This is a genomic window from Erwinia sp. TECH1 (assembly GCF_054057575.1).
Genome location: NZ_JBSRZK010000001.1, coordinates 459086 through 574428, shown reverse-complemented (window position 1 = coordinate 574428; position 115343 = coordinate 459086). Strand labels below are relative to the sequence as shown.

Annotated in this window: 94 protein-coding genes, 2 tRNA genes, 3 rRNA genes, 1 pseudogene and 2 riboswitches (2 of these 102 running past the window's edge); of the genes and pseudogenes, 33 read left to right on the top strand and 67 right to left on the bottom strand. The window is 55.9% G+C overall.

All coding sequences use genetic code 11. The annotated features are described in order from the left end of the window. The 3 genes from ACVWZ0_RS02515 to gltP all read right to left on the bottom strand — a co-directional run. On the bottom strand, nt 1-692 hold the beginning of the coding sequence (locus ACVWZ0_RS02515; RefSeq protein WP_253456056.1) for a methyl-accepting chemotaxis protein. It extends 853 nt beyond the left edge of the window; 692 of the gene's 1545 nt are visible here — the first part of the coding sequence; its start codon is at nt 690-692; the stop codon falls past the left edge of the window. 259 nt (nt 693-951) lie between these two features. Further along, nucleotides 952-5673: an autotransporter outer membrane beta-barrel domain-containing protein gene (locus ACVWZ0_RS02510; RefSeq protein WP_253456058.1), complete on the bottom strand. Its 4722-nt coding sequence runs from the start codon at nt 5671-5673 to the stop codon at nt 952-954. 522 nt (nt 5674-6195) lie between these two features. Beyond that, nucleotides 6196-7491 carry a glutamate/aspartate:proton symporter GltP gene (gene gltP / locus ACVWZ0_RS02505; protein ID WP_253456061.1) on the bottom strand — a complete coding sequence of 432 codons (1296 nt, stop codon included), beginning with the start codon at nt 7489-7491 and terminating at the stop codon, nt 6196-6198. A gap of 529 nt (nt 7492-8020) precedes the next feature. Between gltP and acs the strand changes: the two genes are divergently transcribed. The 3 genes from acs (at nt 8021) to actP (ending at nt 12085) form a co-directional block, all read left to right on the top strand. Beyond that, a complete protein-coding gene (gene acs / locus ACVWZ0_RS02500) occupies nt 8021-9973 on the top strand; it encodes an acetate--CoA ligase (RefSeq protein WP_253456064.1) in 1953 nt (650 codons plus the stop codon). A gap of 157 nt (nt 9974-10130) precedes the next feature. Further along, the gene (locus ACVWZ0_RS02495) at nt 10131-10439 is read left to right on the top strand and encodes a DUF485 domain-containing protein (RefSeq protein ID WP_253456067.1); all 309 of its coding nucleotides are present in this window, start codon (nt 10131-10133) and stop codon (nt 10437-10439) included. After that, entirely contained in the window at nt 10436-12085 is a 1650-nt protein-coding gene (actP, locus tag ACVWZ0_RS02490) for a cation/acetate symporter ActP (protein WP_125290227.1), read from the top strand. The genes ACVWZ0_RS02495 and actP overlap by 4 nt, the downstream gene beginning before the upstream one ends. Nucleotides 12086-12136: 51 nt before the next feature. On the opposite strand, the gene ACVWZ0_RS02485 is transcribed toward actP, so the two are convergent. The 9 genes from ACVWZ0_RS02485 to ACVWZ0_RS02445 all read right to left on the bottom strand — a co-directional run bounded on the left by ACVWZ0_RS02485 (nt 12137) and on the right by ACVWZ0_RS02445 (nt 20619). Beyond that, a complete protein-coding gene (locus ACVWZ0_RS02485) occupies nt 12137-12907 on the bottom strand; it encodes a hypothetical protein (protein WP_253461311.1) in 771 nt (256 codons plus the stop codon). Between the two features lie 59 nt (nt 12908-12966). Further along, entirely contained in the window at nt 12967-13515 is a 549-nt protein-coding gene (locus tag ACVWZ0_RS02480; protein WP_253456070.1) for a fimbrial protein, read from the bottom strand. Continuing rightward, the gene (locus ACVWZ0_RS02475) at nt 13512-14015 is read right to left on the bottom strand and encodes a fimbrial protein (RefSeq protein WP_253456073.1); all 504 of its coding nucleotides are present in this window, start codon (nt 14013-14015) and stop codon (nt 13512-13514) included. Before ACVWZ0_RS02475 ends, ACVWZ0_RS02480 begins: the two co-directional genes overlap by 4 nt. A 125-nt stretch (nt 14016-14140) precedes the next feature. Beyond that, on the bottom strand, nt 14141-14890 hold the full coding sequence (locus ACVWZ0_RS02470; protein WP_253456075.1) for a fimbria/pilus periplasmic chaperone: 750 nt from the start codon (nt 14888-14890) through the stop codon (nt 14141-14143). 47 nt (nt 14891-14937) lie between these two features. Further along, on the bottom strand, nt 14938-17433 hold the full coding sequence (locus ACVWZ0_RS02465) for an outer membrane usher protein (RefSeq protein WP_253456078.1): 2496 nt from the start codon (nt 17431-17433) through the stop codon (nt 14938-14940). Nucleotides 17434-17626: 193 nt separating this feature from the next. Further along, on the bottom strand, nt 17627-18136 hold the full coding sequence (locus tag ACVWZ0_RS02460; protein ID WP_253456081.1) for a fimbrial protein: 510 nt from the start codon (nt 18134-18136) through the stop codon (nt 17627-17629). 678 nt (nt 18137-18814) lie between these two features. Beyond that, nucleotides 18815-19360, bottom strand: coding sequence for a YfaZ family outer membrane protein (locus ACVWZ0_RS02455; protein ID WP_253456085.1), 546 nt, complete (start codon nt 19358-19360; stop codon nt 18815-18817). A gap of 142 nt (nt 19361-19502) precedes the next feature. Beyond that, nucleotides 19503-20201, bottom strand: a complete 699-nt coding sequence (locus tag ACVWZ0_RS02450) for an LrgB family protein (protein ID WP_253456088.1) — start codon at nt 20199-20201, stop codon at nt 19503-19505. Continuing rightward, complete coding sequence (locus ACVWZ0_RS02445) at nt 20194-20619, bottom strand: CidA/LrgA family protein (protein WP_253456091.1); 426 nt, start codon at nt 20617-20619, stop codon at nt 20194-20196. Before ACVWZ0_RS02445 ends, ACVWZ0_RS02450 begins: the two co-directional genes overlap by 8 nt. A gap of 103 nt (nt 20620-20722) precedes the next feature. Here ACVWZ0_RS02445 and ACVWZ0_RS02440 point away from each other — a divergent pair, with 103 nt between their 5' ends. The 3 genes from ACVWZ0_RS02440 to ACVWZ0_RS02430 all read left to right on the top strand — a co-directional run bounded on the left by ACVWZ0_RS02440 (nt 20723) and on the right by ACVWZ0_RS02430 (nt 23496). Then, the gene (locus tag ACVWZ0_RS02440; protein ID WP_253456093.1) at nt 20723-21625 is read left to right on the top strand and encodes a LysR family transcriptional regulator; all 903 of its coding nucleotides are present in this window, start codon (nt 20723-20725) and stop codon (nt 21623-21625) included. Nucleotides 21626-22183: 558 nt separating this feature from the next. Then, nucleotides 22184-23014, top strand: a complete 831-nt coding sequence (locus tag ACVWZ0_RS02435; protein ID WP_253456096.1) for a DUF3289 family protein — start codon at nt 22184-22186, stop codon at nt 23012-23014. A 5-nt stretch (nt 23015-23019) separates the two neighbouring features. Continuing rightward, the gene (locus tag ACVWZ0_RS02430) at nt 23020-23496 is read left to right on the top strand and encodes a DUF943 family protein (RefSeq protein WP_253461152.1); all 477 of its coding nucleotides are present in this window, start codon (nt 23020-23022) and stop codon (nt 23494-23496) included. Nucleotides 23497-23556: 60 nt separating this feature from the next. Here the strand turns inward: ACVWZ0_RS02430 and ACVWZ0_RS02425 are convergent, their stop codons facing one another. The 4 genes from ACVWZ0_RS02425 to soxR form a co-directional block, all read right to left on the bottom strand. Next, complete coding sequence (locus tag ACVWZ0_RS02425; RefSeq protein WP_253456099.1) at nt 23557-25206, bottom strand: Na+/H+ antiporter; 1650 nt, start codon at nt 25204-25206, stop codon at nt 23557-23559. A 175-nt stretch (nt 25207-25381) separates the two neighbouring features. Beyond that, complete coding sequence (locus ACVWZ0_RS02420; RefSeq protein ID WP_253456102.1) at nt 25382-26731, bottom strand: NCS2 family permease; 1350 nt, start codon at nt 26729-26731, stop codon at nt 25382-25384. A gap of 355 nt (nt 26732-27086) precedes the next feature. Further along, nucleotides 27087-27749: a glutathione S-transferase family protein gene (locus tag ACVWZ0_RS02415; protein ID WP_253456104.1), complete on the bottom strand. Its 663-nt coding sequence runs from the start codon at nt 27747-27749 to the stop codon at nt 27087-27089. Between the two features lie 45 nt (nt 27750-27794). Beyond that, nucleotides 27795-28259: a redox-sensitive transcriptional activator SoxR gene (gene soxR / locus ACVWZ0_RS02410; RefSeq protein ID WP_253456106.1), complete on the bottom strand. Its 465-nt coding sequence runs from the start codon at nt 28257-28259 to the stop codon at nt 27795-27797. Between the two features lie 110 nt (nt 28260-28369). On the opposite strand from soxR, the gene soxS reads away from it, so the two are divergent. After that, nucleotides 28370-28759 (top strand): superoxide response transcriptional regulator SoxS, encoded by a 390-nt coding sequence (soxS, locus tag ACVWZ0_RS02405; RefSeq protein WP_125290210.1) that lies wholly within the window; start codon nt 28370-28372, stop codon nt 28757-28759. On the opposite strand, the gene ACVWZ0_RS02400 is transcribed toward soxS, so the two are convergent. Next, entirely contained in the window at nt 28756-30060 is a 1305-nt protein-coding gene (locus tag ACVWZ0_RS02400) for a diguanylate cyclase domain-containing protein (RefSeq protein ID WP_253456109.1), read from the bottom strand. The genes soxS and ACVWZ0_RS02400 overlap by 4 nt on opposite strands. Before the next feature lie 806 nt (nt 30061-30866). Here ACVWZ0_RS02400 and ACVWZ0_RS02395 point away from each other — a divergent pair. Beyond that, complete coding sequence (locus tag ACVWZ0_RS02395) at nt 30867-31148, top strand: YjcB family protein (protein ID WP_125290208.1); 282 nt, start codon at nt 30867-30869, stop codon at nt 31146-31148. A gap of 38 nt (nt 31149-31186) precedes the next feature. Here the strand turns inward: ACVWZ0_RS02395 and ACVWZ0_RS02390 are convergent, their stop codons facing one another. From ACVWZ0_RS02390 to ACVWZ0_RS02380, 3 genes are all read right to left on the bottom strand, one after another. Then, the gene (locus tag ACVWZ0_RS02390) at nt 31187-32140 is read right to left on the bottom strand and encodes an ATP-grasp fold amidoligase family protein (RefSeq protein WP_253456112.1); all 954 of its coding nucleotides are present in this window, start codon (nt 32138-32140) and stop codon (nt 31187-31189) included. A gap of 341 nt (nt 32141-32481) precedes the next feature. Continuing rightward, on the bottom strand, nt 32482-33432 hold the full coding sequence (locus ACVWZ0_RS02385) for an ATP-grasp fold amidoligase family protein (RefSeq protein ID WP_253456116.1): 951 nt from the start codon (nt 33430-33432) through the stop codon (nt 32482-32484). Between the two features lie 8 nt (nt 33433-33440). Beyond that, nucleotides 33441-34697 (bottom strand): MATE family efflux transporter, encoded by a 1257-nt coding sequence (locus ACVWZ0_RS02380; RefSeq protein ID WP_253456119.1) that lies wholly within the window; start codon nt 34695-34697, stop codon nt 33441-33443. Nucleotides 34698-35237: 540 nt separating this feature from the next. Between ACVWZ0_RS02380 and ACVWZ0_RS02375 the strand changes: the two genes are divergently transcribed. Further along, complete coding sequence (locus ACVWZ0_RS02375; protein ID WP_125290204.1) at nt 35238-35633, top strand: transposase; 396 nt, start codon at nt 35238-35240, stop codon at nt 35631-35633. Between the two features lie 880 nt (nt 35634-36513). Here the strand turns inward: ACVWZ0_RS02375 and ACVWZ0_RS02370 are convergent. Both ACVWZ0_RS02370 and ACVWZ0_RS02365 read right to left on the bottom strand, forming a co-directional pair. Then, nucleotides 36514-37473, bottom strand: coding sequence for a DMT family transporter (locus tag ACVWZ0_RS02370; RefSeq protein WP_253456122.1), 960 nt, complete (start codon nt 37471-37473; stop codon nt 36514-36516). Nucleotides 37474-37550: 77 nt separating this feature from the next. Continuing rightward, nucleotides 37551-38375, bottom strand: a complete 825-nt coding sequence (locus ACVWZ0_RS02365) for an AraC family transcriptional regulator (protein ID WP_253456124.1) — start codon at nt 38373-38375, stop codon at nt 37551-37553. A 234-nt stretch (nt 38376-38609) separates the two neighbouring features. On the opposite strand from ACVWZ0_RS02365, the gene ACVWZ0_RS02360 reads away from it, so the two are divergent. After that, on the top strand, nt 38610-39545 hold the full coding sequence (locus ACVWZ0_RS02360) for a VirK/YbjX family protein (RefSeq protein WP_253456127.1): 936 nt from the start codon (nt 38610-38612) through the stop codon (nt 39543-39545). A gap of 44 nt (nt 39546-39589) precedes the next feature. Here the strand turns inward: ACVWZ0_RS02360 and ACVWZ0_RS02355 are convergent, their stop codons facing one another. Then, on the bottom strand, nt 39590-40021 hold the full coding sequence (locus tag ACVWZ0_RS02355) for a DUF3828 domain-containing protein (protein ID WP_253456131.1): 432 nt from the start codon (nt 40019-40021) through the stop codon (nt 39590-39592). Nucleotides 40022-40393: 372 nt separating this feature from the next. Between ACVWZ0_RS02355 and ACVWZ0_RS02350 the strand changes: the two genes are divergently transcribed. Continuing rightward, nucleotides 40394-40582: a hypothetical protein gene (locus ACVWZ0_RS02350; protein WP_253456134.1), complete on the top strand. Its 189-nt coding sequence runs from the start codon at nt 40394-40396 to the stop codon at nt 40580-40582. 112 nt (nt 40583-40694) lie between these two features. On the opposite strand, the gene ACVWZ0_RS02345 is transcribed toward ACVWZ0_RS02350, so the two are convergent. The 5 genes from ACVWZ0_RS02345 to ACVWZ0_RS02325 are packed head-to-tail and all read right to left on the bottom strand — an operon-like array spanning nt 40695 to nt 46018. Continuing rightward, nucleotides 40695-41957, bottom strand: coding sequence for a phospholipase D-like domain-containing protein (locus ACVWZ0_RS02345; RefSeq protein ID WP_253456138.1), 1263 nt, complete (start codon nt 41955-41957; stop codon nt 40695-40697). Continuing rightward, nucleotides 41950-42582 carry a MotA/TolQ/ExbB proton channel family protein gene (locus ACVWZ0_RS02340; protein ID WP_253456141.1) on the bottom strand — a complete coding sequence of 211 codons (633 nt, stop codon included), beginning with the start codon at nt 42580-42582 and terminating at the stop codon, nt 41950-41952. Before ACVWZ0_RS02340 ends, ACVWZ0_RS02345 begins: the two co-directional genes overlap by 8 nt. 17 nt (nt 42583-42599) lie before the next feature. Next, a complete protein-coding gene (locus ACVWZ0_RS02335; protein ID WP_253456144.1) occupies nt 42600-44843 on the bottom strand; it encodes a TonB-dependent receptor family protein in 2244 nt (747 codons plus the stop codon). A gap of 28 nt (nt 44844-44871) precedes the next feature. Next, complete coding sequence (locus ACVWZ0_RS02330; protein ID WP_253456147.1) at nt 44872-45609, bottom strand: energy transducer TonB family protein; 738 nt, start codon at nt 45607-45609, stop codon at nt 44872-44874. A 1-nt stretch (nt 45610) separates the two neighbouring features. After that, nucleotides 45611-46018, bottom strand: a complete 408-nt coding sequence (locus tag ACVWZ0_RS02325) for an ExbD/TolR family protein (RefSeq protein ID WP_253456150.1) — start codon at nt 46016-46018, stop codon at nt 45611-45613. Between the two features lie 359 nt (nt 46019-46377). On the opposite strand from ACVWZ0_RS02325, the gene gstA reads away from it, so the two are divergent. The 7 genes and pseudogenes from gstA (at nt 46378) to ACVWZ0_RS02290 (ending at nt 50752) form a co-directional block, all read left to right on the top strand. After that, entirely contained in the window at nt 46378-46980 is a 603-nt protein-coding gene (gene gstA, locus ACVWZ0_RS02320; protein ID WP_253456153.1) for a glutathione transferase GstA, read from the top strand. A 202-nt stretch (nt 46981-47182) separates the two neighbouring features. Next, the gene (locus ACVWZ0_RS02315) at nt 47183-48100 is read left to right on the top strand and encodes a pyridoxal-phosphate dependent enzyme (RefSeq protein WP_253456156.1); all 918 of its coding nucleotides are present in this window, start codon (nt 47183-47185) and stop codon (nt 48098-48100) included. A 79-nt stretch (nt 48101-48179) separates the two neighbouring features. Further along, nucleotides 48180-48647 (top strand): OsmC family protein, encoded by a 468-nt coding sequence (locus ACVWZ0_RS02310; protein WP_253456158.1) that lies wholly within the window; start codon nt 48180-48182, stop codon nt 48645-48647. Between the two features lie 33 nt (nt 48648-48680). Next, nucleotides 48681-49061: a DUF4440 domain-containing protein gene (locus ACVWZ0_RS02305; RefSeq protein ID WP_253456161.1), complete on the top strand. Its 381-nt coding sequence runs from the start codon at nt 48681-48683 to the stop codon at nt 49059-49061. Nucleotides 49062-49114: 53 nt separating this feature from the next. Next, a pseudogene (locus ACVWZ0_RS02300) lies at nt 49115-49522 on the top strand (SAM-dependent methyltransferase); the annotation flags it as partial. 238 nt (nt 49523-49760) lie between these two features. Continuing rightward, nucleotides 49761-50294 (top strand): hypothetical protein, encoded by a 534-nt coding sequence (locus ACVWZ0_RS02295; RefSeq protein ID WP_253456163.1) that lies wholly within the window; start codon nt 49761-49763, stop codon nt 50292-50294. Nucleotides 50295-50362: 68 nt separating this feature from the next. Continuing rightward, nucleotides 50363-50752: a hypothetical protein gene (locus ACVWZ0_RS02290; protein ID WP_253456165.1), complete on the top strand. Its 390-nt coding sequence runs from the start codon at nt 50363-50365 to the stop codon at nt 50750-50752. 120 nt (nt 50753-50872) lie between these two features. Here ACVWZ0_RS02290 and cspE read toward each other — a convergent pair whose 3' ends face one another. Further along, nucleotides 50873-51085: a transcription antiterminator/RNA stability regulator CspE gene (gene cspE, locus ACVWZ0_RS02285; protein ID WP_125290184.1), complete on the bottom strand. Its 213-nt coding sequence runs from the start codon at nt 51083-51085 to the stop codon at nt 50873-50875. A gap of 382 nt (nt 51086-51467) precedes the next feature. On the opposite strand from cspE, the gene ACVWZ0_RS02280 reads away from it, so the two are divergent. After that, on the top strand, nt 51468-52226 hold the full coding sequence (locus tag ACVWZ0_RS02280; protein WP_253456167.1) for an SDR family NAD(P)-dependent oxidoreductase: 759 nt from the start codon (nt 51468-51470) through the stop codon (nt 52224-52226). Nucleotides 52227-52411: 185 nt separating this feature from the next. Here the strand turns inward: ACVWZ0_RS02280 and ACVWZ0_RS02275 are convergent, their stop codons facing one another. Then, nucleotides 52412-53341 (bottom strand): alpha/beta fold hydrolase, encoded by a 930-nt coding sequence (locus tag ACVWZ0_RS02275; protein ID WP_253456170.1) that lies wholly within the window; start codon nt 53339-53341, stop codon nt 52412-52414. 414 nt (nt 53342-53755) lie between these two features. On the opposite strand from ACVWZ0_RS02275, the gene ACVWZ0_RS02270 reads away from it, so the two are divergent. Further along, nucleotides 53756-57559, top strand: coding sequence for an NAD(P)-binding protein (locus tag ACVWZ0_RS02270; RefSeq protein ID WP_253456173.1), 3804 nt, complete (start codon nt 53756-53758; stop codon nt 57557-57559). Between the two features lie 95 nt (nt 57560-57654). Here ACVWZ0_RS02270 and ACVWZ0_RS02265 read toward each other — a convergent pair whose 3' ends face one another. Next, the gene (locus ACVWZ0_RS02265) at nt 57655-58197 is read right to left on the bottom strand and encodes a single-stranded DNA-binding protein (RefSeq protein ID WP_253456176.1); all 543 of its coding nucleotides are present in this window, start codon (nt 58195-58197) and stop codon (nt 57655-57657) included. A gap of 310 nt (nt 58198-58507) precedes the next feature. Here ACVWZ0_RS02265 and uvrA point away from each other — a divergent pair, with 310 nt between their 5' ends. Further along, nucleotides 58508-61339, top strand: coding sequence for an excinuclease ABC subunit UvrA (gene uvrA, locus ACVWZ0_RS02260; RefSeq protein ID WP_253456179.1), 2832 nt, complete (start codon nt 58508-58510; stop codon nt 61337-61339). Between the two features lie 248 nt (nt 61340-61587). Continuing rightward, nucleotides 61588-62640, top strand: coding sequence for an NAD(P)-dependent alcohol dehydrogenase (locus ACVWZ0_RS02255; protein WP_125290177.1), 1053 nt, complete (start codon nt 61588-61590; stop codon nt 62638-62640). 62 nt (nt 62641-62702) lie between these two features. Here the strand turns inward: ACVWZ0_RS02255 and ACVWZ0_RS02250 are convergent, their stop codons facing one another. The 6 genes from ACVWZ0_RS02250 to dnaB all read right to left on the bottom strand — a co-directional run bounded on the left by ACVWZ0_RS02250 (nt 62703) and on the right by dnaB (nt 67833). Further along, nucleotides 62703-63032: an MmcQ/YjbR family DNA-binding protein gene (locus ACVWZ0_RS02250; protein ID WP_125290176.1), complete on the bottom strand. Its 330-nt coding sequence runs from the start codon at nt 63030-63032 to the stop codon at nt 62703-62705. A gap of 1 nt (nt 63033) precedes the next feature. Continuing rightward, nucleotides 63034-63450 carry a secondary thiamine-phosphate synthase enzyme YjbQ gene (locus tag ACVWZ0_RS02245; protein WP_253456182.1) on the bottom strand — a complete coding sequence of 139 codons (417 nt, stop codon included), beginning with the start codon at nt 63448-63450 and terminating at the stop codon, nt 63034-63036. 115 nt (nt 63451-63565) lie between these two features. Beyond that, nucleotides 63566-64759 carry an amino acid aminotransferase gene (locus ACVWZ0_RS02240; RefSeq protein WP_253456185.1) on the bottom strand — a complete coding sequence of 398 codons (1194 nt, stop codon included), beginning with the start codon at nt 64757-64759 and terminating at the stop codon, nt 63566-63568. A gap of 78 nt (nt 64760-64837) precedes the next feature. Beyond that, on the bottom strand, nt 64838-65452 hold the full coding sequence (locus tag ACVWZ0_RS02235; protein WP_125290174.1) for a YitT family protein: 615 nt from the start codon (nt 65450-65452) through the stop codon (nt 64838-64840). Nucleotides 65453-65684: 232 nt separating this feature from the next. Then, on the bottom strand, nt 65685-66149 hold the full coding sequence (locus ACVWZ0_RS02230) for an Lrp/AsnC family transcriptional regulator (RefSeq protein WP_253456188.1): 465 nt from the start codon (nt 66147-66149) through the stop codon (nt 65685-65687). Nucleotides 66150-66417: 268 nt separating this feature from the next. After that, the gene (gene dnaB / locus ACVWZ0_RS02225; RefSeq protein ID WP_125290172.1) at nt 66418-67833 is read right to left on the bottom strand and encodes a replicative DNA helicase; all 1416 of its coding nucleotides are present in this window, start codon (nt 67831-67833) and stop codon (nt 66418-66420) included. Nucleotides 67834-67925: 92 nt separating this feature from the next. On the opposite strand from dnaB, the gene ACVWZ0_RS02220 reads away from it, so the two are divergent. Continuing rightward, nucleotides 67926-68906, top strand: a complete 981-nt coding sequence (locus tag ACVWZ0_RS02220; protein ID WP_253456191.1) for a quinone oxidoreductase — start codon at nt 67926-67928, stop codon at nt 68904-68906. Nucleotides 68907-69146: 240 nt separating this feature from the next. Here ACVWZ0_RS02220 and pspG read toward each other — a convergent pair whose 3' ends face one another. The 3 genes from pspG to ACVWZ0_RS02205 form a co-directional block, all read right to left on the bottom strand. Next, on the bottom strand, nt 69147-69377 hold the full coding sequence (gene pspG / locus ACVWZ0_RS02215) for an envelope stress response protein PspG (RefSeq protein WP_253456194.1): 231 nt from the start codon (nt 69375-69377) through the stop codon (nt 69147-69149). A gap of 248 nt (nt 69378-69625) precedes the next feature. Next, complete coding sequence (dusA, locus tag ACVWZ0_RS02210; protein WP_253456197.1) at nt 69626-70621, bottom strand: tRNA dihydrouridine(20/20a) synthase DusA; 996 nt, start codon at nt 70619-70621, stop codon at nt 69626-69628. Nucleotides 70622-70734: 113 nt separating this feature from the next. Continuing rightward, entirely contained in the window at nt 70735-71973 is a 1239-nt protein-coding gene (locus ACVWZ0_RS02205) for a conjugal transfer protein TraF (RefSeq protein WP_253456200.1), read from the bottom strand. A 438-nt stretch (nt 71974-72411) separates the two neighbouring features. On the opposite strand from ACVWZ0_RS02205, the gene zur reads away from it, so the two are divergent. Then, nucleotides 72412-72927 (top strand): zinc uptake transcriptional repressor Zur, encoded by a 516-nt coding sequence (zur, locus tag ACVWZ0_RS02200; RefSeq protein WP_253456203.1) that lies wholly within the window; start codon nt 72412-72414, stop codon nt 72925-72927. A gap of 147 nt (nt 72928-73074) precedes the next feature. Here zur and ACVWZ0_RS02195 read toward each other — a convergent pair whose 3' ends face one another. The 3 genes from ACVWZ0_RS02195 to ACVWZ0_RS02185 all read right to left on the bottom strand — a co-directional run bounded on the left by ACVWZ0_RS02195 (nt 73075) and on the right by ACVWZ0_RS02185 (nt 75014). Continuing rightward, the gene (locus ACVWZ0_RS02195; protein ID WP_125290167.1) at nt 73075-73284 is read right to left on the bottom strand and encodes a CsbD family protein; all 210 of its coding nucleotides are present in this window, start codon (nt 73282-73284) and stop codon (nt 73075-73077) included. Between the two features lie 649 nt (nt 73285-73933). Then, entirely contained in the window at nt 73934-74542 is a 609-nt protein-coding gene (gene lexA, locus ACVWZ0_RS02190; RefSeq protein WP_253456205.1) for a transcriptional repressor LexA, read from the bottom strand. A gap of 97 nt (nt 74543-74639) precedes the next feature. Beyond that, a complete protein-coding gene (locus tag ACVWZ0_RS02185; RefSeq protein ID WP_253456208.1) occupies nt 74640-75014 on the bottom strand; it encodes a diacylglycerol kinase in 375 nt (124 codons plus the stop codon). 128 nt (nt 75015-75142) lie between these two features. Here ACVWZ0_RS02185 and plsB point away from each other — a divergent pair, with 128 nt between their 5' ends. Then, nucleotides 75143-77572: a glycerol-3-phosphate 1-O-acyltransferase PlsB gene (gene plsB / locus ACVWZ0_RS02180; protein WP_253461154.1), complete on the top strand. Its 2430-nt coding sequence runs from the start codon at nt 75143-75145 to the stop codon at nt 77570-77572. A gap of 59 nt (nt 77573-77631) precedes the next feature. Here the strand turns inward: plsB and ubiA are convergent, their stop codons facing one another. The 8 genes from ubiA to pgi form a co-directional block, all read right to left on the bottom strand. Beyond that, nucleotides 77632-78510 carry a 4-hydroxybenzoate octaprenyltransferase gene (gene ubiA / locus ACVWZ0_RS02175; protein ID WP_253456211.1) on the bottom strand — a complete coding sequence of 293 codons (879 nt, stop codon included), beginning with the start codon at nt 78508-78510 and terminating at the stop codon, nt 77632-77634. Then, entirely contained in the window at nt 78511-79038 is a 528-nt protein-coding gene (gene ubiC, locus ACVWZ0_RS02170; RefSeq protein WP_253456214.1) for a chorismate lyase, read from the bottom strand. Nucleotides 79039-79640: 602 nt separating this feature from the next. Further along, the gene (psiE, locus tag ACVWZ0_RS02165; RefSeq protein WP_253456218.1) at nt 79641-80039 is read right to left on the bottom strand and encodes a phosphate-starvation-inducible protein PsiE; all 399 of its coding nucleotides are present in this window, start codon (nt 80037-80039) and stop codon (nt 79641-79643) included. 148 nt (nt 80040-80187) lie between these two features. Further along, complete coding sequence (locus ACVWZ0_RS02160) at nt 80188-82275, bottom strand: YjbH domain-containing protein (RefSeq protein ID WP_253456221.1); 2088 nt, start codon at nt 82273-82275, stop codon at nt 80188-80190. Continuing rightward, a complete protein-coding gene (locus tag ACVWZ0_RS02155; RefSeq protein ID WP_253456224.1) occupies nt 82275-83024 on the bottom strand; it encodes a capsule biosynthesis GfcC D2 domain-containing protein in 750 nt (249 codons plus the stop codon). The genes ACVWZ0_RS02160 and ACVWZ0_RS02155 overlap by 1 nt, the downstream gene beginning before the upstream one ends. Beyond that, complete coding sequence (locus ACVWZ0_RS02150) at nt 83021-83662, bottom strand: YjbF family lipoprotein (RefSeq protein ID WP_253456227.1); 642 nt, start codon at nt 83660-83662, stop codon at nt 83021-83023. The genes ACVWZ0_RS02155 and ACVWZ0_RS02150 overlap by 4 nt, the downstream gene beginning before the upstream one ends. A gap of 79 nt (nt 83663-83741) precedes the next feature. After that, nucleotides 83742-83990: an exopolysaccharide production protein YjbE gene (gene yjbE / locus ACVWZ0_RS02145; protein WP_125290158.1), complete on the bottom strand. Its 249-nt coding sequence runs from the start codon at nt 83988-83990 to the stop codon at nt 83742-83744. Nucleotides 83991-84633: 643 nt separating this feature from the next. Continuing rightward, nucleotides 84634-86283: a glucose-6-phosphate isomerase gene (gene pgi, locus ACVWZ0_RS02140; RefSeq protein ID WP_253456230.1), complete on the bottom strand. Its 1650-nt coding sequence runs from the start codon at nt 86281-86283 to the stop codon at nt 84634-84636. Between the two features lie 213 nt (nt 86284-86496). Between pgi and ACVWZ0_RS02135 the strand changes: the two genes are divergently transcribed. The 3 genes from ACVWZ0_RS02135 (at nt 86497) to aqpZ (ending at nt 91012) form a co-directional block, all read left to right on the top strand. After that, nucleotides 86497-88299, top strand: coding sequence for a cation:proton antiporter (locus tag ACVWZ0_RS02135; RefSeq protein ID WP_253456233.1), 1803 nt, complete (start codon nt 86497-86499; stop codon nt 88297-88299). A gap of 52 nt (nt 88300-88351) precedes the next feature. Then, nucleotides 88352-88545: riboswitch (Lysine riboswitch) on the top strand. 94 nt (nt 88546-88639) lie between these two features. Next, nucleotides 88640-89992, top strand: coding sequence for a lysine-sensitive aspartokinase 3 (lysC, locus tag ACVWZ0_RS02130; protein ID WP_253456236.1), 1353 nt, complete (start codon nt 88640-88642; stop codon nt 89990-89992). A 327-nt stretch (nt 89993-90319) separates the two neighbouring features. Then, nucleotides 90320-91012 (top strand): aquaporin Z, encoded by a 693-nt coding sequence (gene aqpZ / locus ACVWZ0_RS02125; protein WP_253456239.1) that lies wholly within the window; start codon nt 90320-90322, stop codon nt 91010-91012. A 171-nt stretch (nt 91013-91183) separates the two neighbouring features. On the opposite strand, the gene ACVWZ0_RS02120 is transcribed toward aqpZ, so the two are convergent. Together ACVWZ0_RS02120 and ACVWZ0_RS02115 are read right to left on the bottom strand one after the other, a co-directional pair. Next, on the bottom strand, nt 91184-91606 hold the full coding sequence (locus tag ACVWZ0_RS02120) for a hypothetical protein (RefSeq protein WP_253456242.1): 423 nt from the start codon (nt 91604-91606) through the stop codon (nt 91184-91186). Between the two features lie 16 nt (nt 91607-91622). Continuing rightward, nucleotides 91623-91907 carry a hypothetical protein gene (locus ACVWZ0_RS02115; protein ID WP_253456244.1) on the bottom strand — a complete coding sequence of 95 codons (285 nt, stop codon included), beginning with the start codon at nt 91905-91907 and terminating at the stop codon, nt 91623-91625. Between the two features lie 461 nt (nt 91908-92368). On the opposite strand from ACVWZ0_RS02115, the gene panS reads away from it, so the two are divergent. Then, on the top strand, nt 92369-93286 hold the full coding sequence (gene panS, locus ACVWZ0_RS02110) for a ketopantoate/pantoate/pantothenate transporter PanS (RefSeq protein WP_253456247.1): 918 nt from the start codon (nt 92369-92371) through the stop codon (nt 93284-93286). Between the two features lie 33 nt (nt 93287-93319). On the opposite strand, the gene ACVWZ0_RS02105 is transcribed toward panS, so the two are convergent. The 8 genes from ACVWZ0_RS02105 to ACVWZ0_RS02070 form a co-directional block, all read right to left on the bottom strand. Continuing rightward, nucleotides 93320-94945 (bottom strand): Na/Pi cotransporter family protein, encoded by a 1626-nt coding sequence (locus tag ACVWZ0_RS02105; protein WP_253461156.1) that lies wholly within the window; start codon nt 94943-94945, stop codon nt 93320-93322. 196 nt (nt 94946-95141) lie between these two features. Then, a complete protein-coding gene (gene metH / locus ACVWZ0_RS02100) occupies nt 95142-98822 on the bottom strand; it encodes a methionine synthase (protein ID WP_253456251.1) in 3681 nt (1226 codons plus the stop codon). A gap of 106 nt (nt 98823-98928) precedes the next feature. Then, entirely contained in the window at nt 98929-99858 is a 930-nt protein-coding gene (gene metA, locus ACVWZ0_RS02095) for a homoserine O-acetyltransferase MetA (protein ID WP_253456254.1), read from the bottom strand. 288 nt (nt 99859-100146) lie between these two features. Continuing rightward, nucleotides 100147-100262: ribosomal RNA gene (rrf, locus tag ACVWZ0_RS02090) — 5S ribosomal RNA — on the bottom strand. Nucleotides 100263-100367: 105 nt separating this feature from the next. After that, nucleotides 100368-103274, bottom strand: a 23S ribosomal RNA gene (locus ACVWZ0_RS02085). A gap of 199 nt (nt 103275-103473) precedes the next feature. Then, nucleotides 103474-103549, bottom strand: a tRNA-Ala gene (locus tag ACVWZ0_RS02080). A gap of 151 nt (nt 103550-103700) precedes the next feature. Then, nucleotides 103701-103777: transfer RNA gene (locus ACVWZ0_RS02075), tRNA-Ile, on the bottom strand. 74 nt (nt 103778-103851) lie between these two features. Then, nucleotides 103852-105393 (bottom strand): 16S ribosomal RNA (locus ACVWZ0_RS02070). Together the 16S, 23S and 5S rRNA genes with 2 tRNA genes alongside form the textbook arrangement of a ribosomal RNA operon. 630 nt (nt 105394-106023) lie before the next feature. Between ACVWZ0_RS02070 and purH the strand changes: the two genes are divergently transcribed. Both purH and purD read left to right on the top strand, forming a co-directional pair. Then, nucleotides 106024-107613, top strand: coding sequence for a bifunctional phosphoribosylaminoimidazolecarboxamide formyltransferase/IMP cyclohydrolase (purH, locus tag ACVWZ0_RS02065; protein WP_253456256.1), 1590 nt, complete (start codon nt 106024-106026; stop codon nt 107611-107613). Between the two features lie 13 nt (nt 107614-107626). Next, nucleotides 107627-108907, top strand: coding sequence for a phosphoribosylamine--glycine ligase (gene purD, locus ACVWZ0_RS02060; protein WP_253456258.1), 1281 nt, complete (start codon nt 107627-107629; stop codon nt 108905-108907). A 51-nt stretch (nt 108908-108958) separates the two neighbouring features. Here purD and ACVWZ0_RS02055 read toward each other — a convergent pair whose 3' ends face one another. The 6 genes from ACVWZ0_RS02055 to nudC all read right to left on the bottom strand — a co-directional run bounded on the left by ACVWZ0_RS02055 (nt 108959) and on the right by nudC (nt 113361). Continuing rightward, nucleotides 108959-109612 (bottom strand): DUF1481 domain-containing protein, encoded by a 654-nt coding sequence (locus ACVWZ0_RS02055; RefSeq protein WP_436830621.1) that lies wholly within the window; start codon nt 109610-109612, stop codon nt 108959-108961. An 80-nt stretch (nt 109613-109692) separates the two neighbouring features. Further along, nucleotides 109693-109965, bottom strand: coding sequence for a nucleoid-associated protein HU-alpha (hupA, locus tag ACVWZ0_RS02050; RefSeq protein ID WP_017803060.1), 273 nt, complete (start codon nt 109963-109965; stop codon nt 109693-109695). A gap of 188 nt (nt 109966-110153) precedes the next feature. Next, the gene (locus ACVWZ0_RS02045) at nt 110154-110744 is read right to left on the bottom strand and encodes a YjaG family protein (RefSeq protein ID WP_253456260.1); all 591 of its coding nucleotides are present in this window, start codon (nt 110742-110744) and stop codon (nt 110154-110156) included. Between the two features lie 65 nt (nt 110745-110809). After that, on the bottom strand, nt 110810-111478 hold the full coding sequence (gene nfi / locus ACVWZ0_RS02040) for a deoxyribonuclease V (protein ID WP_125290958.1): 669 nt from the start codon (nt 111476-111478) through the stop codon (nt 110810-110812). 2 nt (nt 111479-111480) lie between these two features. Then, nucleotides 111481-112548, bottom strand: coding sequence for a uroporphyrinogen decarboxylase (hemE, locus tag ACVWZ0_RS02035; protein ID WP_125290957.1), 1068 nt, complete (start codon nt 112546-112548; stop codon nt 111481-111483). A gap of 39 nt (nt 112549-112587) precedes the next feature. Further along, a complete protein-coding gene (nudC, locus tag ACVWZ0_RS02030) occupies nt 112588-113361 on the bottom strand; it encodes an NAD(+) diphosphatase (RefSeq protein ID WP_253456262.1) in 774 nt (257 codons plus the stop codon). A gap of 73 nt (nt 113362-113434) precedes the next feature. Here nudC and rsd point away from each other — a divergent pair, with 73 nt between their 5' ends. Together rsd and thiC are read left to right on the top strand one after the other, a co-directional pair. Continuing rightward, nucleotides 113435-113938, top strand: coding sequence for a sigma D regulator (gene rsd / locus ACVWZ0_RS02025; protein WP_253456264.1), 504 nt, complete (start codon nt 113435-113437; stop codon nt 113936-113938). 89 nt (nt 113939-114027) lie between these two features. Then, nucleotides 114028-114128, top strand: a riboswitch (TPP riboswitch). Between the two features lie 75 nt (nt 114129-114203). Next, nucleotides 114204-115343 carry the 5' portion of a phosphomethylpyrimidine synthase ThiC gene (thiC, locus tag ACVWZ0_RS02020; RefSeq protein ID WP_253456266.1) on the top strand. 792 nt of this gene lie beyond the right edge of the window, so 1140 of the gene's 1932 nt are visible here — the first part of the coding sequence; the start codon lies at nt 114204-114206; its stop codon lies beyond the right edge, outside the window.

Below are 115343 nucleotides of genomic sequence, written 5' to 3'. Positions count from 1 at the left end.
GCCACGCTCAGCGCCTGTTTGCACAGCCGCTCGACGGGACGGGAAACCTGCTGCTCAAGCCAGCTCGTGGCCAGCAGCAGCAGCACGGCCATGATGGCGCTGAATATCGCCAGCGACTGGCCCGGTAGCCCCAGCGCCCAGACGCCCGCCACGGAGAGCGGCCACAGCGCCAGCAGCGCAGAGCGAATGCGCCAGCGCAGCGGCATGGTTTTCAGCAGCGAGGCCCAGCGCAGCGCCCCGGTACGCACCAGCAGCCCTTTATGGAAGCGCCAGCCCTTACGCTTGCCTTCGCGAAATTCTTTATACAATTTTTCAGCCTGCGCGATCTCCTGCGCGGCGGGACGGGTGCGTACGGACATATGGCCCTGTATCTTACCGTTGCGCACGATCGGCACGGCATTGGCGCGTACCCAGTAGTGATCGCCGTTTTTACGACGGTTTTTCACCAGCGCGGACCAGGGTTCGCCCTGTTGCAGCGTCGCCCACATATCGGCAAACGCTTCCGGCGGCATATCAGGATGGCGCACTATATTGTGAGGCTGCCCGTTGATCTCTTCCGGCGTAAAGCCGCTGACTTTGATGAATACGTCGTTCGCGTAGGTGATATGGCTGCTGGCGTCGGTGGTTGACATCAGCGTGGCGTTCTCATCAAACGCAAATTCCTGCTGTGTTACGGGTTGATTGCTGCGCATGGCGTAAATCCTTGAAGCGGTGACCAGGATTGGGCTTTGAGTGGATAAATTATCATTCGTTATATTTTCGGCCCGTTCCGCCTGAACTTTAGTTGCTAAAGCTAAATTCCATGCAAAGGTTAAAAAACCGCAAAGCCTTACGGACAGCCATCTGGCGAGAAAAGAACCGGTTCCAGCCGCCCGCAAAACCCTGTCGACGACAAGTCATTATTATGCAGAGATGTTTTAGTATGGTGAACGGATCACGCCCGCTGAAAGATCAAAAACGCCACCTTACGCCCGCGTTATAGCCCCAGCCTTTGCCGCCGTTGCCGTCGATTTCTTTCCGATAGTCCGCTTCCGCATAGAGCGACACGTTATTTTTAAAGACGGTGGTGGCGCCGACGCCGGCTTCCCACATCTGACCGAACTTACCGCTGCGGAAGCTCTGCTCAAGGCCGTCCACGCCTTTAGCGCCTATTGTGGTTTTAGCCTGACTGTCCCAGCCTTTGTAATAGTTGGTGCGCAGATAAGGCGTGTACTGGCGGCCGCTGTTATCGCTCCAGCGTCGATCCAGCTTCGCGCCGACGCGCCCAATGGTCTGGTGCGAATCGTCGTAGCTGACCGTCAGGTTATCCCTGTCGCTGAAGTTATCCAGCCCCAGATGCAGGTAAGTCAGCTGGGCTGAAGGCTCCAGCCGCAGCCCGCCGCCCAGCGCAAACGGATAGCCGCTCTCCAGCGAGGCGCTCCAGCCTTTGCCTTTGATCTTTGCCACGTTCTGCCTGCGTGCAATATCCGTTTCGCCACGATGCCAGCTGTAGGAGAGCGTGCCGTCCAGGTAGAAGCCGCTTTCCTGTAGCCAGGTGGCATAAAGCGCCAGCGTATCGCTGTCGAACGTGGTGCTGCTGTAGCCGTCGGCCGCGTCCGGACGGATGCGGCTGTTACCGCGTGTCCAGGCGACGCCGCCGCGCAGGCTGCCGTTGTCCCCATCCAGCTGCACGACGTTGCCGCCTACCTGCAGCGCGCTGTAATCCATATCCAGGTCGTAGCCGAAATTCTGGAAGCTCTGGCTGGTGCTGTAGCGCATGTTGGCGCCGGTATAGCGCAGGAACATTTCCCCGCCGGCCTCGCCCTGGCCCTGACGCAGCTCGCCCAGCCGGTTATGCAGATCGTTAAGCGTGGCTGCGGAATAGTACGCCAGCCCGGTCGGAGCGGAGAGATAAGCAGGCACCTGCGGCACTACCGCCGCACGGGAAACGCCGTTATTCCTGACGAGGCCGTTAGCCAGACGATAGTCGCGAAACTGGCTGCCGCTGCCGTCGACCTGCCGCTGGGCGGCATCGCTGCTGCCCGGCGCAAAGCTGTAGAGATCGTAGCGCCACGGCCCGGCTGCCAGATAGCCGCCCTGGAGCGCAAAGCTGTTGGCGCTGGCACTGCCTGCCACCTGTGCCAGCGAGATGCCTTCGTTCGCCTCAATAACGCCATTTTGATTAGCATCGTTCAGCGCGCCGGTGCTGCCTGCCGCTGGCGTGATGTTAATCAACGTGGTGCCGTTAACATCGCCGTTTACGCGCAGGATGTCGCTGCGCTGGTTGGCGGGCGCGCCGCCGCCGTTAAGCGCGCTGGCGAGCTTCAGCGTGCCGTTCAGCGAGTTCAGCGTGCCGTTGATGGTCAGCATGTTGCCCGGCGATCCGGAGCCGTTGGTCAGATCCAGCGTACCGGCGTTATTCACCACCAGCGAATCGCTGGTGCCGCCTCTCAGTACGGGATCTACAAGGTTTCCGGCATAGAGCGTGGACTCGCGATCGATATTCAGGGTGCTGTGCGCCAGCTGCAGATTGTCGGTCAACGTCCAGTCGGTATGGTAGAAATTGATGGTGCTCCAGCCCGCGCCCAGGTTGACGCCCCGGCCTGCGTCGTCGCTGGCGAAGGAGCCGCCACGGGCCGCTATCTCGCTCAGGCTGAGCGTGCTGCCTTCGCCGCCCGCCGTGGTGATATGACTAACGTTAGCCAGGCTGACGTTCTGCACAAAGGCCTGGTTATCGATGCCGCTGCCCATCGTCAGGCTGCCGTTGAGGGTGCCGCCGGTCAGCGTCAGCGTATCGGTGCCGTTCCCCGTGTTCACATCGCCCTGCACCGCTCCACCGATCAGGGCGATCCGATCGTCCGTCGCGCCGCCCGCCACGATAACCGTATCGGCATATTGCGCGCCAATCGTGCCTTCGTTAACAAATACCGTGCTGCCGCCGCGCAGATCGATAACGGGCGCCACCGTACCCCACGAGAAGATGTCGCCCCGGTTTACCACTTCGCTGGCGGTCTGGCTGACAATTGCCGAACCGCCGCTTTCAGTGGTGATATAGATGTTTCCCTCTGAGATGACTTTCCCCGTGGTATTGGCGCGGATCCCCGTCCCGCCGCTGCCGACAAGGATCACCGTGCCGCGTGGCACCAGCATGTCGGCCTGCGTGGTCGAGCCATCGGCATTAGCAAAGGTGTAGCCCGTTGCGCCGTCGGAAGGTTCGATACCAACGGCAAGCAGTGAATCGAAAGTGGTGGCGGAACGAATGCCGCTGCCGCTGCCCCTGGCATAGATATAGGTGTTGGCCAGGGAAATGTTGGGGGTTTCCGCCAGGTTATTGATGGCGCTGCCGCTGCCGTTTACCGTCAGCGTAGCGCCGTCAATCGACAGCCCGGCGGCGCCTTCTTCCAGCAGAACGGCGTCGGCGCTGCCGTTGCCCGTAATGCTGTTACGGAAGATGCCGTCGCCATACAGCGCAAAATTACCGTTATGGCCCACGCGTACCGCTGCCGTACCACCTGACTCCAGCTGGGCGCTTTCGGGAAAAAATTGCGCGGTGCCTTCGCTCACATCAAACGCGATACCGGTAGCAGCGACCAGACCGCCCTGCATCAAAAAAGAGCCGCCGTTTTGTATCCGTACGCCGGTGCTGTTGTCGCCGGTTAGTTTAACCAACGAAGCGTCTCCCAGCGTTATCCTCGCGCCGTTGGTTATCTGAAAAGCGGTTGCGTTAGCGCCACCGCCAGAAACGCTGCCGCTATCGTAAACCGATGTACCTGCGCCGTCAGCGCGGATGCCGACGGCGCCTTCTCCCCCCAGAGTGATTGGGCCAGTGAGGTAGGCATAAGCGTTGCCGCCCGCCTCGCTTCTTAACCACACCGCCGTATTGTGGGTGTCGCCTGACGGCCCGGTGCTGCCGTTAACGTTGACGATCCCGTCCGAGTAAACGCTGGCAAAGCTGCCGCTGCTGGCGATCGCTTTGATCCCGGTGCCGTTATCGCCATTCAGATTGATCGTCCCGGCGTTGCCGACCAGCCCGCCGCTGCCGGAGTCGATCGCCAGCAGCGCGATATTCTCCTCCGGGCGAAAATCCGCCTGACCGTTAACGTCAATCACGCCGTTATTTTGCAGGCGGGCGTTCGGGCCATTCACCACCTTCATGGCGGTGCTGTTCTGAGTTTGTGCACCCAGTACGATATGCCCGTCATTTACGGCGCTGCCATCACCAATCATATTAATGCCGACGGCGCCGGACAGCCGGGTATCGAAGGCTTCATCCGTCAGAGCATTTTGCGGCGATCGCCCCAGCCAGAGCGTGCCGTCCACAGCATTGGTGAAGCTCGCCTGCGGGCCGTTAACGAACACGCCGCTGGCGCCGTCCGCCGCGCCTGTATTAATGTTGCCGTTATTGATCGCGCTGCCGCTAAAAATCCCCAGGCCAGTGCCGCTGCCTGCGATGTTGATGACGCCGTTATTGGTGAAACGGCTGCCGTCCTGTAGCCGTACCGCATTGCGGCTTTGGCCGACCCTGCTGCTGTCCACGCCGCTGCCATCGGCATTATTGAAGAAGCCGGCATTAATAACGCCGTTATTAACGCCGGTACTGCCGCTAAGCAGCTCCAGCGCGTTGCCATCGGTGATGCCGTTACCGGTACTGGCGACCTTACCGTTGATAATCGCCGTGCCGCCGTTTGCAGCCAGCACCGCGCTGCTGGCGTTCGCCACCTCCAGCGTTTTATTAACCGTAACCCTGGCCTGCGCGCCGTCTGCGCTGAGCACCACCAGTTCGCCAATCGGCTGCGCCGCTTCGTCATCCGCATCCTGCGCCACTATGCCGTAAACGATTTGCCCGCTGGTGAGAGTTACGGCTTTATCCAGCTCGTCACGGTAGCTGTCGGGATTGAGCTGGCCCGTTTCCAGCTGCCCGATAAGCCAGTTGTTATAGTTTTTAAAATCATCAAAGTTGGTCACGTTGAATCGCGTGATGACGTTATTTCTGGTGGCGACGCTGAACTCGCCTTTGTAATCAGCCACGCTGTCTACGGGAAGGGTGAGGTAAGGCCCGCCAGAAGGTGGAAGCGCAGCGGTAAAGGTCAGACGGTTATCGCCATTCCAGTTCATGTTGCCGCTGCCGGTGGCGGCAAAAAGCCGACTCTGTTTGGCCGCCATGCGCCAGCCGTTGGTTTCTGACGTCGTTGCCGCACCGGACTGGCCGATTGCCACGTTAATGGTGCCTTTACTGACCTGCGCCACGCGGGCGTTAATATATTGCCCGCCTTTGACGTCAACATAGTTTGGCAGCGGCGTATCCAGCCCGAGCGGCGGTATTTCGACCATGCTGGCGGAATTAAAAACGTCAAAGGGACGATAGCCGCCGTTCTCCCAGTCCGGGACATAAATGGTGTAACCGCCTGTACCGGGATCCAGGCCCGGCCTTTCTGCCAGCGACAGGTCAGGGTTATTCACACGGCCCTGTAGCTCTCTCAGCGTAAAGCTTTGCTCGCCGCTCAGCCCCGGCGAAAACTGCTGGTTGCCGCTAAGCGTTTGCGTGGAGCCGTTGCAGACGCAAAAAGCGCCGACTTTATTATCATTAACATAGGGTGAAAAGGGTTTCAGCGTCGCCGCCTGGCTGTAAAAAGCAGGCGCTATCGCGCCCTGTGCCGCAATAAGGCTTAACAAAAGGGGATGTAATTTAAACAAGGATATTTCCTCCAGAGCTGAAGAAAAAAGTAAAAAACATCTCGCCGTAAAAATGCGATTGCAGACGGCAGGCGGCGTGACGAATAATTAAAAATTGTTAATAACAATCACATCACTACTGAAAAGAAAGATCCATATAAAGTTATGGCGGCAAACGACATCCCCAAAAAAATAAGAATAGTGCCGTAAATAATCATATTAATTACCGGCCCTTTATTAAACTCTACAGGCCTGATTGCTCAAAGGAATCGCCGCCTTTTCAGGCTTAACGTAAAATATAATTATAGTCTTGCCAAATAGATGCAGCTCGCGATAAGAGAAAAAATGAGAAGATAAAATTTAACGGTCAACGCCATAAATATTTACTATTAAAAATCAGTATGAAACGTTATTCAGCGGCGACTTAAATAATCTCATTTATGATTACGCAACCGCATAACCGCTGCGTTTGTGCCTTGCAAAAAACAAAAAAAATGGCCCGAAGGCCATTTTCATTTTTGCTGTTCTTCCGCGCCGGAGCGATCAGGAAGCGGATGCCAGACGCGCCTCGTAGGCCACTGCCTGTTCGGCATCGAACTGGTTTTCCCACTTGGCGATCACCAGCACCGCCAGCGCGTTGCCGACCACGTTTAGCGCGGTACGCGCCATGTCCATGATACGGTCAACGCCGGCGATAAACGCCAGGCCTTCCAGCGGAATGCCTACGCTGCCCAGCGTAGCCAGCAGCACCACAAAGGAAACGCCAGGCACGCCCGCGATCCCCTTTGAGGTCACCATCAGCGTCAGCACCAGCACGATCTCCTGACCGATAGAGAGGTCAATGCCGTACAGCTGCGCGATAAAGATCGCCGCGATGCTCTGATAGAGCGTGGAGCCGTCCAGGTTAAACGAATAGCCGGTCGGCACCACAAAGCTGGTGATGGACTTGGGCGCGCCGTAAGCCTCCATTTTCTCCATGATCTTCGGCAGCACCGTTTCGGAGCTGGAGGTGGAGTAAGAGAGGATCAGCTCATCCTTCAGGATGCGCATCAGCGTGGTAATGCGCAGCTTACAGATGCGCGCGACCGTTCCCAGCACCACAAAGGCAAAGAACAGAATGGCAACGTACACCAGGATCACCAGCTTAGCCAGCGGCCACAGCGAGGCGAAACCAAAGTTGGCGATAGTCACCGAGATCAGGGCAAACACGCCAATCGGCGCGTAACGCATAATCATATTGGTGACTTTAAACATGGTTTCCGAGGTGGAACGAAACACCTTCACCAACGGCTCGCGATGTTCCGCAGGCAGCGATGACAGCCCCAGACCAAACAGCACCGAGAAGAAGATGATCGGCAGCATCTCGCCTTTCGCGATCGCCGCGAAAATATTCTGCGGGATCAGCGACAGGATAGTGGTCACCAGGCTGTGCGGGCCGCCCTGAACCTGCGCCGTCGTGGCTTCATACTTAGAGATGTCCACCGTTGCCAGCGTCGACATATCAATGCCGTAGCCAGGTTGAAACACATTCGCCAGGGTAATCCCTACCACAATGGCAATGGTGGTTATCACTTCAAAATAGAGGATGGTTTTGACGCCGATCCGCCCCAGTTTTTTCGCATCGCCCACGCCGGCGATACCGACGATCAGCGTGGAAATCACGATGGGAACCACAATCATCTTGATCAGATGGATAAAGATATCCCCGGCAGGACTAAGAATGTTAGCGATTAACCATTCACGATCCTCCGGTTGATTATGCAGTATCGCGCCAACGACGATCCCCAGTACCAACGCCGTCAATATTTGCCAGGCAAGGCTGAATTTTGCAGCTTTCATAATAGTTTTTTCCTTAACAAAACCCGCTCTCCGCGTCTTTAATGCGGAGCGATCACTCTCAAGGGAAGCAGGCCGATGTCGGCGAATGCGCGGATAATGGATGGTTGATACCTGATTTGCAGGCGCGTAATCAGTACCATTTTCACGGGTATAAATGCAACCCTAAGTGATATACGGCTAAACTATCATCGCCGAACAGGATAAAGCTCTGGAATCGACGTGTACGACTAACTCTTTGTTATAATTAGCAATATATCTCCATACTTGCGCATAGCTATGCAGTTGCTCGCCAGACGCCTGGCGAACAGCCAGGTTTAGTTGTGCGCCTTTTGTACAGCCCGTTTGCGTTATGCGGCGAATGAGTGGGCGACGGTTGCAGAAAGTTCCACCGTATTACGGCAACTTTTTGACCATTTTCATCACCTGACGTTATGGCGTGATCCATGGCGCAAAAAGCAAACAAAGCCCGGCGGCTCGCTCCATCCAACCTTTGATTGACATATTATTAACATCTTCAAGGAGAGTAGCCATGAGCCAACAACACCGACATCCCGTTCCCGCGAATATCGCGGAAAATACGCTGATCACTGCCCAGCAGTATCAGTCGATGTACCAGCAGTCCGTACAGGATCCCGAGGCGTTCTGGGGCGAACAGGGTAAAATCCTCGACTGGATAAAACCGTACACCCGCGTGAAGAACACCTCATTTGCGCCGGGCAATATTAATATCCGCTGGTTTGAAGACGGCACGCTCAATCTGGCGGCCAACTGTCTGGATCGTCACCTGCACAGCCGGGGCGACCATCCGGCGATTATCTGGGAAGGCGACGACGCCAGCGAAAGCAAGACGCTGACCTTTCGCGAGCTGCATCGCGAAGTCTGCCGCTTCGCCAACTCGCTGAAAGAGCTGGGCATAGGTAAAGGCGACGTGGTGGCGATCTATATGCCAATGGTGCCGGAAGCCGCCGTCGCCATGCTGGCCTGCGCGCGTATCGGCGCGGTGCACTCGGTGATTTTTGGCGGTTTCTCGCCGGAAGCCGTGGCCGGACGTATCGTCGACTCCGCCGCGAAGCTGGTGGTGACCGCCGATGAGGGCATTCGCGCCGGGCGCGCCATCCCGCTGAAGAAAAACGTCGACGAGGCGCTGGCTAATCCCAGCGTCACCACGGTAAGCAACGTAGTGGTTTTCCGCCGCACCGGCGCGGATGTCGACTGGCACAGCCGCGATCTGTGGTGGCACGAGCTGGTGAACAAGGCCAGCGCGCACCACCAGCCGGAAGAGATGGGCGCGGAAGATCCGCTGTTTATTCTTTACACCTCCGGCTCCACCGGCAAGCCGAAGGGCGTGCTGCATACTACCGGCGGCTATCTGGTTTACGCGGCGACCACCTTCAAATACGTTTTTGATTATCATGCCGACGATATCTACTGGTGCACCGCCGACGTCGGCTGGATCACCGGCCACAGCTATCTGCTTTACGGCCCGCTGGCGCTGGGCGCGACCACGCTGATGTTTGAAGGCGTGCCGAACTGGCCGAAGCCGAGCCGGATGGCGGAAGTAGTGGATAAACATAGAGTCACGCTGCTCTATACCGCGCCTACGGCAATTCGCGCGCTGATGGCGGAGGGCGACAAGGCCATTAGCGGCACCGATCGCTCCACGCTGCGTATTCTGGGTTCCGTCGGCGAACCGATCAACCCGGAAGCCTGGGAGTGGTATTACCAGAAAATTGGCAATAGCCGCTGCCCGATTGTCGATACCTGGTGGCAGACGGAAACGGGCGGCTTTATGATCGCGCCGCTGCCTGGCGCGACGGAGCTGAAGGCCGGTTCGGCCACCAAACCCTTTTTCGGCGTGCAGCCCGCGCTGGTCGATAACGAAGGCAACGCGCTGGAAGGTGCCTGCGAGGGCAACCTGGTGATCGTTGACGCCTGGCCAGGCCTGGCACGCACGCTGTTCGGCGATCACGAGCGCTTTGAACAGACCTACTTCTCTACCTTTAAAAACATGTACTTCAGCGGCGACGGCGCGCGGCGCGACGAGGACGGCTATTACTGGATCACCGGCCGCGTGGATGACGTCCTGAACGTTTCCGGCCATCGGCTGGGCACGGCGGAGATAGAATCCGCGCTGGTGTCCCATCCTAAAATCGCCGAGGCGGCCGTGGTCGGCATTCCTCACGCCATTAAAGGCCAGGCCATCTACGCCTATATCACGCTGAACAGCGGCGAAGAGCCGACGCCCGAGCTTTACAGCGAGGTGCGCAGCTGGGTGCGTAAAGAGATCGGCCCTATCGCCACGCCGGACGTGCTGCACTGGACGGACTCCCTGCCGAAAACCCGCTCCGGGAAAATTATGCGCCGTATTTTGCGCAAAATTGCCGCTGGCGATACCACCAATTTAGGCGATACCTCGACGCTGGCCGATCCGGGCGTGGTGGAAAAACTGCTGGAGGAGAAACAGGGTATTGCCATGCCCTGAAAATAAGCAAAAGGCAGTATAGCTTTATCGGGCAGCGTAATGATTATCACGCTGCCCTTTATTTATCAGCTTCCCGATGATGAGGCATTACCGGCGCGGTCGCTCAGTCAAGCCGGATCTCATAACAGCTCTTGCAATTATCTCTGGAGACTCTGTGATGAACGATAGATATCAGCGGATTGAAAAAAGCGCGCGTTTTAAAGAGCTGGTCAGAAAACGCCAGACCTTCGCCACGCTGCTCTCGGTAATAATGCTTATTCTCTACGTCGGCTTTATTTTATTAATCGCCTTTGCGCCAGGCTGGCTGGGTACGCCGCTTGACGCTAATACCAATGTTACCCGTGGTATTCCGATTGGCATTGGGCTGATCGTTATTTCTTTTCTTTTAACCGGTATTTATGTCTGGCGAGCCAATGGCGAATTCGACCGCTTAACCAAAGCGCTGCTGGATGAGGTGAAAGGATGAAACTTTTCCTTTATTTCGCCCTGCTGCTGCCTGTTTCCTCCCGCGCCGCCGATGCGATTAGCGGCGCGGTTGAAAAACAGCCCACCAACGTTGAAGCGATCGTGATGTTCCTGATCTTCGTGGCCGCCACGCTGGGTATCACCTGGTGGGCCTCCAAACGCACCCGTTCGCGCAGCGATTATTATACCGCAGGCGGCAATATCACCGGTTTTCAGAACGGCCTGGCGATGGCGGGCGACTTTATGTCCGCCGCCTCATTCCTGGGGATCTCCGCGCTGGTTTATACCTCCGGCTACGACGGCCTGATCTATTCGCTGGGTTTTCTGGTCGGCTGGCCGATTATCCTGTTTCTGATCGCCGAACGGCTGCGCAACCTGGGACGCTATACCTTTGCCGACGTTGCCTCCTATCGTCTGAAACAGCTGCCTATTCGCACGCTTTCCGCCTGCGGCTCGCTGGTGGTGGTGGCGCTCTATCTGATTGCGCAGATGGTCGGCGCGGGTAAGCTTATCCAGCTGCTGTTTGGCCTGGACTATCACGTCGCCGTGGTGCTGGTGGGGATCCTGATGGTGCTGTACGTCCTGTTCGGCGGCATGCTGGCGACCACCTGGGTGCAGATTATCAAGGCGGTGCTGCTGCTGTTCGGCGCCAGCTTTATGGCAATCATGGTGATGAAAACCGTGGGCTTCAGCTTTAATAATCTCTTTACCCAAGCGATGGCGGTGCATCCTAAAGGCGTGGCGATCATGCGTCCCGGCGGGCTGGTGCACGACCCGATTTCCGCGCTGTCGCTCGGGCTGGGGCTGATGTTTGGTACGGCCGGCCTGCCGCATATCCTGATGCGCTTCTTTACCGTCAGCGATGCCCGCGAGGCGCGTAAAAGCGTGTTCTACGCCACCGGTTTTATGGGCTACTTCTACTTCCTGACCTTTATTATCGGCTTCGGCGCTATTCTGCTGGTCGGCGCTAATCCGGCGTTTAAGGATGCCACCGGCCTGCTGATTGGCGGAAACAATATGGCGGCGGTGCATCTGGCCGATGCCGTTGGCGGCAGCCTGTTCCTGGGCTTTATTTCCGCAGTGGCCTTCGCCACGATTCTGGCGGTGGTTGCCGGGCTGACGCTGGCGGGCGCGTCGGCGGTATCGCACGACCTTTACGCCAGCGTGGTGAAAAAGGGCCAGGCCACCGAGAAGCAGGAGCTGCGCGTCTCGAAAATCACCGTGCTGGTGCTGGGGGTGGTCGCTATCGCGCTGGGTATTTTGTTTGAGAAACAGAATATCGCCTTTATGGTCGGGCTGGCCTTCTCGATTGCGGCAAGCTGTAACTTCCCGATTATTCTGCTGTCGATGTACTGGTCGAAACTGACCACAAGAGGTGCGATGGCAGGCGGCTGGCTGGGGCTACTGACGGCGGTCGTGTTGATGATTTTAGGCCCAACGGTGTGGGTGCAGGTGCTGGGTCACGCGAAGCCGGTCTTCCCCTACGAGTATCCGGCGCTGTTTTCTATGCTGGTCGCCTTTATCGGCACCTGGCTGTTTTCCGTGACCGACCACTCGCAGGAAGGCCAGCAGGAGCGGCAACGTTTCCAGGCGCAGTTTGTGCGTTCGCAAACCGGCGTGGGCATTGAAAGCGGGAAAAGTCACTAAGTAGCGATCTGCAAGGCGGCTGGCCGCCTTGCAGCGCAGCAACGCGCGCCCTCAGTAGTAGTTCAGCACCACCACCACGCTATCCTCTATACGCTGTGCCACTTTCGGCGTTCCGGTTGTTTGCATATACAGCGCCTCGGTTACGCCGCTGGTAAAAACCTTCAGTCCCTCAAGTTTTTTACCGCTTTCATCCAGGATCTGCTGCTCAAGCACGTTCCCCGCCGATGCCTGCTGCGTAATCTCCACCGTAGTCGACGGCACCGTTTTGCATATTAACGTGAGGTCCCCTACCTTGTGGTTACGGTTAATGGGCTCGCCGACGATAACCGTCCCCAGATCGTTGGGGTAACTCACCAGCTCTGCATGGCAGTCATCGATCGGCGTGATCGGTATGCCGCCGCTGCAGCGTGCGTCTTTGCCCAGGCCATCCCATCCTGACCAGCAGGCGCTGTAATCGCCTTCCTGTACCGGTACGCTTACCGTTTGCGTTAAGCGGTATTGCGCGACTTTTATCCGACTTGCTGGTTCGTCGGTGGCGTTCTGGCATTGTTGTACGGTTGGCGCGCCGCCGGGCGCATCGCTCATTCCGATAAACGTGGCGGCCACTTCAGGATCGCGGACGGTAAGGCCATAGATATGGAACACAAGGTCACGATCGTTGCCTCTGCTGGAGCAGAGCCAGACATCGGTGCCGGCCTCCACCGTAATCATATTGTTTCTGACCATCAGGCCGGTCGTGACGCCCGGCACGGAATTGTAGTACCACGCCAGCGCCGACGTTGAAAAACAGATCAGGCTCAGTGCGAACATAATCCTTTTCATTTTATCTCCTTGTTATGAGCCAGCCAGCACCCCGTACGGCGGCGGCGGGCTGCGTCGGTTCAGGGGTATTCGATGATGTAATTCAGGCTGGCGGTAAATTCTCCCGCCGTCGGCGGCGTCGCGCCGTCCGCCCGTAGATAGGCCTGCATCGGGATAACAATATCAGCAGCATTCAAAGACAGCGTCAGGCCCGGCGAGGCGGCATTGACCGCCAGCGGCGCGCCCCGCGCATTTTCGATGCCGATAACGATGCCGGTAGCGGTACTGCCTGCATCCGGTTGCAGCATCCCGTTACTGTCCCCATTCCCGCGCAGGAAAACTTCAATTCGGCCTGGCGTTGTTGCATCAAACTCGCAGTTTTCCAGATGAACGGCAAACGGGTAACGCGGGCTTTCCTGCGAGTTCTGCAACATGTTCAGCGTGACGGCCGCCAGCGGGAGCGTAATGTATTCATCGCCGGGCCGTATCGTACAGGGGCTGAGATTTTCAACCAGCGTACCGCTGAATTTGGCCTTCACCGCTACCTCTACAGGCGCGGCATAGCCGAGCGCAACGCACAGCGTCATCCCCAGGCCTGACCACAGGCAGCGTAATAATCCCCTTTTCATTCGTAGACCGCCTTAATTGTCGCCGTCGCCTCAAAGTACCCGGGCGTTAACGAGGCCGCCGCATTTTTCACCAGTACGGCCATCAGAACGGGGGGATCCATGCCATCAATGGCAAACGAGGTGTTTACCGGCTGGAGTTTACCGTCGTTCATTATTTTAATGGCCAGGCCGGGCTGGACATACAGCATCCCCTGGCCAAAATCTGCGCCCGTGCCGTCGATTTGCAGCGTTACCGCATTTTTACCCTGCTGCTTGCAGCTAAAGTTATAAGCAATCTCGCTCTGGTAATTAGTGCCGTTGATTTTTGCAATATCTACCTGATCGCCAAAGGAAACCTCAACGTTTTTGCCTTCATTAAGCTGACAGGAGGCAGACTGCACCACGTTGGCCGTCATGGTGAAGGTAAATACCTCCGGCGCTGCCGTCACCCGGCCTGAAAATAGCGTTAATCCTGTTAGCGTGCAGAGCACCGCTTTTGCAAAGGTGGTTGTCCTGTCCATCTGTTTATTCCTGCCGCCGTTTATCACGACTTATCCAACATAAACCTGCCGCAGCCCGAGCAAAACGCGGTTAAGCAAAGAAGCGTTGCGCGGCTGCTCTGGCGAAGCGGCAAAACTTTATGCGCTTAGCCAGCGGGCCTGACCGCCGTGGCCTTACAATGATCCCCGCTACAGGTAAACTGCAACTGCGGACGGGCGCCGTAATCGTTGATATAGGTGAGCAGCGGGCGGCTCCCCAGCGCTTCAGCGCTGACCTCAAGCACGCCTTTACTTTTCGGCGCGATCATCAGCGGCTTGAAATCATTGATGGCGCTATTCCTGGCGGCGTTGCGGCCATCGATCAGCGTCACGAAATAGGGCGTGGGATTGTTTACCTGATAGCGATCGCCGACGCGAGTCAGCGTCAGCTGCTCCTGAAAGGGCACCGCGTTTCTTTTGGGCACCAGCGCCTGCGGGCGATAAAATAATTTTACCTTTGTCTGCAAGGCAAGCTGGAGCGTATTGGGGCGTTCGGATCGCGGCGGGATCTCACGCAGATTAAAGTAGAACAAGGTTTCACGATCCTGCGGCAGCGCGCCCACGGAAGGCAACGTCTCTATTTTTACCTGGCTTTTGCTGCCCGGCTCAATGCGCTGTACCGGCGGCAGAGCAGTCAGCGGCTGCTGGATTTTTTTACCCTGGCTATCTTCTATCCAGCCCTGCGCCAGATAGGGTAATTGTTTATTATCGTTACTGACGACCAGGCTGACAGACTTTTGGCCGCCCTCAAAAATCACGCGTGTACGATCGAGCGAAACAGCGCCATAGCTTTGTGCAGCCACCAGGACGGAGAGTAAAACGGCGATGCGTGATAAACCTGCTTTATATGATCTCATTTTTTCCCCTTACACCATGTCAACTATCAGCGGCAGCCCTGCGCGGTTTATAACAGGCGGCACGGCAATAAAAGACGCTGAGAAATATCACCGGACAAGCTCTCCGGCAGTTTAAATTCGCACTGCTCTTTGCCGCTCCAGCTTACCCGCATCGTTATGCCTGGCTGGATACCGCTCAGATAGATGCTGCCGTCGTCATTCACAATGCCCACTTCCTGACGCTGGCTGTTTTGTACCGTAGCGCCAAACGGCGGGGCTTCGCCGTTTTCCAGGCGCAGTACCGCCATGGTTTTGCTCCCGGTCACCACTTTAAAGCCACCGTAGCCAATCGCGCCTTCGGTTAAGGTGCGCTGGATAACCGAAGCGCTCGCTTCAGCATTGTCCGGCAACGCATTGATATCGATACTGATGCGGTTACGGTAATAGCTGCTGATATCCGCGATAACGGCTTTGCCAAAGTGGTTACTCAAGGTATCCGCGCCGTAGCTTTTTACCGGAATATCCTTTACCGCGGTGTCGATCAGCATTCTGGTGCCGCCCGGCCTGCTGGTACGATGCAGCGCCGCACCCTGTGCGGTAGCCGTTACGCCGCCCTGCGCCGAAAGGCTTAAAGCTGAATAGCTGTTGCCCTGATAGCTGGCATTAACGTTTATCCGCGCTCTGTCTCCCTGATAGGTGTAATAGCCGCTTGCCAGCGTCTCCTGACCGGCAACCCCGCCGCTGATTTGGTAGTTGTTACGCTCATCCATCGTATTGAAGTAGCTGGCCTGATGACTGTTATTACCCTGATTAAAAGATCCGTTGTAATTCAGCGTGCCGCTGTTGCCCCACGGTAGAGACAGCGACAGGTAAATACCGTCATCATTGCTGCCGTCATATTTATTACGCCAGGCGGTGGCTGACAGACTGACGTTACGCAAGCGCCCGGCGTCAAAATATTTCGTCGCCGTCAGGGTAAAACGGTCATTGTCCGGTTTATCCCACCAGGTCTGATGAGAGTAATTCAGATAAAAGCTTGCCCGCCAGTCGCGCAGCTGCTGGCTGAAGATGGCGGTATACATCTCTTTACCGTTGCCGTAGGCCCTGCCGTATTTATGCGCGTTAAGGTAATCCTGCATACTCATATAGCCCTGCTCTGAATAGCGGTAGCCTGCAAAGGTCATTTCACTGTCGGTTTCGTCGAACCTTTTTGAGTAGCTGACGCGCCACGAGGCCCCTTTCTGCGTATCCGGCAGCGGATCGGGCAAACGCCGGGCAAACGCCTGAGTAAAATCCAGAGAGAGCGCGCCGAAAGCCATCAGATCGCGCCCTGTGCCCAGCGCCAGCGCCTGGTATTCCTCACTGGCTATCGTCCCGCCGTACAGGGACCAGCCGTTACTGACGCCCCATGAGAACTCGCCGTTTACAAACCCCTCGCCTTCCATATGGTGCTGAGTGTTGGAAGGCCTGCCCGCCGCCAGCTTGTAGCGCACCATGCCCGGCCGCGTCAGATAGGGCACGCTGGCCGTATTGATGCTGAAAGTTTGTACTGAGCCATCCTGCTCTTCTACCCGCACATCCAGCTCGCCGCTGATCGTTTCGTTGAGATCCTGAATACGAAACGGCCCGGCGGCGACCCGGGTTTCCTTGATGACCCGCCCTTTCTGGCTGATCACCACTCTGGCGCTGGTTTTCGCTATCCCGCTGATTTCCGGGGAATAACCACGCAGATTAGGCGGCAGCATATTGTCATCAGACCGCAGGCTCAGCCCGGTATAGGTAAAACTGTCGAAGATATCTGAAAAGAGCGCATGTTCGCCCACGCCCAGCCTTGCGTGCCTGTGCGGTAAAGCGCGCCAGGCATAGAAACGCGTCCAGTCCCAGTTAAGGTTGTTACTGGCCTGATTGTCATAGCGCCCCTGCCAGTCGGCACGCAGGCGCCAGGGACCAACGTTGGCCCCGGCCGTCCCGTTGCCCGTGAACGTGTTGTCCGTCTTCTTCTCGTGCTCATGTCGGGTCTGGGCACTGGCGTAATAATCGAACAACAAGCCGGGTATCCCCTCATCCCACTGCGCTGGCGGATCCCAGTTGGGCGCGCGGTATTCCAGATAAATTTGTGGGATAGTTAAATAGAGCGTATTGGTGCCTAAATCAGCGCGCTGGCTCATACCCGGCAAACTGTCGGTATTCAGACACTGGCCCTCATGCCACCACGTTAACTGCGGGCGTAGCTCAGGCTTCAGGCCAATAAAATTGACCAGAGCGGCAGTCAGACAGGGCTTACTTTCTTTTTCATTATCTTCTGTCGTAAACCAGTCCACTGACTGCTCGGGGAGCTCATTATCATTAATCTGAAGTTTCAGAGTGTAGTTACCGGGCATGATATATCCCGCCTGAGAAAAACGGCTGAGATCGATGTTCGCTCTGTCTTTCACATCTAAAAGATCGGTATTAAATTCTATTCCACATGCCTCGACAGACCGCGCGAAACAGCAAAGAATCAGCAGGAAAATGGCATGCCACAGCCATAAAATATCTTTTTTTAATATAATATTCACTGACATCGGCATCCTTACGAGAAGTTAATCCCTGGGTAAGCCTTTCATAACCGATTTAATAATTTTTTGTCGGAGGAATTAAGCATGGAAATAATTCCGCCATTCTGCCGACAAACATGAACCTGTTTTGCCGTTGTTCCCCAGGCAGAAAACACTCCCGGCAGAAACGCCGGGAGAGGACAAGGTCCGTCAAATCGACTTATTGATATGCAAGTGTGAAATCAGCAATACTCTGGAATTCGCCAGGCGTTACGTCTTTGCCATCACCTTGCACATAGGCAGAAAAACTCAGCGTATTATAGCCAGTCTGCAAAACCTGCTTAGCGCTCGGACTGCCGAGCTTGAGCACTGCGCCAGTACCATCAGTGATGGCGATACTCGCGCCCTTAACTGTCCCGGTCATGCCCAACAGACCGGTAGTGCTTTCCGGTCCGCTGAACGTGGCCGTTACCGCTGCGGCGGTCGCAACCGTACAGTTTTCCAGTTTAATCTGGAAAGGACGGGGATCGGAGGTTCCACCATCCTTCAGGGTAACAGTCGAGATTTGCCCAAGAGGCACGTCCTGATAAACAGAGTCAGGATTAATTGAGCAAGGAGACTCAATGACGGAGCCAGAAAAAGTCACTGAACCATGTCCCTGGTCGGCATAAGCTACAGAAGTCATGCCGAAAATGGCGATAGCTGACAGTACGATTTTATTCAGTTGCATAAAGTACATTCCTTTGATTATAAACCTTTCCGTTTATCGGATGATAAATGTTTATTTATAACATCATTTTCTTTGCTGAAAAAAAGCCAACCTGTAAAAACAGATAAGTTAATAATGCATTAACGGCGCTTGAGTTTATTAATGGCCATTTACATTGTCAGGTAAATAGAATCCGTAATAAATACCTGTTCAGGGCGGCAGGATTATTCTTACAGAAGACATTTCCAGATGAAAGGTCTTTTTTCTTAAAAAATGACAGAAAAAAATGAAAGTTTAGACAGGAAGGTGTTACTGGCGATAAATGCTAAAAAATCGTCAAACAGAGATGCTCTTTAGAATAAAAAACCAAATAAAACCCATTTTGCACGCCGTCACTCTATAAATGACAAATGTAAAAAAAGAAGAAACAAACGGGGCGATTTAAATATATAGCATTTATCTTTGCCGGAGTATTAAAAATATCAGGCAAGCTCCTTAATATAAGCTGCTATATTTTAATATATATCACCTGTTTGAACATTAGCGGCAACAACTTTATAAACCTTGTTAAAAGTTCAGCATAATAAGCCTGTTCCCGGCCTGTATCAGGGCATCAGCCGTACCGGGAGCAGGCAGGTCCGGCCAGAAGCCGGACACATTCAGCGGCGGGCCACCCTTTACAGGTTGCCGCCTTTGGCATCAGAAATGCAGGGATGCACCTACGTATGCGCCGTCAGCAATGACGTTGTCTTTACGACCGTCTTTGCCGTTCATCGCCAGGTACTGATAGCCCACGCGCACGTCAACCAGGGAGATTGGCTTAAAGCTCACGCCAGCGGAAGCTTCCTGGTAGTCATCAATGTGGCTGGAGAAAGAATCCGGCGAGTAGTAATACTGGCCAAATACGTTGAACATATTGGTGACTGGAACGCTTGCGCCAATGCCGACCGCAACGGCATAGCCGTCTTTGCTATCGGTTGGGTTAGTGGAAATCGCTTTCACGCCAGGCGTGATAAAGATATCGCCCAGACCCACATTGTAACCCAGACCCAGGCTGCCCATGCTGCCGTCGTGATCGCTGCGCAACCAGTTACCGGTCAGCGCCAGACCAGGCGAGTCAGCGCCCATGCCCGCGTGTACATTAGTATAATCACGACCTACGTCGACACCGCCTTCAATCGCCTGCGCTGATCCGGCCAGCGCCAGCAGCGCCAGAGCGCCTGCGGTAGTTGCCACTGCTTTCATTTTATTCTCCTGATGAATTTACTTACGCCGTTTCCCGACGGCAGCGGAGGATAGATCATCAACAGAGGAAATAAAATGAGAATGCGACGAATCTTAGGGCTTGTTTAGTAAATGTTGCTGTTAGGGGGCGAACATACAGGCTTTAAACCAGCGTCCACATCAGGCGGCCAATCAGCGGCGCGATAACCACTGTCACCACGCCTGACAGCATCATCACCAGGCTGGCGACCACGCCCTCTTCCTGACCAATTTCATAGGCGCGAGCGGTGCCTGCGCCGTGTGAGGCCGCGCCAAACCCAGCGCCTTTCGCCAATCCCTGCTTGACGGCAAGCCGAATAAAAAGCAGATCGCCGACGGCCATGCCGAATACGCCGGTGATCACCACAAACAGCGCCACCAGATCGGGCTGCCCGCCCAGCTGCTTCGCCGCCGCCAGCGCAAAGGGCGTAGTGACAGAGCGCACCGCCAGACTACGCTGGATTGCCTCCGGCAGCGTCAGCAGCCTTGCCAGCCATACCGAGCTGCAAACGGCGACCAGCGTGGCGGTCAGTACGCCCGCGCTAAGCGACAGCCAGTGGCGGCGGATAATCGCCATATTTTCATAAACGGGCACGGCGAAGGCCAGCGTAGCCGGGCCAAGCAGCCACAGCAGCCAGCGGTTTTCGTCGATATAGTTCTGCCAGGAGATATGGGTCAGCAGCAGCAGCGCCACCAGCACCATTGGCGTCATCACCAGCGGCATCAGCAGCAGCCTGTGCCAGCGGCGGTAGAGACGTTTATTGAGAAAATAGACCAGCAGCGTCGCCAGCAGACAGAGCAGGCTGATAAAAAAGTTATTCACCCTGACGCTCCTTTTTTCGTGCCGCCAGCCGCATTTCAAAACGATAGACGCGATCCACCACCAGCGCGGTAGCGGAAAGCACCAGCAGCGTACTGATCATAATCACCAACATAATCCGCCAGCCGTCCACGCGCAGCAGCTGCGAATAGTTAACCACCGCTACCACGGCAGGAATAAAAAACAGCAGCATTTCCGCCAGCAGCCAGCGCGATCCGGCTTTCACCCAGTTCAGCGGCAGCACCCGCAGCATAATCAACGCCAGCAGCAGCAACATGCCCACGATATTGGCGGGCAACGGCAGCCGCAACCAGTCAACCAGCCGCTGCGCGGCCAGAAAAAAAGCGATATACAGCACCACCTGTAACGGAACCTGAATACGTTGCTGCCACGTGCTTTGCGGGCGTATCGCCAGCTTCATGATGGGTCTCTCTCTGAATAATGCGTAAAGAGAGTATAAAGCCGTACCAAAGGGTGAAAAAAATGACTTAATATTATCTGAACTATGCCTTACAGGAATGTTTATGGACGTCAGAGCCCTGCGTTATTTTGTGGAAGTGGTGCGCCAGCAAAGCTTTACTCGCGCGGCGGAGCAGCTGTACGTCACGCAGCCGACCATCAGTAAAATGCTGCGCCAGCTGGAGGATGAACTGGGCTGTACGCTGCTGATCCGTGAAGGACGCAAGCTGCATCTGACCGATACCGGACAGGCCGTTTATCAGCGCGGACTGACTATCCTTCAGGAATTTAAGCAGCTGGAAGCGGAAATCAGCGATATCAACGACCTGAAAACGGGCGAGCTGCGGTTAGGCATTCCGCCAATGGTGGGGATGCAGATTGCCGGTTCGATCTCCGCTTTCCGCCAGCGTTATCCCGGCGTCGAGCTGAAAATTTCCGAATTCGGCGGCCTGACCGTGCAGCAGGCAGTGCTTTCCGGCACGCTGGATATTGCGATGACCGCGCTGCCGGTAGCGGAAGATCTGCCGCTGAACGCGCTGCCGCTAATGAGCCACCCGCTCTGCGTGCTGGTGCCGAAAACCCGCGAATGGCTGCGCCGTACCCATATTCCGCTGGCCGAGCTGGCCGGGCATCCTATCCTGATTTATAACGAAGAGTTTTCGCTGAACCGCCAGCTGATGCGTGCCTTCCAGGCCAGCGGCTTTACGCCGCAGATCGCGGTACGCAGCGGCCAGTGGGATTTTCTCGCGGCGATGGTACAGGCCGGTATGGGCGTGGCAATCCTGCCGGAGCCGATCTGCCAGCGGCTGGATAAAAGCCATCTGCTATGGCTGCCGCTGGAGTCGGAGCTGGTCTGGCAGCTGGGCCTGATCTGGCGGGAAGGCAGCTACCTCTCAAAGAGCGCGCAGGCCTGGATCGCCTGCTGTCGCCAGTTCTGGCCGGGTCAGACGCCAACGCTGTCGGTATAAAAAACGGGGGCGCTGGCAGCGGCCCCGGAGACGCTAAACAGGCGCATTTTTACCTGTCTTTTAACCTTATTCGTTCTGCCTCTTACGGATATTGCTATTCAGCTTGTCTGCTGCCTCTGCGTTCTGGAAAAGAATGCCGAAGAAGATATAGATCGGCACGGATGAAAGCGTATGACTTCATCAGCAATAATTAGCAGAACTGTTACGTCAGAGACTGGCCTGATATTTACCAGACCCAACCCTGAGCCTTAAAGCGCGTTTTCCTGCCGTTTACAAAACAAAAGCAAAAGAAAATAGTATTAGCCTGGCGGAACCTCTCATTTCATCAGAACAGCAGCAAGCAGAATAAACCACCGGTTACCCCCCCTTATCATAATATTTCCTTTTCCTCCAAAATATAATTACCGTTATATGAAGAATTTATCTTTCGCTGTACGGTTGAATAACATCAGATGACAGAGGCGATTTTCTTAACGCAGCATGACGAACATAAATTAAGCTGATAAACTAACAGAAAACCGGGCAATAGCGCTCGTTGACCAGCAAAAGGAATATTGCATGTCACCTTCTCTACAGGCTTTACGCCTGCCCTTCGATGTTTTTCAGACGCAGAAACGCATGGATGATTACGGTGCCGATGATATGCAGTGCGGCGATTTAAGCGAGCTGCAGCTGAAGAACTTCTATCGGCTGGAGAAAGTATCCGGTCAGTACGATCCCTGGCGGGCAGAGAGAACGGATTTCCCCATCAGTAACTACGCCGTGATACGTCATAAGATGCGCCATCATGAAGTGGCAGCCAAACTATTCAACGAATTCCGCCGCGAGTCGCGGCCCTTCTCTTTTTTCGGCCATCGCGGGCTGTTTATGGCACTAATCGACCATTTTCAATATGGCGATGGAAAACCCTTTTCCAGCAGTGAATTAAATGGGGCTTATAAGAGGTTGATAGAAAGCGCGCATTCAGATAACGCAAACTCGTCAAAGGTTATCGATAAATTTATACGGGAAAATATAGACTGGGATAATTATTTTCTTGCCGAAAATAAAAAACAGGCTTTAAGAAAAGTTATCGGAGAGAGTTTTCTTCCGAAATTTAATAGATTACAAGACAAGATGAATGGTCTGGGTATGTCAGTGCACGGTATATACGCGACAAAAATCACGCTAAAGTCTCTGGAAGTTAACGGAGATAAATACAAAGCCACCCTGCATTACAAAGGCCAGGATCACTTTGGCCTTGATGACCGCGATATCATGGATCCTCGTTTTCATCATTTGAATATTTTCCGAATCTGGTTTGTGCTACAGCGCTGGAGAAGGTACGCGTACAAACCCTTCTTTACCAATATGGCAGCGACCATCACGCTGACGGGAAGCAAAAAGTGAAAAAGATGAATAGATTTTTCCCGGCTCTGGTCGTAGTCAGCTGGCTGTACGTCATCGTTATGATGCTACGGCCTGTAGAGGTTATAGCTGTTCACCAGAATCATTCCGTCACAGATATTTTGGTGAAAAACTTTCCTCTGACCAACAAAGGAAAGATTGAATGGTGGAAAGAAAACGCCCGGAAACTGGATAAACAACACCCTTTTCTTTTAAATAGAAAAGGCGAGACTTTTTGGGTAACTATCTGGGACTTTAAAGACGGTTATCAGCAAGAAAAACCCGATGACACTACTTTTTTCCCGAGTCATAGTACCGACCATCTGCTCTGTTTTGAGAATATAAAAGCGGAGGAAAGATGTATTAAAAAAGAAAACTGGTTGATGCAGGTTACCAGAGCGACAACGGGAACCATGAGCTACACCATGGAAGACGCCTCTTATTACCAAAAGCCAGGCGGCCCGCTGATCCTGGAAGAACGCTGATACTACTGCTGCTAACAGCAGTAAAAAAGACCGCGAGCCGGGCGGCTCGCGGTCTTCCCGCTACTCTTCTTTCTCGATCAGCAGCGTTTCCAGCAGGTCGAGATCGTGCAGCATCTTCTGCATGGTTTCGTTGCTGATTTTCTGCGTGGCGCGCAGGTGATACAGCTCGCCGCGCTCGGCGCGCAGCGCGGTCAGACGGAAGCGGCGCTCCAGATTTTCCGCATACAGCGCCCGCTCCAGATCGTCCTTACCGTCCACGCGACGACGCATATTGCCAATCACTCGCGACGCGATTTCTTTGACCAGGTCAGCGTCGATATTCTCTTCGGTATCGGCCGCCAGCCGCTCTTCCATCTTGTGCAGGCTGTCGATAGCCGTTTCCGCCATCGCCGCGCGCGCCATCTGGATCTCATGGCGGTGCGCCGTCTTATCCCTGCCTGCCACGCCGCGCAGCAGCAGCGGCAGCAACACTACGCCGACCAGCAGCGAAAACAGGATCACGCCCATTGCCAGGAAAACCAGCTCGTAGCGCGCCGGGAAAGCGTCACCATTGGTCAGAAACAGCGGAATGGACAGCACGCCGGCCAGGGTGATAGCCCCGCGTACGCCGGCAAAAGAGGCAATCAGCAGCTCGCGCAGGCTGTAGCTGCTGAACTCCATCGGCCGCTTTTTCAGCAGGCGCTGGCTGATCAGGCGCATCGTCCATAGCCAGGCGAAGCGGACGATCATCAGCGCGGCATAAATCAGCACCACCGACAGCACCAGCATCCACAGATCGACGTTAGGATCGGCCTCTGCCTGAGTCACGGACAGCTGTAAAATGTCCGGCAGCTGTAAGCCCAGCATCAGGAACACCATGCCGTTAAAGACAAACTCCAGCATCTGCCAGACGCTGTTGGCACGCAGACGCATCGCCAGCGGCGCCTGACGGATAATACCCGAACGGGTAATGGTCATGCCCGCCGCGACGGCGGCCAGGATCCCCGATACGCCGATATGTTCGGCAATCAGGTAAGAAGCAAAAGGCAGCAGCAGCAGCAGCACCGTCTGCGTAGCCGGATCGTCACCGCTCCAGCGGCTGAACAGACGCAGCGACTTGCCGTACAGCCAGCAGATAACAATACCGGCCACCAGACCGCCGACGGCAACCTTTACGAACTCCAGCGACGCGCCGGAAACCGTGAACACCATGGTGCCCATCGCGACCGCAACGGCAAACTTCAGCGACACCAGGCCCGAAGCGTCGTTCATCAGCGCCTCGCCCTGCAGTATCGACATAATTTTTTTCGGGATGCGCCCTTCTCCGACAATCCCGGAGAGCGCCACGGCATCGGTTGGCGACAGCACGGCCGCCAGTGCGAAGGCGGGCAGCAGCGGAATACCCGGCACCAGCCAGTAGATCAGATAGCCGATGCCGACCACGGTGATCAAAACCAGCACCAGCGCCAGGCCGATAATCTCGCGTCCGTGATGCAAAAACTCGCTGGTTGGCGTCTTCCAGCCGTCAGCAAACAGCAGCGGCGGAATAAACAGGACCAGGAACAGCTCGGGATCGAAGTCAACGTGCAGGCCGAAAGTCGGCCACGCCAGCAGCGCGCCCATCACAATTTGCACCAACGGCAGGGGGATTTGAAAAGGAATAATGCGTGCGGCTACGCCAGAGAGCGAGACCACCAGCGTGAGGATGAGAATAGTAAAAAAGATTTCCATGTTGTCCTTTCATAGCTTCCAGATAGCGACAAAAATATCAGGCTCGGAACAAATAATGCCCTGTGTAATAGTAAAGCAAAAATGGGATGGCTTGAAAAAGCTGATGTGTGCTATTGCGTGGAAAAAAGCAAAAATTCGGAACGGAGGCCGGAAAAACCGGCCTCGTAAAAGGGGATCAGATAGCCCAGCCGCCGGCGTAAAAAGCGACCAGCGCGATAGCGATAACCACGGTGCCGACGTTGAGCTTGCGCCACTCGCCCGCAAAGATGCGGCCAATGACCAGCGAGCCGAAGCCCAGCATAATACCGGTAACGATATTGCAGGTCAGCACGATGAACACGGCGGCCAGCAGGCCGGACATGGCGTCAACAAAATCGCTGAAGTCGATTTTAGAAACGTTGCTCAGCATCAGCAGGCCAACATACATCAGCGCGGGCGCGGTAGCATAGCCCGGCACTAAATAAGCCAGCGGCGACAGGAACAGGATCAGCAGAAACAGCACGCCTACCACGATAGCGGTCAGGCCCGTTTTACCGCCCGCCGCCGTGCCCGCTGCGGATTCGATATACACCGCCGCAGGCGAAGCGCCGATAAGGCCGGAAAAGATGCTGCTGACCGAGTCGGTGGTCAGCGCTTTGCCGCCGTTCAGGATCTGATGATCTTTATCCAGCAGGTTCGCCTGGCCTGCTACCGCGCGGATGGTGCCGGTGGCGTCAAACACGGCGGTCATCACCAGCGCCAGCACGCTTGGCAATACCGCAGGCTTCAGCGCGCCCAGAATATCCAGGCTGAACACCAGCGAGTGGCCCTGCGCATCCGACAGTGAAGGCATGGCAAACAGCCCCTGATATTTTACGGCCGGATCGAAAATCAGTCCGAGCACGGAAATGGCGATAATAGTCAGCAGGATCCCGCCCGGCACGCGCAGCTTTTCCAGACCGAAGATTGCCGCAAGGCCTGCCAGCGTCATCAACACGGGGAAGGAAGCGAAATCGCCCAGCGCGACCGGCAGTGCGCCAGGTACAGGGTTTTTTACGACCAGGCCCACGCCGTTAGCGGCAATCAGCAGCAGAAACAGGCCGATGCCGACGCCGGTGCCGTGCGCCACGCCCATTGGCAGGTTGCGTAAAATCCAGGCACGGATGCCGGTTGCAGAGATCAGCGTAAACAGCACTCCCATCAGGAATACGGCTCCCAGCGCTACGGGCACGCTGATATGCTGGCCCAGCACCAGGCTGAAAGCCGTAAAGGCGGTCAGTGAGATCGCGCAGCCGATCGCCATCGGCAGGTTCGCCCACAGCCCCATAATGACCGAGCCGAAGCCCGCCACCAGGCAGGTAGAGACAAAAACGGCGGCGGGAGGAAAGCCCGCCTTGCCGAGCATGGACGGCACAACAATCACCGAATAGACCATGGCGAGGAAGGTGGTAAGTCCGGCTAAAATCTCCTGGCGGACGGTGCTGCCGCGTGCAGAGATTTTAAACCAGGCGTCTAACGTTCCGCCGGTCTGATGATGAGTCGACATAATGGAAATCCCCTGAACTTTCTTATGAATTATCGATGCCTGATGGCGGGTTGGTACCACGTTTACATCCCTGATAGCGCTATTGCAGATCGCCAAAACTTCGTAAAGAAGCCGCGATCGGAAAAAAGCAAACGTTTAACCCGACAGGCATAATGCCCTTTTTATAAAGGCAAACGATTATCCTGCCTTTAAGGCCGCCTTTTCAACTGCTGATGCCGGGAAGGCGGCAGATTTTCGTCTCTTTTACGTCCGCGCCTGCCTGAGCAGACTTTAGCTGGCTCGCCGACAAGCGCGGTCATAGCACTTTCTTATGGGCGCGGGCGCGATGAAACGTCAGGGGCCGCCGCGCGATGATTCATTCAAGAGTGAGCGCACCGCCTTTTTCCAGCGCCCGCTGCCAGGCCGCACGGCTTTGGACTTTCTTCAGCCAGCCCTGAATGGCAGGGGAATCGCCTGCGCCGCCGCGCGCGCTGAGCGCCTGAAGCGGAAAGCTCATCTGCACGTCGGCAATGCTGAAGCGTGACCCCGCAAACCATTCGTTGCCCGCAAGGTGTTGCTCGATAAATTCGCGATGGGTGGCGAGCTGCTTATCCAGGAACGCCTTCTGCACGCCCTTGCCAAAGGCGCGGCCCACCGGCCGCAGCAGCCACGGCACCGGCGCCTCGCCCATTCGGCTGAAAATCAGCTTCATCACCAACAGCGGCATCAGTGAACCTTCCGCATAGTGCAGCCAGTAACGAGACTCGATACGCTCATCTTCCGTGGTGAGTTTCAGACGATTTTCTGCGTCATAGTGCTCCGCCAGGTATTCCAGGATCGCGCCGGACTCTGCAATCACCCGATTTCCATCGGTGATCACCGGCGATTTGCCGAGAGGATGCACTTTTTTCAGCGAATCGGGCGCCAGCATCGTTTTTTCGCGCTGGTACAGTTTGATTTGATAAGGCGTTTCCAGCTCTTCCAACAGCCAGAGAATACGCTGCGAACGGGAGTTGTTCAGGTGGTGAACGGTGATCATGACCTTTCCTTGTGCGTAAACGAAGTGCTATCAGTATAGACGGCCTTATTTACGTTCAGGCTCCAGCAGGATTGCGCCCGTGCCGCGCTCGCTCAGGCGGTCATCCGGGTTGCGCAGCGGACAGTCCTCCATCGATAAACAGCCGCAGCCGATACAGCCATCCAGATCGTCGCGCAGTCGGGTCAGCGTATCAATGCGGCTGTCCAGCTCCTCGCGCCATTTACGGGTCAGCAGCGCCCACTCTTTAGGCGACAGCCGCTTGCCCGGCGGAAACTGCACCAGGTGCTCGCCGATGGTCGCCAGCGGGATGCCGATCCGCTGGGCGATTTTAATGACTGCCACCCGGCGCAGGACATCGCGATGATAGCGGCGCTGGTTGCCGCCGTTGCGAAAGCTGACGATCAGGCCTTTGCTTTCATAAAAATGCAGCGTCGAGACGGCGACGCCGCAGCGTGCGGCCACGTCGCCGGGCGTCAGTTCGCGCTTGTTTAATACGAGATTTTTTTTCACTTTGCGCTTTACCTCAAGTTAACTTGAGGAATTATACTCCAGCCCTTAAGAAGGCGAACCCCTCTTTTTCGCCATAGCGATCGGCCGCCAGCCCCAGGGAGAAGACCAGTATGCATGATGAGATTATTCACGCGCTTACCGACTGGATTGACAGCAATCTGGACAAAACGCTTTCTATCGATGACGTTGCGGCGCGATCCGGCTATTCGAAATGGCACCTGCAGCGCATGTTCCGCGCCGTGACCAAACAGACGCTGGGCAACTATATTCGTGAGCGTCGCCTGACGCTGGCCGCGAAAGAGCTGCGCCAGACGCAGCGTCCGGTGTTTGATATCGCCATGCAGTATGGCTATGACTCGCAGCAGACTTTCTCGCGCGTTTTTCGCCGCCAGTTTTCCCAGACGCCGACGGCCTGGCGCAACACCATGCGCCGTCAGCAAAAGCGTCCGCTCTATTTTGACTGCTCTGAATTCCCGTCAGCGGTCAGCACCAACGGCTAAACGCTTTCGCACTCCAGCGCCGCCGACGCCTGTCGCCTGCTCCAGAGCGCGGGCGAAAAATACCAGCCGCCGCCCAGCGCTTTGATGTGGTACATCGCCGCATCGGCCTGGGCGATGGTCGCCTCGCCGGTATGATGATTTTTCGCCAGCGCGATGCCGATACTCAGAGACTGGGTAAGGATCGTGCCGTCGTCCAGCCTTATGGGTTCACGCATCGCCTCAATGACGCTTTGCGCAACGCAGCCTGCCTGCTCGCCGCTGTCAATCGCTAACAGCAGTACCGCAAACTCATCCCCGCCTAGCCGCGCCACCAAATCGCCTTTGCGCAAGCGTGCGCGCAGGCGCTGTGCGGTAATGGTCAGAACCCTGTCGCCAGCAGCATGGCCGTAGCGATCGTTTACCTCTTTAAAACGGTCGCCGTCGATAAACAGCACCGCCACCCGCGCGGCGGTCAAAGGATTGTCCAGCTGTTTGTGCAGCTCCTGCTCAAAAGCCGTGCGGTTTGGCAGGCCGGTTAACGCATCGTGCCGCACCTGATGGGCCAGCGTGGCATTCTCGCTTTGCAGATGGCGCTGCCAGTCGGCCAGCTCGTCCAGCAGGCTGTTAAAGTCGCCGCTCAGCTTGTTTAATTCGGCAATAGAAGAAGAAGGTACGCGCAATGAAAAGGCTCGTCGCCTGCGTACTTCATGCGCCACGCAGGCGATGTTTGACAGCGCGCTGACGATGCCTGAATGCATTCGGCGCGACAGATAAAAGGCCAGCAGCGCGGAGAGCAACATGCTGCATCCCAACCATGTCAGCGCCTGATAAAGATAATGCATTACCCGACATCCATCGCCGGTCAGCCAGATGGTGCCAATTTCTTTACCGCCGCGCAGGACGGGGATCTGCACCGGTTTGGGAAATAACCAGCGCGATACCAGCTCGCTGAAGGCGCTCTTGTCGCGATTATCGTTTGCAGCCCAGCTTGCCAGCAAACGGCGATCCGCATCGAGGATCCTAGCCTGGCCAAACTGTGTTTTCGCGCCGATAGCCTGGAGGATAGCGCGCGCCGCTGCGCCGTCGCCTGTCGCTACCGCCTGCCCGGCGCTGTAGCTGATAGTCGTCGCCAGCAGCTCGGAATTGTTTTCGGCGTAGTTACGCAAAGCCAGCACCGAAAGCAGCGAGAGTGAAATGCCGCTGAACGTTAGCGAGACAAGAATAATAGTTAAATGAATACGCCGTAGCGACTTGCGTAGCGTAGGCAGCGGCTTAGCTGCCGGTTGCGCGGTAATGTTTCCCGCGGGACGGTCATGATCCATGATTCCTCCCACGCCAACCGAACGGATCTCCGCTCATGCAGCGCTTCTGCATTGGGGGCTTGCGTTGGCGACCGCCCGTAGCAGTAACGCTGCCGGGACCAGGCTGCTGCCCCGATCTGAGGTAAAGAGCAAGCTGCACGCGAGGGGAATGTTGTTTGCGGGCAAAAAATGGCTTTTCGACCCTGAACAGCCACAGGCAAACAGGCAGGCTCCGGTTATCTGATGTAAAATTTCTGCTATTGCCATCCTGTGCGCGTTTACCGCTGATAGCTTATGCAGGAAATAAAATGGCAAAAATTAGTTTTCAAAAATCCTACAACTCCTCTTCATCCCATACAACTTTTAACAGGTCAGATTCATCCCAAAGGAGCCAACTATTGCCAGATAATTTGGCATAATTCAGCGAACAGATAAAAATAACGGCGCGGAGAAATAAGTTAAAAGCGCTAAGGCAATTTCGGAACGGTGGGCGAAATGATGTAAATTACTCTCATTCCTTGTCTCAAAAATAACCTGAGTTTGAACGTAATTTAAAAAGATATTAACTTTTTCAGGCGCTATTTAACGCCCGCCGCGCAATATCACCGCTAACTTACGGGAAATAAATGTGATTATTGTGCGCGATCAAAAAACGCCCATAAGCGGTCTTAAAAGTGTTCAAAACTCGCCTGACGCAATGCTATAATGTGACCGTCATCACACTTACTCCCTGTATCCGCCCCGATGAAAAGCAATCCTGGCCTTTTCGTCCGGACAGATGACGCTTTTTCTATTGCCAGGCCTGATTGACGCGGAGTTTCAGAGATATGGGTACCTTAACCGCTAGCCTGGTGCTGATGAGATGGGAACTGGTTAGTGCAGTCATGATGTTTCTCGCCAGCACCTTTAACGTAAAATGTCGTCAGTCCAGCCGCAACGGCATGGCCTTCATTTTTACCGGCGTTGGCATAGGCATGTCGTGTTGGTTCGTCACCGGCCTGTTAGGTATCACGCTGAGCATGGATAACCTGCTTAACTTCTGGCATATCACCAAAGACGTGTTTGTCGATGTCATGAGCCATACGCCAGCCGATTATCCTCTGCCATAAAAGCGTAAAGCCGCATGAAGATCATGCGGCTTTCGTCTTTATACTTTCTTCAGCGTCCCGGCCATCGCCGCCGCTTCGCCGCCAATCGCCTTCAGCGTTTTTGGCTTACGTTCCTGTAGCCACATGTCGCCCATCATCTTATCCAGCCCCTGATCCAGACCGGTTACCATGCCTGCGCCCGGCGTGAAGGTCAGCTCGCCGAAGTAGATTTGCCCTTCGCTGATATACCAGTCAACGCGCACGTAATCGAAGTCGCTGGCCAGCTTTTTGCTCAGCGCCAGCGCTTTTTCCAGCGTTTCCAGGTCGCCGCTGATATCCAGCCCCGTATCACGGATCTTATAGAAGCAAGATTTCAACGTGTTAACGTAGAAGTTCATCGACAGCGGCGCATTGCCGCAGCGGTTATAGATAATCTGCAAAACGTACTCGAAAGTACCGTCTTTCTTGTTAAACATGTGAAACTTGTAGTCAACGGCGGCAAATTTACCGTCGCCGACGTATTGCTCAACCAGAATGCGCGGCTTGATATAGCGATAGTGAATCTCACGCGCTTCGTGCGAGAAATCCCGGCTCAGCCACTCTTCGCAGCGCTTGATCAGCAGCTGTTTCTGCAAACAGTCCGGCTCTTCCAGCAAAATCTCCACCATGCCTGACCCGTGATTGGGCTTCACCACGGTGTTCTTCAGCGAGCTAAGCCCCAGCAGCGTGACAGGATCGGCTGTTTCATGCAGCAACGGGATTAAATATTCATCCCCAATAGTCTGAGAAATATAGTCACGAACCAACAGCTTATCGGACAGCATGCCATAACGCAGGTAGTCGCCGGTGACGAATTTGCGGTACAGAACTTTCTCATTAAACAGTTTCGGCTGGTGTATGTTGGGTAATTTTTTAAATTTATGCAGATAATAAATTCTGTCCTGGTAGGACCAGGGCATTTTTTTGAAAAGGAACAGGAAACCTTTTCTTATTTCTGCTTTGAGTTTTAGCATTTTCGACCTCATTTGCAGGCTTTATAATTGTTTGAGGAAAAATTTCTTCAAAATAGCGTTTTCTCGCCATCCGAAATCGCGACACCCGCGTCTCATTTTTCCCGGCAGACATAAAAAATCCGTCAGCTGCTTTACCCGTTTATGCAGTTTTCCTGCGCACGGTCTCTGCTTCCTGCAAGGCAACACCAGATTCATGCCTCTGGCGTCAGAAGAGAGAAAACTGACTGACGAAAAGCCCGTTAAGGACGCGCTGAGCAGATTCCTGCTTGCGGTAGTGCCCTTCGCGGGACGACAACTCCATTTTTACTGAACAGAGCGGCCTGCGGCCGTCCTGGGTTTTATTACTGTTTCTTCTGCGCCGTCGACGGCGCGCTTTCCTGCCGCTCCGCCTGGGTGGCTGATTGACCATCCTGCAGCCACATCTTGCCCATCATTTCGTCCAGCCCGTGCTTCAGCACCGGCATCAGGCCTGCGCCTGGCGTAAAGGTCAGCTCGCCAAAGTAGACGTCGCCCTGGCTGATATACCAGTCAACCCGTACGTAATCGAAATCGCTGGCCAGCTTTTTGCTCAGCGCCAGCGCCTTCTCCAGCGCGGCCCGGTTGTGGCTGATATCCAGTCCGGCAGTATCAAAGCGGCGGTAGAAGCAGCTATCAAGATTATTGACATAGAACAGCATCGACAGCGGTTGATTATCGCTACGGTTAAACACCACCTGCAGCACATACTCAAAGTGGCCGTCCTGCTTGTTAAACATATGAAACTTGTAATCAATCGCCGTAGACTTACCGTCTCCTACCCGCTGCTCAACCATGATCTGCGGTTTGATATAGCGGTAATGGATTTCACGCGCTTCGTGCGAATAATCTTTTGTCAGCCACTCACCACAGCGTTCAATAAGCTGATGTTTTTCGACAAAATCAGGTTCTTCTACAAAGACTTTAACCATCCCTGAACCGTGGTTTGGCTTAATGACCGTATCTTTTAGCGTTTCCAGCTCAAACAGCGTCTCAGGATTATCCGTGGTGTGTAACAAAGGGATCAGGTATTCCTCACCAATCTTGTGGGAAATATAATCCCGCACCAGGATCTTATCTGATAACGCGGCGTAACAATCGTAATCGCCTTTAATAAACTTGCGAAACAGTACCTTTTCATTAAAGGAATCAGGATGACGAATATGCGGCATCCGTTTAAACCGATGAAAATAATATATTCTGTCCTGGCAAGACCACGGCATAATTCGGATGCAATTCAGGGCGGCCTTTTTAAGTTGTTTTTTTGCGTCTACCATTTTCTTACTCACCTATAGGTTTTGTAGTTGAGTGAGGAAAGCTGCATCTTAAGAATGACCCCATTCTTAAAGAAATAATTCATCAGCGTCAGGGATAACAGTTCCGTGACCAGCACGCTCCACGCGGCACCCGTCAAGCCCCAAAAACGAATGAAAAACCAGTTGGTTACTACGCTGACCGCCACCAGTAAAATAATTTTCACCAGCAGATAATTAAAACCGCCCTCTTTCACCATGTAGCGATAGGCTACGGTACCCATTGCTGAAAAGCAGGTCGCCAGAGAAAGCAACGTGACCAGATCGCCCGATTGCTGATAGTCATGACCGTAAAGCAGGCTGACAATTTTTTCGCCGAACAGCGCAACAACCAGCAGCATAAACAGTGAAACAGCCATAACGTAGCCGTTAAGCCTGGCGGCCAGTCTCAAAGCAACATCCGCCCGCTCGCGGAATATTTCCGAGAAGCTGGAGGTGATAATCGCCACCGGGATAAATATCCATGAGGCAGAAATCGTATTCGCAGCGGTAAACAGCCCAAGCTCGTGTGCCGATCCCACGCCGACCAGGAAAAACTGCGCCAGCTTCACCTGAACAGAAATAAACACGCTGGAGATCGCCAGCGGCAGTCCCGCATGGAACAGATAGCGCAGATAGCTGCGGTGCTTGCGCCTGGTTGGCGGGCTGATGGTGTTTTTTTGATAAAACATCGTCCGCTTAATCAGGTACGGCACCAGCGTCACCGCAACAATCGAGAAGGACAGCAGTAGCGGATTAAGCTTGAACCACGCAATAGCAAAGCTAATGGCGAAACTGATAATCATTCCCGTTGCGTTTGCAACCGTGTTCATCCGCGATTCCAGTCGCGCATTGTTATAAACGCTAAAAATATCCTGGGTCACGAAAATAGCCGACAGAAACGACGCCACGGCAAAAATCAAAAAATTTTCACGCATCTCCAGCCAGACCCACGCCAGCACCGGCAAAGAAAGTAATAATAACAATGCCATACGCAGCTGTTTTGCCACGGCCATCAGCCGCAGGCCTTTCGCCGCGCTTTTGCTGATGCTTTTAAACAGGATGGTTTCCGTACCAAAAATCGCTACGGTTTGAACAATGGAAAAAATGGATGCAGAAAATGCGATTTGCCCAAAAACAGATGGCCCAAAAGATTTTGCAACATAGGATGTAACAAAAATTACACCAAAAACCGAAACCACCTTCTCTGACATCATCCAGGCAGCGTTCGTAACGACACTGTGTTTCATTGAAGCTTCCTTCGTAGAACTAATAACTTATAACGAAAGTCAGTACATCCTTGTCTATCACAGAGAAAATAAACCTGGCCTGGGCCTGGCAAAATAAGCGTTCGGAATATTATTTTACGGGCGATAGCGCACCGCTCTTATTTAAAAGATTTTATTTTATCAGATCGTTTTTTTAACGAACCGTCTGATTCTTCCTGGACTTGATACTGGTTAGCAACCCACCTCAGCACGAACAACGCTGGAGAATATCCTGGCACAGTTTTTTTCTTCCGCCTGCTGGATCATTCTGAATTACTAACTGGCCTTGCTGCTGGCATGAATCGAATTTATAACAAAAAGCGCTTTATCGAAAGCTAACCAGGTGCTTTGCAAATAAAATAGGAGAAATCCCATGATGATATTTATTCATAATCCCTTAACTTAAAGCCTGCAATTCAAATCGCGCACTTAACGTCGCTGTCCTGATTAATGGATAAATTAGATCCATTCTTTAGTGCAGCCATTCTCATCACTTTATAGTTAAGAAAGGTAATAGCATCCATGAGAAAGTCACGATATACAGAAGAGCAAATCACCAGTGCCATTAAAGCATCTGAATGCGGCGTAAAGGTTAAGGAGATTTGTGAAGAACTGGGGATTTCTGAGGCCACATTCTACAGCTGGAAAAAGAAATACGCCGGGCTATTCTCGGAAGAAGGAAGAAAAATCAAGGAGTTAGAAGAGCGCGTACACAGTATGGAACGCGAACTCCAGATGCTCTCTTCAGATAAAGAAATGCTGCAGAGCGTATTGAAAAACTTCTTTACTACCAATGATAAGCGTCAGGCGGTTAATTTTCTTCAGGATACTTTTGATATCGGCACGCGCCGGAGCTGCCGCTTGCTGGATATTAGCCGCAGCGTTTATCATTATCCTTACAACTGTGAGAATCAATAATTGCGACGCAGTGCGCAATTTTTTTACTGTTCAGGACCAAATTAAAATATTCCGATCTTTAATTAAAAAGTACCGTTCCTTTTTATGGCGACCTGATTCGGTGATGAGTTTATTCCTATAAACCCGCCTCACCAGGCTACCACAATTGATCGTCACCAGAAAAATTATTTTACTTTCATACAGTTAAGAGCGCATTTATCTTTTTGGTCAACGATAAATGCGCCAATTCTGACATAAAACCTTCTTACAGATCGACCCGAAAACCCGGCATCTACTTCAGTAATGATAATGCTTATCAGTTTACGAATGGTTTACAGTTCTCACTGTTCTCTGCCGTTCACCATGCGTCCTTTCGCGTGAAAACCCCGCCACTCCGGCCTCCTCCGTTTCGCTACCCTGCTTTCAAGACCAACGATAATGCAACAGACCTTAACATTCCTGACCTTTACGACCGACATTGATGTGCAGAGTTAATCTTTTCCTGTGATTTATTAATGTATCCATCTGCCGGGCATCGTCCTTTCTTCCGTTTCTGTTCATTAAAATTTGAGTTAAAAATGGTTTGTTGCTGCTAAAACAGTCTCAAAAAAGAAGCAATATTGAATGTGTAGTAAGAATTGACTGTGTTTGAAAATAAACAAATCCGATTAGCGATTATTCTTATAGCGGAACAATCGGTCACTGTGTCATAGCGGTCTTTGATGGAAGCCGCTTTTTTTCCTCACCGCATCGGAAAAAAAACGTGATAAAAATCACACATAGAGCTAAAAACTTCCGGAAATTACAGCCAGCGGCAATAAAAAAAGAGCACGAAAAGCGCTCTTTTTTTTACCTTAATCAAAATAGTTTGCCAAAGGCTGTGCCTTTTTCGGCCAGTCTCTTAAGAAAAGACGGATTTCTTAACCGGTTCAGGTTGGATACGTGTCGCCAGCACTACGCCCGCTATCAGGGCCAGAATGCCGCAGACCGTTACTGCTGAAGGCCAGCCCTGCCTTAATAAAAAGGTGTAGGCCAATGCCGCCAGCGTTTCAAAAACAATCAGCGGGCCAACCAACACGGTGGGTAAACGCTGGCTGGCTTCGTTCCAACACAAAGCGCCCAGCCAGGAGCAGAACAGGCCCAGCGCGATCATTAAGGCGATAAAAAGAGCGGGATGGGGGCCAAAAGGCAGCGAAAAGTCGGGACGGGTAACGTGCAGCTGAATGCTCACCAGCAAATAGCCCACCAGTGCCAGCGGCAGCGTGGCTATGCCTTGCGCCGTCGCCCAGGTCGTCGCGCTTTTCTGCGGATGCGCGCGTAACCAGCGAGCGTTGCGTAGCGGATACCATGTCCAGCAAATCATCGCCATTACCGCCAGCCCTATGCCGCTCAGATAACGTGGCAGATCGCCATGCTGAGTGCTATCCTGCCATTCCGCAACGTTGACGCAGCCTAATCCCAGCGCGATCAGCAGCAGTACCGGCACCAGCTTTCGCCACGGCAGCCGCCCTTCATGGTGCCCATAAAACAGGTTAGCGCTGACGGAAATAACTACTGGCAACGTGCCGATAATCATACTGGAAACGGGTGCGCCGGTACGCTGAATAGCACTGGCTAAAAAGGTGTAATAAAGAAGGTTACCGATCAGCGCCAGTTTGAGTGCTTCTTTCCAGTCGCCGCGCGACAGCTGACGCAACCGGCGTCGATCCTGCCACGCCAGCGGCAGAGCAATCAGACCGAAAGCCACATAGCGGCCTACCGACTGTAGCGCGCCCGGGTAATCCGGCACCAACAGAGGCACCACAAAAATAAGTCCCCACATCAGTCCCGCGCTCAGGGCAAAAAAGACACCAGCAAACATAAACAGCGATCCCGTTAATTAAAGCGAAAACGCTATTCTGACGCGCCGTCAGGGGAAAAGATTGTAGCAGATTGCGCTTAGCCTCTTATCTGCTTCTGATAGCGCACCGGGGTAGTGCCGTAGCGGTTAGCGAAGCTGCGGGTCAGATGAGCCTGATCGGTCAGGCCTACCGCCAGCGCGACGTCAGCGGCCGGGCGGCCCGAGGCCAGCAGCTCTTTTGCGCGCCACAGGCGAAACGCCATCAGCATCTGATGCGGCGTAACGTGATACTGCGCCTTAAACTGTCGTTGAAAATGCCAGGGACTGAGCGAGGCCAGCGCGGCCAGCTCGTTCAGGGTGATATTGTCAGCAAGGTTGTCGCGTAAATACTCTTTTATGAGGTCGAAGCGGTGCCTGGGCGCGGCTGCCATCTTATCGCCAATCCGGGCGCAGGGACGCAAAAGGTCGATCGCTGTCAGTAAAATGCCGTCTCTCGCCAGCGGATCCCGCACCTGCCAGAGCATAGCCAACAGCGCGGAAAGCTGGGCCGCTCGAGGCGGATCGAAGCACACCGCCTCGGTAAACCACCAGCCCTGCTCGCCCGTTATGGCGGCCAGCCGCGCCGGATCGAGATAGAGCATACGATACTGCCACCCTTCTTCGCTGGCCGATTCGCCTGTATGCAGCTCGTCCGGATTCATTAACACCAGCGATTGCGCGGGTGCCGTATGCACAGCGCCGCGATAGCGAAAACGCTCCGCGCCTGCGTCTATCGTGCCGATGCCGAACGCCTCATGCGTGTGCGGCTCAAAGGCGTAGCGCGAAATATGCGCCTGATAAAGCTCTACGCCCGTCAGGCCATCAAGCTGGCAAAAGCGGGCGCGATCTTTTTCATCATTAAACTGCGCGGGAACACCCTGCAAGCCAGCCTCCGGAAAATTGAGCGAGGAACCCTCTTCTGCTTAATACAAAAGTATAACGTTAGCAGCGAACGTCATCCTTAATTTGTCTGTTTCCTGCAATTGATTTGGCATAAGTGATTAATAAATTAAACATTCATTCAACCAACAAGCAATGCTCTTAATTTGTAAATCGTCATTTACTCAATGTTGAGGTTGCCGGTGTTCAACTGAGTTTTTTCCACTGGAACGCCGAAGATGTCCGATATCACACTTACGTCAGGTCAGGAGAGCAGCCTGACCCTTTTTCTGTCGCTGGTTACGGGCAGGCTGAAACCGGGCAAGCTGTGGTATGACCGGGAATATCGCCTCAAGTATTTGTTCCGCTCGCTCGCCTGTCCGCGGCAGACCCTGAAACTGACCGATGCGATTATTCATGAGCCGGTGATGCGTGAAATACTGGCCGTCCAGCATACGCTGCCGAGCAAGATCCATCGCCCCTATCTCTATGGCGGCATGCCGGTGGCGGATCGGGCCGGGGCGATTATCGCGCACTACCGATTCGCCAGAGACCTGCCTTACTCTGTCTTTCGTCAGGCGCTGCTCAGCCAACAAGGGGCGGAGCTGCTGCGTTTTGCAGGCAAAGGTGGCGAAAGCTTTTCCATTACCATGGCCTGTACCGGACGCTGTGAAAGAGAAGGCGAGGTCAATCTGTTTTTCAGCCAGGACGGGATCAAGCTGGCGATAGTGACCTTTGCTGTAACCGAGCAGCAAGGTGAAAAGGTAGCGATCGTCGGCGGTATTCAGGGCGCGCATCGCGATACGCCGCACGAGCTGATCCGTTCGGCGACCAAGGCCTGCTATGGTTTATTTCCGAAACGCCTGCTGATGGAAACCCTGGCGCTGTTCTGTAAGGCAACGGGGATTTCGCAGATCCAGGCCGTCAGCGACACCGGCCATATTTTCCGCAGCTGGCGCTATCGCCTGAAAAAGAAGAGTTTGTTTCATGCCAGCTATGACGAATTCTGGCAGACGCTTAACGCTGTGCCGCTGTCGTCAAAACTCTGTCGCTTGCCGACGACGTTTGCACGCAAGCCGCTGGAGGAGATAAGCAGCAAGAAACGGTCGGAGTATCGGAAACGCTACGAGCTGCTGGACGCCCTGGCCGGGCAGTTCACCGCGCATATCCGCTGAGCCGCGTGCCACAGGTGACCGTACCGGCCCGCGTGCGGTTCACCTTAGCGGCTTTCCTTTACCACATCATCAATTTTCCAGCCGTCGCGATCTTTGCGCATCGTGACCAGCAGCAGCTGACGATCCTCTGGATCCTTGCCCAGCGCCACGTCGCCGGAGGCGGTTTCGCCGTTGACGGTAAACCGGCTTACGCTGACGTGATCCACCCAGCTGTCGCTGTAATCCTGATCCTGCAAAAAGAAATCGTCGTCCATGCCGTCAGGGCTTTTGATCAGCACGTTGATCTTTTGCAGCAGCTGCGGCGTGACATACTGATTTAACACCGGATCGTGCTCGTCGATCGGGCTTTCATCCTTGCTCAACGCGTTAAGATACCAGCTGTAAAAATCCTGGCTTACCTTTTGCGGATCCTGTTCCGCCGCGCCGGCCTGCGACGCCAGTAGCGCTATGCCCAGCGCCAGTATCCATTTTTTCATCAACAAATCTCTGCCCGTTACGCTTTTACGTGGCGGCTCCACGCTGCCGGTTAATTTACCTTTTCATCGCCCTGAATGAACCCGTTTCCGCATTATTTTTGGTAAATGTTTATACCGTGTCGCGCCGTAGCCAACGGGTCATGACTTTAGCCAGGGCAGCAGGCGCCGCAGCGGCCTGATAACTGCAACAGCCTGCAAATCCGGACGACAAATGCGAGCCATGCCGAAGTCCTCAATGTTTTTCCGCTGCGCCGTCAGAAAACAGTGTCCGCTTTTTTTATGTGGTTATAAGATTATCGCGCTGCCGCAACTCCTGTCTTAATTATCGTAAGCGTCAGCTTTGCCGTTCAGACCGCAATGGAGAGCAAACAGATGGAAAGACGAGTCACCAGGCTGGAAACCGATGTCGGGCATATGCAGGAAGCTATTCAGGAAATCAAAAGCGACATCCGTGAGTTTAAAAAAGAGGCGCGCATGGATTTTCGCCTGCTGTTCGGCGCAATTGTGACCACAACTCTGGGGCTGGCTTTGCTGATAGCCAGGGGTTTTGCCTGGCTGTGACGCGGCCTGCCCGCTGGAGCCAGGTTATCCTTTACAAGCCGGGCCGGTTTCTGGCGGTAGCGGGTGCTGCTGATGCTTTATACCGCCCTCTCCTGGTGTTTCATGCTTAGCGCTATGGCGCGTCCCGGCGCGGCGCATTTTCCCGCAGCAGACCGCCGGGATCGGGCGCAGGATAGTCGGCATCAATGCGTAACGGCGCGGCATAGCGGCTCTGCCACAGCTGCTCATAAAGCGCATCCAGCCGCGCCGCCATGACGTCATCATTCAGCACCAGCTCCAGGTTGCGTGAATTATCAAAGTAGCCGCCGCTCCAGTTACTGGTGCCTGTCCAGGCCAGTTCGCCGTCGATGGTCATGATCTTACTGTGCACGACGCGGGCGTAGGGAATAAAACCGCTGCTCGCCTCCGGTATCGTCACGATTTTTATCGTTACGCCCGGCACCAGCGCCAGACTTTTCAGCCAGGCGATATAGGGCTGTTTGGTATTCCAGTTGGCGACCATCAGCTCGACCTGTACGCCGCGCGCCGCTGCTGCGCGCAACGCATTGTCGATAACGGCATAAAAGGGGCGAGTGCGATTTTCGCCAAACGACAGCGGCGCATATTCCATTACCTGCACCCGAATACGCTTTCTGGCGGAAGCAAGCAGCTGCGGCAGCACCAGCTGCGAATCAGGAATACCTGCCGGATTCCAGGCGCGCGGGCTGGCGACCAGATAACGGCCGGCGCGAAGATCGGCAGGCAACGCATCCGTACCGGTTTCGGGCACCTTTTCGCCCGCCTCCAGCAACGGCTGCGCGGCCCAGTCGTGATTAAAGATGGCGGCAATTTGCGCTACAACAGGTGCGTCGTTAATCAGCAGACCGGTTTCCTGGATATGCTCCAGCGCCCGCCAGTCAAAGTTCTGACTGCCGACAAAGCTCTGCTTACCATCCACCAGCAGGTATTTGGCATGAATAATACCGCCAGCCAGGCGGGCGAAAGGCATAATGCGCAAGGTCAGTCCCGGAATGGCTTTCAGCTGCGCCAGCGTTTCCGGCGTGCTGAGCTTCAGCCCCTTTTGATCCATTAAAAAACGAATTTTTACGCCGCGTTCGCCAGCCTGCCGCAGCGTCTGGATCACCTTATCCAATCGCGAACCCGGCTCGTTGGCCACATAGAATTGTGCAATATCGATCTGCGTACGGGCGCTGGCGAACATCTCTTGCCACACCACGGCACTGCTGCGCAAATCTGATGCCGTCAGGGTGGTTTCGACGGGCGCATCATAAACCAGTTCATAACCCGCGATAGCGAAATTTGCCTCACCGAGCGGGCTGAACAGCAGCAGCCCGCCGCACAGCAGCCGTTTGCACCGCTGCGCAAGATCACGCATAGCGGCGCACGCCATTGTCCTGCGGCCCGGCAACAGGCCCGGCCCGCTGTACGGGCGTAGCCGCCCGCAACAGCAGCACCTTAAGTAATTCATTAATGCGCTCCATACGGTTCTGCAAAAAGTTATTGCTAACCAGGCAAACCAGCGCGATAGCGATGCCTAATCCGGTGGCGTACAGCGCGGTGCCCATCCCGGCGGAAACCTGGCTGGCGTCCGACACGCCTGCCGCCGCCAGCGCTTTAAACGTGTCGATAATTCCCATTACCGTGCCCAGCAGCCCCAGCAGCGGCGCGGCGGTCACCACCGTTTCCAGCAGCCACAGGCCGCGCGTCATGGCCGCTTTGCTCAGCAGATACTGCGCGTCGACCTCGTCGCTGAGCGCCTCGGCGGAAGCCTGCGCTTTACGTGCCAGTACGGGCTGCACTGCGCGCAGCGGCACGCTGCTGCGTCGGGTTACGCTTTCCGGCAGCGCGTGCGTTTCCGTCGTCAGTACCGCCGCCAGCTGGCTGGCCTGCCGCCGCGTCCACGCAAACCAGATAGATCGTTCAATAATAATCACCAGCGCTGCCGCCAGCGAGAAGTACATGACATAAAAGATTGCATCGTGCATCAGGGTTGCATTCATCTTCTTCTCTCTTTCGGTTAAAAAGTGGCTTCCAGCGAAACGCTGTAGGTACGCTCTACGCCAACATTGTAATAAGGCGTGGCGGCGCTAAGACCGTTACGCGCATCGGCGTTAAATACCGTAGTGCGCGCCGACGTCAGGTATTCCTTATCAAGCAGGTTGAGGATGCCGAACCGCAGCGCGGCGCTTTTGACGATCTTTTTATCCACTGGCAAATAAACGCCTGCCGCCAGATCGAACACCGTTCTGCCGCCCACTTTTTCATCGTTGGTCATATCGCCGTAAAACGCGCCGACATATTTTCCGCTGACGCTGCTGTAGTAGCGGCCATCATCGTAGCCCAGCGTCAGGTTCAACAGATTTTTGGGCGAGTTGGGCAGCTGCTTGCCGCTGGTCGGCAGAGAGATATCTTCCCGCGTGACGTTATCTTTCTGCTCGGAGTCGGTATAGGTGTAAGACGTGTAGTAGTTGAAGTTATAGGGCAGCTTGCCGCTCCACTCGACCTCCAGCCCCCGGTTTTCCACCTTGCCGACGTTCATCATCTCGTAGTCGCCATCCGGGTTGGTGGTGGAAATCTGACGGTCGGTATAGCGCAAATAGAACAGCGTGGCGCTGAGCAGCATATCGTCTCGCTGAAAGCGCCAGCCCAGCTCATGGTTCCAGCTCAGCTCCGGTTTAGTATTAATCGAATCGCCGACGTTATAGAGCACGTAGTTTTGCGGCGTACGCATATTGCGCGTCAGGTTGTAAAACACCTGATTCTGCTGATCGAGCCGATAGCTGGCGCTGAAGTTCGGCAGGAACTTATGATAGGTGGCGTGGCGATGCTCCGGCGCGTTTTCCAGGCTGCCTTTGTTTTCGCCGCGACGATCGACGTGCTGCCAGGCCAGACCGCCGACCAGCGTCCAGTCGGGCGTGACGAACCAGCTATCCTGTAGCCAGATTTTTTGCGCGGGCGTGATGGTATACTGGTTGCGGCCCTGCACGGTGTTGCCGTTGGCATCCTTTACCTGTCCGGCACCGTTCGGATCGCCCCACAGATCAGCTGGATTACCGTCGCTCTTGATCGCCACATAAGGCTGCGTTTGTAGCTGGCGAGCGCGTTCATACCAGTAGCCCAGATCCAGACTGTGCTGCTCGTTGATATCCCACTTCAGTTTAGTCGTGATGCCGGGCCGCCAGGTTTGTGTCCACGACGGGCGGTAATAAGTATTGCTGGTCAGATTGCTGAGATCGTACTGGCCCGCCTGATCGGACGTTGGCCCCAGCGTGCTGGCGCTCTGGCCGGTAAAGCTGCCGCCGTTGCCCCAGTAATAGTAAGGCTGCAACGTCAGCGACAGGTTATCCTGCAGCTGGAGTTTCGGCGTAAAGCTGAGGGTGAAATTCTCGAACGGGTTACGGTTCAGCTTGTAGTATCTCGACAGCTGACCACGGCTATTGTACTGCGGCGTAGCGGGATAATCGTTGGCGTAGCGTCCGTCCTGTTCAAACTGCGCCTTGCTTAACGTGTTGTAATTGGCGTTTTCCTGACGGTTATACTTCATAATCAGGTTGCTGCTGTTGCCATTTTCCGCCTCGAAGAGCGAGTTCATCTCAAATTTATTGGAATATAAGCGTCCTTCGCCGCGCCATTTTTTCGCTTCGGTATGCGAATAAGAGAGCCAGTTGCTGAAGCCGTTATATTCGCCGGTTTCCAGACGGGCGAATGTTTTACTCAGATTGTTACTGCCCAGCGTCTGCTTCACAAAGCCGCCGAAATCTTTTGCGGGTCTTTTGGTCACCAGACCGATATTGCCGCCGCTCGATCCAATATGGGGGCCGTCTGCCTCGGACGAGCCCTGCGTCACAAACACCTCTTCGATATTTTCCGCGTCGCCCACCAGATTAGGGTAAACCGCGTAGTTGCCGGAGTCGTTAATTGGAATGCCGTCGATCGACAGGCCAATCTGATCGGAGTTCATGCCGCGCATGGTGTAATCAACGCCGCTCAAACCGCTGGCGTCGTTGCTGTTAACGTTCAGGCCGGGCGTATATTTCAGTCGATCCAGCGCGTTTCCCGCCATATCCGCCTGCTTCTGCATCGCCTCTTTAGTAATGGTAGAACGTGCTTTCGCCGACTCTTCCTGCACCATCATGCCGCCGCCCAGCGTCTCGCCCTGAACATTAATGGCACCGACATCGGTACTCTCTGCTGCCTGTGCCGCCATTGATAAGGCCGACATCACCGCAAGGCACACCCCGGAACGTATAAAAATGCGCATTATTATTTCCTGTTTTGATGTTGGGCGTTCACGGCGCCCGATAATTCAGCGTGGCGGTAAAGCGCCTGCTGTTTTGTCCGGCGAAGGCGTCGGCCGGGAACGGCTTGACCTGCCTGATATTTTGTAAGCTGCCCAGCGCGGCGCGATTAAGCAGCATATTGCGAGCTTTACTGCTGATGCCGGAAGCCAGTACGCGACCGCTGCGATCGACTTCCAGCCAGATTTCCACGCTGCCTTCCGGGCGTTCCAGCGAGGCCTGACGGCCGGTGGGATAGCGTTTTTGTGCCTCCAGATCGTGACGTAGCTCTGCGATCCAACCGTTTTCGATGGCGCCGCTGTTGACGCGCGGCGCGACGGATTTGGGCGTGGCGACCGGCGACGCGGCGGGTATCGGCCTTGCAACGGCGGTAGGTTTAACCGAAGTACTGGCTGGCTCGATCGCCTTTTTCGGTTTTGGCTTTGGCTTCGGTTTGGGCTTCGGCGGCGGCGCAACGGGTTCAGGCGAGGAGAGCGTAGGTTCCGGCGGCGTTTCCACTACGGGCTGAGGCTCGGGTTCCGCTGGTGGTTCGGAAGGCGTTTCAACCGGCGGTGTCTCAACCGGCGGCGTTTCAGCCGATGGGGGTTCCACCAGCGCCAGTTCCATGGTTGATTCGTCGTAGCGCGGTTCAATTTTCAGCGTGGCGTGCTGGTTCATCAGCACCCAGCCAGCCGCCATCAGCACGGGCAGCCAGCTAAAAGCATGGCGAAAACGATAGACGGCGTACATGTCATAGTTTCCGTGTTGCGATAGAAATAGCGGTAAAGCCGCCCTGCCGCAGGCTGTCCATTACGGCAATCAGCCGCTCGACGGGCACGCTTTTATCGCTGTTAAGCACGATCGCCGTTTTCTGGCCGTCTTCCTGCTGCGCTTTCAGCCGGTTAACAAGCGTTTCCGGCGTCACCGGCTGTCCGTCCAGCTCCAGACGGTTATCCGTGCCCAGCGTAACGATGGCGTGCTGCTGCGGTTTTAACTGCTGCGCGCTGGCCGCGCCCGGCAGCTGGGTTTTCATTCCCTGGGAAGGAATAACGTTCAGGCTGATCAGAACAAAAAACACCAGCAGGAACATCATCACGTCAATCATCGGGATCAGTTCAATATGGGCTTTATTTTTGACAGGTTCATTCCAGCTACGCATCAGGCTCCCCCTCTTTTTGGAAGGCCAATATAGAAGCGGAATGTTTATTTTTAGTTACACTTTTAAGATAAAACGGTGGATCATTACGATTAACTTACATATTAGTGACGGAAGGAAATTAAAAACGGGTGAACGGGGGGTTTTGCGAGGGGCATCTGAAATCGAAAATAATTATCACTCAGAATACAGGCTTAAATACGTGAACGCAGTGCAAGCGTAATAATTAAACTATTGATAATGAAGTTATTAATGAAAAAGGCGCGCGTAAAACTTAGCGCTTTGCCAAAGCCGAAAGGCTTGTTATCACTCTCTGGCGGGAGTAACGTCATCAGGCCATTCATTACCATTTAAGGAAGAATATGAAACTCTATTACTCTCCCGGCGCCTGCTCGCTGGCCCCGCATATCGTCCTGCACGAAACTGGCCTGGCGCACGAGCTGGAGGCGGTAGATTTAAAAACCAAAACCACCCGCAGCGGCAAAGATTTTCGGGCCATCAACAGTAAAGGCTATGTGCCCGCGCTGGCGCTGGACAACGGTAGGGTGATGACTGAAGGCGCGGTGATTTCACAATACCTGGCGGATTTAAACCCTGAAAGCGGCCTGCTGCCTGCGCAGGGCGAAGCGCGCTACGCCGTGCTGGAGTGGATGAGCTTTATTTCTGCCGAGCTGCATAAGACGCTGGCGGCGCTGTTTAACCCGGCGGTAAAAGGCGAGTGGAAAGATGCGGTGGTTGCTCAGCTGACGCGCCGACTGAACTGGCTGGAAAATGAAATCGACGGTAAAACCACGCTGACCGGCGACCGCTTCACTATTGCCGACGCCTATTTGTTTACCGTGCTCGGCTGGAGCAAAGTGGTTGGATTTAGCCTGGACGACTGGCCTGCGGTGCAGCGTTACCTTGCCAACGTCGCGGAACGGCCCGCCGTGCAGGCCGCGCTGAAGGCGGAAGGCCTGATCTGAATAGCTGCGCGGAGCGAGGTTAACCTGCGCAACCCGCGTTCATCCGGCCTTTTGCGTACGGCAAAAGGCCGGGCGGACAGCGCTACGCAGGTTTCCCGGCCCGTTCGGTCGCAGGCAGCAAGCTGGCCTTCAATCTGGATGTAGAAACAGAAGTCCGGCCGTATCTGCCGCTGCCCATCTTCGTTAGCCTTCAGGAATAAATATGCACCTACACCAAGCTACGCCGCTTATCCCGTCACGTGCGCTCAGCCTGCTGGCCGGACGTGACGTCTGGCTAAAAATGGAGGCGTTTCAGCCGCCCGGCTCTTTTAAAATCCGCGGTATCGGGCTGGCCTGCCAGCACTATTTACGCCAGGGTGCCGAACGCTTTGTCTCTTCTTCCGGCGGCAATGCGGGCATGGCGGTTGCCTGGGCCGGTCGCCAGCTGGGCGTACCCGTTATCGTCGTCGTGCCTGAAACCACTTCCGCGCGCGCCGTCGAGCTGCTGCGTCAGGAGAACGCAGAGGTTATCGTACACGGCGCGTCCTGGCAGGAAGCCAACCACTACGCTCAGTCGCTCTCAGGCAGCAAAGATGCTTTTCTGCACCCGTTTGACGATCCGCTGCTGTGGCAGGGCCATGCCACAATGATCGATGAAGTGGCCGCTGACGGCTGTAAACCTGACGTGGTGATCCTGTCTGTTGGCGGCGGCGGCCTGCTGAACGGCGTGGTGGAAGGGTTGCAGCGCAACGGCTGGCACGATGTCCCGGTGATAGCGGTGGAAACCGAAGGCGCAGCCTCCTTTCATGCGGCTCTGCAGGCCGGTCATACCGTGGAGCTGGCCGCTATTAACAGCGTGGCCGGTTCGCTGGGTGCAAAGCGCGTCAGCGAGCAGTCTCTACGCTGCGCCGCTACGCATCCGATCCACAGCGCGCTGGTTACCGACAGCCAGGCTATCGCCGCGTGCAGCCGCTTCCTGAACGATCATCGCGTGCTGACCGAGCCAGCCTGCGGCGCAAGCCTGGCGGTTATTTACGATAGCCATCCGCTGCTGGCGGCGTTCCGGAAACCGCTGGTGATTGTCTGCGGCGGCGCTACCGTTACGGCGGAACAGCTGTGGCATCTGTCCGAAAAGCGCTAAAGGCTGTAAATGCGTCTGGTAATGCGGGCAGAAAACGCTAATCTTCTGATTTTGTTAATAACAGGACAGAAGAAGCGCTATGGCAGATCGCGAGCATGACTATCAGGTGACCGTGGAGTGGACCGGCAACAAAGGCCAGGGCACCGAAAATTACAAGGCCTACGACCGCCAGTTTAAGGTGGTAGCCGACGCTAAAGCAGAGATAGCCGGCTCCGCCGATCCCGCTTTTCTGGGCGACGCCAGCCGCTGGAATCCCGAAGAGATGCTGCTGGCTTCCGCTTCCGCCTGCCATAAACTTTGGTATCTGCACCTGTGCGCCGAGGCGGGCATTAGCGTGCAAAGCTACTGCGACAGGGCGGAAGGCACCATGCTGGAAGCCAGACGCGGCCGTTTTACCCGAATTGTCCTGAAGCCGCAAATCACGCTACGCGCGGGTGACGATATTACCCTGGCGGCAGCGCTGCACGAAAAAGCGCATGAGCAGTGTTTTATCGCCAACTCGCTGAACTTTCCGGTACTTTGCGAGCCGACTATCAAACACGCCTGAGTGAAAAACGACGTTAACCCAACCGGAGAAGTCATGAACCCTTATTTTACGGAAGTTATCGCTGCCCACGTGGCGATTGAAAACTGGCTTGGTCAGGGTAGCGGCGACATACAGGCGCTTTTAAATCGCTTCAGCGCGGACTTTGTGATGATCCCTCCTGCCGGTCGCTGCATGGATATGGCCAGCGTGAGCGACTTTTTTCTGGCGCAGCGCGGCGGCAGGCCGGGGCTGGCTATCGTGCTTGAGGAACTGACGCTGGTGGAAAGCTGGCCCGGCGGCGCGGTAGTACGCTATCTTGAACGGCAGACCCGGCCAGACGCAGCCGCCACCGCGCGCTGGTCAACGGCGGTGTTCCGGCTGATCGACGGCCATCCACAGTGGGTTTCCCTGCACGAAACCTGGCAGGGCGCGTAACCAGCGCGCCTTAGCTCGCGCTTTGGCAGTCCGCGTCCGGGAGCAGCATAAATTCCGCGCATCACCGGTACGACGTCGGCCAGGCGCTGCACAAGGTAAAACGCGTCCTGAAGCCGGGCGGTAAATTTATCATGATGGATACCGCCTCGCCCGGTCAGCCGGTACTGGATGTCTGGCTGCAAACGGTGGAGATGCTGCGCGATCCTTCTCACGTACGCAATTACTCGCAGGGTGACTGGCTGAAGATGGCGAACAAAAGCGGGATGATCGTTAACCGGCTGGTGATGGATCGTCTGGATCTGGCGTTCGCTTCGTGGATCGAAAGAATGCAAACGCCGCAGACGCTGACGCAGGCGATCCTTTTGCTGCAGGAAAAAGCATCCGCCAGCGTGAAGCGCCATTATGCCCTCCAGCCGGACGGATCCTTTAGCACCGCTACCCTGATGTTTCAGGCACAATAGCCCTGTTCTGCTTTGTTTATCCTCAGCTTGCTGATGCATTTGAGCGGCATTTTTTCATCTGCCCGCCAAAACGCATTACGCTGCGGCCTTACAAACGCCGCGTGCCGGTCAGCTTTTGCGCTTTTTATAACCGTAGCAGGCTCATTCAGCCACGGTTTTCATCTTTCGCCGCATCGCTCTGGCGGGCCTGGGGTAATCAGGCCATAGTTATCGGACGCTGTCTTCGAGGAAAAATAGAATGAGAATTGCCTGTTTGGGTTGGGGATCGCTTATCTGGAAATCCGGCGTGCTGCCGGTCGAGGGCGAATGGCATAAAGATGGGCCGCCTGTGCCGATAGAATTTTCCCGCATCAGCGACGGCGGCGAGCTGGCGACGGCTATTTGTATCAACGCCGATCCCGTTCCTGCGCTGTGGGCATGGCTGACGGTTGATGACCTCGCGACGGCGTGTGAACTGTTGAAAGCCCGCGAGGCCATTCCGGCACAGCGTAGCGACGGCATCGGCTCGCTGATAGTGACCGACAGGCCGGCAGGCGCGCTGGCTAAATGGGCGCACGACCGGCATATTGATGCGGTGATCTGGACGGCTCTGCCGCCGTGCTGCGATAAGATTGAGAGCCGTACGCCTTCTTTAGAGGCGGCGCTGGCCTATCTGGACAGCCTGACGGGCGAGACGCGGGAACATGCTAAAGATTATATCTGCCGGGTGCCGGCGCAGATCGACACCACTTACCGTCGGGCCATTGTAGAAAGCTTAGGCTGGACTGACTAAACGCCCGTCTTGTTACACGTTATACTTTTCCGGTAGCGTGTCGTGAGGTGACTTTACAGGGAGGTACGATGCGCAGGTTCTGGAAGCCCCTTTCTTACTTTATTACGCTTTTATTGGGCGGCGTGCTGACGCTGGCCTGCCTGGCGGCGCTGATGATTTACTCACGCGTTGCGCCTGCCGATGAGGCTTTTCAGCAGGCCTGTCCGCGCTTTACGCCGGAAGAGGTCCGCGAGGAATATATTCGGTCGTGGCTGCGTTCGGCTGGAGAAAATGAGCGGAAAGCGGCTATCGGCCTGGACAGCCTGAGTTTTAATACCGCCCCGACTTTCGGGAACAAGATGTGGTTCGGCAAGCTCCAGGTCAGCGGCAGCAAAGGCAGTGATGAAGCTTACGTCATTCTGGACTGCCGTACGGGAATGTTCGATTATTCGGGAACTGAACTCTCCTCCGGACGGTGACTTCCTTTTCCACAGACGTAAAAAAACCCGCACGAGGCGGGTTTTTTGTCACTGTTATTATTTTCCACTTAACTGCTCAGGCTGCTGCCTTCATCGCTATCGTAAGTGTGGTAATAATATTTACAGTGCGACGACGTTTGCAGCTGAAGGGCCTTTAGCACCATTTTCGATGGTGAATTCTACCTTCTGGCCTTCGTCCAGCGTTTTGTAGTCATTACCCTGGATTGCAGAGAAATGTACAAATACGTCTTTGCTGCCGTCCTGCGGAGAAATGAAGCCGAAACCTTTATCCGCGTTAAACCATTTTACTAAACCAGTCATTTTACCAGACATCGATACTTCCTTAATTTTGAGCCACTTAAATTGGCGTGAAGGCCTGTTTCCAGAGCATAACTTATTGGGCACTTAGAAGAAGATCAGGAGGAAGGATATCGTTGGATAACGCTTGCGCTGAGGACTGCTTTACTAAAACTGCTTTCATAAGGTCTGTATTCCAAACCGATGACGCTATTAAGTCATGCCTGACTCAGTTAAGCAACGTTTATTTTTTATATTTTATTCGCGCCGGGTTTTTTGGCCGCCGGTTTAGAAACCAGCCAGCGCCAATACGCTATGATTTTACGCTATTGCGCTGGCCCGCTGCGGCAAAAAAGACGCTGGCGCTTTCGTCTGTTTTCATGCACTTAACTCAAATCCGCCTCCGGAGACGCGTTTAATGTTAAACGAAACTTACACTCGCTATAGCAGCCTGCAAAATAAGACCATCATCATCACCGGCGGCGCAAGCGGGATCGGCGCAGATCTGGTTGCGGCTTTCGCTCAGCAGCAGGGCAAGGTGCATTTTCTGGATATCGATCGCAGCGGCGAAGCGCTGGCAAAGCAGCTCGGCACAACTTTTCACTACTGCGATTTGCGTGACGGCGCGGCGTGTCGGGCGATTATTAACGATATCGCCAGCCAGGAAGGTGCGCTGGACGTGCTGATCAATAATGCCGCCAATGACGATCGCCACGATTTCTTTAGCGTGGAGCCGGCATACTGGCGCGATCGGCTGGCGGTGAATCTGGATCACCAGTTTTTCGCCAGCCAGGCGGCGGCGGAGATTATGCGCCGACAGGGATCGGGGAATATTCTACTGACCAGCTCAACCTCGTTTATGAGAGGCCGCCCCGGGATGGTCGGTTACACCACGGCCAAAGCCGCCGTTATCGGGCTGACCCAGACGCTGGCGCGTGAGCTGGGCCAGTACGGTATCCGGGTCAACTGTCTGGTACCCGGCGCAATCGCCACGCCCAGACAGCAGGCGCTGTGGCGCACGCCGGAAGCGCAGGCGGAAATTCAGGCCGCGCAGGCGCTGAAGATAGTGCTTCAGGGTCGCGACGTGGCCGCAATGGCGCTGTTTGTGGCCTCCGATGAGGCGCGAGGCTGCACCGGCGCGCAGTTTATGATCGACGCGGGTATCCGGCTCGCCTGACCTGGTCGGCGTCGCGGCTTCAGAAGCCGTCGCAGGCAGTCGAGGTTCGGCTACTCGTCTTTCTCAGGCAGGCGGCCACCGATAAACAGACGCGGCTACTCCTCCCTCTCAGGCAGGCGGCCACCGATAAACAGGCGCGGCTACTCCCCCTTCACAAGCAGGTGGGCACCGCTGAGCAGGCGCGGCTATTCATCATCCTCGGCCAGAAAAGGCAGCAGCGTCGCCAGCACGTTTTCCGGCACCTCCTCCTGAGGCGAATGCCCGCACGGCAACGCCTCGCCGCTGACGCACAGGGCTTTTTCCTGCCATGTGGCGACCACGTCGTAAAGCTGGCCTACCGTGCCCTTCTCGCCCCACAGCAGCAGCAAAGGGCAACGGATACGTTGATCGCTGTCCGCCGCATCGTCTGCCAGGTCGATTGTCGCCGAGGCACGATAATCTTCGCAGACCGCGTGGATCATCGCAGGATCGCGGTAACAGCGCAGATAATCGGCGAAAATTTCCGGCTCCGTGGCGCCAGGCGTTTTCAGCTGTCCTTCAATATGCTTTTGCAGGAAAAAAGCCGGATCGTTGCCGATCATTTTTTCCGGCAGCGGCTCGGGCTGGATCAGGAAAAACCACCAGAAATAGCGGGTTGCAAACGCTTTGTCGGTCTGCGCATACATGGTTGCCGTCGGCGCAATATCGAGAAAAACGCAGCGCTCCACCCGATCAGGATAATCAAGCGCCAGCCGGTGTCCGACGCGGCCGCCGCGATCGTGGCCGACAAAAGCGAAACGGTCATAGCCCAGCGCGTCCATCAGCTGGGCCACATCCTGCGCCATCACTTTTTTGGAATAGCAGCGGTGATCGGCATCGCCTGGCGGTTTATCACTGTCGCCATAGCCGCGCAGATCCGGCATCACCACCGTGTAATGCTGGCTCAGCGCCGGCGCAATCTTCCGCCACGCCAGATGGTTCTGCGGATGTCCGTGCAGCAGCACCAGCGGCTTACCCTGCCCCATAACGGCAACGCGCAGCGTTATCCCGTTTGGCAGCTTTACGTCCTTAAGCGAGCAATCCGCAATAAACGGAGATGCGCCTCTTGCGGTTTCAACCTGTTGATCTGTTGCCATTTCACGCTCCCGTAATATCATCCCCTGTGTATAAGACGGCGTTTCTGTTTTCGGGCCGCCTTCTCGTCGGAAAGTTTAGCGTGCTTTTACAGCGCCAGAACTTTCCTGAAAGAGACGAAAATCACATTGCATTTCCGGATGCTGTCTATAATCAGTACAAAGTTTCGCCGCCTGGCTGAGTATGGCCTGCGGCGCGGCGACTTGTGCGGTTCAGTCTCCAGCCGCCTTTTCTTCTGCTCCTCACTGATTTTACCGCTTTCCCCCGTTCGCCAGCTTACGGCGGATATTGCCTTTTTTACGGCGTGGAAACGGTTTTCAGACCGATCGTAATCGGCCTGCACAGCTGCTATCCAGCCGTCGGCACCCTGACGCTGGCGGGAAAATATTCTCTTTTAAACGGTAAGGGAATTTTGCATGGCGCCATTTCGCAGTTTTTGGCAGGCAGGTTACGAAGGAGCCGATCACATTAATCCGCAGGGCCTGCGCCTGTCGATGAATGCGATTACCGACCACCTGACGCAGGCCCGACAGGATTATGCCCGGCTTAAACATTTTAATATTTCCACCGTGCGCGAAAGCGTCGGCTGGCGGCTCGCTGAAACGGCAAAGGGCTACGATTTTTCTTCCGTCGCGTTGCGAATGCAGGCCGCACGCGAACACGATATACAGATCTCCTGGACTCTGTGCCACTACGGCTGGCCTGAATACCTGAGCCTGTTTTCTTCCGAATTTATCAGCAGTTTCGCTGCATTTTGCGGCGCATTAGCGGAATTTCTGGCGCCGTTCTATGCAGGATCGGAAGCGCCGGTTTACGCGCCGATGAATGAGATTTCTTTCCTCAGTTGGGGTATCTCGGTCGGCCTGTTCGCCTGTGCGGGCGGCCCGGAAAATGACCGCGCGCTTGCCGCCAAGCGCCAGCTGGTGCGCGCCACGCTGGCCGCCTGTGACGCCATTCGCCTTGCCGATCCCCGCGCGCGCTTTCTGCACTGCGATCCCCTGATCCACGTTATCGCCGATGAAGAAAACGAAGCCTGTCGGCAGGCCGCCCGCAGCATAACTGAATCCCAATATCAGGCCTGGGATATGATCGCGGGCCGCTGCGAGCCCGAACTGGGCGGCGCGCCGCACTATCTGGATCTGATTGGCGTTAATTATTATCACGACAATCAGTGGGAAGCGTTTTCCGGCCGTCGACTCTACTGGCATCTTGGCGACGCACGCCGCAAGCCGCTGCATGCGCTGCTGCATGCGCTGCATAATCGCTACCAGCGGCCGCTGCTGCTGGCCGAAACCAGCCATGTCGGCAGCGGGCGCGGCGCCTGGATCGCGGAGATCGGCTCGCAGCTTGCGCAGGCGCAGCTGGCTGGCGTCACCATCAGCGGCGCTTGCCTTTATCCGATTATCGATCGACCGCTTTGGGAAGACACCGCTTTCTGGACCCGCAGCGGCTTGTGGGATCTCGATCGGCAAGGCCCCGATCCCTGTGCACGTCAGCTCCAACACCCTTATGACCATGCTCTGCTCCTGGCGCAGCGTACGATGCGCCGTTTTCATTCCTTTATCACGTCGGCCAGGGAAGCCCGGGAGAATAATATGAAAATACCAGTCCTGATTGTTTTCAGTCATCTGCGTTGGGGATTCGTTTTTCAACGCCCTCAGCATCTGCTGACCCGCCTCGCGCAGCACTACCGCATCCTGTTTGTTGAAGAGCCGATTTATCAGGCGGGAGCGGAAGAGATCCATACCAGCAGCCCGGCGCCTAACGTGACGGTGGTGCAGCCGCATACCGACGTCAACGCGCCGGGTTTTCACGACAGCCAGATTGCGCCGCTTCAGCTTCTGCTCGCCACGCTGATTGATGAGGATGAGCAGCCGCTGATTTGGTTCTATACGCCTATGGCGCTGCCTCTGCTGACGGGCCTGAAGCCGCGCGCCATTATTTACGACTGCATGGATGAGCTGTCGGCGTTCGATCAGGCGCCGCGCCAGCTCCAACAGCGTGAATCCGCGCTGATGAGCCGGGCCGATCTGGTGTTTACCGGCGGCACCAGCCTGTACGAGGCGAAAAAAAGCAAGCATCCTCACGTACACTGTTTCCCCAGCAGCGTAGACGCGGTGCATTTTGAGCAGGCGCTGGATCGCAGCAACGGCCATCCTTTGCAGGAAAATTTGCCGCCGCTGCGCCTGGGCTACTATGGCGTGATCGATGAGCGTCTGGATCTGCCGCTCATTGCGGCGCTGGCCGACAGCCATCCGGACTGGCAGATCGTTATGGTCGGGCCGGTGGTGAAAATCGATCCGGCTACGCTGCCGCAGCGCGGCAATATTCACTGGTTCGGGCAGCAGCCTTATCAGGCGCTGCCGCAGTTTCTCGCGGGCTGGGATGTCTGCCTGATGCCCTTCGCCCTGAACGCCTCCACGCGCTATATCAGCCCAACCAAAGTGCTGGAGTATATGGCGGCTCGTCTGCCTGTCGTCAGCACGGCTATCGCCGACGTGCAGCGGCACTACGCGGGGCTGGTCGAAATTGCCGATAGTCACGCGGCCTTTATCCACGCCTGTGAAAAGATGCTGAAACTGACGCCGGACGCTCACCAGATGCTCGCCGCGAAGATGCGCACCAAAGTGGCGGAGACGTCCTGGGATCGCACTGCAGATCGAATGCACGAGCTGATGACACAGGCTGTCGTCGCCCACTCCGCGCCGTCAGCCGCCGACGCAGCCGTTAAGGCACAGGATGTCGCCTGGCTTAACGTGCAGGCCGAAGAGGCAGAGAAGGTTCCCTGTTTGATTATCGGCGCCGGGCCGACCGGGCTGAGCGCGGGCTACCACTATGGCGAAGGCGCCGTGCTGCTGGAAAAAAACGCCGCGCCCGGCGGCTGGTGCCGCTCGGTCGAACACGCCGGTTTCACCTTCGATTACGCTGGCCATATTATGTTTTCCCAGGATCCCTACGTGCTGCAGCTTTACGAGATGCTGCTGGGCGATAACCTGCACTGGCAGGATCGGGAGGCCTGGGTTTACAGCGAGGGCGTGCACACCCGCTACCCTTTCCAGTCCGCGCTGCATGGGCTGCCGCCGGAGGTGATCAAAGAGTGCATCCTTGGCGCTATCGAAGCGCGCTATGGCGAGGCCGAAGCGCAGGCGGTGCCGCTTAACGCCGCGGCCGCCAGGGATTTGCGCCGCACGGAGAACCGTCTTAGCCACCGCGACTGCTGCGCGGATGGATCGGTGCCCGATGAAGCGTGCGCACTGACCGTCGGCAAACCGGAAAATTTTGAGCAGTTTATCCTGCATACGTGGGGAAAAGGCATCGCGCGTTATTTTGCGCTGCCCTACAACAACAAGCTGTGGAAGCTGCCGCTGAGCGAAATGGAAACCTCATGGCTCGGCGGCCGCGTGCCCTTACCGGATTTGGATCAGATTATCGACGGCGCGCTGAAGCCGCTGGCGAAGCCGGTCGGCCCAAACGCCCGCTTCGGCTATCCGCTGCGCGGCGGTTTTCAGGCGTTGATGTCCGGTTTTTTACCCCATCTGAAATGCAGGCTGGAAACCAATGCTGCTATCGTCAAGATCCTGCCGCAGGCGCGCACCGCGCTGCTGGCCGACGGACGGGCCTTTCGCTATGAGCAGCTGATCAATACTATGCCGCTGCCGGAACTGATCGTTCTGATGGGCGATGAAGCGCCGCAAAACGTGCAGGCAGCCGCCAGGCATTTGCGTCATGTTTCAGTGCGCTGCGTCAACCTGGGCATCGGCCGCGCTAACCTTAGCGAGAAACACTGGATTTACTATCCGGGCGAGACGATCTTCCACCGCATTTTCCTGCAAGGCAACGCCAGTCCGTTTAATAACCCGAAAGATGGCTTTGGCCTGACCTGCGAGATCAGCTATTGCGCGGAGCACCCTTTGCCGCTGAAAGGCGACGCGCTGATAGCCCGCTGCGTGGAGGATTGTATTCGGGTTGGTATTATCCGCGCTGACGATCCCGTGATTACCGCCAGCGAGGTCGATATGCCTTACGCCTATGTGGTGTACGACCATCACCGCCAGGCGAACGTCGCGTTAATCCGCCAGTGGCTGCTGACCCAGGATATTCATCTGTCGGGTCGCTATAGCGAGTGGGAGTACTACAATTCGGATCACGCGTTCCTGGCCGGTAAACGCGCGGCAGAGAACGTAAAAAGCGAGAGCGTCGCCACCAGCACGCTGGGTTAATCCGCTGCGGCTATAAAACTGCGGCCATAAAAAAACCCCGTATAAACGGGGTTTTTGCTGTTTAGTCTGCCCAGGCCTTGGCCCGGCGACAATAATCAGAACGGGATATCGTCATCGAAATCCATTGGCGGCTCGTTGCCCGCCGGCGCGCTGTTCTGCTGCGGCTGTGGACGAGACTGCTGCTGCTGGCCGCCGCTGAACTGGTTGCCGCCCGCAGGCTGCTGCGGCTGGCCCCAGCCGTTGTTGTTGTTCTGACCCTGGCCGCCGCCAGCCGGTGCGCCGCCGCCCTGACGGCCGCCCAGCATCTGCATGGTGCCGCCAACGTTAACCACAACCTCGGTGGTGTACTTCTCCACGCCCGCCTGGTCGGTCCATTTACGGGTTTGCAGCGCCCCTTCGATATAAACCTGAGAGCCTTTGCGCAGGTATTCGCCCGCCACTTCCGCCAGCTTGCCGAACAGCACGACGCGGTGCCATTCCGTTTTCTCTTTGGTTTCGCCGGTCTGCTTGTCACGCCAGCTTTCGGACGTGGCCAGCGTAATGTTGGCAACGGCGCCGCCATTCGGCATATAGCGGACTTCCGGATCCTGACCCAGATTTCCCACCAGGATTACTTTATTTACGCCTCTGCTGGCCATGTTCGTCTCTCCGATAAATGTTCTTAGCTTAAGGATGAAATTCTAACACGCCCTACCCATAGATTATACCTTCGGATCCGGGTTTCAGAGGCAGATCGCAAAGGGTCGCTTTCAGGCGCAGCCTTTCGGCAGGCGGGGCGGGCAGGATCGCAAAATGCCCTGGCGCCGCCTGGCAATGCCAGGATCCCGTGGCGTATTATACAGCAAAGTACTGTATATCCATTCAGCTTTTTTTGTGCCATACTAACAGGCTTAATTCTGGCCGTGCCGGACAGGCATGGTGACGTCCGTGTTAATCCGGGAATTGTGAATGGATAAGATCGAAGTACGGGGTGCCCGCACCCATAATCTGAAGAATATCAACCTGATCATCCCGCGCGACAAACTGATCGTTGTCACCGGCCTGTCGGGTTCGGGTAAGTCCTCGCTGGCGTTTGATACGCTGTATGCCGAGGGGCAGCGCCGCTACGTGGAATCCCTTTCCGCCTATGCGCGTCAGTTCCTCTCGCTGATGGAAAAGCCGGATGTCGATCATATAGAAGGGCTGTCGCCAGCCATCTCGATCGAACAGAAATCAACCTCGCATAACCCACGCTCTACCGTCGGCACCATCACGGAAATCCACGACTACCTGCGCCTGCTGTTTGCTCGCGTGGGCGAACCGCGCTGCCCGGACCACGACGTCACGCTGGCGGCGCAGACGGTCAGCCAGATGGTGGATAACGTGCTGTCGGAGCCGGAAGGCCGCCGCCTGATGCTGCTCGCGCCTATCGTTAAAGAACGCAAGGGCGAGCACACCAAAACGCTGGAAAACCTGGCTTCACAGGGCTATATCCGCGCGCGCATCGACGGCGAGGTCTGCGATCTCTCCGATCCGCCGAAGCTGGAGCTGCAAAAGAAACACACCATCGAAGTAGTGGTGGATCGCTTCAAGGTGCGGGAAGATCTGAAACAGCGCCTGGCGGAATCTTTTGAGACGGCGCTGGAGCTTTCCGGCGGCACCGCCGTGATCGCCGATATGGACGACGCGCAGGCGGAAGAGCTGATCTTCTCCGCCAATTTCGCCTGTCCAATCTGCGGCTACAGCATGACGGAGCTGGAACCACGCCTGTTCTCGTTCAACAATCCGGCCGGCGCCTGCCCGACCTGCGACGGTCTGGGCGTACAGCAATATTTCGATCCGGATCGCGTGGTGCAAAACCCGGAGCTGTCGCTGGCCGGCGGCGCTATCCGTGGCTGGGATCGCCGTAACTTTTACTACTTCCAGATGCTGCGCTCGCTGGCCGAACACCTGGATTTCGACATCGAAGCGCCGTTTGATTCACTGAGCGACAAGGCTCGCAAAATCATCCTGTACGGCTCCGGCAAAGAGAGCATCGAGTTTAAATACATCAACGATCGCGGCGATACCTCCGTGCGTCGCCATCCGTTCGAAGGCGTGCTGCATAATATGGAGCGCCGTTACAAAGAGACGGAGTCCGCCGCGGTGCGCGAGGACCTGGCGAAGTTTATCAGCAACCGCGCCTGTGCGACCTGTGAAGGTACGCGTCTGCGCCGTGAGGCGCGCCACGTCTACGTTGAGAACACCACGCTGCCGACTATTTCGGATATGAGCATCGGCCATGCAATGGCGTTCTTCCAGAACATGAAGCTGAGCGGCCAGCGCGCCAAAATCGCCGAGAAAGTACTGAAAGAGATCGGCGATCGCCTGAAGTTTTTGGTTAACGTCGGCCTGAATTACCTGTCGATGTCCCGCTCTGCTGAAACGCTGTCGGGCGGCGAAGCACAGCGTATCCGTCTGGCGAGCCAGATCGGCGCCGGGCTGGTGGGCGTGATGTACGTGCTGGATGAGCCTTCTATCGGCCTGCACCAGCGCGATAACGAGCGCCTGCTGGAGACGCTGGTACACCTGCGCGATCTGGGCAACACCGTGATCGTGGTAGAGCATGATGAAGATGCGATCCGCGCTGCCGATCACGTGATTGATATCGGGCCGGGCGCGGGCGTGCACGGCGGCCAGGTGGTGGCGGAAGGCACCGTTGACGACATCATGGCGGTGAAGGAGTCGCTGACCGGACAGTACCTGAGCGGCGAGCGCGGTATTCAGGTGCCGGAAGAGCGCGTCAAAGCCGATGCCAGCAAAGTGCTGAAGCTGAGCGGCGCAAAAGGCAACAACCTGAAGGACGTCACGCTGACGCTGCCGGTTGGCCTGTTCAGCTGCATTACCGGCGTGTCCGGTTCCGGCAAGTCGACGCTGATCAACGATACGCTGTTCCCTATCGCGCAGCGCCAGCTGAACGGCGCCACCATCGCCGAGGCGGCACCCTATCGCGAAATTACCGGCATGGAGCATTTCGATAAGGTTATCGATATCGACCAAAGCCCGATCGGGCGTACGCCGCGCTCCAACCCGGCCACCTATACCGGCATCTTTACGCCGGTGCGCGAACTGTTTGCGGGCGTGCCGGAATCGCGCACGCGCGGCTATACGCCGGGCCGCTTCAGCTTTAACGTACGCGGCGGACGCTGCGAAGCCTGTCAGGGTGACGGCGTGATTAAGGTGGAAATGCACTTCCTGCCGGATATCTACGTGCCGTGCGACCAGTGTAAGGGCAAGCGCTATAACCGTGAGACGCTGGAGATTAAATACAAAGGCAAAAGCATTCACCAGGTGCTGGAGATGACTATCGAAGAGGCGCGCGAGTTCTTCGATGCGGTGCCTGCGCTGGCGCGTAAGCTGCAAACGCTGATGGACGTGGGCCTTTCCTATATCCGTCTGGGGCAGTCGGCCACCACGCTTTCCGGCGGCGAGGCGCAGCGCGTCAAGCTGGCCCGCGAGCTGTCGAAGCGCGGCACCGGTCAGACGCTCTACATCCTGGATGAGCCGACCACCGGCCTGCACTTTGCCGATATCCAGCAGCTGCTGGCCGTGCTGCACCAGCTGCGCGATCAGGGCAATACCATCGTGGTGATTGAGCACAACCTGGACGTGATCAAAACGGCTGACTGGATTGTCGATCTCGGCCCGGAAGGCGGCAGCGGCGGCGGCGAGATCCTGGTCTCCGGCACGCCGGAAACGGTGGCGGAGTGCAAAGAGTCGCATACCGCACGCTTCCTTAAACCGCTACTGGCAAAGAAATAGTTTGCTACGAAGGCGCGAGTCGTTAACGGCTCGCGCCTTTTTTCCCTCTGCACTGCCGTTATCGCTTCCGCCATTTTCTTCCGCGTCTGCAATAAAACTTTCTTATTAGCGCCTGTTTTTTGTCATTTTCCCCTAAAACTTGCAGGATCAGGCAAGATTTAAACAGGTTCCGGCATACCCCTGCGCGGAACGGGCCACTATCCTTAATGAGCCGTGAGGCACACGCCATTCCATTATCAGGAGAGTCCATGAATATTACCCATGCTTATGCCGCTAAAAGCGCCGATGCAAAGCTTGCGCCTTTTGAATTCCAGCCGCGCGAACTGCGTGAGCACGACGTACAGATTGAAATTCTTTACTGCGGCGTCTGCCATTCCGATTTACACCAGGCCCGCAACGAGTGGAAAAACACCATTTTTCCCGTCGTACCGGGACATGAAATCGTAGGTCGCGTGACCGCCGTCGGCGGCCATACGCACAAGTATAAAATCGGCGATTTAGTCGGCGTCGGCTGTCTGGTTGATTCCTGCCGCACCTGCGACAGCTGTAAAGAAGACCTGGAGCAGTATTGCGAAAACGGCTTTACCGGCACCTATAACGGTGAAGATCGCGAAACCGGCGACATCACCTACGGCGGCTACTCAACGCAGATCGTCGTCAATGAAGACTTCGTGCTGCGCGTGCCGGAGAATCTGGATCCCGCAGGCGCCGCGCCGCTGCTGTGCGCCGGCATCACCACCTATTCGCCGCTGAGCCACTGGGGCGCAGGCCCGGGCAAAAAAGTCGGTATCGTGGGCCTGGGCGGTCTGGGCCATATGGGCGTGAAAATTGCACACGCGATGGGCGCGCACGTCGTGCTGTTCACCACCTCGCCTTCTAAGGTAGAAGACGGCAAACGCCTGGGCGCGGATGAAGTGGTGATTTCTAAAGATCCTGAGCAGATGGCACAGCACGCCAACAGCTTTGATTTTATCCTGAATACCGTGGCGGCTCCGCACGATTTGAACCCGTTTATCACGCTGCTGCGTCGCGACGGCAACATGACGCTGGTTGGCGCGCCGGAACACGATCATCCATCACCGCAGGTGTTTAACCTGATTTTCAAACGCCGCAGCATCGCCGGTTCGCTGATTGGCGGCATCAAAGAAACACAGGAAATGCTGGATTTCTGCGGCAAGCACAACATCACCTCGGATATCGAGATGATCAAAATGGACGAAATCAACGAAGCCTACGAACGTATGCTGAAAAGCGACGTGAAGTACCGTTTTGTGATTGATATCGCCACGCTGCGCGGATAAACGTTCTTCAGGCATCCTGAAGCCCGATGGGTATCAGGGTGCCTGAGCCGCGTCTTCTTTCACTACGCCGTTCGCGTAGCCAGCGCCTGCTGAAGCGAGGCGTCGATCAGATAGTAAATCTGCGAATCCTTCAGCGAGCCATCCAGCAGCACGGTGCTCCAGTGCGTTTTATTCAGATGCGCGGCGGGCACCACATCGCTGTGCTTTTCCCGCAGTAAATCCGCCAGCGCGGGCGTCGACTTCAGAGTTACCGCAGGACGGTCGTCCACTTCATGTACCATCGCAAACAGCACGTCGTCCACTTTTATCTGGGTCGCTTTCCAGTCGTTATGCACGACCTGCTCCGCGCCCGGCTTGTCCATGCAGTAAGAAAGTAAATCCGATACGTTCATGTCATTCCCCCTGTAGCGTGGCGATAATACGGCGGCTGCCGCCGTGATTGCGATGCTCGCCCAGCCAGATGCCTTGCCAGGTGCCCAGCAGCAGCTTGCCACGGCTCACCGGCAGCGTCAGCGACACGCCCAGCGACGAAGATTTAATATGCGCAGGCATATCGTCCGCGCCTTCGTAATCATGCTCATAGTTAGCCCTTTCCGGCACCTGCCGCAAAAAATGGTTTTCCATGTCGCTTCTCACCGTGGGATCGCAGTTTTCATTCAGCGTCAGCGAGGCGGAAGTATGCTGAAGCAGCAGATGCAGCAGGCCGACCTGCACATCGCCAAGCCGCCGCAGCTCTTGGACGATCTCGTCCGTTATCAGGTGAAAGCCGCGGGATTTGGGATCCAGGGTGATTGTCTGCTGATACCACATCGTTATGCTCCTTAGCTGAATACGTTCCGTTAAGTGTGCAGCATGATGGGAAAAGGTAAACCTGTGGAGGGAAAAAAGAGTGAAAAAGGCCGGACGGGCGTCCGGCCACAGCGGCTTACATCACCGCGGCGAAGGCTTCGGCAACCTGATGCACGTTCTCGTTGTTCAGGCCCGCCACGCACATACGGCCGCTGGCAATCAAATAGATGCCGAACTCGTCACGCAGGCGATCGACCTGTGCCGCGCTCAGACCGGTGTAGCTAAACATGCCGCGCTGCTTCAGCAGGTAATCGAAGTTTTTGCCCGGCACCGCCGTGGTCAGCACGTCCACCAGCGCCTGACGCATGGTGGAGATGCGCACGCGCATCGCCTCGACTTCCGCCAGCCACTGCGCTTTCAGCGCCGCGTCGTTCAGCACGCAGGCCACCACCTGAGCGCCGAAGTTTGGCGGGCTGGAGTAGTTGCGGCGCACGGTGGCCTTCAGCTGGCCCAGCACGCGGGAAGCTTCTTCCGCATCTTCACAGACTACGGAAAGACCGCCGACGCGCTCGCCGTACAGCGAGAAGATTTTTGAGAAAGAGTTGCTGACCAGCGCCGGTAAACCTGCGGCGGCAATCGCGCGGATCGCATAGGCGTCTTCTTCCATGCCTTCGCCAAAGCCCTGATAGGCAATATCCAGGAAGGGGATCAGATCGCGCTCTTTCAGTACCGCCGTCACGCTGTCCCACTGCTGGTTAGTCAGATCGGCGCCGGTCGGATTATGGCAGCAGGGATGCAGCAGCACGATGCTCTGCGGCGGCAGCGTCTTCAGCGTGGCGATCAGCTCTTCGAACTTCACGCCGTTGGTCGCATCGTCGTACCACGGATAGGTGTTTACCTGGAAACCCGCGCCGGAAAAGATCGCAATATGGTTTTCCCAGGTTGGGTTACTGACCCAGACCTGAGAGCCGGGAAAATACGCCTTGAGGAAATCCGCACCGACCTTCAGCGCGCCGGAGCCGCCAACGGTCTGGATGGTGGCGATACGCCCGGCCTGCAACATTGGATGCGCCTGACCAAACAGCAGCGGCGCAACCGCGCTGCGGTAGGACGGCAGCCCTTCCATCGGCAGATAGAGAGAAGCATCGTGCGCCTGCGCGTTCAGACGCGCTTCCGCTGCGGCTACCGCCTTCAGCTGAGGAATAACGCCCTGGCCGTCGTAATACAGCCCGATGCTCAGGTTAACCTTGTGGGGGCGCGTATCCTGCTTGTAGGTTTCCATCAGGGAAAGGATCGGATCGCCAGCATAGGCATCAACGTTTTGAAACACGGTGCAAATCTCCATTAATTAGTTGGTCGGGCGCTGTGGCGCTCGCGGCCTTGCGCGACAAAGGGCGCCGCACCTGGTTCAGACAGCGTAACGGCCAGGGCGGTGGTTCATGGCGATAATCAGGTTAAGGATCGCCGCGCCCGCAACCGAGGCCGCCAGCATCGGCAGCGGCACCACAAACAGCGAGGCCAGTACCACGCAGGTATCGACCGCCATCTGTAATTTTCCGGCACGGATACCGTAACGATCCTGTAGCCATAACGCCAGAATATTCACGCCGCCCAGGCTGGCCTTATGGCGGAACAGTACTATAAACCCAATCCCCATAATGACGTTACCGAACAGCGTGGCGTAAAAGGGATCCAGCGCGGAAAAATGGATAAAAAGCGTATGCAGATGGGTAAACAGCGACACCAGGCCGACGGCGCTGAAGGTTTTAAGGGTAAACGCCCAGCCCATGCGCTTTACCGCCAGCCAGTAAAAAGGCAGGTTGATCAGGAAAAAAGCGAGGCCGAAAGAAGCGTGCGTCAGATAGCTAAGCAGAAAAGCGATACCTGCGGTGCTGCCGGTCAGGGCGCCTGCGCTTTTTAACAGCATTACGCCAAACGAGACCATCAGCGTTCCAAACAGCAGCGCCAGCGCATCTTCGATAAAGGTATGGGGGACTTTAACAGGCTGAACGACGTTATCCATAAGGTTGATTCTCTGAGAAATAAACGCTGACTCAGCAAGAATCGCACCACTCTTTTGCCATTCGGGTGATGGCGAGACAAGTGATTGACTGGAAAGAATTAACCTTGTGCGCATTTACGGGGTAAAAGCATCAATATATGCATGAATAAGAGGAAACACGCTTATATCTCGCATGGCATACCCTGACCATGCACTAAATTGATCCACATCTGCACCAAAAAAGGGCTATTGGTCAGCCAGGCGTCATCATGCCGTTTTCTTTCAGGCGGGTGAGCACGACAGAGGTCTTAACATGCGACACGCTTCGATGTCCCGCCACCAGCTGGCTAATCAGCGCGCTCAACGCGGGCAAATCGGCGACGGCGACCTTTAGCAGATAGTCGGCGTCGCCGGTGGTTTTCCAGGCATCGACGATAGCCGTTTCTTCAGCCACCATGCGGGTAAAGCTGTCCACGTATTCAGCGGTGTGGTTAATCAGGCGGACTTCAATCAGGCCGATCAGGCCCAGCCCTACCGCATTAGCTGAAAGCCGTGCGTGATAGCCGAGGATCAGCCCCGCCTGCTCAAGGTTGATGCGGCGGCGGGAGCACTGTGAAGCGGAAAGCCCGACCAGATCGCTCAGCTCCTGGTTAGTCAGGCGGCCATTGCTTTCCAGCAGCGTCAGTATTTTGAAGTCATAATCATCGATCTGGGTCATCATTTATCCGGCGGCTAATTATTTTTCCTACCGGACAGGTAAGCGCAGTTCCCGCCTCGTTGTCCAATACTATTTTCCTAAGGGAAAAACCGCTGCCGGGTAAACGCACGCTTATTGGTAATGGCTTTCTTGTCAGAGATTAATATTCAAAAAAATTACGAGAAGAACAGCAGGAGAGAATAAAGGGTTAGCGTATTGATATGCCTGAAGGCAATGAAAACCCTCTTCCAATAACGGCCGCTACCGGAAGAGGCAAAGAAAGAAGAGCTTATTCGTCGTCGTACTGCGGGCCGGCGTAGTTATCAAAGCGCGACCACTGGCCGTTAAAGGTCAGGCGCACCGTGCCGATAGGGCCGTTACGCTGCTTGCCCAGAATGATTTCCGCAATGCCTTTCAGATCGCTGTTTTCGTGGTAAACCTCGTCACGATAGATAAACATGATCAGGTCGGCATCCTGCTCGATGGAGCCGGACTCACGCAGATCGGAGTTAACGGGACGCTTATCGGCACGCTGTTCAAGAGAACGGTTAAGCTGCGACAGCGCCACGACCGGCACCTGCAGCTCTTTTGCCAGCGCCTTCAGCGAGCGGGAAATCTCGGCAATCTCCAGCGTACGGTTATCGGACAGCGCCGGGACGCGCATCAGCTGCAGGTAGTCGATCATAATCAGGCTTAACCCGCCGTGCTCACGGAAAATACGTCGCGCGCGCGAGCGCACTTCCGTTGGCGTCAGGCCGGAAGAGTCATCGATAAACATGTTCTTCTTCTCCAGCAGAATGCCCATCGTGCTGGAAATACGCGCCCAGTCTTCGTCATCCAGCTGGCCGGTACGAATACGGGTCTGGTCAACGCGGGAAAGCGAGGCCAGCATACGCATCATCAACTGTTCGCCGGGCATTTCCAGGCTGAAGATCAATACCGGTTTATCCTGCAACATCGCCGCGTTTTCGCAGAGGTTCATGGCAAACGTGGTTTTACCCATCGACGGACGCGCCGCCACGATAATCAAATCCGAGCGCTGGAGACCTGCGGTCTTCTTATTAAGATCCTGATAGCCGGTGTCAACGCCGGTTACGCCATCATGCGGCGTTTGGTAAAGCGATTCGATCCTGGAGATCGTCGCTTCCAGGATCTGATCGACGCTTTTCGGCCCTTCATCCTTGTTGGCGCGATTTTCGGCGATCTGGAAAACGCGGGATTCCGCCAGATCGAGCAGATCTTCGCTGGTGCGGCCTTGCGGATCGTAACCGGCATCGGCGATCTCGTTTGCCACCGCGATCATTTCGCGTACCACCGCTCGTTCGCGTACGATGTCGGCATAGGCGCCTATGTTCGCCGCACTTGGCGTATTTTTCGATAATTCAGCCAGGTAAGCGAAGCCGCCGACCATGCTGAGTTCACCTTTGGTTTCCAGCGACTCGGAAAGCGTGATCAGATCGATTGGCTTGCCCATTTCCAGCAGCCGCTGCATTTCGCTGAAGATCATGCGATGCGGACGACTAAAGAAGTCCTGCGCCACCACGCGCTCAGAGACGTTATCCCAGCGCTCGTTATCCAGCATCAGGCCGCCCAACACGGACTGCTCCGCTTCCAGCGAATGGGGCGGCAGCTTCAGCCCTTCCATTTGCCGGTCGCGCGGCTCACGGTTTTCATTGGATTTGTTGGTGGGTTTATTTCCTGCCATAGTGATGTAATACCTTGTGTGGGGACGCGCCAGTATACCCGTTTGACGGCCTTTCGTCCTCCATCAATCACGCGCAATCAACAGGAGTGACCATGCCAAAACGCATACAAATCAGTCAGCACGGCGGCCCGGAAGTGATGCAGATTATCGATGCGGCCATCCCGGAACCGGCCGCTGACGAGGTTGTGGTTGAGAACAAAGCGATAGGCATTAACTACATTGATACCTACGTGCGCAGCGGGCTTTATCCGGCTTCGCTGCCTTCTGGCCTGGGAACGGAAGCGGCTGGCGTGGTAAAGAGCGTGGGCGAAGGCGTGACTACGGTTAAGGTTGGCGATCGCGTGGTTTATGCGCAGTCGGCGCTGGGCGCCTACAGCGAATATCATGCCGTTTCGGCTGACAAGCTGGCGCTGCTGCCGGACGCCATCTCTTTTGAGCAGGCGGCGGCCTCGTTTCTGAAAGGGCTGACCGTGCATTACCTGCTGCGGCAGACCTACGTGGTACAGCCGGACGAAACCTTTCTGTTTCAGGCGGCGGCGGGCGGCGTAGGGCTGATCGCCTGCCAGTGGGCGAAAGCGCTGGGCGCGCATCTGATCGGCACCGTCGGCTCGGCGGAAAAAGCGGCAAGAGCCAAAGAGGCCGGCGCCTGGGAAACCATTAACTATCGCGAAGAAGATGTGGCAAAGCGCGTGCTGGAACTGACCAACGGCAAGAAAGTGCGCGTGGTGTACGACTCGGTAGGCAAGGATACCTGGGAAGCCTCGCTGGACTGCCTGCAGCGGCGCGGCCTGATGGTCAGCTTCGGCAACGCCTCCGGGCCGGTGACCGGGGTGAATTTATCGACGCTCACCCAGAAAGGATCGCTGTACGTGACCCGCCCTTCTCTTAACGGCTATATCACCAACGCCGATGCGCTGACGCAGGCCAGCAACGAGCTGTTTTCGCTGATAGCCAGCGGTGCGATTAAGGTAGAGGTGCCGGAACAGCAGAAGTTTGCGTTAACGGACGCGCAGCAGGCGCATAAAACATTGCAAAGCCGTGCCACTCAAGGCTCCTGCCTGCTGATCCCCTGACGGCAAACGCGCCAGGCCTGTCAGAAATAAGTGGGGCTTCCCGTAGGAAGCCCCTTTTTCTTTTTTATAGTTCGCGCTGGTTGTAGGGTCAGCGGCGATGAATTTCGGCAATTCAGTAAAATCATCCTGACAGAATTCATAAGTAAAAAATATGTTTAATTGCAAATTTGTCTGTGCGATCTGCCAGGTTGTGATCGACTCCGCATTACCTTTTGCAAACCTGGCGTCAACGCTCTGAAATTAGCGAGATATCCAGCGTGCTGTTTTTGACGGCGGTTTACGGTATGCGCGATAAATCCATACCGCAGCGACCGCCAGCGCCAGCCAAGGCAGCATTTTAATGACCACCATCAGCAAACCGGCGAACATCATCACTACGCTGGCGACAAACAGCGCCAGGATAATCCCCAGCAGCGAAACGCCCGTCAGCAGCAGCATGACAAAAAAGCCAAGCACGAAAAAGATTTCCATCAGCGTTCCTCCCGTTAAAGATGCTGTAGCACTATTACAAGATCCGTGCCAGAAATGCAGTTCATCTAAAGCTTTGAATTTAATGAGAAAGGATAAAAGAACCGCACGGAGGGCCTGGTCAATATCGCTATTACCTGGCGCGATATTGACCAGGTAATAGCGAGCCAGCAGCAGGCCGTGCTTTACAGGCGGTCATTCGAGGATTTCTGCCGGCCGCCGCTTACTGATAGCGCCTTTGGCCCGACGGCTTATACCGCTGTCGGTACCTTGTCGGCCACCAGCGCCAGCGCGGCTTCCAGCGTCTCTACGTTCGCACCCGGCTTGTGGGCATTTTCACTCAGATAACGACGCCACTGGCGTGCGCCAGGGATCCCCTGAAACAGCCCCAGCATATGGCGAGTGATATGGCCCAGGTAAGTTCCCTGCGCCAGTTCGCTTTCAATATAAGGGTACATTGAGCGCACCACCGCCACCGGATCGACCGCAGGACGATCGCAGCCAAACAGCTCCCGATCAACCTCTGCCAGCATTCCCGGATTTTGATAGGCTTCGCGGCCTACCATCACGCCATCCACATGCTGCAAATGCGCTTTGGCTTCCGCCAGCGACTTGATGCCGCCGTTAATCGACAGCGTCAAATGCGGAAAATCACGTTTCAGTTGATAAACGCGCTCGTAGTCCAGCGGCGGGATCTCGCGGTTCTCTTTCGGGCTGAGGCCGGAAAGCCAGGCTTTACGCGCATGGATAATAAACATGTCGCAGCCGCCCTGTTCCGATACCTGACGGATAAAATCGCAGAGAAACTCATAGCTGTCCTGCTCATCAATGCCGATACGGGTTTTTACCGTGACCGGAATCGACACGCGATCGCGCATGGCCTTCACCGCGTCCGCCACCAGCGCGGCTTCTCCCATCAGGCAGGCGCCGAAGCGTCCGTTCTGCACGCGGTCGGAAGGACAACCGACGTTCAGGTTGATCTCGTTATAGCCGCGAGCCTGCGCCAGTTCGGCACATTGCGCCAGCGCAAGCGGATCGCTACCGCCAAGCTGCAGGGCGACCGGCTGCTCCTGCTGGTTCCAGGCCAGATAGTCGCCTTTGCCATGAATAATGGCGCCGGTGGTCACCATCTCAGTGTAAAGCAGCGCCTGACGGCTCAGCTGACGGTGAAAGTAGCGGCAGTGGCGGTCGGTCCAGTCCAGCATTGGCGCAACGGAAAAACGGTGGGCAGGTAAATTTTGGGTCATAAAGCGCAAAGACTCTGATTAACAAATGACGATAATGTGCGCAATGATAGCATGACTGCCCGCAATCGCTAAACGGGCTGTAAGGGCGCACGGTGATGCGCCCCTGAGAGAAATCAGAACGTGAAGTTAAGCTGGGCTACCGCGCCCCAGGTATTGTCATTGCCCCGCATTCCGGCCAGGTCCAGATGCACCTTGTTAAACGGCGACACGCCAAAACCGGCGGTGACCACGTTGGTATCGTTAGACTTCATATCCGCACGATAACCTGCACGCAGCTGTAGCCAGTCCAGTACGCGATACTCCGCGCCCACGCCTGCATACTGGCTGTCTTCCACCGTTTTAAACCGTTTGGTCGGCGTGGCGTCCACATCCAGCGCCGCCGTCAGCCGCTCGGTATGATAAGAGACGCCAGGCGTCACTACCGGGCGGATCTGGTAAGTATCCTTGTAGCCGTTCACTTCGCGGGTATCGATATCGCGGGCAATCAGGTTCTGCGCGCTGACGCCCAGCGTCCAGTTATCGTTCAGATCGGTCGCCGCACCGGCATCCATGTTGAAACCGGTATTGGAATTTTTATAGCGCCCTTTGGTGAAATCCGACTTGTCGTAGTTATAAACGGAGGCGCTATAGTTATAGAGATAAGTCTTCTGGATCTTCGGCGTGATGCCAAACGAAACCGGATGACCGGCAATATTGAACTCATGCGCCACGGCAACGCCGTAGTCATAAACTATGGCGCCGCGTCCCAGCGCTGACGAGGTCAGCGAGTCCTGCGCGCCCGGCCGTGGAAAATCGGTGCCGTCGGCAATGCGCTGCAAATAGTCGATATCGCCCTGGCTGACGTTCGCCGTCACGTGCGCCGTACCGTAAGCTTTCGCCACAAAGGCAAAAGGCAGCACTTCGTTCGGCACGGTCACCGCCACGGCCGCGCCTGCCGTAGCCCAGGCTTTGTTGCCCTTGATGCCGCGCAGCTGGCTCGCCAGATCGCCGGCCGCCGCCCGCACGCGTGGATAATTCAGGCTGATGGGATCCTGCTCGGCAATGTCCTGATAGCGGTCAACGCTGTCGCTCAGGTCATCCACTTTATCGATGAGCTTGTGCTTATCCGTCAGCTGCGCGCCAGCGGCCGGAAGAATAATACTGACATCGTCTTCCGGCTGGGCTTTCGTCATCAGCGCCGGGTTAGCCAGCACCGCCGTGCCATAGGTTGAAGAGGCTACGCCCGTGCCACCCATCGCATCGTTGCGAGCGTCGTAGTAGTTGCCAGCGGCCAGAGCGCTTAGCGGAGCCAGAAACAGCACGGGAAATACAACCGGTCGGGTGAATCTGTTCAGCTTAAATTTTTTGACCATTTACTTCTAACCCTTCAACAAAGGAGACAGCGCCTGAAGCGCGACAAGTGTGATTGTCCGTATAATGGGCCGAACGGTGCTAAGTCATTAGCCTGAACTAAGTCAAATTACCGGGGCTTTTCTGCTCATTGCACGGCTTTTAATCTGCTAGCTGGCTTGAAAATAAGCCGTGTTTTCAACGTCTGCTGTGGAAAGGTTTACAAATATTTAAGTAAATGTAGCCAAAACATTTCAGAGTGCAACCGTTATTGACGGTCTTCTTTAGTAATGAATGGTACAACGCAGTTGATGACAAAGGTGAGCTTCCGCTCTTCGGATTTGACTGAAATTTTTTGCGGGCATAGCGATGAAGGGAGACGCTCAGGCGGGAAGCCGGAAGCGCGGCGTTTTTATCGGCGCTGTGATAATATAACGTGCTAAGCCAGCCTGGGGAGATCTATGAACATTAACAGTCCTGAAAATATTCTGTCGCAGGCGGAAGCTATCTGTCAGCAGCGCAACGTCAGGCTGACGCCTCAGCGTCTGGAGGTGCTGCGGCTGATGAGCCAGCACCACGGCGCGATCAGCGCGTACGACCTGCTGGATCTGCTGCGCGCCAGCGAACCGCAGGCCAAACCGCCCACTATCTATCGGGCATTGGACTTTCTGCTGGAGCAGGGATTCGTGCATCGCGTGGAGTCCACCAACAGCTATGTCGTCTGCCATCATTTCGAAGAGCCTGCGCATACCTCGGCGATGCTGATCTGCGACCGCTGCGGCGGCGTAGCGGAGCAACATGCGGAAGGCGTGCAGGATATTCTGAAGTCCTTGTCGCGGGCAGCGGGCTTTGCGCTGACCAACAGCGTGATTGAAGCGCACGGATTGTGCCAAAGCTGCGTTGAGGTGGAAGCCTGCCAGCATCAGGATGCGTGCCAGCACGATCATACGCTTGGGACAAAAAAGCGCGGTCGTTGAAACGGTCAACCATCAGAATAATTTAAGCGGCGGGATCGCGCCAGACAAAACAACAAGGGCAGCGCCAGAAGCGCTGCCCTTGCTTTAGAAGGCTATCCGGAGAATCGGCCCTGGCAGTGCCAGTCAGCCTTTCCGGAGGCTATCTTATCAGAAACGATGGTTATTGCTGGTTTCCCAGTCGCCCAGCTCTTTCTCAGCCTGGTCTTTGGTGTAGCCATAACGTTCCTGAATTTTACCGACCAGCTGATCGCGTTTACCTTCTACGACGGTCATGTCGTCATCGGTTAGCTTGCCCCATTTTTCTTTAAATTTACCTTTTAACTGTTTCCAGTTACCGCCGGCTTCGTCTTTATTCATCTTGTTTCTCCTTAACCTTAGGTGATAACAGCTTATCGTTACAGCAAAACCGCTGACAGCAACATAAAACGCTGCCCAAATGCTTAACGTACAGATAATTGTAGTAGAAGATGGCAGGTTTGCACGGCGAGGCGGCGTATTTTTCTAAAAAAAAGCGAAGCGGCACGGGCCGGGCAGCAAAAATCGCGCGGGCTCGGATACTTAAGAAGCGGGAGAACAGAAGCGCTGAGGCGATTTTTCCAGTTCGATCGGCGGGGTTCGGGAAAAGACGGATGCAAACAGAGAGTAACTGCCCATACGGAATGCCAACACACAATAAACGCCAATGCGGAATACCAACAGGCAGTAAATATCAGCGTGGGATACGAAAAGACAATAAACGCTAAATACGAACAGGAGCGGGCATCGATATATGTCGGACAGAACTACGATGGCTTGCGCTCCACAGGAGACATTCAGGCACGGTCAGACAATATGCCAGGCGCAGACAACAACCGAAGGCACGGTCAGACAATATGGCAGGGGCAGACAGCAGAAGGATTCAGACAATATGAGAGGTGCGAAATAAAAGCCGTAGGCGATACGCCCGCCGGTAGAAGCAAGCCTCTGCGTCATCGCAACGACGCAGAGGCGGCACGGCGTCTGGCTATTACAGCCAGCTACCGTTGCGGATCACGCCGACGGCAAGCCCTTCGATAGAGAAGGTATGCTCACGCAGATCCACCACAATCGGCTGGAACTCGCTGTTTTCCGGCAGCAGCTGCACAATGTTGCCCTGCTTTTTCAGGCGCTTGACGGTGACTTCATCATCAATACGCGCTACCACGACCTGGCCATTGCGCACGTCCTGGGTTTTATGAACCGCCAGCAGGTCGCCATCCATAATGCCGATATCCTTCATCGACATGCCGCTAACGCGCAGCAGGAAATCCGCGCCCGGCTTAAACAGATCGGGATCGACCTGGTAATGGCCTTCGATATGCTGTTCCGCCAGCAGCGGTTCGCCTGCCGCCACGCGGCCAATCAGCGGCAGGCCATCGACTTCTTCCATCATCAGGCGGATACCGCGTGATGCGCCGGAAACGATCTCGATAACGCCTTTACGCGCCAGCGCCTTCAGGTGTTCTTCAGCCGCATTCGGGGAGCGGAAGCCGAGCTGAGCGGCAATCTCTGCCCGCGTCGGCGGCATGCCGGTCTGGTTAATATGCTGGCGAATCAGGTCATAGACCTGCTGCTGCCTTGCCGTTAGTGCTTTCATCCCGCCCCCTGGTTGTTTATACAGTCGACTGTGAGTATATACAGGTATTTCGTCAATGAAAACCTCAAGCCGGATAAAAAACCATGGTGATAGCTATTTAGCCCGGCGGCTGGTGAGAAAGCAGAATCGACAGCCAGACAAAAACCGCTAACAGAATAGCTAACAGCACGGCAGCTGAGCCCATATCTTTGGCGCGCCCGGAAAGCTCGTGGAACTCATTGCCCAGCCTGTCGACCACGGCTTCTATCGCGCTGTTGAGGATTTCCACAATCACCACCAGCGCGACGGAGCCAATCAGCATGACTCTGGCCAAAGGCGTCACGTCCAGCCAGCAGGCGATAATAATCGCCACTACCGCCGCAACCACTTCCTGGCGGAAAGCCGCCTCGTGTTGCCAGGCCGCCCGTAATCCTTTCCAGGAATACCCCGCAGCTTTAATGATCCGCGTTAAACCCGAGGCGTTATTTGCCATAATCAGGGAACCCTTTGTTCTGTTTAGCGTCAATGTCAGGGTAGCGCACATTTTGCAACACCACAGATCTCATGCAAGGATTCTGGTATGCTTGCGGCGCTTTGCTAACAAGAGGCTTTATGTTGTCTATGTCAGGTTGGCGTAACTTATATTACAAATTATTGAATTTACCGGTAAAAATGCTGGTAAAAAGTAAAGCGATCCCTGCCGAGCCGGTCGTTGAGCTGGGGCTGGATACGTCGCGTCCTATTATGTATGTGCTGCCATACGATTCAAAGGCCGATTTGCTGGCGCTGCGTGAGCAGTGTCGCAAAGAGGATCTGCCCGATCCTTTAGACCCGCTGGAGATCGACGGCACGCTGCTGCCCCGCTACGTCTTTATTCATGATGGCCCGCGCGTATTTCCTTATTACGCGGCCAATCCGGAATCCGTAAAGACGTTTCACGACTATCTGGATCTCCATCGCAGCAACCCGCTGCTGGACGTGCAGATGGTGCCCGTCTCGATTATGTTTGGTCGGGCGCCGGGGCGTGAAGTTCAGGGCGAAAGCCAGCCGCATCTGCGCGTGCTGAACGGCATTCAGAAATTTATCGCCGTCCTGTGGCTGGGCCGCGACAGCTTTGTGCGTTTCTCGCCGATGGTGTCGCTGCGCCGTATGGCAACCGAGCACGGCACCGATAAAACCATCGCCCAGAAGCTGGCGCGCGTGGCCAGAATGCACTTTGCCCGTCAGCGCCTTGCCGCAGTCGGCCCGCGTCTGCCTGTGCGTCAGGATCTGTTCAACAAGCTCTTACAGTCCAAGGCTATCGCCAAGGCCGTAGAGGACGAAGCGCGCAGTAAGAAAATCTCCCATGAGAAGGCGCAGCAGAACGCCATTGAGCTGATGGAAGAAGTTGCCGCGGATTTCTCCTACGAGGCAATCCGTCTGACCGACAGGATCATGGGCTGGACGTGGAGCAAGCTCTATCAGGGCATCAACGTCAACGGCGGCGAGCGCGTGCGTCAGCTGGCGCAGGACGGCCATGAAATCGTTTACGTGCCGTGCCACCGCAGCCATATGGATTACCTGCTGCTCTCCTACGTGCTTTATCACCAGGGCCTGGTGCCGCCGCATATCGCTGCGGGCATCAACCTGAACTTCTGGCCGGCCGGCCCGATTTTCCGTCGCCTGGGCGCGTTCTTTATTCGCCGCACGTTTAAGGGCAACAAGCTCTACTCCACCGTTTTCCGCGAATACCTGGGCGAGCTGTTCACCCGTGGCTATTCCGTGGAGTACTTTGTGGAAGGCGGCCGTTCCCGTACCGGACGCCTGCTCGATCCGAAAACCGGCACGCTGTCGATGACCATTCAGGCGATGCTGCGCGGCGGCAACCGCCCGATTACGCTGGTGCCGATTTACATCGGCTACGAGCACGTCATGGAAGTTGGCACCTATGCCAAAGAGCTGCGCGGCGCGACCAAAGAAAAAGAAGGCTTTATGCAGATGGTGCGCGGGCTGCGCAAGCTGCGCAATCTGGGCCAGGGCTACGTCAACTTCGGTGAACCGCTGCCGCTGGTGGCTTACCTGAACAAGCACGTGCCGGAATGGCGCGACGCTATCGATCCGATCGAATCCCAGCGTCCGGCCTGGCTGACGCCAGCGGTCAACGATATCGCCCAGCGCGTCATGGTGCGGATCAATAACGCGGGCGCGGCCAACGCCATGAACCTGTGCGTTACCGCGCTGCTGGCTTCCCGTCAGCGTTCGCTAACCCGTGAGCAGCTGGTGGAACAGCTGGACTGCTATATTCAGCTGCTGCGCAACGTGCCTTATTCGCCGGACGCCACCGTGCCGGACATGACGCCGGAAGCGCTCCTGGATCATGCGCTCAGCATGAACAAGTTCGAGATCGAGCAGGATAATATCGGCGAGATCATCGTGCTGCCGCGCGAGCAGGCGGTGCTGATGACCTATTACCGCAACAACGTTCACCACATGCTGGTGATGCCGTCGGTGATTGCGGTAATTTTGATGCAGCATCAGGAGCTGACGCGCGCCGAGCTGCTGCGCCAGGTCAGCGTGATCTATCCTATGCTGAAAAGCGAGCTGTTCCTGCACTGGGAAAAAGACGAGCTGCCGGGCGTGCTGGATCCGCTTGTCAGCGAAATGGCGCGTCAGGGTTTGTTGACCGCCGACGAGCAGACGCAAACGCTACGACTCAGCCCTGCCCGTTTCCATACGCTACAGCTGCTGGCGGCCGGTGTGCGGGAGACGCTACAGCGCTACGCCATCACCTTTTCTATCCTCAGCGCCAATCCGTCGATCAACCGCGGTACGCTGGAGAAAGAGAGCCGCACCATGGCGCAGCGCCTGTCGGTGCTGCACGGCATCAACGCGCCGGAATTCTTCGATAAGGCGGTGTTCTCGACGTTGGTGCTGACGCTGCGTGATGAAGGCTATATCAGCGATACCGGCGATGCGCACTATGAAAGAACGCATAAGGTCTATCAGCTGCTGGCCGATCTGATCAGTCAGGAAGTGCGGATGACCATTGAAAGCGCGCTGACGTACGAGTAGGTAAGAGATAAAAAAAGGCCGGCGTGAGCATCACACCGGCCTTTTTTATTGGCTGTCGATCAGCCAGAAAACGGCGCACAGCTCAAAGCGATGCCGACAAACAGGATCAGCCCCACATAGTTGTTATTCAGAAAGCCACGAAAGCAGGCATCACGTTCGCGAGCGCTAATCAGCTTTTGCTGATAAATAAACAGCGCCGCCGCCGCCAGCAGCGAGCAGTAAAAAGGCGCCCCCAGCTGCGTCAGCCAGCCGATGGCGGCCATCAGCCCCAGCGTGGCCAGCTGCAACAGGCCGATAATCAGCTTATCAAAACGGCCAAACAGGATGGCGGTGGATTTGACGCCGATTTTTAAATCGTCATCCCTGTCCACCATCGCATACTGCGTGTCGTAAGCGACCGTCCAACAAATATTGGCGAAAAACAGCAGCCAACAGGCCAGCGGCACCGTTTCGCTGACCGCCGCCCAGCCCATCGGAATGGCCCAGCCAAACGCCGCGCCCAGCACCACCTGCGGCAGATGGGTGTAGCGCTTCATAAACGGATAGATCCACGCCAGCGCCAGGCCGCCAAAAGAGAGCAGGATGGTCATCAGATTCATGGTCAGCACCAGGCAAAACGACACCAGCACCAGACCGCCAAACAAAAATTTCGCCTCCGTCGAGGTGACTGCGCCGCTCGGTAGCGGCCGCGATCGCGTGCGTTTGACGTGTCCGTCTATCTTGCGATCGGCAAAGTCGTTAACCACGCAGCCCGCCGCGCGCATAAAAAAGACGCCCAGCGTAAACACCACCAGCACGTTGAGCGGCGGCACGCGCAGCCCGGCCAGCCATAGCGCCCAGAAAGTCGGCCACAGCAGCAGCAGCGAGCCGATTGGCTTATCAATCCGCATCAGGCGACTGTAGGCCTGAAGCTTACTGACAGGTAAAGATTTTTCCATCTACTTCTTCCTTTCGGCCTGAACGGCGTGATAAAGCGGCGCAGGCGGTAAAAACAGTTCGGTCAGCAGCAGCGGCTTGCCGGAAAGGCGCAGCAGCGAGCGGCGACCCCACAGGTCGTGGCTGCGTCCCGGTTCGATAAAATCGCGGCTGAGCGTCGACGAGGCGAAAAGATAGCGCCCCAGCGGCTGGCTGCCAAGCTGTTGCAGCTTCTGCTCCGGCCCTTGTAGCGTGGATTCCGGCAGGATGGTGCGGGCCGCCAGCCAGGCTTCGCCATCGCCGCACAGCAGGATTTCCCGCAGCCAGTAGCGCGGCTCTTCAGGCAGCAGCAGCGCATCCGCGCCGGCCTCTTCCGCCCCGATAAAGCCCTCGCGCAGGATCTCAACGGTAACTTTTTCGCAGTGGCGTTCAAAGCGGCGGGTCATGGAATCTTCTTCCATCAGCCAGTCAAGCAGCGACGGCGTCAGCTGGGGCGAAGAGAGTGGAAGCCATTCGATAGCGTGCAGCTGCGTCAGCGCGCGGTTGGTCATTGCGCTTCTCCGGACAGTAAAATGGGGCTAGCGTAGCACAAGGCAAAAGGCGTTAAACAGAATTTTAACAGGATAGCGAAGCGGAAAGCCGCCCCGGTAGGACGGCCTCCTGGCTTACTTGCCTGCTGCGTTAACGATCACCGTGATGGAATTATGGGACAGCTCCCACTTCCCTTTTCCGGATGACCACAGCGCACCAGAAACAACGAGCACGATACAAAGATACCGTTTCATTGTGCGGCCCTGCTAAAGGCCGCTTCGCAATGCCACCACCGGAGATGTAACTGCGAATGCAAGCACTTGGGAGTACTTGCGTTTACGGCCGTTGGAAATCCTTTTCCCAATCCGGTGCCCGCTTGCTTAAGACGGCGAAAAGGCCCGCCCGCATTGTACGCTAAACAAGCAGTTTGTACACTTGACAGACATTCTTCAAAAGGACATTCTATGCGTACTTGGGAGTGCTTGCGTTAAATCAGCAATCAACCTGCTGGCAAGGCCGCTTACCTGACCAGCGCAAAAAAACCGCCGTTAAAGGCGGTTTTTTTGTTTCTGCCCTTGGGCGAAAAGCTGCCGCTTCGTCAGCCCACAAAGCGTCTTCCTGCCTATTCGCGTTTCAGGCGGTTGCTGTTCGCCAGCCACAGCGTCACCACCAGGATCAGGATCGCGACAGAATAGGCCAGCGTGTCGAGCGGATTCTTATGATCGACGATGATCAGGCGGATAATAGCCGTGATGCCGATATACACAAAGTAGCGCAGCGGGAAGTGGTAGCCGGACTGGAAGTACTTCACAATCAGCGCAATAAATTCAAAGTACAGAAAGTAGATCACAATCCCTTCGATCAGCAGATACGAAGAGGTCTGCTCGCCGGTATTCAGCAGCACGTTGGCCAGATGAAACGTCTCTTTTCCTAAAAAAACGGCCAGAATACCGGCCAGTGAAATCAGGCCTACGTTCAGCACCATCTGTAAAAACCAGGCAATACGCGTGGCGTTAATCATTATCATCCTCTGCAAATACGATTTCCCGTCAGATCATCCTGACCGCCACAATATGCTTTAGTGTGAGCTGCTTCACAAGTTTTCCGCAGGCCAGCCGCCCGCAACAGGCATAAAAAAAGGGGCGAAAATTCGCCCCTTGCTGTGCACCCTAGCGGAAGTCTTTGTCCCGATCGGTGGTCATATCGTAAAGCTGATACTTGCGGCCCAGCATCTGGCCGCCGTCGCGCGTCAGCGGCGTCCAGTTGACCTGCGCGCGTCCACGCGTCGGCGAAGCGGTAAACAGATCCATCGGAATAGAAATGTAGAAGCCTTTGGTGAAGTCGCCTTCGCCATACTCCTCCGCCGAAACGTTGGTTTTGGTGGCGTAAGCGCCGACGATCACGCCACTGTCGAACTGACGGGAAACGTCCAGCGTCGCCCCTTTGTCCTCGGCCAGATACTGACCCACGCTCGCCTTCACCAGCACCTGATGGTTAAAGAAGGAGGGACGCCAGTAGGCGGTCAGATTACCGACTTTCGCATTGTAGTCGGTGAACTGCATCATGTTGTCCCAGTCGCGCTGCTTGACGTAGTTAGCGTCAACGCCGAACGCCCAGTCGGAATCAAGCGGACGATAAAGGAGTTCGCCGCCCACGCCGCCATACATCGTTTCCAGATAGCCGCCGTAAACCTGCCCGTAAAAGCCGTTGCCCAGGGAGTGCATATAGTTGGCTTGCAGGTTATTTACGTAGACGTTGTTGTCAACATAGTCGCGGATATGGGTACGGACGCGCGGCAGCGAGGAATCGGCCGGCGCGCCGTTATAGGTGAACTTATCGTAATTGTTCGCCAGGTTGCCGAAGACGCTGCCGTCCACCAGCAAATGATCGGTCAGCCAGTAGTTGGCGCTGGCCATCACGCCGACCTGGTACAGATAGAAGCTTTCCGGCCCGCCGACGGACTGGTTCAGCACCGGTGACAGGCTGGCGTTAAAGCGATCCGCGTCGATGTAATAGCCCTGCTCGGTATGGCCAGGATCGGACGGGTTAACCCGCTTCTGATCCAGCATTTTTTCTTTGCCGAGCGGATAGCCTTCCAGCTGCTGACGCAGGCTGTCGGTGCTGGTTTCCGTAGTGACCTGCGGCATATTGTTGCGCGTTTCGGTCACGTTCAGTTTTTCGATGTTCTGCGGCAGCGCATTCATCATGATCACATTGGCGCGATCGATCCCTTCCTGGGTATTGCGATATTTTACCTGCTGACCGGAAACATAAAGCGTGTCGCCCTTCACCTGAATTCTTGGCCCCACCAGGCCCGCATTATATTTCAGGTCGGTCAGCTGGTTCGCCACCACCGTCGGCTCGAGGAATTCGCCCTGCGGCTGTGGATTATAAGCTGGCTTAGGCGCATCCACCGAGGCGGTATGCAGATCGTTGAAGTTGGTGCGCAGCGTAAAGCCCGCCATCAGCGTGTTGCCACGCTCGTAGCTGACGTTAACGTCGGCCCAGTCGGTGATGCGATAAATAGCCCCAACGTTGACTTTACTTTTCTGCTCCAGGCGACCGGCAAAATCATCCTGATAGTCGTTGCCTTCGTATTCCACCTTCAGACGCAGCGGCTGCCATGGCGTCTGGTATTCAATGCCGCCGAAAATAGCCGCCGGGCCTTTAAACAGATCTTTGTCGCTGACCGAACCGGCGGTGCCGTTGGTGTTGGAGCGGTAGCAATAGCTGCTGTCCGCCTCGCAGAACGGGTTTTTGACCGTGCCGCTGTTGCCGAGATAGCCGAAGCCCAGCCCGACGGTGAAGTCAAACGGCCCCCAGGCTTTGCTGGCAACCATATATTCGCTGTCGAACAGTCCTGTACCGCCCAGGTCGCGCGCGCCGACGGAGACTTCCGGCAACCAGTAGCCTTCCTGCCACAGTCGCGCTTTAAGATCGAACGCCTTGTCTTTATAGGACTGGCTGCCGCTGAAGCTTTCCACGGCGCTGTAGCGACGGGTTTTCACGTCGGTATAGCGGATGGTGGCTTCCAGCCACGGGAAAAGCTGCACCGAGGAGGAATAGAAGCGGTACTGATCGTTATAGCGGTAGTTCAGGCTGAATTCGCCATCTTTCGCCATACGCGCCGTCGGCACCTGCAGCAGGCCCACGCCGCCAAAGTCGGACTGCGATGGCCCGACAGGATCCGCAGCCTGAGCCTGGCAAGCGCAGGCCACGGACATCGCCAGCAGGCTGAGAAGGTAAGTTTTTTTCATCAGTCAGGGATCCGGTGCGTCAAAACAGAAATAATTTGCTGGTTAAGATCCGGGCCGTCAGGCAGCGACCAGGCAGAAAAGCCAACGTAAATGATGCTGCCCGCGTCGGGTTCAACATCGCGGCGATTCCAGTAGGCGACCGGCACCTGCTCGGTTTTGCCGGTAGGCGCGATCAGCGTGACGAAATTGCGCTCGCCGCCGTCCAGACGCTCGTGGTCAGCCAGATAGTCAACCACGCTGCGGCCCGCCACCCAGGTTGTTTTGCCGCTGTTATTCGCCAGACCGGCGATCGTCAGGCTGCCGGGTTTTTGCAGCGTATAGACGCTGTATTCACCCTCCAGCCGACGGTTCTCTTCAGGGCGCAGGCGCACCCAGTCCGGATCGAGGTTCACAATCTGACGACCCGTGACCTTAATGGCGGCAATCTGCTGGTAAAGGTTATCGACAACCGCGGCTTTTTCGCCGTCGTCGTCGGCGCGTAATTCCGCGCTCCAGCTTTTCAGACGCGCCAGCAGCTGCTGCTGTTGCTGTACCGCCGCTGCCGTCGCCAGCTTTTCGCTGATAACCGTGCCTGGCCACCAGGTACCTGCCAGCGCGGGGCTTGCCGTCAGCTGCGCCAGGTTTTGCGCATGGCTGACCAGCGCAGTTTCGCTGCGATCCGGCGAGAAGACGGTGACTTCGCTGTCGGCGCACACGTTCAGTGACACGCAGGCGGCGAGGCCTGCGAGGAGATAAGTAATATTTTTCATGATTTTGCAGGCTTCAGGATGGTGGTTTCAACGGAGACGTCGTCGCCGCCCAGCGTCTGCCGCGACTGGCGAACCTGGCCGGTAGTCGTGTCGATCCAGAAAATATTGCGCCAGGTTTTACCGTCGGCCGTGACCTCTTCCTGCCAGACGCGGCAGGCGACGCGGTGCCCTGTCAGGTCAAGTACCTCATCCTGCAAACGCGTAAAGCGCGATACCGCCGTCGCGGCGTGGAAGCGGCCCGCTGCCGACCAGGTCAGCTGGCGTGTCCAGCCTGCGCCATCGGTCAGATGCAGCGGATCGGCCAGCGGATCCTGAGCAAGGTTGCTCACCTCATGCAGGTTGTCCGCCAGGCCTAACGTTTTCACCACGCGGCCATGCTGCGTGACGATCATGGTGCGATCGCGCGTGATCCATTTTTGCTGGCCGTTTTCGTCAAAGCCCAGCACCACAAAAATACGCTGGCCGTTGTTAACGCGCAGATACATGCTGGCATAGGGCAGGCCTTCGACCTGCTCTGCCGTTACCTCGACGTCGTCCGGCCCGAGCAGAGCGAGTTTTACCGTCTCCCCCAGGCTTTTTTGTGTTTGTGTGCAGCCCTGGGCAAGCAGGCATAAAAGCAGCAGTGGTAGGTAGCGCACTGGTGTAAGTTCCTGAATGAAGTCTGAAAATATCAAAAAATAACCACACAAGCGTGTGGTTATGATTAATTTACTGCACTTAACGAGTGGTGCTGGTGGTGGTAGTAGTCGTGGTTCCGGTGTTGGAACCGTTACCGCCGCTGCTTGCTGCCAGCGCCACGCCAACCAGCGCGCCAAGCGCGCCCACACCCACTGCCGTGGTCGTCCCGGCGGAAAGGGTTCCCGCCGAGGCGCCCGCTGCGGCACCGGCCTCTTCAGGCGCGGCAAACGCGGCGGAAGCAGTCGCTAAGTACGCTACGGCTGCAGCAGCACATAAGACTTTTTTCATACAAAATCCTTCATAGAATGAATGGATAACTCGCCTGAAAGATTTCAGACCGGCTCATTATAAGGCAATAAATTACCAGAATTCAGGACGGTTAAACGCGCTGGCTGCTGCCGCTTCGCTGTGTGAAACAAAAACATTTTTGGAGGGATAAGGCAACAATTGGTCAATAAACTCGTTATATCGCTATTTATCGCTGCCATAACGCGACAAGTTAGCGCCATTCACTACCGATTGTGATTAAAACGGCCGTTTTATGGGCAGAAAATGCGGCAGCGCGCTTTTTCTGTTAAAAGTGCAGTTTTTCAGTGAGTTAAATGTATTTACTCAGCGTTTTAAGCGCATCGAACGAGAATACGTTTCGGACTATTCCTGCCATAAATTGACTTAGCGGCCTGAAATTTAAGAATTTCCTTAGCCAGGCAGCAGGTCATTCAGCAATTATTGGAAGAGGAATTAACCTTAAACTCTGTTACAGCGCCGCGTTCGTCAGGGCCAGCGGGAAACCGCGTCGCTGTCAAACAGGACCACCAGTAGGTAAAGATGGATCTGATAAACGCATTATGCAGCTAAAAAAGGTCGGCGCGATGGCCGACCTTCAGACTTTGCGCTGCGCCAGCAGAGAGCCGGACGCGTGTCAGCTGTTTCAGCCGCGCCAGTTTTTGTAGCGGTTGATCAGGCCGTTGGTGGAGCTGTCATGGCTTGCCACCTGCTCGCCGCCGGAAAGCTCAGGCAGGATGCGGTTAGCCAGCTGTTTACCCAGCTCCACGCCCCACTGATCGAAGGTGAAGATGTTCAGGATAGCGCCCTGGGTAAAGATTTTGTGCTCGTACAGCGCAATCAACGCGCCCAGGCTGAACGGGTTGATTTCACGCAGCAGAATGGAGTTGGTCGGACGGTTCCCTTCAAACACTTTGAACGGCACGATATGCCCGACGGACTGGGCATCTTTGCCCACATCAGCGAACTCTTTCTCTACCGTTTCGCGTGATTTGCCGAACGCCAGCGCTTCGGTCTGCGCGAAGAAGTTAGAGAGCAGCTTGGCGTGATGATCGCCCAGCTGGTTGTGGCTGACGGCCGGCGCGATAAAGTCACACGGCACCAGCTTGGTACCCTGGTGGATCAGCTGATAGAACGCGTGCTGACCGTTGGTGCCAGGCTCGCCCCAGATGATCGGGCCGGTTTCATAGCTGACAGGGTTGCCGTTGCGATCGACATATTTGCCGTTCGACTCCATATTGCCCTGCTGGAAGTAGGCGGCAAAACGATGCATGTACTGGTCGTAAGGCAGGATAGCTTCGGTTTCGGCACCGAAGAAGTTGTTATACCAGATGCCGATCAGCGCCAGGATCACCGGCAGGTTTTGCTCCGCAGGCGTGTTGGCGAAGTGGTTGTCCATCGCGTGGGCGCCGCTCAGCAGCTGCTCGAAGTTATCGAAGCCAATGGACAGCACGATAGAGAGGCCAATCGCCGACCAGAGCGAATAGCGGCCGCCGACCCAGTCCCAGAACTCAAACATATTGGCGGTGTCGATGCCGAACTCGCCCACGGCTTTGGCATTGGTAGAGAGCGCGGCGAAGTGTTTCGCTACGTGCTGCTCGTCGCCCGCCGCCTTCAGGAACCAGTCACGCGCGCTGTGGGCGTTGGTCATGGTTTCCTGGGTGGTGAAGGTTTTTGACGCGACCAGGAACAGTGTGGTTTCCGGGCTGAGATCTTTTACCGTTTCCGCAATATGCGTGCCGTCTACGTTAGAGACGAAATGCATATTCAGATGGTTTTTATACGGACGCAGCGCCTCGGTAACCATAAACGGCCCCAGATCGGAACCGCCGATACCAATGTTGACCACGTCGGTGATAGCTTTACCGGTGTAGCCCTTCCACTCACCGCTGATGATGCGATCGGAGAACGACTTCATCTTCTCCAGCACCGCATTGACTTCCGGCATCACATCCTTGCCATCGACCATAATCGGCTTGTTGCTGCGGTTGCGCAGGGCAACGTGCAGCACGGCGCGATCTTCAGTGCGGTTAATTTTTTCCCCGGAGAACATGGACTTGATAGCATCCTGCAGCTCGGTTTCTTTCGCCAGAGCCTGCAGCTTGTCGAGCGTTTCGCTGGTGATGCGGTTTTTAGAGAAGTCCACCAGCATTTGATCGTCGAAGGTGGCGGAAAATTTGCTGAACCGATCGGCATCTTTCGCGAACAGGTCGGCAATCTCTACGTCTTTCATCTCTGCAAAATGCTGCTGCAGCGCTTGCCAGGCAGCGGTTTGTGTCGGATTGATATTTTTCATAGCAACACACTCTTTTTATTTAAGAACCGTAAAACAGACCGGGCGCCATGTTACCTGTTACGCGTTTTTCGCACGCCTTTCCCTGCAACAGGTGACGGCTATCAGAGGAGAAGTTTTCCTCTCTTTTGCCCGGGGCTATTTATAATTCAGGCGGCGGGGTGAAACCCGATGCGTTTCAGTATGACTATTCTTGCCCTTTAAAGGAAAAATTTTATGGAGCTTTCTGCGCCACTCCTGTTGGTTATCATTGGATTAAGCTCGCTCGTGGCCCAGTGGCTGGCCTGGTTGCTGCGTTTACCGGCCATTTTACCGCTGCTTGTTTTCGGCATTCTCCTGGGGCCGGTCGGTCATGTTTTGCAGCCGGATGCGCTGTTTGGCGCTCTGCTGTTCCCGCTGGTTTCTCTCTCGGTAGCGATCATTCTGTTTGAAGGCGCGTTGACGCTGCGTTTCGACGAGATCCGTGGATTGGGCAAGGTGGTGCGCAATCTGGTCACAATCGGCATGTTTATCACTTTTCTGGCTATCGGCCTCACCTGCTGGCTGCTGCTCGACTTCCCGCCCGAGCTGGCGGCGCTGGTCGGCGCCGTCACGGTCGTCACCGGCCCGACGGTTATCGCTCCGCTGATGCGCGTGGTGCGTCCGAATAAGGCAATTAATCAGATCCTGCGCTGGGAAGGCATTGTGATCGATCCGGTCGGCGCTATTTTCACGCTGCTGGTGTTTGAATTCATTGTGCTACAGCAAAAAGCGGAGTCGCTGACCCATCTCTTCTGGACGTTCGGCCTGACCGTGGTGGTCGGCACCGTCGGCGGCGCGCTGTTCGGCTGGCTGATGGGCGTCGCGCTGAAGCGCGTCTGGCTGCCGGGCTATCTGCAAAACTTTGCGGTGCTGGCCGTTACGCTGACCGCTTTCGGCGCGTCGAACGCTATTGCCGACGAGTCGGGCCTGCTGACCGTCACCGTGATGGGGATCTGGCTGGCCAATATGCGCGATGTGGATTTGAGCGAGATTATCGCCTTTAAAGAGGAGCTGTCGGCGCTGCTGATCTCCGCGCTGTTTATTATTCTGGCTGCCAGGCTGGATCTCGGCGCGCTGCTGGCGATGGGCTGGCCGCTGCTTGGCCTGCTGCTGGTGGTGCAGTTTATCGCTCGTCCGCTCTGTATCGCGCTCTCCACGTGGGGTTCCTCGCTCTCCTGGCGCGACAAGCTGCTGCTGAGCTGGATTTCGCCACGCGGCATCGTGGCGGCGGCAGTCAGCTCGCTGTTTGCGCTGACGCTGGAAAAAACCGGCTATGAAGGCGCCAGCCGGCTGGTGACCGTGGTGTTTGCGGTGATTATCGGCACCGTGGTGCTGCAAAGCCTGACCAGCTCGTTCCTCGCCCGTGCGCTGCGCGTGCAGCAACGGGAGCCGCGCGGTATCCTGATTATCGGCGCGAACAGCGTCGCCCGCGCGCTGGCTGCCGCGCTGCAAAAGCTGGATCTGCCCGTGCTGGTGACGGACAGCAGCTGGGAATATTATCGACTGGCCCGTATGGAAGGCATTCCCGCTTACTACGGCAACGCCTGGTCGGATCATGCCGAAAACTTCCTCGACCTTAGCGAAACGGCCCAGGTGCTTGCCCTGTCGCCCAATCGCCATCAAAATGCGCTGGCCGTTTACCATTTCAGCCATATTTTTGGTAACAACAACGTGGCGGCTATTCGTTCGGGCGCCGCGCTGAAAGGCCGCCGCGACAGTGAAAGCCCGCGCTTTCGCCGTCATGAAGTGCTGTTCAGCCAGGAGCATACCTATGCCCGCCTCAGCAGCCTGCTGGCGAAAGGCGGCGTAATCAAAGCGACGGGCCTGAATGAAAATTTCGGCTGGGAAGAGTATCTGGAAAAGAATCAGAACGCGCTGTTGCTCTTTGTGCAGGACGAACAGGGCAAGCTGAAAATAGGCGACGGCCAGCCGCCCGCGCTGCCCTGTACGGTGATCGCTCTGGTACAAAATGAATCATCGGCCAGTTCCGGGGATTGACAGCAAGGCAATAACCCGGTATTTCTGGGCGGCTAGCTGCGCATCTGATGCGCAGGCCAGAAGAGGCGCGTCGCCCAGGCAGTGTGTTGGAGGAACCGAATCCGTAGAAAACACATCAGGGGGAGCGACGCCGAGGTACAAACCATGCGGTATGGGGCGTATCGGCTACAGGGGCTGAATCCTCTGGGTTGTCACCACGATCGTCCGCCGGGCGGACGATTTGCAAGGTGGAGCGCTTCTGGGTGACTCGTAGTAATCCCTTTTCTACGTCTGCCCCGTTTCTGCTCTTCCCTTGTGCCAAGGCTGATAGATTTTAACCTGACACGAGGTATGTCAAGACATGTCCCAATCATTGATCGTGGCGAAGTTCGGCGGCACCAGCGTTGCCGATTACGCCGCCATGAACCGCAGCGCCGACGTGGTGCTGGCCGATCCGAATGTGCGCGTGGTGGTGCTTTCCGCCTCTGCGGGCGTCACCAACCTGTTGGTTTCCCTGGCGGAAGGCCTGGAGCAGGAGCAGCGTGCTTATCAACTGGATGAGATCCGCCGCATCCAGTACGCCATTGTTGACCAGCTGCCGCATTCTGAAGTGATTCGCGACGAAATCGATCGCGTGCTGGAAAACATCACCATGCTTTCCGAAGCCGCCGCGCTGGCTACCTCAACCGCGCTGACCGATGAGCTGGTCAGCCACGGCGAACTGATGTCCAGCCTGCTGTTTGTAGAGATCCTGCGCCAGCGCGAAGTGGCCTCCGAGTGGTTCGACGTGCGTAAAGTGATGCGCACCAACGACCGCTTTGGTCGCGCAGAGCCGGATGTCGCGCTGCTGGCGGAACTGACGCAGGCACAGCTGGCGCCGCGGCTGGGCGAAGCGCTGATCGTGACCCAAGGCTTTATCGGCAGCGAGCCGAAAGGCCGCACCACCACGCTGGGTCGCGGCGGCAGCGACTATACCGCCGCGCTGCTGGGCGAAGCGCTGCACGCAAGCCGTATCGACATCTGGACCGATGTACCGGGCATCTATACCACCGATCCGCGCGTGGTGCCGACGGCGAAACGCATTGATGAAATCACCTTTGGCGAAGCGGCGGAGATGGCGACGTTTGGTGCCAAGGTGCTGCATCCGGCCACGCTGTTGCCTGCCGTACGCAGCGATATTCCGGTGTTCGTCGGCTCCAGTAAGGATCCGGCCGCTGGCGGCACGCGCGTCTGCAACGAAACGCAGGATCCGCCGCTGTTCCGCGCGCTGGCCCTGCGCCGCAAACAGACGCTGCTGACGCTGCACAGCCTGAATATGCTGCACGCGCGCGGCTTTCTGGTTGAGGTTTTCACCATCCTCGCGCGCCATAATATCTCGGTCGATCTGATTACCACTTCGGAGGTAAGCGTTGCGCTGACGCTGGATACCACTGGCTCCACCTCCAACAGCGATGGCCTGCTGACTCAGGCGCTGCTGACCGAGCTCTCTTCGCTGTGCCGCGTAGAGGTAGAAGAGAATCTGGCGCTGGTGGCGCTGATCGGCAATCAGCTTTCCAAAGCCTGCGGCGTCGGCAAAGAGGTCTTCGGCGTGCTGGAGCCGTTTAACCTGCGCCTGATCTGCTATGGCGCAAGCAGCTATAACCTCTGCTTCCTGGTGCCGGGCAACGACGCCGAACAGGTGGTGCAGGCGCTGCATAAAAATCTGTTTGAGTAAGCGTGGAAGCCGGGCGGAAGCCCGGCTTCCAGATTGCTGACAAGCCTGCGGCGCCCTGCCGTTTTCGCAGCAGCAATGCCGCCTTTATCAGCCCAATGGTGGCCTGATAGCCTGAAGGCTTATTAGCAGCCTTGCCCGCTTTTTTACTTTTCTTGTTTTTCCCTTTCATCGCTTTACTCAGCGAGCGCTTATCTTTTGATCTGGCTCAAGCCAGTCGCTAATAAAGCCGCAGATCCGCCCGCAGACAGCATATTCTCCGTTCCGTTGATTTTCCGGTTGGACAAGCCAGGGATAATCGTGGCGTTAAATCAAATAATGGAGCAAAACATGCGTAGGTTAGTCGCTGAATCGCTGGGAACCTTTGTACTGGTTCTCGGCGGCTGTGGTAGCGCGGTATTAGCCGCGGCTTTTCCCGAGCTGGGAATTGGTTTTGTCGGCGTATCGCTGGCGTTTGGCCTGACCGTCCTGACGATGGCTTATGCCGTAGGGCATATCTCGGGCGGTCATTTTAATCCGGCGGTAACCATAGGCCTGTGGGCCGGCGGCCGTTTTCCCGCGTCGCAAATCCTTCCCTATGTGCTGGCGCAGGTTGTGGGCGGCGCGCTGGCGGCAGGCACGCTTTATCTGATCGCCAGCGGCAAAGCCTCTTTTGACGCGGCAGCCAGCGGTTTTGCCGCCAACGGCTACGGCGAGCATTCGCCCGGCGGTTTCTCTCTGCTGTCCGGCATGATTGCGGAAGCCGTGCTGACCGCTATTTTCCTGATCGTTATCCACGGCGCGACCGACAAACGCGCGCCGAAGGGCTTTGCGCCCATTGCTATCGGTCTGGCGCTGACCCTGATCCATTTGATCAGCATTCCGGTGACCAATACCTCGGTTAACCCGGCACGCAGTACCGCCGTGGCTATCTTCCAGGGCGGCTGGGCGCTGGATCAGCTATGGATGTTCTGGGCGATGCCGCTCGTCGGCGCGCTGGTTGGCGGCCTGATTTACCGCGTTCTGCTGGAGGAAAAAGCGTAACGCCTGCCTGGCGGGCCGCTGCTGGCCCGCCCTTTTCCTGACTCTTGTCTTTGTGTGGGTATACGTCTGGATCGATATGAAACTGGACGCACAGGCGCGGGTTATTGATGCTAAAAAGTCTACTTTTAGCCTGTCGAAAAGTAAGGAGAATGATCCATTCAGGGCAGCAGGTTATTTAATGTTGGATACGGCTAACTGAATGGCAGGTATGTAGCTTGCTGGAAGTATACCTATTACAGGCGAAGCGAATGGTGGCTTTCCTTTCCTGCTTTTTGGTATATCAAACCAGTCATCGTCATAGGGAATATTGGCTACCCGGCTTACATCGAACTTAGTATCATAGGAGAGCCCGGTTTGAAGATAATCTGGATCGGTCTTTTTAATCACAAACTCTGTCGGATATAATTTTTCCGTCTTCTTGCTTGTGCCAAACACTACCTTGACTCGATGGTACTGAGGCGATACTTCTTTGACGATGGCCGGGCGCGCATAGGGTCCCGGCTGCCCTACCGCGTGAGGAAATTTCACCCAAACGATACTCCCTACCGTTGGCAAGGGGTGAAACTGCGTAGGGCCACTATTGTTATTAGCCATTCATGTCGTCCTTTCATCAAAAGAGTTTTTCCGTAAAACTCTCCTCCGGTATTTCCGCTGCCTTGCTGACTTCGTTTATACGTTGGATTTGAGCATCTGATAGTGGCCCATCGTCCTGTGCATAGTATGGCAAGTATTCATCTGCCAGATTTCGCAATGCCAGATGAGTAAGCTCGGTTTTACTCAGGCCGGTTTCTTGCATCAATCTGTCCAGCGTGCCTGCACTAATGCCCGTAGGGGTATCTTTGCTACGTAGTCTGAACAAAAAGCTGTTCGCTTTAGTTTCGGCATTGAGATTCATAGTCAGGTTTCTCTCTTTCCTTTTTTTGTTGATTTAATGGATTAGCAGTCGATGTAAAAGGGATAAAGTCTCAACGCTATTTGACCATTAAAAACTCAAAGCAAGATGCTTGTAGAAACGCATCCATGGTACAGAAAGTAGATTTAACTTGCCGTTTATTCTCCCATTGTGCTGGTTAATCAGGCATATGATAGCAAATTGATATCAATCTTCAAGCGCAAAGATACACTTTTGATATACATCTGATTCAGTGCCACCCGCTATGCGTTAGCGGAAAAGGGTACAAAAGCCTTAAGGTAGGGAGATGCGTTTTATGACCGAACGGAATACAGATCGTCTTTCCCCCCGCTGTCCGCTCGTCCTTCCTTTCCCATCGGCTAATGCTATGATTCGACGACCGCTTTTCCCCCGTTCCGGGAAAACGGCATTCTGTAATCACAACATAAAAAGGAAGTCTGGCTATGCTCGCCACCGTTACCCGACTGTTCCCGTTATGGGCAGTCCTGCTTTCCCTTGCTGCCTGGTACACGCCAACCCCCTTTCTGGGTATTGGCCCCTGGGTCACTTATTTGCTGATGCTGATTATGTTTGGTATGGGCGTCACGCTGAATATCAACGATTTCAAACGCGTGCTGACCCGACCGGCACCGGTGATCGCCGGCACGTTTTTGCACTATCTGGTGATGCCGCTCGCGGCCTGGGCGCTGGCAAAACTGTTTAAGATGCCGCCGGATCTGGCGGCGGGCATGATCCTGGTCGGCAGCGTCGCCAGCGGCACCGCTTCCAACGTGATGATCTATCTGGCTAAGGGCGACGTGGCGCTGTCGGTGACCATCTCGTCCGTCTCCGCACTGGTAGGCGTATTCGCCACGCCGCTGCTGACTAAGCTCTACGTGGACACGCATATTCAGGTGGATGTCGCCGGGATGCTGCTGAGCATCGTTAAAATCGTGGTGGTGCCGATTAGCATCGGGCTGATTGTCCATCACACGCTGCATGGCGTGGTGCGCCGCGTGGAGCCTTATCTGCCCGCTTTTTCCATGGTCTGCATTCTGCTGATTATCAGCGCCGTTGTAGCGGGCAGCCAGGGCTTTATCGGGTCGGTGGGACTGGTGACGATAGCCGCAGTGATCCTGCATAACGCTATCGGCCTGCTGGGCGGCTATTGGGGCGGCAAGCTGTTTGGCTTCGATGAATCCACCTGCCGCACGCTGGCGCTGGAAGTGGGGATGCAAAACTCCGGGCTGGCGGCGACGCTGGGCAAGCTTTACTTCTCACCGCTGGCCGCGCTGCCGGGGGCGCTGTTCTCGGTCTGGCACAATCTTTCCGGCTCGCTGCTGGCGGGCTACTGGTCCAGCAAACCCATCAGCAAAAAATAGCGTTTCTCCCCCGCATTGTTGCGGGGGCTTGCGTTATTCCTCATCCCTGGGATCGTCAGGCTGCTCCAGCACGCTGTAGGCAACCGCGCAAAATAGCGAGTTTAACCTTTTCATATCGCCCAGCAGGCCCAGATGCAGCGAACTGGTTTCTATACTCTGCACGTTTTGCTGATGCAGACGATCAACATGCTTATGCGAATAGCGGCGAGTTGTAATGCGGAAACGGTGCTTGGCGCGCCGCAGCCGCTTAGCGCTGGTTACGTCATGTGATAAAAATACCGACAGGCTCAGACGCAGGTTGGCGTTGAGCTGCTCAAGCAGCGCATCCAGTTCCGCCAGGCCCTCCACCGAAAAAGCACGGCGCGCATTCAGCGATTTATCCACCACGTCGCCGCTCATGCGCTCCAGAATATCGCCCGCCATTTCCAGGTTCAGCGCCATTTCGATGATTTCCGCCCAGCGCCGCGAATCCTCTTCCGGGAGATCTTCTTTCGGCATCTGCGCCAGATAGAGTTTGATCGCGGTATAAAGTATGTCAACGTCGTCGTCCAGCCGCCGGATTTCCCTTTCCTCTCGCAGCTCGCCGTGCATCACTTTACTGAAGCTGGTCAGCATCTGTTCCAGCACGTCACCCATGCGCAGCGTCTCTCTTGAAGCGTTCGCCAGCGCCAGCGCGGGCGTATCCAGCGCGCTGCTGTCCAGATGTTTCGGCTTCAGGCGCAAATCCGTTTCCGGCTCTTCACGAATAATCCGCTGGCACAGATCGGCCATCAAATCGGCGAAAGGTACCATCACCAGACAGCGGATCAGGTTGTAGAAGACGTGGAAAAAGATCACCAGCTCTTCGTCGTTAACCGGCAGCTTTTGCAGCCAGTCCGCCAGCAGATCGATGAAAGGCAGCACTATCAGCGAGCCGATAAATTTGAACAGCAGACTGCCCAGCGCCACCTGTTTCCCTGCGGCATTGGAGCCGCTGTTGTTCAGCATCGCCAGCAGGCCGCTGCCCAGATTCGCGCCGATCACCAGGCACAGCGCCACTTTAAAAGAGATAACGCCGGTCGCGGTGAGCGTGGCGGTGATCAGCACCGCCGCCAGACTCGAATAGCTGATAATGGCAAATACCGCGCCAATCAGCGAGTCCAGCATTACGTCGCCGGTGAGCGAAGAGAAGATTACCTTAACGCCTGCGGCCTGGGTGATTGGCGTCGCCGCCGCGACGATCAGCTGTAGCGCCAGCAGGATCAGCCCCAGCCCGATGCTGGCGCGGCCAAGCTGCCCGGCGCGCGTCTGTTTGCGTCCCAGGAAAAAGACCACGCCAAAGAAAATAAACAGCGGCGACAGCCAGGAAAGATCAAAGGTCAGGATGCGCGCCATGAGCGCCGTCCCCACGTCTGCGCCCAGTATGATCACCAGCGCGGGCGTCAGCGCCACCAGCTCCTGCGCCACAAACGAAGTCACCAGCAGCGTGGTGGCATTGCTGCTCTGCACCAGCGCGGTGACGCCGATGCCGGCCACAAAGGCCATCGGCTTTTTCGCCACGCTGCGGCTGAGCACGCGGCGGAGATCTGCGCCGTAAACTCGCATAATGCCGGTACGAACAATATGCGTTCCCCACACCAGCAGCGCTACGGCAGAAAGTAAATTAAGCAGGGTCAGCACCGATATTAACCTCACGGATTTTCACGAATAAAAGCTTTAGTCCTGATGAGCGACCGTCGCCTTAAGTTTAGTCGCTCTGGCGAAAAAGCTTTTTTATCAGCGTCATATTATTGAAATGGCATCGCGCGACTGGCGCTGGCTGAAGAGCAGGCGGGAGAAAAGCAGGGCAGATCCTGTTATCTGCCCCCGGCATTGGTCAGTCGGCGTCATAACCCAGGTTTGAGGCCAGCCAGCGCTCAACTTCGCTCACCGACATCCCTTTGCGCTGCGCATAATCTTCTACCTGATCGCGTTGCAGTTGAGCGACCGCAAAATATTTGCTTTGCGGATGGCTGAAGTACCAGCCGGAAACCGATGCGCCCGGCCACATGGCAAAAGATTCCGTCAGCCTCATGCCGGTATGGGTTTCAACATCCAGCAGCTGCCAGATGGTCGCCTTCTCGGTGTGTTCCGGACAGGCGGGATAGCCGGGCGCGGGACGAATGCCCTGATAGTTCTCACGGATCAGCTCTTCATTGCTCAGGTTTTCCGTAGGCGCAAAGCCCCAGATGACCTTACGAACTCGCTCATGCAGATATTCCGCGAACGCTTCCGCCAGACGATCTGCCAGCGCTTTCACCATGATTTTGTTGTAATCATCATGAGCGGCGTCATAGGCTTCCGCCAGCGAATCTTCCTCCAGGCCGCCGGTAACGGCGAACGCGCCCAGATAGTCGGCTTTGCGGCTGGCAGCCGGTGCCACAAAATCGGCCAGGCAGTAGTTCGCAAAGTCCGTTTTTTCCGTCTGCTGACGTAAGTGATGGCTTACTTGCAGAACGTCGCGGCGTGCTTCGTCGCGATAAATATGGATATCGTCGCCGACGCGGTTAGCCGGAAAAATGCCTACTACGCCGCGCGGTGTAAGCGCCTGCTTCGCGCTCAGCTCGTCCAGCATCGCGTTCGCATCGTCAAAAAGCCGTTTCGCCTCAACACCCACCACTTCGTCTTCCAGAATGCGGGGATATTTGCCAGCCAGCGACCAGGTCATAAAGAACGGCGTCCAGTCTATATAGTGCCGCAGCGTTTCGATGTTAGCGCTTACTTCGCTTATGCCCAGCCGGTGCGGCACGGGCGGCGTATAATCTTCCCAGTCCAGCGCCAGGGCATTAGCCCTTGCCGTCGCCAGCGAGACCGGCGGCGTGCGCGGCTTTTTACGACCGTGCTGGATGCGCACCGTTTCATACTCTTTACGCGTGCGGGCCACGAAATCGTCACGCTGCGTGGCGGAAAGCAGCGCTGAAACCACGCCAACCGTGCGCGAGGCGTTTTGCACATAGACCGTTGGGCCGCTATAGTTTTGCTCGATTTTAACGGCCGTATGCGCTTTGGACGTGGTTGCGCCGCCGATCAGCAGCGGTAGCGTAAAGCCCTGCCGCTCCATCTCTTTCGCCACGTTGACCATCTCGTCCAGCGACGGCGTAATCAGCCCCGACAGACCGATGATATCGGCATTTTGTTCTCTGGCGGTTTTAAGAATTTTATCGCCGGGCACCATCACGCCCAGATCGATGATTTCGTAGTTGTTGCATTGCAGCACCACGCCGACGATATTTTTACCAATGTCGTGAACATCGCCTTTTACCGTAGCGAGCACGATTTTGCCGTTGGTGCGGCCCTTCTCTTTGCTCGCCTCAATATAAGGCTCCAGATAAGCCACTGCCTGCTTCATTACGCGCGCGGATTTCACTACCTGCGGCAGGAACATTTTGCCTTCGCCAAACAGGTCGCCGACCACGTTCATGCCCGCCATCAGCGGCCCCTCGATTACTTCAATCGGGCGACTCGCCTTCTGGCGCGCGGCCTCGGTATCCTCTTCAATAAATTCGGTAATGCCTTTAACCAGCGAATACTCCAGCCGCTTTTCCACTTCCCAGCTGCGCCATTCTGCCTGCGGCTTGTTTCCGTCGTCCGCCTTGCTGCCACGATATTTTTCCGCCAGCGTCAGCAGCCGCTCGGTGCTGTCTTCACGCCGGTTAAGCACCACGTCTTCTACCGCGTCGCGCAGATCTGGCGCCAGGTCGTCATAGATGGCCAGCTGACCGGCATTGACGATCCCCATATCCATACCGTTGCGAATAGCGTAATAAAGGAAAACCGCGTGGATAGCTTCACGTACCGGATCGTTGCCGCGAAAGGAAAAGGAGACGTTGGAGACGCCGCCTGAAATCATCGCGTGCGGCAGCTCTCGCTTGATATCTTCACAGGCGCCGATGAAATCCATCGCGTAGTTGTTGTGCTCTTCAATGCCGGTAGCGACCGCAAAGATGTTGGGGTCGAAAATGATATCTTCCGGCGGGAAGCCAACCTCTTCCGTCAGGATCTGATAGGCACGACGGCAGATAGCGATTTTGCGTTCGCGGGTATCCGCCTGGCCGATCTCATCAAACGCCATCACAACCATTGCCGCGCCGTAGCGCCGCACCAGACGGGCATGATGAATAAAGGCTTCGATGCCTTCCTTCATCGAAATGGAGTTAACGATGCCTTTGCCCTGAATACACTGCAGGCCTTTTTCAATCACTTCCCATTTGGAGGAGTCGATCATCACCGGCACGCGCGCAATATCCGGCTCACCGGCAATCAGGTTCAGGAAGCGTACCATCGCCGCCTCCGCATCCAGCATCCCCTCGTCCATATTGATATCAACGATCTGCGCGCCGCTTTCCACCTGCTGCAACGCCACTTCCAGCGCCTCGCTGTACTTCTCTTCTTTGATCAGACGCTTGAATTTTGCCGAGCCGGTAACGTTGGTGCGCTCGCCGACGTTGACGAACAGCGTTTCAGCGCTGATGTTCAGTGGTTCAAGACCGGAAAGACGACAGGCCACGGGCAGATCCGGCCGCTGGCGAGGCGTAACGCCCTCTACCGCGGCGGCCATTGCGGCAATATGTGCTGGCGTAGTACCGCAGCAGCCGCCGACGATATTTAAAAAGCCCGATCGCGCCCATTCACCTATCTGCTCCGCCATAATGTCCGCGTCCAGATCGTATTCACCAAAGGCGTTAGGCAGGCCCGCATTGGGGTGCGCGGTCACGTAGCTTTCCGCAATGCGCGACAGCTCCGCCACGTACTGACGCAGCTCGTCCGGCCCCAGCGCGCAGTTCAGGCCGAACGACAGCGGCTGCGCATGACGCAGCGAATTATAAAAAGCTTCGGTAGTCTGTCCCGAAAGCGTACGGCCGGATGCATCGGTAATGGTGCCGGAAATCATCAGAGGCAGCGTAATGCCCTGCTCGTCAAATTCGCTTTTTATCGCGAAAATGGCCGCTTTGGCATTTAACGTATCGAAAATGGTTTCGACCATAATAATATCAACGCCGCCCGCCATCAGTGCCTTTGTTGATTCACGGTAGGCTTCGACCAGCTGATTGAAAGTGATATTACGGAAGGCAGGATCGTTAACGTCCGGCGAAATCGAGCAGGTGCGGTTAGTTGGCCCTAAAACGCCTGCAACATAGCGTGGTTTTTCTGGCGTGCGGGCCGTCCAGGCATCGGCGCACTCACGGGCCAGCTTTGCGGCGGCAAAGTTGATTTCCGCCGACAGCGAGGCCATATGGTAATCCGCCATCGCAACAGGGGTGGCGTTGAACGTGTTGGTTTCCAGAATATCTGCGCCCGCCTGTAGATAGGCGTGGTGAATGTCGCTTATCACATCAGGCCGCGTCAGCACCAGCAGGTCGTTATTACCCTTTAAATCGCTCTGCCAGTCGGCAAACCGCTCGCCGCGAAAATCCTCTTCGCTCAGACGATAGCTCTGGATCATGGTGCCCATGCCGCCATCCAGCACCATGATGCGTTTTGCCAGCTGCTGATGCAGCGCTTCTGTTCTGTTGCCCACTGTTGCCTCTTTCTCACCTGCGGCACGATGCCGGCAATCCATACTGGCACAAGTTTTCATCACGTAGAAGCATCCGACTGGCGGTCTGGCAAAACGCCCTGCGCTACTATTCCAGCGTTGGGTTCATATGACGCAGATCGAACGGCGTGATCTGGTAAACGTAGTAGTTCAGCCAGTTTGAAAACAGCAGGTTGCCGTGGCTGCGCCAGCTGGCTCGAGGCGGCAGTTCCGGGTTGTCCTGTGGGAAGTAATTACAGGGTACCTCCGGATGCAGCCCGGCTTCGTAGTCACGATGGTATTCGCCGGACAGCGTCAGCGCATCGTATTCCGGATGGCCGGTGACGAAAGCCAGACGCTTGTCTTTGCTGGCGAACAGGTAAGCGCCCGTCTCTTCTGATTCGGCAAAAATTTCCAGATCCGTGTAATCGCGCAGCAGGTGCGTCGGGAAATCCGCATAGCGTGAATGCGGCGCCAGAAAAGTATCGTCGAAGCCACGCGTTAACAGAGCGTGCGGATGCAGAATACGATGCTCATAAACGCCCGATAATTTTTTATCACGCGTTTGTTTAGGGATGCCGTACAGGATATTCAAAGCAGCCTGCACCGCCCAGCAAACAAAAAGCGTGGAGGTAACGTGCTCTTTAGCCCAGTGGAGAACGCGCTGGATCTGCGGCCAGTACGCCACATCGTTAAAATCCACCAGGCCCAGCGGTGCCCCGGTAACGATCAGACCATCGTAGTTATTGTCCTGAATATCCTCAAAATTACAGTAAAAGTTGTTCAGGTGCTCCACAGGCGTATTGCGTGACTCGCGGCTGTCGACGCGCAGAAGTTGAATATCTATTTGCAACGGCGAGTTAGAAAGCAGGCGTAAAAACTGGTTCTCCGTCTCGATTTTTTTAGGCATCAGATTCAAAACCAGCACTTTTAACGGGCGGATTTCCTGAGTGCTGGCCCTTGTAGAGGTCATCACAAATACATTTTCATTACGCAGAAAATTCACGGCTGGTAATTCATCGGGTACCCTAATCGGCATCGTTTACTTCCTCGGCTAACCATTTATACGTTTAGACATCCAGACAGCCAAAGATAGCGGGTCAGGCGCTGAAAGTCGAGATGAGATGAAGTAGTTGAAAATGTTTCATCACAGACGCAAAGGTTAAAGAATATACCGGATGACGGAAATATAAGCGTAAAAAGGGAATGCCAGGCAGGAAGTGAGAGGTGAATAAAGCCTGTAGCTCTTGAATCGGTTACTAAAAAGTTTCCCGGCCCACAAACGCAAAAAACCCCGACCGTGAGGTCGGGGTTATCGCAATTTGATGCCTGGCAGTTCCCTACTCTCGCATGGGGAGGCCCCACACTACCATCGGCGCTACGGCGTTTCACTTCTGAGTTCGGCATGGGGTCAGGTGGGACCACCGCGCTAAAGCCGCCAGGCAAATTCTGTTTCCCCCGCCGCCCTGAGGCCGCGCGGGTTTATCCGCGAACAGGCTGAAAATGTTGCGTCTCTCATAACGCCCGCCAGAACGCTTCTGGCGTTGTAAGGTTAAGCCTCACGGGTCATTAGTACCGGTTAGCTCAACGCATCGCTGCGCTTACACACCCGGCCTATCAACGTCGTCGTCTTCAACGTCCCTTCAGGTGGCTTAAAGCCACAGGGAGAACTCATCTCGAGGCAAGTTTCGCGCTTAGATGCTTTCAGCGCTTATCTTTTCCGCACTTAGCTACCGGGCAGTGCCATTGGCATGACAACCCGAACACCAGCGGTGCGTTCACTCCGGTCCTCTCGTACTAGGAGCAACCCCTCTCAATTCTCCAGCGCCCACGGCAGATAGGGACCGAACTGTCTCACGACGTTCTAAACCCAGCTCGCGTACCACTTTAAACGGCGAACAGCCGTACCCTTGGGACCTACTTCAGCCCCAGGATGTGATGAGCCGACATCGAGGTGCCAAACACCGCCGTCGATATGAACTCTTGGGCGGTATCAGCCTGTTATCCCCGGAGTACCTTTTATCCGTTGAGCGATGGCCCTTCCATACAGAACCACCGGATCACTATGACCTGCTTTCGCACCTGCTCGAGCCGTCACTCTCGCAGTCAAGCCAGCTTATGCCATTGCACTAACCTCACGATGTCCGACCGTGATTAGCTGACCTTCGTGCTCCTCCGTTACTCTTTGGGAGGAGACCGCCCCAGTCAAACTACCCACCAGACACTGTCCGCAGCCCGGATTACGGGCCTACGTTAGAACACCAGCCATTAAAGGGTGGTATTTCAAGGACGGCTCCACGCGGACTGGCGTCCACGCTTCGAAGCCTCCCACCTATCCTGCACATCAAGGACCAGTGTTCAGTGTCAAGCTGTAGTAAAGGTTCACGGGGTCTTTCCGTCTTGCCGCGGGTACACTGCATCTTCACAGCGATTTCAATTTCACTGAGTCTCGGGTGGAGACAGCCTGGCCATCATTACGCCATTCGTGCAGGTCGGAACTTACCCGACAAGGAATTTCGCTACCTTAGGACCGTTATAGTTACGGCCGCCGTTTACCGGGGCTTCGATCAAGAGCTTCTCCTTGCGGATAACCCCATCAATTAACCTTCCGGCACCGGGCAGGCGTCACACCGTATACGTCCACTTTCGTGTTTGCACAGTGCTGTGTTTTTAATAAACAGTTGCAGCCAGCTGGTATCTTCGACTGGCCTCGGCTCGGGGAGCAAGTCCCTCCACCTACGCGCCAGCGTGCCTTCTCCCGAAGTTACGGCACCATTTTGCCTAGTTCCTTCACCCGAGTTCTCTCAAGCGCCTTGGTATTCTCTACCTGACCACCTGTGTCGGTTTGGGGTACGATTCCGTGTTACCTGGAGCTTAGAGGCTTTTCCTGGAAGCAGGGCATCTGTTGCTTCAGCACCGTAGTGCCTCGTCGTCACGCCTCAGCCTTGAAGTGTTCCGGATTTGCCTGGAACACAAGCCTACACGCTTAAACCGGGACAACCGTCGCCCGGCCAACATAGCCTTCTCCGTCCCCCCTTCGCAGTAACACCGAGTACAGGAATATTAACCTGTTTCCCATCGACTACGCCTTTCGGCCTCGCCTTAGGGGTCGACTCACCCTGCCCCGATTAACGTTGGACAGGAACCCTTGGTCTTCCGGCGAGCGGGCTTTTCACCCGCTTTATCGTTACTTATGTCAGCATTCGCACTTCTGATACCTCCAGCAGACCTCACAGTCCACCTTCGACGGCTTACAGAACGCTCCCCTACCCAACAACGCATTCGCGTCGCTGCCGCAGCTTCGGTGCATGGTTTAGCCCCGTTACATCTTCCGCGCAGGCCGACTCGACCAGTGAGCTATTACGCTTTCTTTAAATGATGGCTGCTTCTAAGCCAACATCCTGGCTGTCTGTGCCTTCCCACATCGTTTCCCACTTAACCATGACTTTGGGACCTTAGCTGGCGGTCTGGGTTGTTTCCCTCTTCACGACGGACGTTAGCACCCGCCGTGTGTCTCCCGTGATAACATTCTTCGGTATTCGCAGTTTGCATCGGGTTGGTAAGCCGGGATGGCCCCCTAGCCGAAACAGTGCTCTACCCCCGAAGATGAGTTCACGAGGCGCTACCTAAATAGCTTTCGGGGAGAACCAGCTATCTCCCGGTTTGATTGGCCTTTCACCCCCAGCCACAGGTCATCCGCTAATTTTTCAACATTAGTCGGTTCGGTCCTCCAGTTAGTGTTACCCAACCTTCAACCTGCCCATGGCTAGATCACCGGGTTTCGGGTCTATACCCTGCAACTTAACGCCCAGTTAAGACTCGGTTTCCCTGCGGCTCCCCTATACGGTTAACCTTGCTACAGAATATAAGTCGCTGACCCATTATACAAAAGGTACGCAGTCACCCCCATAAAGAAGGCTCCCACTGCTTGTACGTACACGGTTTCAGGTTCTGTTTCACTCCCCTCGCCGGGGTTCTTTTCGCCTTTCCCTCACGGTACTGGTTCACTATCGGTCAGTCAGGAGTATTTAGCCTTGGAGGATGGTCCCCCCATCTTCAGACAGGATATCACGTGTCCCGCCCTACTCTTCGAACCCACAATAAGCATGCCTTTGTGTACGGGAGTATCACCCTGTACCCTGCGACTTTCCAGACGCTTCCACTGACACACAAACTGATGATGGTTCCGGGCTGTTCCCCGTTCGCTCGCCGCTACTGGGGGAATCTCGGTTGATTTCTTTTCCTCTGGGTACTTAGATGTTTCAGTTCCCCAGGTTCGCCTTGCAGCACTATGTATTCATGCTGCAATGATGCACAAGTGCACCGGGTTTCCCCATTCGGGTATCGTCGGTTGTTGCGGTTCATATCACCTTACCGACGCTTATCGCAGATTAGCACGCCCTTCATCGCCTCTGACTGCCAGGGCATCCACCGTGTACGCTTAGTCACTTAACCTCACAACCCACAAGCGTCCCGAAAGACGGTTGTCAGCTGCAAGCATTTGAGAGACTCGAACATATCGTTGACTTCATTCTTATTACGGAGAATGAAAACGACATGTCGTTTCAATTTTCAGCTTGTTCCGGATTGTTAAAGAGCAAATATCTCAAACGTGACTCGAAAGCCAGTTTTGAGATAGTTTTTGTAAACTGCATGGTGGAGCTAAGCGGGATCGAACCGCTGACCTCCTGCGTGCAAGGCAGGCGCTCTCCCAGCTGAGCTATAGCCCCATACAGTTACTGCAGAGACCATCTACTACCACTCAACCGCGAGTGACACGTCCTTTTTACGGGAAATGTAATTCTTTTCTGGTCAAGGCGTGGCTTCGCGCCGCATATCACGATATGCAAGTGAAGTCACAACGCAGGACAGGAAAGAATTTGGTAGGCCTGAGTGGACTTGAACCACCGACCTCACCCTTATCAGGGGTGCGCTCTAACCACCTGAGCTACAAGCCTGTAGAGGTTTTTTCTGCTCGTTACTTTTCTATCAGACAATCTGTGTGGACACTGCGCACGAAGGTATCTTCAGGTAAGGAGGTGATCCAACCGCAGGTTCCCCTACGGTTACCTTGTTACGACTTCACCCCAGTCATGAATCACAAAGTGGTAAGCGCCCTCCCGAAGGTTAAGCTACCTACTTCTTTTGCAACCCACTCCCATGGTGTGACGGGCGGTGTGTACAAGGCCCGGGAACGTATTCACCGTGGCATTCTGATCCACGATTACTAGCGATTCCGACTTCACGGAGTCGAGTTGCAGACTCCGATCCGGACTACGACGCACTTTATGAGGTCCGCTTGCTCTCGCGAGTTCGCTTCTCTTTGTATGCGCCATTGTAGCACGTGTGTAGCCCTGGCCGTAAGGGCCATGATGACTTGACGTCATCCCCACCTTCCTCCGGTTTATCACCGGCAGTCTCCTTTGAGTTCCCGACCGAATCGCTGGCAACAAAGGATAAGGGTTGCGCTCGTTGCGGGACTTAACCCAACATTTCACAACACGAGCTGACGACAGCCATGCAGCACCTGTCTCAGAGTTCCCGAAGGCACCAAAGCATCTCTGCTAAGTTCTCTGGATGTCAAGGCCAGGTAAGGTTCTTCGCGTTGCATCGAATTAAACCACATGCTCCACCGCTTGTGCGGGCCCCCGTCAATTCATTTGAGTTTTAACCTTGCGGCCGTACTCCCCAGGCGGTCGACTTAACGCGTTAGCTCCGGAAGCCACTCCTCAAGGGAACAGCCTCCAAGTCGACATCGTTTACGGCGTGGACTACCAGGGTATCTAATCCTGTTTGCTCCCCACGCTTTCGCACCTGAGCGTCAGTCTTTGTCCAGGGGGCCGCCTTCGCCACCGGTATTCCTCCAGATCTCTACGCATTTCACCGCTACACCTGGAATTCTACCCCCCTCTACAAGACTCTAGCCTGCCAGTTTCAAATGCAGTTCCCAGGTTAAGCCCGGGGATTTCACATCTGACTTGACAGACCGCCTGCGTGCGCTTTACGCCCAGTAATTCCGATTAACGCTTGCACCCTCCGTATTACCGCGGCTGCTGGCACGGAGTTAGCCGGTGCTTCTTCTGCGGGTAACGTCAATCGACGCGGTTATTAACCGCATCGCCTTCCTCCCCGCTGAAAGTACTTTACAACCCGAAGGCCTTCTTCATACACGCGGCATGGCTGCATCAGGCTTGCGCCCATTGTGCAATATTCCCCACTGCTGCCTCCCGTAGGAGTCTGGACCGTGTCTCAGTTCCAGTGTGGCTGGTCATCCTCTCAGACCAGCTAGGGATCGTCGCCTAGGTGAGCCGTTACCCCACCTACTAGCTAATCCCATCTGGGCACATCCGATGGCGTGAGGCCCGAAGGTCCCCCACTTTGGTCCGAAGACGTTATGCGGTATTAGCTACCGTTTCCAGTAGTTATCCCCCTCCATCGGGCAGTTTCCCAGACATTACTCACCCGTCCGCCACTCGTCACCCGGGGAGCAAGCTCCCCTGTGCTACCGTTCGACTTGCATGTGTTAGGCCTGCCGCCAGCGTTCAATCTGAGCCATGATCAAACTCTTCAATTAAAAGTTCGATTTGCTGCAACAAGTGCAGCGATGCTCAAGTGTAAAACGTCATAATGAATTTCATTATGTGTTCACTCTTAAGACTTGATATTTTTTTGCGTCCGGAGACGCTTGATATCAATCCTGCGAGTGCCCACACAGATTGTCTGATAAATTGTTAAAGAGCGTTGCGGCCAGTGCTTTCGCTTCCTGCCGCGAGGTGGCGTATATTACGCTTTCCTCCTTCAGAGTCAACCACTTTTTCAGAAGTTTTCCTCCGGCGATTCAGCTTCCTGAACCTCCTGAGCCGCTGGCCTGTAAGCCGTTGTGCCGTCTCAGTGGTTGCGCATTATAGGGAGTTCTCGACGGCTGACAACCCCTAATTTTAGAAAAATAGCGCGTTCGCTGCATTCCACAGCAAAAGGGCTATTTATACGCATTTACCCACAAAGTTATCCACATCCGGCGGTAAGAACAAATTTAGACGAGCATCACGCAAACGTTTTCGCTACAATGCCCCGGAAAAATCCCGGCCCCCATTTGGGGGCGTTACCTGAATCTTCGCTGCTTCTTTCTTTATAAAGGAGGGGAAAAGCTAAGATTGATGTAACGCTCTTATCTATGCGAACCAAAGCCAAGGGATAAAACCTCATGCAACAACCTCGTCCTGTACGCCGCGCTCTGCTCAGCGTGTCCGACAAAGCCGGTATCCTCGAATTTGCACAGGCGCTTTCCGCGCGTGGTGTGGAGCTGCTCTCCACGGGCGGCACTGCTCGTCTGTTGGCCGAGGCCGGCCTGCCCGTTACCGAAGTGTCTGACTATACCGGTTTCCCGGAAATGATGGATGGACGCGTCAAAACCCTGCATCCGAAAGTTCACGGCGGCATTCTGGGACGTCGCGGCCAGGACGATGCCATCATGCAGGCGCACAGCATCGCCCCTATCGACATGGTGGTCGTTAACCTTTATCCCTTTGCACAGACGGTGGCGCGCGAAGGCTGCTCGCTGGAAGATGCGGTAGAGAATATCGATATCGGCGGCCCGACGATGGTGCGCTCCGCGGCCAAGAACCATAAAGACGTAGCTATCGTTGTAAAGAGCAGCGACTACGACGCGGTGATTGCCGAGATGGACGCCAACGATAACTCACTACAGCTGGCTACCCGCTTCGATCTGGCTATTAAAGCTTTCGAGCATACCGCTGCCTACGACAGCATGATCGCCAACTACTTCGGCAGCCTGGTTCCGGCCTATCATGGCGAAACCCGCGAGCCTGCCGGACGCTTCCCGCGTACGCTGAATTTGAACTTCATTAAGAAGCAGGATATGCGCTACGGCGAAAACAGCCATCAGGATGCCGCCTTCTATATAGAAGAGAATGTGACTGAGGCTTCGGTCGCCACGGCGCAGCAGGTTCAGGGCAAAGCGCTTTCTTATAACAACATTGCCGATACCGATGCGGCGCTGGAATGCGTAAAAGAGTTCAGCGAACCGGCCTGCGTGATTGTCAAACACGCTAACCCTTGCGGCGTGGCGGTTAGCGATTCGGCTTTGGGCGCTTACGAGCTGGCTTACAAAACCGATCCTACCTCTGCCTTCGGCGGCATTATCGCCTTTAACCGTGAGCTGGACGAAGCGACCGCTCAGGCAATTATCAGCCGCCAGTTCGTTGAAGTGATTATTGCGCCCTCCGCCAGCGAAGCCGCGCTGAAGGTGACGTCGGCTAAGCAGAACGTGCGCGTGCTGATTTGCGGCCAGTGGCAGCAGCGTCAGACCGGGCTGGACTTCAAGCGCGTGAACGGCGGTTTGCTGGTACAGGATCGCGATCTGGGCATGGTGGAAGCAAGCCAGCTGCGCGTCGTGACCAAACGTCAGCCAACAGAGCAGGAGCTACGCGATGCGCTGTTCTGCTGGAAAGTCGCCAAGTTTGTAAAATCCAACGCCATTGTTTATGCGCGCGACAATATGACCGTCGGGATTGGCGCAGGCCAGATGAGCCGCGTTTACTCCGCCAAAATTGCCGGTATCAAAGCAAAAGATGAAGGTCTGGTCGTGGAAGGCTGCGCGCTGGCCTCTGACGCCTTCTTCCCGTTCCGTGACGGTATTGATGCGGCGGCGACGGCGGGCGTGAGCTGCGTTATCCAGCCTGGCGGATCGATTCGCGATGAAGAAGTAATTGCCGCCGCTGATGAACACGGCATTGCCATGATTTTCACCAATATGCGCCACTTCCGCCATTAATAAGGAACCGACAATGAAAATTTTAGTGATTGGCAATGGCGGCCGTGAGCACGCGCTGGCGTGGAAAGCTTCGCAGTCGCCGCTGGCGGAAACCGTTTTTGTCGCGCCGGGCAATGCCGGCACCGCGCTGGAGCCGGCGTTGCAAAACGTCGCTATCGGCGCGACCGATATCCCTGCACTGCTGGATTTTGCACAGCGTGAGCACATCGATCTGACTATCGTTGGGCCGGAAGCGCCGCTGGTCATTGGCATAGTCGATGCTTTTCGCGCGGCCGGGCTGAAGATCTTTGGCCCGACCCAGGCTGCCGCGCAGCTGGAAGGTTCTAAAGCGTTCACCAAGGATTTCCTGGCCCGCCATAAAATCCCGACGGCGGAATATCAGAACTTCACCGACGTCGAGGCCGCGCTGGCCTATACGCGCAGTAAGGGCGCGCCGATTGTGATCAAGGCAGACGGCCTGGCGGCGGGCAAAGGCGTGATTGTCGCAATGACGCTGGAAGAAGCGGAAGCCGCCATTAAAGACATGCTGGCCGGAAACGCCTTTGGCGATGCCGGGCACCGTATCGTGGTGGAGGAGTTTCTGGACGGCGAGGAAGCCAGCTTTATCGTGATGGTTGACGGCGAGAACGTGCTGCCGATGGCGACCAGTCAGGATCATAAACGCGTGGGCGATGGCGATACCGGCCCTAATACCGGCGGCATGGGTGCCTATTCGCCGGCCCCGGTCGTGACCGATGAAATCCACCAGCGCGTTATGGACGAGGTTATCTGGCCGACCGTCCGCGGCATGGCGGCCGAAGGCAACGTCTATACCGGCTTCCTTTATGCCGGCCTGATGATCGATAACAGCGGCCAGCCGAAAGTCATTGAATTTAACTGCCGTTTTGGCGACCCGGAAACCCAGCCGATCATGCTGCGCCTGCAGTCCGACCTGGTCGATCTTTGCCTTGCCGCCGTTGACGGCAAGCTGGATAGCAAAGACTCCGTCTGGGATCCGCGTCCTTCGCTGGGCGTGGTGCTGGCGGCGGGCGGCTATCCTGGCGATTACGCCACTGGCGACCAGATCCACGGCTTGCCGCTGGAAGCGACGCCGGACGGCAAGGTTTTCCACGCCGGAACCAAAATGCAGGACGATTTGGTGGTGACAAACGGCGGACGCGTATTATGCGTGACCGCGCTGGGCGAAGATGTTGCGGCGGCGCAAAAACATGCCTACGAGCTGGCTAAGCACATCTCCTGGCATGGCAGCTTCTGCCGCACGGATATCGGCTACCGCGCTATCGGGCGTAAATAAGAGTGATTCAGGGGGCAGCACTGTCCCCTTCTCTCTCAAGCTGGCAGCCGATTAAAAGCTGTCGGCCTGCGGCTGTTGCTGACAAAGGTCTTCCGCCGTCGCCAGCAGCAGCTGCGTGCCGCCCGGCGCTTCCAGCCAGGCAAGACTGAGCGGTTCGCCCGATCCCTGCTGATGCTGGGTGATATAACGCACTGCGTTGCTGTCGAAGCCAGGCGAAGCCTTACCGCCTCCGCATAACCTGACCGCGCCCGAAGGCATCCACTCTCCCTGTAATAGCCTTACGCGTCCGCGTAGCAAATCGTCGCTGATAGTCAGCATACGTCCGGCATCAAACTGGTAGAGCGCGATAGCATCAGCCGTCAGCGCTTCCCGTCGATTCGCCAGCTGGCGCTGCATAAAGCTCAGGCGACCGGATTGGTCAAAGCGTAGCGTCACGCTTTCAGGATTTGCGCCCACGATTTTGCGTTCAACAGAAATCAGTTTGCCCTCTTGCCACTGGTAGTCCGTGGTTTCCGTTACCGGCTCGGTAAAAGGGGTATAGACCGTTTGCAGATGGGTTGACTGTGGGGAAGGCGTTTTGCGCCAGATACGCACGGCGCCGCGATCGGCAAGATAGCCGCTGGCGGTAAAATCAGGCATCTGCCGTGAACTACAGCCTGCTAACAGCAGCAGGAACGGCAAAAGGGAACGAGAGAAAAGCGTCACAAGCTGTCCTGGCAGAAACAGCTAAAAAGCCTTAACAAAAGGGGCTTAACGCCCCCCTGTTTAAAACTTTTCACTGTCGATTATTTAACAGCGTCTTTCAGAGCTTTACCAGAAACGAATGCCGGTACGTTTGCAGCTGCAATTTTGATTTCGTTGCCGGTCTGCGGGTTGCGGCCAGTACGCTCAGCACGGTGGTTAACTTTAAAAGTACCAAAACCAACCAGTTGTACAGCATCACCTTCTTTCAGAGACTCAGTAATCGCAGCCAGAGTGGATTCCAGTGCAGCTTTAGCCTGGGTCTTAGACAGGTCCGCTTTGTCCGCAATTACATCAATCAGTTGAGTCTTGTTCATAAGTTATCCTTACAGTGTATTTATCGCTTGCTAAGCATCGAGTGCGAGGGAAAAACCAGTTTCTGGCACTCTCCTGCATACACGCACCGATAGCCACTTTTTTCAGCCCCACAAATGTAGACCAGACTGGGGGCGAATGTGAAGCCTTAAGGCGCTACAAATCAGGCCTGAAGTCACGTTTTATCGCCTTACTGCTGAAAATTTATACCGATATTGCTAATCCCTGATTCCCGCAGGTCAGAACGCAGTCCTTTTATCAGTTCTGGATCCCTTTCCTCACAGGCGCTGAGCAGGCGAAAAATCTCCCACTGGATGTCCCATTCCTCTTCAACGGCAGGATTGGCTTTTAGCTCTTCCTCGGTCATTTCACGTTCGGCCTGGGTCATTTCCAGCATCGCTACAGAAGTGATTGAAGCTTCGCTGACGGCAATAGCGTGCGCCAGGGTTTCACCGCTCAAACGGGAATGCAGCAGTTCGCTCAGCGCGACGCAGGCGTCGATGGCTGGATAAACGCCGTACAGATCGTAATCCTCCGCCGCCGGAATGGCTTCTTCCAGCTTTTCCAGCTGCGAGTCAAAATTCACTTTGGCATCTTTCACCAGCAGCGTTTCCCAGACCAAATCGAGAATACGACGATAAAGCTGGCCGTCGCCAAACTCGGTCTGGCGGCAAAAAGCCCAGTAATTGGGATACATGCGCTCGCACAGGCAGGCCATAAAAGTAACGTGCTGCCAGCTTTCCAGTTTTTCCAGCCGCAGGTGAATCGGATTACGTAACATGTTGGGATCTCTTAAACAAAAGTGCGCGGGCTGCAGTGTAACCGAAAAGCCGGCGCCTCACACCGTTATAGCGGGATGCCGAGACGGGCGAAAGCGGGCCGGTTGGACGCCACGGCATCGGCCCAGCGCGTCGGTTCCGGCAAACGGTAGCCCTGCAGGCAGGTCTCCACCCAGTGCAGCGCCGTATCGTTACTGACGCGGTGGCCCGGCGAAATAAACAGCGGATTGCAGCGTTTTTTGCTGCGCAGCACCCAGCCAATCTGCTCGCCTTTGTCGATCAGCGGCTGTCGGGAGCCCGGCTCGTCGCCTAACGGCTCGAACTTGCCGCATAGCCGGCGTTTCGCCACGCCAATAGTCGGCACATCCACCAGCAGGCCAAAGTGGCTGGCGACGCCAAGACGGCGCGGATGCGCGATGCCCTGACCGTCGACAAACAGCAGATCGGGTTTTTGCTCCAGCTGCTCCCAGGCGGCCAGCAGAGCGGGATATTCGCGAAACGAGAGAAAGCCGGGGATATAAGGCATGGTGGTGGCTATCCGCGCGACGCGATGCTCAATAAGCTTCAGCGACGGATACTCCAACAGCACCAGCGCGGCGCGCGTGACCTCGCCGCCCTGCTCAAACCCCACGTCCGCCCCGGCGATATAGCGCGGTGGCATTACGTCAAAATCATCAGCGCGTACCACTTCCGCCGCACGCGTCGTCTGTTCCTGCTTTAATGCCTGTATATCCATAATTAATCCTGGTGATACTGTCCTGACAGTTTGTGGACGGCCTCCACAAAAGCACCCGCGTGTTCCGGCGGGACATCCTGATGAATGCCGTGACCCAGGTTGAACACGTGGCCCGTGCCGTTGCCGAAGCCCTGAAGAATGCCCGCCACTTCCTGCTCAATACGGGCAGGCGTGGCATAAAGCATAGAAGGATCCATGTTGCCCTGCAGCGCCACTTTATGGCCAACGCGTCGACGCGCCTCGCCAATATCGGTGGTCCAGTCCAGACCAAGCGCGTCGCAGCCGGTTTCCGCCATCGCTTCCAGCCACTGGCCGCCGCCCTTGGTAAACAGCGTCACGGGCACGCGGCGACCGTCGTTTTCACGCTGCAGGCCATCGACGATTTTATGCATGTAGTGCAGGGAGAACTGCAAATAGTCGCGCCCGGTCAGCACGCCGCCCCAGGTGTCGAAAATCATCACCGACTGCGCGCCCGCGCGGATCTGTGCGTTCAGATAGAGCGTAACGCTGTCGGCCAGCTTATCCAGCATCAGATGCAGGGTTTCCGGCTCGGCATACATCATTTTTTTCAGTTTAGTGAAGGCCTTACTGCTGCCACCTTCCACCATGTAGGTCGCCAGCGTCCACGGACTGCCGGAAAAACCGATCAGCGGCACCGCGCCCTGTAAATTTTTACGAATGGTGCGCACCGCATTCATCACGTAGCCCAGCTCCTGTTCGGGATCGAACACGGGCAGTTTTTCGACGTCCGCACGGCAGGTCACAGGCGAGGAGAAGCGCGGGCCTTCGCCAGCTTCAAAATAGAGTCCCAGCCCCATCGCATCAGGGATGGTCAGGATATCAGAGAAGAGGATCGCCGCATCCAGCGCGTAGCGACGCAGCGGTTGCAGCGTGACTTCACAGGCCAGCTCAGCATTTTTACACAGCGACATAAAGTCGCCGGCCTGGGCGCGCGTCGCCTTGTACTCCGGCAAATACCGTCCGGCCTGACGCATCATCCATACGGGCGTAACGTCTACCGGCTGACGCAGCAGAGCACGCAAATAACGATCGTTCTTCAGTTCACTCATCTTCAGGACTCTTTTTCATTCAGACGCACAGTATATCAGTTATTCCGCAGCGGCGCGGCAGAGCGCGACGGTGTCTTCTATCAGCCGACGGGCCACCGTTCCCGCCGGCGGCAGCTGTGGCAAGGCGTCGTAGCGATACCAGTTGGCATCCAGCAGCTCTTTGGGATCAATGTTGATCTCGCCGCTGTCGTAGTCGGCCATAAACGCCATCATCAATGACTGCGGGAAAGGCCAGGGCTGCGAGGAAACATAGCGCAGGTTTTTCACCTTGATGCCGCTCTCCTCCATCACCTCGCGCGCTACGGTTTGCTCCAGCGTTTCGCCTACCTCCACAAAACCCGCCAGCACCGTGTAGATGCCGTTGCGGTGTCGGGTATGCTGAGCCAGCAGGATTTCATCGCCGCGACGAATGGCCACGATGATGCAGGGCGCAATTTGCGGATAATAGCGCTGGCGGCAGTGGCCACACAGGCAGGCCCATTCCGTTTTGCTGCGATGCATCGCGTGTCCACAGTAGCCGCACCACTGATGCGAGCGATAAAATTCGGCCAGCTGGATGCCGCGTCCCGCCAGCTGAAACAGGGCGGGATCCTGATCGAGCAGCTGCCGCAGCGACGCCATCCCTTCCGGACGATTTTCGCTAATCAGCCGTACAGGTTCGCCCTGCCATTCGCCAATCAGCGCGCCTTTCGAGCCGGCCAGGCCTAAATCTTGTGCGTTTCCGTACGGTAATTGACCTTTTGGCAGCCAAAGTTTCTGTTCATGGCTGACAATCCACCAGCCAGCGTCTACGCTTGAAATCTCAAGTTCCATAAATTGCTCATCCTCACTTCACGCACTTACCGGATTGGGATAGACAGTTAAAATAACACTTTTGGAGTCACTCATGCTTGACCAGCTGGAAGTTTTGGCCTCACGCGTAGGCGGATGCAGCGAACTGGTAGACTTTTGCCTTCACTCACGCAAGCAGTTGTTAGTTGCTTATTATCAAATGGTTGGCATGAAGCCTAACAAAGAATCGCTGACTACGCTCGACGAAGAGGCGCTGGATAACTTCTGTCAAAGCCTGGTTGATTATCTCTCAACCGGCCACTTCACGGCGTACGAACGGTTTATTCAGGAAATGGAAGGCACCGACCAGCTGGCCAAAGCGGCGCTGATTTATCCTTCGCTACAGGCGAATACCGAACAGATTATGGCGATTTACGACGCCCATCTGGAAAACGCCATCGATCACGATAACTATCTGGAGTTCCAGCAGGCGCTGTCGATCGTCGGCGAAGCGCTGGAAGCCCGCTTCACCCTGGAAGATAAATTTATTCAGCTGGCGCTGGAGAAGTATGCGGATAAGTCCGCCGCTAATGACTCTGCGATGGCTCGTCCTGCCTGAAAAGTTAACTGTTTAATCCCTTGAGCTTTCCATAACGCCCCTTTATGCTGAAAAGGCAATCGCATGATTGCCTCTGGCGAAAGCCAGACTTCTTCTTGTCGGAGTGCCCCTCGGGGCTGAGACCGTTAATTCGGGATCCGCGGAACCTGATCAGGTTAGAACCTGCGAAGGGAACAAGAGTAAAGATCCAGGTCAGGGCCATCGGCTCTGCGCTTACTCCTCCGAACTCCGGACAAGCAAATTTCCCTTAAGTCAGGAACTTGCTATGTCTACCCAGGTTAAGAAATCCAACCGCCGCGAACAGCGCGCTGAAGCGCAGCAGTTTATCGCTGCTTTACAGGGCACTGCTTTCCCCAATTCCAGACGCATTTATCTGACCGGTTCGCGAGCCGATCTGCGCGTTCCCATGCGTGAAATTCAGCTCTCGCCCACCCTGACCGGCGGCGGCAAAGACAATCCACAGTTTGAAGAAAACGAACCGGTGCCGGTTTACGATACCGCCGGCCCTTATGGCGATCCCGACGCCGCTATTGACGTGCGTGCCGGTATCGCCAGGCTGCGGGAAAGCTGGATTGCAGAGCGCGCCGATACGCAACCGATTGAGCAATTAAGCTCCGTTTATACGCAGCAGCGTCTGGCGGACGAAGGGCTTGATCATCTGCGCTTTGAGAATCTGCCGCGGCCGCGCCGCGCCCAGGCTGGTCGCCGCGTCACGCAGCTGCACTACGCGCGCCAGGGCATTATCACGCCGGAAATGGAATTTATCGCGCTGCGCGAAAACATGGGCCGCGAGCGCGTTCGCAGCGAGGTGCTGTTGCAGCAGCATCCGGGACAGGATTTTGGCGCGCGGCTGCCGGAAAATATCACCGCCGAGTTTGTTCGTCAGGAAGTGGCTGCCGGACGCGCGATTATCCCGGCCAATATCAACCATCCTGAATCGGAGCCGATGATTATCGGCCGCAATTTCCTGGTGAAGATCAACGCCAATATCGGCAACTCTGCGGTCAGTTCTTCGATTGAAGAAGAGGTCGAAAAGCTGGTCTGGTCGGCACGCTGGGGAGCGGATACGGTGATGGACCTCTCCACCGGGCGAAATATCCATGAAACCCGCGAGTGGATCCTGCGCAACAGCCCGCTGCCGATTGGTACGGTGCCGATCTATCAGGCGCTGGAAAAAGTCAACGGCGTGGCGGAAGACCTCAACTGGGAAATATTCCGCGACACACTGCTGGAGCAGGCTGAGCAGGGCGTGGATTACTTCACCATCCATGCCGGCGTGCTGCTGCGCTATGTGCCGATGACGGCGAAACGCCTGACCGGCATCGTTTCGCGCGGCGGCTCCATTATGGCGAAGTGGTGCCTGTCGCATCATCGTGAAAGCTTTCTCTACGAACGCTTCAGTGAC

Excerpts from the sequence above, each read along its gene's own strand:
- ACVWZ0_RS02360 (WP_253456127.1), top strand. The coding sequence starts at position 38,610 with ATGTCCGATATCACACTTACGTCAGGTCAGGAGAGCAGCCTGACCCTT.
- ACVWZ0_RS02350 (WP_253456134.1), top strand. The coding sequence starts at position 40,394 with ATGGAAAGACGAGTCACCAGGCTGGAAACCGATGTCGGGCATATGCAG.
- ACVWZ0_RS02465 (WP_253456078.1), bottom strand. The coding sequence starts at position 17,433 with ATGTCAGTGAATATTATATTAAAAAAAGATATTTTATGGCTGTGGCAT.
- ACVWZ0_RS02230 (WP_253456188.1), bottom strand. The coding sequence starts at position 66,149 with ATGACCCAGATCGATGATTATGACTTCAAAATACTGACGCTGCTGGAA.
- ACVWZ0_RS02355 (WP_253456131.1), bottom strand. The coding sequence starts at position 40,021 with ATGAAAAAATGGATACTGGCGCTGGGCATAGCGCTACTGGCGTCGCAG.
- ACVWZ0_RS02290 (WP_253456165.1), top strand. The coding sequence starts at position 50,363 with ATGCGCAGGTTCTGGAAGCCCCTTTCTTACTTTATTACGCTTTTATTG.
- ACVWZ0_RS02245 (WP_253456182.1), bottom strand. The coding sequence starts at position 63,450 with ATGTGGTATCAGCAGACAATCACCCTGGATCCCAAATCCCGCGGCTTT.
- ACVWZ0_RS02385 (WP_253456116.1), bottom strand. The coding sequence starts at position 33,432 with ATGGTAGACGCAAAAAAACAACTTAAAAAGGCCGCCCTGAATTGCATC.
- ACVWZ0_RS02115 (WP_253456244.1), bottom strand. The coding sequence starts at position 91,907 with ATGAATCTCAATGCCGAAACTAAAGCGAACAGCTTTTTGTTCAGACTA.
- lexA (WP_253456205.1), bottom strand. The coding sequence starts at position 74,542 with ATGAAAGCACTAACGGCAAGGCAGCAGCAGGTCTATGACCTGATTCGC.
- ACVWZ0_RS02480 (WP_253456070.1), bottom strand. The coding sequence starts at position 13,515 with ATGAAAAGGGGATTATTACGCTGCCTGTGGTCAGGCCTGGGGATGACG.
- dnaB (WP_125290172.1), bottom strand. The coding sequence starts at position 67,833 with ATGGCAGGAAATAAACCCACCAACAAATCCAATGAAAACCGTGAGCCG.
- ACVWZ0_RS02390 (WP_253456112.1), bottom strand. The coding sequence starts at position 32,140 with ATGCTAAAACTCAAAGCAGAAATAAGAAAAGGTTTCCTGTTCCTTTTC.
- ACVWZ0_RS02270 (WP_253456173.1), top strand. The coding sequence starts at position 53,756 with ATGGCGCCATTTCGCAGTTTTTGGCAGGCAGGTTACGAAGGAGCCGAT.
- ACVWZ0_RS02205 (WP_253456200.1), bottom strand. The coding sequence starts at position 71,973 with ATGGTCAAAAAATTTAAGCTGAACAGATTCACCCGACCGGTTGTATTT.
- lysC (WP_253456236.1), top strand. The coding sequence starts at position 88,640 with ATGTCCCAATCATTGATCGTGGCGAAGTTCGGCGGCACCAGCGTTGCC.
- ubiA (WP_253456211.1), bottom strand. The coding sequence starts at position 78,510 with ATGGAAAAATCTTTACCTGTCAGTAAGCTTCAGGCCTACAGTCGCCTG.
- nfi (WP_125290958.1), bottom strand. The coding sequence starts at position 111,478 with ATGGATATACAGGCATTAAAGCAGGAACAGACGACGCGTGCGGCGGAA.
- ACVWZ0_RS02470 (WP_253456075.1), bottom strand. The coding sequence starts at position 14,890 with ATGAGATCATATAAAGCAGGTTTATCACGCATCGCCGTTTTACTCTCC.
- ACVWZ0_RS02235 (WP_125290174.1), bottom strand. The coding sequence starts at position 65,452 with ATGGATAACGTCGTTCAGCCTGTTAAAGTCCCCCATACCTTTATCGAA.
- ACVWZ0_RS02185 (WP_253456208.1), bottom strand. The coding sequence starts at position 75,014 with ATGGCAAATAACGCCTCGGGTTTAACGCGGATCATTAAAGCTGCGGGG.
- ACVWZ0_RS02375 (WP_125290204.1), top strand. The coding sequence starts at position 35,238 with ATGAGAAAGTCACGATATACAGAAGAGCAAATCACCAGTGCCATTAAA.
- uvrA (WP_253456179.1), top strand. The coding sequence starts at position 58,508 with ATGGATAAGATCGAAGTACGGGGTGCCCGCACCCATAATCTGAAGAAT.
- ACVWZ0_RS02045 (WP_253456260.1), bottom strand. The coding sequence starts at position 110,744 with ATGTTACGTAATCCGATTCACCTGCGGCTGGAAAAACTGGAAAGCTGG.
- ACVWZ0_RS02395 (WP_125290208.1), top strand. The coding sequence starts at position 30,867 with ATGGGTACCTTAACCGCTAGCCTGGTGCTGATGAGATGGGAACTGGTT.
- ACVWZ0_RS02275 (WP_253456170.1), bottom strand. The coding sequence starts at position 53,341 with ATGGCAACAGATCAACAGGTTGAAACCGCAAGAGGCGCATCTCCGTTT.
- purH (WP_253456256.1), top strand. The coding sequence starts at position 106,024 with ATGCAACAACCTCGTCCTGTACGCCGCGCTCTGCTCAGCGTGTCCGAC.
- ACVWZ0_RS02335 (WP_253456144.1), bottom strand. The coding sequence starts at position 44,843 with ATGCGCATTTTTATACGTTCCGGGGTGTGCCTTGCGGTGATGTCGGCC.
- metA (WP_253456254.1), bottom strand. The coding sequence starts at position 99,858 with ATGCCGATTAGGGTACCCGATGAATTACCAGCCGTGAATTTTCTGCGT.
- ACVWZ0_RS02495 (WP_253456067.1), top strand. The coding sequence starts at position 10,131 with ATGAACGATAGATATCAGCGGATTGAAAAAAGCGCGCGTTTTAAAGAG.
- ACVWZ0_RS02445 (WP_253456091.1), bottom strand. The coding sequence starts at position 20,619 with ATGAAGCTGGCGATACGCCCGCAAAGCACGTGGCAGCAACGTATTCAG.
- ACVWZ0_RS02325 (WP_253456150.1), bottom strand. The coding sequence starts at position 46,018 with ATGCGTAGCTGGAATGAACCTGTCAAAAATAAAGCCCATATTGAACTG.
- ACVWZ0_RS02305 (WP_253456161.1), top strand. The coding sequence starts at position 48,681 with ATGAACCCTTATTTTACGGAAGTTATCGCTGCCCACGTGGCGATTGAA.
- dusA (WP_253456197.1), bottom strand. The coding sequence starts at position 70,621 with ATGACCCAAAATTTACCTGCCCACCGTTTTTCCGTTGCGCCAATGCTG.
- ACVWZ0_RS02330 (WP_253456147.1), bottom strand. The coding sequence starts at position 45,609 with ATGTACGCCGTCTATCGTTTTCGCCATGCTTTTAGCTGGCTGCCCGTG.
- ACVWZ0_RS02380 (WP_253456119.1), bottom strand. The coding sequence starts at position 34,697 with ATGAAACACAGTGTCGTTACGAACGCTGCCTGGATGATGTCAGAGAAG.
- panS (WP_253456247.1), top strand. The coding sequence starts at position 92,369 with ATGCTCGCCACCGTTACCCGACTGTTCCCGTTATGGGCAGTCCTGCTT.
- aqpZ (WP_253456239.1), top strand. The coding sequence starts at position 90,320 with ATGCGTAGGTTAGTCGCTGAATCGCTGGGAACCTTTGTACTGGTTCTC.
- actP (WP_125290227.1), top strand. The coding sequence starts at position 10,436 with ATGAAACTTTTCCTTTATTTCGCCCTGCTGCTGCCTGTTTCCTCCCGC.
- gstA (WP_253456153.1), top strand. The coding sequence starts at position 46,378 with ATGAAACTCTATTACTCTCCCGGCGCCTGCTCGCTGGCCCCGCATATC.
- zur (WP_253456203.1), top strand. The coding sequence starts at position 72,412 with ATGAACATTAACAGTCCTGAAAATATTCTGTCGCAGGCGGAAGCTATC.
- soxS (WP_125290210.1), top strand. The coding sequence starts at position 28,370 with ATGCATGATGAGATTATTCACGCGCTTACCGACTGGATTGACAGCAAT.
- ubiC (WP_253456214.1), bottom strand. The coding sequence starts at position 79,038 with ATGACCAACCGCGCGCTGACGCAGCTGCACGCTATCGAATGGCTTCCA.
- ACVWZ0_RS02415 (WP_253456104.1), bottom strand. The coding sequence starts at position 27,749 with ATGATCACCGTTCACCACCTGAACAACTCCCGTTCGCAGCGTATTCTC.
- pspG (WP_253456194.1), bottom strand. The coding sequence starts at position 69,377 with ATGGAAATCTTTTTCGTGCTTGGCTTTTTTGTCATGCTGCTGCTGACG.
- ACVWZ0_RS02295 (WP_253456163.1), top strand. The coding sequence starts at position 49,761 with ATGAGAATTGCCTGTTTGGGTTGGGGATCGCTTATCTGGAAATCCGGC.
- nudC (WP_253456262.1), bottom strand. The coding sequence starts at position 113,361 with ATGGAACTTGAGATTTCAAGCGTAGACGCTGGCTGGTGGATTGTCAGC.
- ACVWZ0_RS02475 (WP_253456073.1), bottom strand. The coding sequence starts at position 14,015 with ATGGACAGGACAACCACCTTTGCAAAAGCGGTGCTCTGCACGCTAACA.
- acs (WP_253456064.1), top strand. The coding sequence starts at position 8,021 with ATGAGCCAACAACACCGACATCCCGTTCCCGCGAATATCGCGGAAAAT.
- ACVWZ0_RS02155 (WP_253456224.1), bottom strand. The coding sequence starts at position 83,024 with ATGAAAAATATTACTTATCTCCTCGCAGGCCTCGCCGCCTGCGTGTCA.
- ACVWZ0_RS02435 (WP_253456096.1), top strand. The coding sequence starts at position 22,184 with ATGTCACCTTCTCTACAGGCTTTACGCCTGCCCTTCGATGTTTTTCAG.
- ACVWZ0_RS02310 (WP_253456158.1), top strand. The coding sequence starts at position 48,180 with ATGGCAGATCGCGAGCATGACTATCAGGTGACCGTGGAGTGGACCGGC.
- ACVWZ0_RS02220 (WP_253456191.1), top strand. The coding sequence starts at position 67,926 with ATGCCAAAACGCATACAAATCAGTCAGCACGGCGGCCCGGAAGTGATG.
- ACVWZ0_RS02460 (WP_253456081.1), bottom strand. The coding sequence starts at position 18,136 with ATGCAACTGAATAAAATCGTACTGTCAGCTATCGCCATTTTCGGCATG.
- yjbE (WP_125290158.1), bottom strand. The coding sequence starts at position 83,990 with ATGAAAAAAGTCTTATGTGCTGCTGCAGCCGTAGCGTACTTAGCGACT.
- ACVWZ0_RS02265 (WP_253456176.1), bottom strand. The coding sequence starts at position 58,197 with ATGGCCAGCAGAGGCGTAAATAAAGTAATCCTGGTGGGAAATCTGGGT.
- ACVWZ0_RS02280 (WP_253456167.1), top strand. The coding sequence starts at position 51,468 with ATGTTAAACGAAACTTACACTCGCTATAGCAGCCTGCAAAATAAGACC.
- ACVWZ0_RS02485 (WP_253461311.1), bottom strand. The coding sequence starts at position 12,907 with ATGAAAAGGATTATGTTCGCACTGAGCCTGATCTGTTTTTCAACGTCG.
- ACVWZ0_RS02370 (WP_253456122.1), bottom strand. The coding sequence starts at position 37,473 with ATGTTTGCTGGTGTCTTTTTTGCCCTGAGCGCGGGACTGATGTGGGGA.
- ACVWZ0_RS02425 (WP_253456099.1), bottom strand. The coding sequence starts at position 25,206 with ATGGAAATCTTTTTTACTATTCTCATCCTCACGCTGGTGGTCTCGCTC.
- ACVWZ0_RS02455 (WP_253456085.1), bottom strand. The coding sequence starts at position 19,360 with ATGAAAGCAGTGGCAACTACCGCAGGCGCTCTGGCGCTGCTGGCGCTG.
- hupA (WP_017803060.1), bottom strand. The coding sequence starts at position 109,965 with ATGAACAAGACTCAACTGATTGATGTAATTGCGGACAAAGCGGACCTG.
- ACVWZ0_RS02160 (WP_253456221.1), bottom strand. The coding sequence starts at position 82,275 with ATGAAAAAAACTTACCTTCTCAGCCTGCTGGCGATGTCCGTGGCCTGC.
- purD (WP_253456258.1), top strand. The coding sequence starts at position 107,627 with ATGAAAATTTTAGTGATTGGCAATGGCGGCCGTGAGCACGCGCTGGCG.
- ACVWZ0_RS02430 (WP_253461152.1), top strand. The coding sequence starts at position 23,020 with ATGAATAGATTTTTCCCGGCTCTGGTCGTAGTCAGCTGGCTGTACGTC.
- rsd (WP_253456264.1), top strand. The coding sequence starts at position 113,435 with ATGCTTGACCAGCTGGAAGTTTTGGCCTCACGCGTAGGCGGATGCAGC.
- ACVWZ0_RS02250 (WP_125290176.1), bottom strand. The coding sequence starts at position 63,032 with ATGAACGTATCGGATTTACTTTCTTACTGCATGGACAAGCCGGGCGCG.
- pgi (WP_253456230.1), bottom strand. The coding sequence starts at position 86,283 with ATGAAAAATATCAATCCGACACAAACCGCTGCCTGGCAAGCGCTGCAG.
- gltP (WP_253456061.1), bottom strand. The coding sequence starts at position 7,491 with ATGAAAGCTGCAAAATTCAGCCTTGCCTGGCAAATATTGACGGCGTTG.
- ACVWZ0_RS02255 (WP_125290177.1), top strand. The coding sequence starts at position 61,588 with ATGAATATTACCCATGCTTATGCCGCTAAAAGCGCCGATGCAAAGCTT.
- cspE (WP_125290184.1), bottom strand. The coding sequence starts at position 51,085 with ATGTCTGGTAAAATGACTGGTTTAGTAAAATGGTTTAACGCGGATAAA.
- ACVWZ0_RS02120 (WP_253456242.1), bottom strand. The coding sequence starts at position 91,606 with ATGGCTAATAACAATAGTGGCCCTACGCAGTTTCACCCCTTGCCAACG.
- ACVWZ0_RS02440 (WP_253456093.1), top strand. The coding sequence starts at position 20,723 with ATGGACGTCAGAGCCCTGCGTTATTTTGTGGAAGTGGTGCGCCAGCAA.
- plsB (WP_253461154.1), top strand. The coding sequence starts at position 75,143 with ATGTCAGGTTGGCGTAACTTATATTACAAATTATTGAATTTACCGGTA.
- ACVWZ0_RS02345 (WP_253456138.1), bottom strand. The coding sequence starts at position 41,957 with ATGCGTGATCTTGCGCAGCGGTGCAAACGGCTGCTGTGCGGCGGGCTG.
- ACVWZ0_RS02420 (WP_253456102.1), bottom strand. The coding sequence starts at position 26,731 with ATGTCGACTCATCATCAGACCGGCGGAACGTTAGACGCCTGGTTTAAA.
- ACVWZ0_RS02340 (WP_253456141.1), bottom strand. The coding sequence starts at position 42,582 with ATGAATGCAACCCTGATGCACGATGCAATCTTTTATGTCATGTACTTC.
- hemE (WP_125290957.1), bottom strand. The coding sequence starts at position 112,548 with ATGAGTGAACTGAAGAACGATCGTTATTTGCGTGCTCTGCTGCGTCAG.
- ACVWZ0_RS02400 (WP_253456109.1), bottom strand. The coding sequence starts at position 30,060 with ATGGATCATGACCGTCCCGCGGGAAACATTACCGCGCAACCGGCAGCT.
- ACVWZ0_RS02315 (WP_253456156.1), top strand. The coding sequence starts at position 47,183 with ATGCACCTACACCAAGCTACGCCGCTTATCCCGTCACGTGCGCTCAGC.
- psiE (WP_253456218.1), bottom strand. The coding sequence starts at position 80,039 with ATGATTAACGCCACGCGTATTGCCTGGTTTTTACAGATGGTGCTGAAC.
- ACVWZ0_RS02195 (WP_125290167.1), bottom strand. The coding sequence starts at position 73,284 with ATGAATAAAGACGAAGCCGGCGGTAACTGGAAACAGTTAAAAGGTAAA.
- ACVWZ0_RS02135 (WP_253456233.1), top strand. The coding sequence starts at position 86,497 with ATGGAGCTTTCTGCGCCACTCCTGTTGGTTATCATTGGATTAAGCTCG.